The sequence below is a fragment of the Brevibacterium linens ATCC 9172 genome (assembly GCF_900169165.1).
GTDB classification, from domain to species: domain Bacteria; phylum Actinomycetota; class Actinomycetes; order Actinomycetales; family Brevibacteriaceae; genus Brevibacterium; species Brevibacterium linens.
Window position 1 is genome coordinate 230,687 of sequence record NZ_FXYY01000001.1, and the last position, 115,343, is coordinate 346,029.

Sequence of the window (115,343 nt, forward strand, 5' to 3'; positions counted from 1 at the left end):
TCGCCGAGCGGAAGGCCGCGGCTCGACGTGCAGAGGAAGAAGCTGCTGCCGAGGACTCGGCAGCAGCCGACGGCAAGGAGGATGACAAGTGAAACGGTTCTTTGCCTGGGGCAACCGGCTGCACAGCGGCGAATCATCGATCCCCTTCGTCGGCAAGGCGAAGCTGTGGCTGAGCATCGCCGGTGTCCTCGTCCTCTTGTCTCTGCTCGTCCCGCTCATCTTCGGCTTCAACTTCGGAATCGCGTTCAAGGGCGGTTCGCAGTTCCAGGTCGACCACATCACCGACACGTCGGCGGCCAAGGGCGAAGGCATCATCAACGAGGTGGTCTCCGGTTCCGAGCCGCGTCTGACGCCGACCAGTGACACGGCCGTCCAGATCGAGACGAACCAGCTCACCGATCCGCAGATGCAGGACGTCCGCGACGCCCTCGTGTCCGGATACGACGTGAAGGTCGAAGACGTCACCTCGACGTTCGTCGGTCCCGAATGGGGACAGGACGTGACGTCGAAGATGATCCGTGCGCTCGTCATCTTCGTGGCGATCGCGCTGATCGTTATGGCGCTGTACTTCCGCACCTGGAAGATGTCGGTCGCGGCCATCGTCGGACTCTTCGCCGTGATGATCGTGACCATGGGCATCTACTCGGCCACCGGCTTCGAAGTCACTCCGGAAGCCGTCATCGGATTCCTCACCGTGCTCAGCTTCTCGCTCTACGACACGGTGGTCGTCTTCGACAAGATCCGAGAGAACACCACGAGGTTCGAAGAGAGGCGGAACCTCAAGTTCTCCGAACTCGTCAACCTCGGTGTGAATCAGACGACCGTGCGTTCGATCAACACATCGGTGGTGTCCGTGCTCCCGATCGCCTCGATCCTCTTCATCGGCGTGTTCCTGCTCGGTGCCGGAACGCTGGTCGATATCTCGCTGTCCCTGTTCATCGGTACTATAGTGGCAGCCGCTTCGACGCTGTTCGTCGCGAGCCCCCTCTACGCCGTCCTCCGGGCGAACGAACCGGCGGTCAAGGCACAGGAGGAGGCCGTGCGTGAACTACGCTTGAAGAACGGGGGCGCAGACGTCCCACCGGTGATTCACGCCGAAGTCTGATTCGGCGAGAGAGGAGATGGTGTGGCATCGTCGGCTGATTCGCGTCGTCCGCGAGGCATCTCCCGCTTAGCCTGGTGGGCGGCCAGGGCGCAGAACAACCCTGGCTACCCGCGAGTGCTCGGCCCGATGATCCGGGCCCTGCAGTCGAACCATCCGAAGGCGGACATCGACCTCGTCGTCCGGGCCTACAAGGTCGCCGAGGAGGCTCACCGCGGGCAGACCCGGAAGTCCGGTGACGCCTATATCACCCATCCCATCGCAGTCGCGACGATCCTCGCGGAGATCGGGATGCTGCCGGTCACGCTCGCCGCCGCACTGCTGCACGACACGGTCGAAGACACCTCGTATTCGCTCGACGAGCTGACCGCGGAATTCGGGTCCGAGGTCGCAGCCATGGTCGACGGTGTGACGAAGCTCGACAAACTCACCTACGGGCAGGCCGCGCAGTCCGAGACCGTGCGCAAGATGATCGTGGCGATGGCCAAGGACATCCGTGTCCTCGTCATCAAGCTCGCGGACCGCCTGCACAATGCACGCACCTGGCGATTCGTCCCGGCCTCGTCGAGCACGAAGAAGGCCCGCGAGACCCTCGACATCTTCGCCCCGCTGGCACATCGGCTGGGCATGAACACAATCAAATGGGAACTCGAAGACCTGTCCTTCCAGGTCCTCCATCCCAAGGTCTACGACGAAGTGGTCCGACTCGTCGCCGACAGGGCTCCCGAGCGCGAGAAGTACCTGGCCACGGTCTCCGAGGAGCTCCAGGGCGAACTCAAGGAATCCGGGATCGACGCCTCCATCACGGGGCGGCCCAAGCACTACTACTCGATCTATCAGAAGATGGTCGTGCGCGGACACGAGTTCGCCGACATCTACGATCTCGTCGGCGTCCGCGTCCTCGTCGAATCCGTGCGCGAATGCTATGCCACCCTCGGCATCGTCCACGCCCGTTGGAACCCGGTTCCCGGACGGTTCAAGGACTATATCGCCATGCCGAAGTACAACATGTACCAGAGCCTGCACACCACGGTGATCGGTCCGGCCGGCAAACCCGTCGAGATCCAGATCCGGACCCACGAGATGGACCGGCGCGCGGAATTCGGCGTCGCCGCCCACTGGAAGTACAAGGACCTGAATAAGTCCTCGAAGGCCGTGACCTCGAACACCGCGCGTTCTGTGAAGGTCTCCGACGCCGGAGAGGTCGACGACGCCGCCTGGCTGCGACAGCTGCTGGACTGGCAGCGCGAGGTCTCCGATCCCGACGAATTCCTCGACAGCCTCCGCTACGAGGTGAACTCGAAGGAGGTCTACGTCTTCACGCCCAAGGGCGAGGTGATGAGCCTGCCGTCGGGTGCCACCCCCATCGACTTCGCCTATGCCGTGCACACCGAGGTCGGACACAAGACGATGGGCGCGCGAGTCAACGGTCGCCTCGTCGCCTTGGACACGGAGCTGAAGAACGGGGACTCCGTCGAGGTATTCACCTCCAAGGACGAGAACGCCGGCCCCAGCCGTGACTGGCTCGGCTTCGTCAAGAGCCCGCGTGCCCGCAGCAAGATCCGGCAGTGGTTCTCGAAGGAACGACGCGAAGAGGCGATCGAGAACGGCCGCGAACAGCTTGCCCGAGCGATGCGACGCCATACGATCTCAGCGGCCTCGCTGATGAGTCAGGAAGCCCTCCAGGTCGTCGCCACGGAGATGCGGCTGCCCGATGTCAGCGCCCTCTACGCCGCGATCGGCAACGGCGTGTCCTCGGCCCAGCACGTCGTGGATCTGCTTGCCAAGGAAGTCGGGGAGGAGGACGACTCGGCGGTGCTGCCGCCGGAGCCGCGCAACCGGACCGGACAGTCCTCGGGGCATCATTCCTCGTCCGAAGGCGTCATCGTCAAAGGCGTCGACGATGTGCTCGTCAAACTCGCCCGCTGCTGCACCCCTGTGCCGGGAGATGAGATCCTCGGTTTCGTCACCCGCGGCTCGGGAGTCTCCGTGCATCGCGTCGACTGCCCTAACGTGACCTCACTCAAACGGGAACCGGAACGTATGGTCGAGGTGTCCTGGGGCGAGAAGACGAGCGGAATCTACCTCGTCCAGATCCAGGTCGAAGCCCTCGACCGTTCCGGTCTGCTCTCCGACATCACGAAGGTGCTCACCGAAACCCATGTGAACATCCTGTCGGCGTCGGTCGGCACCTCCCGGGCCCGGGTGGCCCAGTCGAAGTTCGTCTTCGAGATGAGCGACGCCAGTCATCTGGACACGGTGCTCTCCGCCGTGCGCAAGGTCGAAGGGGTCTTCGACGTCTATCGCATCTCCGGCGGCTGATCCTCCCGGTCCAGGGCCTCGCGCATCTGGGCGACGAACGGGCGGCGGGCCACCTCGGTGAGGTAGTCCCGGAAGCGTTCCCGCAGTCCCGCGGGGACCTCCGCGATGATGCCCTTGAGTGCCCGCGGGGACTCGGCCGTCCGGAACCGGAAGTGCGGGAAGAGCAGATCGTAGAGTGTGCGTTCCTCCGTGGTGATGGGCAGCCCGTCGATGAAGCACCAATCGTCGTCGGCCAAGGTCGTCTCATGGACGTCGAAACCGTCATCGGCGATCCATCGGCGTCTGGGCAGAGTGATGAAATTCAGCGGAGCAGGAGCACGGCCGAGACCCCGATGCACCCACCAGGCGCTGTCATGGGAGAGCGCGAGACCCGGCGGAATGAGCGAATGCAGGGCGGCCATACGCTCTGCGGGGGAGAGGATTGCGCCCTTGCGCACCCATGTCGATTCGGTCAGTCGGATGAGCAGTCCGTCGAGGGTGAGCTCGGTGAGCTGCTCGTACCCGAAGTCCCGCAGATGAAACAACGCCTCCATACCCGAACTATCGTCGGGTCCGGAGGCGTTGACAAGACTCCGGTGAGCGCCTGTGGACAGGTGCTGACTCGAACGTCAGGAGCTGTGGACGAGTCTCCCCGCCCCCGTCGAGCGCCGCGGCCTCAGTCGAGTTCCGCGGCCGTCTGGGCGAGCTGATCGCGCCAGGCGCGGCGGGCGTCAAGAGCTTCCTGTGCCTCCGCGACGGCCTTCTCATCGCCGCCGGACTTCGCGGTCTCGAGTTTCTTCTCGAGGTCGACGATCGACTCGTCGAGCTGACTCAGCGCACCCGAGGTGCGGGCCTTCGTCTCCGGGTTGCTGCGCTGCCACGCGGCTTCCTCGGCGTCGGCGAGTGCACGTTCGACATCGCGCAGTCCGTTCTCCATCCGTGAGACATCGGCGCGAGGCACCTTTCCGGCGTCCTCCCACTGGTCCTGGATGGTGCGCAGCTCGCGCTTGGCCGCCATTGGGTCGGTGATCGGCAGCAGCGCCTGAGCCTTCTTCAGCAGCTCTTCCTTGACGACGAGGTTGCTCTTGAACTCCTCATCCAGAGCGGCGTTCTCCGCATCACGGGCGGAGAAGAACACGTCCTGTGCCGCCCGGAACCGAGCCCACAGAGCGTCATCGTCCTTCCGTGACGCACGCGGGGCGCGCTTCCATTGGCTCATCAGGTCCTTGTACTTCTGGGACACGGTGCGGAAATCGGTCGAGGCCGACAGCGACTCAGCCTCGGCGACGATCTTCTCCTTGATCCGCTTGCCTTCGGCATTGACCTTGTCGAGTTCGGCGAAGAACTCCTTGCGCTTGTGTTCGAAGGTGTTCCGGGCCTGTGAGAACCGGCCCCAGAGCTCCTGGTCGACGGCACGCGGCAGACGCGGTCCGCTGCGCTGCATGTCCTTCCACTGTGCGAAGAGCTCACGCAGGCGAGCACCCGAGTGCTTCCACTGGATCTTCGACGGATCCTGCTTGGCCAGGGTCTCGGCCTCCACGACGAGAGCCTCACGGTCCTCGGCTGCTGCCAGCTTCGCAGCCTGGGCCCGGGCAGCCTGCCGGGACTCCGTGGCCTCGGCATCGGAGATGAGGGTATCGAGTGTGGCGCTGAGCCCCTTGAGATCACCGACGACGTTGGCCTCGGGAAGCGACTCCTGCAGCGCTTTCGCCGCCGAGACCACCTCACGGCCGGGCGCGCCCGCAGACAGACGGTTGCGCAGCAGGACCGCGTTCTCGGCGAGTTCGACGTACTTCTTCGCGAAGTACTCGAGCGCCTCGTCGGGGGTGGCGTCCGGATACTGACCGACGGCCCGTTCGCCTGCTGGGGTGGTGACGAACACATTGCCGTCCGCATCGGCACGACCATGGCTCACCGCGCGAGCCACCTCGGCGTCGTGGTCGATATGGCTGGCATTGACCACCTGTGCCGCCTGCGGACGCGGCAGAGACGACGGACGGGGGGTCGGCTTCGGTGTCGGGGTCGACATGGTTCTCACCTTGTTTCCATCGGTCGAACCGGCAGGTCATTCCACCCGCCGATCACTCGATTGTGGGATAGACGTTATCCCAGCATAACCATCGGCGAGCGTGTAGATAGACTTTGCACATGGATGTGTTCTCGACCAACGCCGAATTCCTCGATGTCAACTGCTATGCCGTGCGCGCAGACGGACGCACCGACTGCATTCTCATCGACTCCGGATACGACTGTGCCCCCGGCCTCGAGAAGCTGCTGAGCGAGGAAGGATCGGAACCGCGGGCCATCTTCCTCACCCACGGCCACCCCGACCATATTCTGGGCCTGACCAATGTGCTCGCGCGCTGGGACGTGCCCGTCCACCTCGGCGCCGCCGACCGATACCGTCTCGACTCCCCGGCGACGACGCTCACCCCGCAGTTCGCGGCGATGCTGGCCCCGCTCGTTCAGGACTGGACCGCCCCGGTCGCGACCGACATCACCGACGGGCAGAGCATCGAGATCGCGGGACTGACCATCACGGCGGTCGCCGCACCCGGGCATACGGAAGGATCCATGCTGCTGCGCGTCGCCGACGGCGAAGACGAGGTCGTCTTCACCGGTGACGTCGTCTTCGCCGGGGCCATCGGCCGCGTCGACCTGCCCGGGGGAGACCCGCAGGCCATGCAGGAGTCGCTGCGGACATTCGCCGCACTCCCGGACGTGCCGATCTATCCTGGACACGGCCCGGCGTCCCGCGTGAGCACAGAACTCGCGACGAACCCGTTCTTCTGAACGCATCACAAACCACCACCACACCGAAAGCAAGGAGCACCATGGCGAAGTCAGCCCGTCTGTCCGGATTCCCGGAACGACTCCCGGCCGAACGCGTGATCGAGAAGGCCATCATCGACACGCTCGAACACACCTTCGCCCTGCACGGGTTCTCCGCCCTCAACCACCGCGCCGTCGAACCGATCAGCCAACTGGCCAAGGACGGAGAGATCGACAAGGAGATCTTCGCCGTCTCCCGCCTCCACTCCGAGGGTGCCGAACGCAACCCGCTCGGACTCCACTTCGACCTCACGGTGCCCCTGGCCCGCTATGTCGCCGACAATGCGAACGACCTGAGCTTCCCGTTCAAGGCCGCCCGCGTCCAGCCCGTCTGGCGCGGCGAACGACCGCAGGCCGGCCGCTACCGTGAGTTCATCCAGGCCGATATCGACGTCATCGCCGATTCCGAGCTGCCCGGACACTTCGAGGTCGAGATCCCCCTGGCCGTGGCCGATGCGTTCTCCCGTCTCGCTCCGCTCGGCGTGCCCGGAATCAAGATCGTCGTCAATGACCGCAGGCTGCTCGAAGGCTTCGCTCGCGGAATCGGACTGACGAACATCCAAGCCGTGCTGCGCTGCCTCGACAAATACGACAAGATCGGTCCCGACGAAGTGGCGAAGCTGCTGGCTGCCGAAGCGGGCGCCGATGAGGAGCAGCAGCGCCTGTGCTTGGAGCTGGCCGCCATCGAATCCGACTCCCCGGACTTCGCCGATGAGGTGCGCGCGCTCGGCGTCGACCACCCGCTGCTGGAGACCGGACTCGAATCGCTGACGACGCTGCTGGCAGCCGCCGCCGTTCGCGCACCCGGAGTCGTCGTCGCCCAGCTCAAGATCGCCCGCGGCCTCGACTACTACACGGGAGCGGTCTATGAGACCCAGCTGATCGGTCACGAAGAGCTCGGCTCCGTGTCCTCCGGCGGTCGCTACGATTCGCTCGTGACCGTGGGCAAGAAGAGCTATCCCGGGGTGGGCATGTCCATCGGCGTCTCCCGCCTCATGGCGTTCATCCTCGGCGAGGAATCCGCCGTCCGTGCCACCCGCGGCACCCCCTCGGCCGTCGTCATCGCCGTCACCGAGGAGGCCCGACGCGGCGAGGCCGACGCCGTGGCCGCGCAGCTGCGGTCCCGGGACATCCCGTGCGAGGTCTCGCCGAGCGCGGCGAAATTCGGCAAGCAGATCCGCTATGCCGAACGTCGCGAGATTCCATTCGTCTGGTTCACCGACGGTGAGTCCGGTCACGAGGTCAAGGACATCCGTTCGGGGGAGCAGGCCACGGCGGATCCGGGCACGTGGACTCCGGCGGACGACGACCTGTGGCCCCGCGTGTACCGGAGCTGAGCGCAGGGCGACTATCATTGATCAGGCGCTAGACCACAACATCACAAAGGAGCCCTAGGTGCTGCGAAGCCACGAAGCCGGAAGCCTGCGAGCCGCGAACGCAGGAGAAACCGTCACCCTCACCGGGTGGGTCGATCGTCGTCGCGATCACGGAGGTGTCGCCTTCATCGATCTGCGTGACGCTTCGGGAATCGTGCAGGTCGTCGTCCGTGAGGACGATGCCCACCAGCTGCGCAACGAAACCGTCGTCAAGGCCACCGGAACCGTGTCGGTCCGCCCCGACGGCAACACCAACCCGAACCTGCCCACCGGTGAGATCGAGGTCATCGACACCACCGTCGAGGTGCTCTCCGAAGCAGCGGCCCTGCCGTTCCAGGTCTCCGACCATGCCGAGGACTCCGGTGCTGTGGGTGAGGAGACCCGTCTGCGCTACCGGTACCTCGACCTGCGCCGTTCGGGCCCGGCCAAGACGATTCGTCTGCGCTCCGATGTCAACAGGGCCGCGCGGTCGGTCCTCGACGCCCACAGCTTCGTCGAGGTCGAGACTCCGACCCTGACGAAGTCGACTCCGGAAGGCGCCCGCGACTTCCTCGTCCCGGCTCGGCTCAAGCCCGGTTCCTGGTACGCACTGCCGCAGTCCCCGCAGCTGTTCAAGCAGCTGCTCCAGGTCGCCGGCATGGAACGCTACTACCAGATCGCCCGCTGCTACCGCGACGAGGACTTCCGCGCCGACCGTCAGCCCGAGTTCACCCAGCTCGACATCGAAGCCTCCTTCGTCGAGCAGGAGGACATCATCGCGCTGGCCGAAGAGATCCTCACAGCACTGTGGAAGCTCATCGGTCACGACATCACCACGCCGATCCCGCACATCACCTACCACGAGGCGATGGAGAAGTACGGTTCGGACAAGCCGGACCTGCGTTTCGGCCTCGAACTGCACAACCTCACCGAGTTCTTCCAGGACACCCCGTTCCGCGTCTTCCAGTCGCCGTATGTCGGCTCCGTCGTCTATCCGGGCGGCGGCTCCCTGCCGCGTCGTCAGCTCGACGGCTGGCAGGACTGGGCCAAGCAGCGCGGGGCGAAGGGCCTGGCCTATGTGCTCATCGGCGAAGACGGCACCCTGACGGGTCCGGTGGCCAAGAACATCTCCGATGAGGAGAAGGCGGGACTCGCCGAGGCGGCCGGTGCGCAGCCGGGCGATGCGATCTTCTTCGCCGCCGGTGAGGCGAACTCCTCCCGTGCCCTGCTCGGTGCCGCCCGCAACGAGATCGCCGAGCGCACGGGTCTGATCAAGGACGGCGACTGGGCCTTCGTGTGGGTCGTCGACGCACCCCTGTTCGAATCGGCCGCCGAGGCGCAGGCCGCCGGAGACGTCGCCGTCGGCGGCGGACAGTGGACCGCCGTCCACCACGCCTTCACCGCACCGAAGCCCGAGTTCCTCGACACGCTCGAAGAGGACCCGGGCGCGGCGCTGGCCTACGCCTACGACATCGTCTGCAACGGCAACGAGATCGGCGGCGGCTCGATCCGCATCCACCGCAAGGACGTCCAGGAACGCGTCTTTTCGATCATGGGCATCTCCGCCGAAGAGGCCGAGGAGAAGTTCGGCTTCCTCCTCGAAGCCTTCAAGTTCGGCGCACCCCCGCACGGCGGCATCGCCTTCGGCTGGGACCGCATCGTGTCCCTGCTGGCCGGCGTCGACTCGATCCGTGAAGTCATCGCCTTCCCGAAGTCCGGCGGCGGATTCGATCCGCTCACCCAGGCACCGGCCCCGATCACCGACGCCCAGCGTGCCGAGGCCGGAGTCGACTTCGAACCGGAAGACGACGACGCCGAGGCCTGATGAGCCAAGAACCCAATCTGTTCTCCGACGGCCCGGACCAGGATTCGCCTGGTCCGGGCTTCGCCGGTTCCTCCGGGACCTCCTCGGGGCGGGCCTTGGATCCGTTGGCCGTGCGGATGCGTCCGCGGACACTGGCCGAAGTCGTCGGTCAGGAGCATCTGACCTTCCCCGGTTCCCCGCTCAACCAACTCGTCGAAGCCAGCGGGGGAGACCGGGCGGGAGCCTCCTCGGTGATCCTGTGGGGTCCGCCCGGAGTCGGCAAGACCACGCTGGCCCATGTCATCTCCCACGCCCCGGGCCGCACCTTCGTCGAACTCTCCGCGATCACCGCGGGCGTCAAGGACGTGCGCCAGGTGATCGAGAACGCCCGCCGCGAGCGGGAGATGTACTCACGGACCACCGTCCTCTTCCTCGACGAGATCCACCGGTTCTCGAAAGCCCAGCAGGATGCCCTGCTGCCGGCGGTGGAGAACCGGCTCGTCGTGCTCGTGGCCGCCACCACCGAGAACCCGTCGTTCTCCGTCATCTCACCTCTGCTGTCGCGGTCGCTCATGCTCACCCTGCGTCCGCTCGACGACGAGGCGGTCGGCAATCTGCTCGATCGTGCCGTCGAATCCGATCGTGGGCTGGCCGGGCAGTTCACCCTCACCGAGGAGGCCCGGAACTTCATCGTCCGCATCGCCGGAGCCGACGCCCGCCGGTCGCTGACCGTCCTCGAAGCCGCCGCCGGAATCGCCGCCGCCCAGACCGAGGAGACCGGCGACGAGCCGATCTCGATCACCGAATCCGCCTGCGCCGAGGCGAGCAGCGAGACCGTTCTGCGCTATGACAAGAACGGCGACCAGCACTACGACGTGGTCTCCGCGTTCATCAAATCCATCCGCGGTTCCGATGTCGACGCGGCCCTGCACTATCTCGCACGGATGATCGTCGCCGGTGAGGACCCGCGCTTCATCGCCCGCCGTGTCGTCATCTCCGCTGCCGAGGACATCGGCATGGCCGACCCGCAGGCGCTGCCCATCGCCGTGGCCGCCTCGACCGCGGTTGCCAACATCGGCATGCCCGAAGGACGGATACCGCTGGCCGAAGCGGTGACCTACCTCGCTCTGGCCCCGAAGTCGAACGCCAGCTACCGCGCGCTGGACGCCGCGATCGCCGATGTGAAGAACGGACTCGCCGGGCAGGTGCCGATGCATCTGCGCGACGCCCACTATCCGGGGGCGAAGGAACTCGGTCACGGCGAAGGCTACAAATACTCGCACGACTATCCGCACGGGGTCGCCGATCAGGAGTATCTGCCGGAGACCCTGCGCGGAAAGCGCTACTACACTCCGACGGGCAACGGGATGGAACGGTCCATGACTGAGAGGCTCGAGAACCTCCGGCGACTCCTGCGGCCCTGATAACTTAGGTGACAGACGCGGTGACGGGCTGAATCATCGCGGGCGGCGCCGAGCGAGGAGGACGGCATGGCAGACATCGTCATCACCATCGCCGCCGCCCTCGCGCTCGGGCTGCTCGCCCATGAGCTGCGCATCCCGCCGCTCGTGGGGTTCCTCGCCGCCGGTTTCGGTCTGCACGTCTTCGGCTTCACCGCCTTCGCCGGGCTGCAGCAGATCTCCGACCTCGGCGTCGTTCTGCTCCTGTTCACCATCGGACTGAAGTTCGATCTGCGCTCCCTGCTCCAACCCGAAGCCCACGGCACCGCTGCGCTGCACATGATCACGGTGGTCCTCCTCGGCGCCGGGACGATCGGAGCTGCCGCCGCCATCGGCCTCGTCAGCGTCGGCGGGGAAGCGGGCACCTTGGCTCTGCTCGGATTCGCCCTCTCGTTCTCCTCCACTGTGCTCGTGGTCAAAGTGCTCGAAGACCGCTCCGACGACGGGTCCTACTACGGTCAGATCGCCATCGCGATCCTCGTCCTCCAGGACCTCGCGGCGGTCGCCTTCATCTCGATCGCAGGCGAAGAGCCCCCGAGCCCGTGGGCCTTCGCCCTCGTCCTGCTCGTCCCCGCAGTCTGGGTGCTGCGACGGATCCTCGACCGCGTCGGACGCGGTGAGCTGCTCGTCCTCTTCGGCGTCGTCATGGCCCTGGGGCCCGGCTACGTCGCCTTCGAATCCGTCGGCATCCACGGCGACCTCGGAGCCTTGGTGCTCGGGCTGTCCTTCTCCACCCACCCGCGGGCCGTGGAGTTGTCGAAGTCCCTTTTCAGCGTCAAGGAGCTCTTCCTCGTCGGATTCTTCGTCGTCATCGGGCTCCACGCGGTTCCCACCTGGTCGGATCTGCTCATGGCGCTGGCCCTGTGCGTCGTCCTGCTGCCGTTCAATTTCGCGAGCTTCTACCTCATGGGACGGCTCTTCGGTCTGCGCAACCGCACCAGCGTGCGCACCAGCCTGGCTCTGAGCAACTTCTCCGAGTTCGCACTCATCGTCGTCGCCGTCGGCGTCGACAGCGGACTCTTCGAAGACAATTGGCTGACCACCATCGCCCTCGCCGTGGCCCTGGGTATGATCGGCTCCTCCCTGGCCAATGCCTACAGCCTTCCGATCGTGGCGAAGCTCGATGCGATTCTGCCGGATGAGAACGAGGCCCGGCTGCGGGCGAGTGACCGGCCGTTGGACACCGGGGACGCGGAAGTCGTCGTCCTCGGCATGGGCCGCATCGGCCGCGGGGCCTACGAGCGCTTCGTCGAACGCGGCGACCGCAGCGTCATCGGCATCGACAACGACCTCACCGTCGTCGAGGCTCTGCGCGCCGACGGGTTCACGGTGCTCGAAGGCGATGCCACCGACCACGAGTTCTGGCACCGCCTCGTCGTCGGCGGCAGCGCACACACCGTCGTTCTGGCCATGGCGCTGCACGATTCGAACACCTTCGCCCTCGAGCAGCTGCGCATCGCCGGGTTCCCCGGGACCATCGCCGCGGTTGTCCAACGCCCCGATCAGGCCGAACATTTCGTTCGTGCCGGGGTCCACGCGGTCATCAACATCTACGGCGGGTCCGGAGCCGCCGTGGCCGATGCCGCCATCGACAGTCACGAAGACGGCTGCCGGCAATGACCGCAGTGAGCACCGACCGCCCGTTCAGCCGGACCAGATCGCCGGAATCAGTCCGATCGTCGGAATCAGTCGGGAAGATCACAGACGCGAGCGCGCCGATCCGCTTTGCGACACTCGGCCTGCACCCGCTAAGATTGACAGCTGTTGTGCCTGCACGCTAAAGGCGGTCGGTGCGAGCGGATCTCGACGCTCAATCCCTCTTTCCCATCCGGGGAAACAACAGTCGCGTTTCGGGGCGAGAACCCTGCCGGGCCCATCGTGACAGAACTCATTGATGAAAGGTAATACAGTGCCAGCACCAGCACGTAATCGCCGCATGACGCGCCTCTCGCGCGCCCTCGGCATTGCTCTGACACCCAAGGCCGAGAAGTACTTCGAGCGTCGCCCGTACCCTCCAGGTGAGCACGGTCGCGCCCGTCGTCGCAACGACAGCGACTACTCGGTCCGCCTCAAGGAGAAGCAGCGTCTGCGCGCGCAGTACGGCATCCGCGAGGCCCAGATGCTCAAGACCTACAAGGAAGCCAACCGTCTGCCCGGTCTGACCGGTGAGACGATGGTCGAGCTCCTCGAATCGCGCCTCGACGCCCTCGTCCTGCGTTCGGGCTTCGCCCGCACCATGGCCCAGGCCCGTCAGTTCGTCGTCCACCGTCACATCACTGTCGACGGACAGCGCGTGGACCGTCCCTCCTTCCGCGTGAAGGAAGGCCAGACCATCCAGGTGCACGAGCGTTCGGCTTCGATGGATCCGTTCCAGGTCGCCGCCGCCGGTGGTCACAAGGACGTCCTGCCCGCAACGCCGGGCTACCTCAACGTGAACCTCGAGGGCCTGCAGGCAACCCTGCTGCGCACCCCGAAGCGCGAAGAGGTGCCGATCACCTGTGACGTGCAGCTCGTCGTCGAGTTCTACTCGCGCTGATCTGCTGAACACAGCGCACCGCGCCGCCGCGACTGCCCGGGACCGCACGGTTCCGGGCAGTCGTGTATTCACGGCACGCCGCGCCCGCTGATTTGGCTGCGGCCCAGTTTGAGGTGAGCAGCCCAGTTTCAAACATGGGCTATTCATTCTCAAATGGGCTATTCAGCCGAAAGGCGCCGAAGCGGAATGAGGGCGGTGCAGTCCGGGACCGGATTTCACGGCACGCCGCGCCACATCGCATATTGCGATCGACCCATTAAACTAGTCCCTGTTAAGTGCGGGTACGCACGAGTAAGTGTCGCGTCGGGCTCATCCGCCCGGCGATGCACAGGCAATACGCGAAAGGCCTTGGATTGAAGACGGCAGAGATCAAACAACGCTGGTTGGACTACTTCGAAGCGAACGGGCACACCGTGGTCCCCTCGGCGTCGGTGATCAGCTCCGATCCGTCCATCCTGTTCAATATCGCGGGAATGGTCCAGTTCATCCCGTACCTCACCGGTCGTGAGCCTGCCCCGTTCAACCGGGCCACCAGCGTGCAGAAGTGTGTGCGCACCGGAGACATCGAAGAGGTCGGCAAGACGACCCGCCACGGCACCTTCTTCCAGATGAACGGCAACTTCTCCTTCGGCGACTACTTCAAGCGCGACGCCATCAAGTTCGCCTGGGGACTGCTGACGACCCCCGTCGCCGAGGGCGGGCTCGGCTTCGACCCGGAGCTGCTGTGGGCGACGGTGCACGAGGACGATGCAGAGACCATCGACATGTGGCTGGAGGAGACCTCCGTTCCCCGTGAGCGCATCCAGCTGCGCGACAACGAAGACAACTTCTGGCACACCGGCCAGCCCGGCCCCGGCGGCTACTGCTCCGAGATCTACTTCGACCGCGGCCCCGCCTACGGTGTCGACGGCGGACCCGTAGCCGACGAGGACCGCTACATCGAGATCTGGAACCTCGTGTTCATGGAGTTCGAACTCTCCGAGGTCCGTTCGAAGGTCGACTTCGACATCGCCGGCGACCTGCCTGCGAAGAACATCGACACCGGTATGGGACTCGAACGTGTCGCTTTCCTGCTCCAGGGCGTGGAGAACATGTACGAGATCGACGAGGTCTTCCCCGTCATCGAGGCCGCCAGCCGCCTGGCCGGGCGCAGCTATGGCGAGGACGAGCACGCCGATGTGCAGCTGCGCGTCGTCGCCGACCACGTCCGTTCGGCCCTGATCATCATCGGCGACGGAGTCCGTCCCGGCAATGAGGGCCGCGGCTACATCCTCCGCCGGCTGCTGCGCCGCGCCGTGCGCGCCATGCGTCTGCTCGGCGTCAAGGAAGAAGTCCTGCCCGAGCTGCTGCCCGTGTCCATGCAGGCCATGAAGCTGTCCTACCCGGAGCTCGAAACCGACTTCGACCGGATCTCCCGGGTCGCCTTCGCCGAGGAGAAGGCGTTCCTGCGGACCCTCGAATCCGGCACCCAGCTGTTCGCCAATGCCGCACAGTCCCTGGGCGGTGGAGACAAGACCATCAGCGGAGACATCGCCTTCGCCCTTCACGACACCCACGGGTTCCCCATCGACCTCACCCTCGAAATGGCGTCCGAAGCCGGACTCAACGTCGACGAAGCCGGGTTCCGCGAACTGATGAGTGAGCAGCGCACCCGCGCCAAGGCCGATGCCAAGGCGAAGAAGGGCGGCGGCCACACCGACCTGTCGGCCTATTCGGCACTGCTCGACGAAGGCGCCAGCGAATTCGTCGGCTACGACCGTCTCGAAGCCGACTCCCGTGTGCGCGGCATCGTTGTCGACGGAGTCGCCGCCGAGGTGCTCACCACAGGCCAGAGCGGTGACGTCGTTCTCGACCTGACGCCCTTCTACGCCGAGGCCGGCGGCCAGCGCGCCGACGTCGGACTCATCTCCGGCCACGGCTTCACCGCGCGGGTCAGCGATGTGCAGAACCCGGTCAAGGGACTGCCGGCTCACCGGGTCGAGGTCATCGACGGAGAACTGCGCGTCGGCGACGAGGTGCTCGCCGCCGTCGACCACGACCACCGCTTCCAGGGTGCCCAGGCCCACACCGCCACTCACCTCGTCCACGCCGCGCTGCGCGAGATCCTCGGCAGCCATGCCGTGCAGGCCGGTTCGCTCAACCAGCCCGGCTACATGCGCTTCGACTACTCGTTCCCCGAAGCCCCGAGCACGCAGATGCGGTCCGAGATCGAAGAGGTGGCGAACCTTGCGGTGCGCTCGAACTACGACGTCGGCACCGAATACATGTCCTTCGACGATGCGAAGAAGTCCGGTGCCATGGCGCTCTTCGGCGAGAAGTACCCGAACGTCGTGCGCGTCGTCGACATCGGCGGGCCGTTCTCGCGCGAACTCTGCGGCGGCACCCACGTCGGAGCCTCCGCCGAGGTCGGCCCGATCTCCGTGCTCTCCGAAGCCTCCGTCGGCTCCGGAGTCCGACGCATCGAAGCCGCCGTCGGCATGGACGCCTTCCGGTCCCTGGCCGCCGAGCGGACCATCGTGTCCTCCCTGTCGGAGATGCTCAAGGTCCCCGGCACCGACGTCACCGCGCGCGTGTCCGACCTGATGAGCCGGCTCAAGGACGCAGAGAAGGAGATCGCCCGGCTCAACGCCCAACAGCTGCTCGCCTCTTCGGGCAAGTTCCTCGACGAGGCACAGACCGTGGGCCGGACGCTCTTCGTCCAGGCCGAACTCGGCGATATCGCCAATGCCGGAGACATCCGCACACTGGTCACCGACCTGCGCAACCGGGTCGCCGACCGTCAGGCCGTGATCGTCGGCATCGGCGTCAGCAGCGGCAAGCCCGTCGTCGTCATCGCCACCACCGAGGCGGCCCGCGCCGCCGGCCTGCAGGCCGGCAGACTCGTGTCTCTGGCCTGCGGTGAACTCGGCGGCGGAGGCGGCGGCAAGCCCGACCTCGCCCAGGGCGGCGGCAGCAACCCCGCGGCGATCCCGTCGGCCATCGCGGCGGTCAAGGCAGCCATCCAGTGAGTTTCCGACGAGGTCGCCGGCTGGGTCTCGACATCGGTTCCGTGCGGATCGGCGTCGCCTCCTGCGACCCCGACGGGATCCTGGCCACGCCGCTGACCGTCGTCCGACGCAGCGACGAACCGGCGGCGCTGGGTCAGCTGCGTGCCATCGTCGACGAATACGAACCCATCGAACTTCTGGTGGGGGACCCGAAATCCCTCGACGGCGCCGCCCGGGCCGCAGCCGCCTCGGCGTTGGAGTTCGCCCGTCGGGTCGCCGGGGCCACCGGCACTCCTGTCCGGCTCGTCGATGAGCGCTTCACCACGGTCGAAGCCCACCACGCCCTCGCCGCGGCCGGGAAGTCATCACGCCAGCGACGCGAGATCGTCGACGCCCAGGCCGCCGTGATCATCCTCCAGAACGCCCTCGAGTACGAACACAACACCGGTGTTCCCGCCGGCCGTGAGATGCCCGACGAGGAGTACGACGTATGAGCCCCATCACCGAAGAGTTCTCGTCCGACGAAGGACTGACCCGCGCGGAAGTCCGCGCGAAGAAGCGGCGCAGAATGCTGCGTCGGCGGCGGACGACGACGATCGTGATCATCTGCATCCTCGTCTTCGGCATCGGAGGATTCTTCGGTGTGCGCGCGGCCGGGGGAGTCGTCGACGACCTGTTCGGCCCCAAGGGCGACTACGAGGGTCAGGGCACGAACGAGGTCTCGATCGAGATCGCTCCCGGCTCCTCCGCCCGCACCGTGGCCAACCAGCTCGTCGAAGCCGGGGTGATCATGAATTCCAAACCCTTCCTCGACGAGATCGAACGCCGTGAGGCGACCATCCAGGCAGGAACCTGGACGATGCGGGAGAAGATGAGTTCGGAGGCCGCGGTCGAAGCGCTCATCAACCCCATAGCCCCGCCGAAGATCACGGTCGCCGAAGGCAAACAGGTCGAAGAGATCAAGGCGATCATGATCGAGTCGGGGATGGACGCCGATGAGGTCGACAAAGCCGTCGACGACAAGACCCCGAAGGAATACGGACTCGATATCGAGGCCCCGAGCCTCGAAGGCTACCTGTACCCGGCGACGTACGACCTGAACAAGCAGAAGACCGCCGAGGACATCGTCCAGGAGATGGTCGACAAGACCGAGACCGAACTCGACGAACTGGGAATCGAGGGCAAGGACGCCAACCGCATCCTCACCCTGGCCAGCCTCGTGGAGAAGGAATCCCCGGGAGATCCCGAGGTGCGATCGAAGGTGGCCAGGACCTTCCTCAACCGCATCTCCGAGAAATCGAAGACCGGGGGGCTGCTCCAATCGGATGCGACCGTGGCCTATATCCACGGCGCCCGCTCCGACCTGACGACGACGGAGGAGGAACGCCAGTCGGACTCGCCGTACAACACGTACAAGAAGAAGGGCCTGCCTCCCGGGCCCATCAACTCGCCGAGCCAGGGAGCGGTCGAAGCTGCGCTCGAACCCGCCGACGGCGATTGGCAGTTCTTCGTCGCGACGAATCCGGACACGGGGGAGACGAAGTTCGCCGACAACTACGAGGATCACAAGAAGAACGTCGAGATCTACCGCAAATGGCTGCGCGAGCACAGGAAGGACAACGGATAGCCGGTGAGGATCCTCGCCGCAGTGCTCGGTTCGCCGATCGCCCATTCGAAGTCCCCGCTGCTCCACCGTGCCGCCTTCGCGGCGCTGAACATGGAGTCCAGCGAATACTCGCGATTCGAACTCGCAGCCGACGAGCTCGAAGGGTTCCTCGACTCCCATCCCGAGCACATCGGGTTCTCGCTGACGATGCCGTTGAAGGACCGTCTCGTCACACTCGCCGCCGTTCGCGGATGGGACATCGACGAAACGGCGGCACTGACAGCGGCCGGCAACACCCTCATCCGGCGCAGCAACCGGGTGCAGGTGGCGAACACCGACGTGCGCGGCATCGTGCGGGCGCTCTCTGCGCACAGAGACGGCGGAGCTGACAGTGCGGGAGCCGGTCGGGCGACGATCCTCGGCGCCGGGGCCACGGCCGCCTCGGCGCTCGTGGCCTGCCGCGACCTCGGGATCGCACACGTGGACTTCCGCGTCCGCAACCCGGACCGTGCCCGGCGGGTCCTCGATCTGGCCGAACGGATCGGACTGACCGCCTCGGTGGGGGATCTGAGCCGGATCGGTCCCTCGGCGATCGTCATCTCCACCCTGCCCGCCGAGGCGGCTCCCGACCCGGTCTGGGATGATGCCTTCGCCCCCGGTGCCATCGCCCTCGACGTCGCCTACGCCGCCGATTCGACGTTCCTCGCCGCGGCCGCCGCGCACGGCCTGCGCCCCGTCGCCGGAACCGCCATGCTCGTCGAACAGGCGGTCGCCCAGTTCGAGATGTTCCTCGCAGCGGCCAGGGCCGATGACGCATCGACGTCGGACAACCTGCCGGCGGCAGACGACCTGACTGCGCGGGTCGCGTCGGCCATGTACGCAGCACTCGAGAGCCCACCCGCCCGGGTCCGGGACTGAACCGGGGATCGCGATGGACACCGGAGTGCTGCACGCGATGACTGTCGGGCTCACGGTGCTGACCGCTCTGGCCGGCGGGCTCATCCTCGCGGCAACTCCGCAGACCTGGCTCAACGACTCAGCACACCTGCACCGGTGGCACGCCTCCAGATGGGCTCGAGGGCCGGGACCGCTGGTGGTCGGACTCGTCATCGCCGCAGTCGCCGCCGTCGTCTTCACCCTCACGGTGCTCGCACCACCGGAGACGGGGTGGAGCGCATATGCGCCGCTGAGCGGGACGACGTTCACCCCGGCCGAGCCGAACTCGGCCGACCGCATCGTCTCCGCCCTGCTGCTGGGCCTCGTCTCCGGCGCCACACCGTTCCTCGCCACCGCGGATGTCAGCCTACGCAGACTGCCTGATCGGATCGTTATCCCGCTGTCGCTGCTGGCCCTGGGGCTCATCATCACAGGCTCCGTGCTCGGAGACCTGCCGATGTGGTTCTCAGCATTCTTCGCCGGACTCCTCGCCCTCGTCTTCTTCACGGCACTGCACCTGGTGGGGCGTGTGCTGCGGGTTCGGTCGATGGGGCTCGGGGACGTCAAGCTCGCGTTCATCGTCTTCGCCGTGCCCGGTCTCTTCGATCCGTGGGCGCCCGCGCTCGTGCTGGCCGCCATGATGCTCATCAGCGGGATCTGGGCGCTCATCGCTGCGGTCCGAGCCGGTCGGGTCCGCGGGGTGACCATCGCCTTCGGACCGGCGATGCTTTCCGGCATGTGGCTCGGGTGCCTGTTCGCCCCAATACTTTTGTAGAATCGGTGGAATGTTGAGATGGCTGACTGCAGGCGAATCCCACGGCGAAGCGCTGACCGGGATCATTGAAGGGCTTCCCGCCCATGTACCGATCACCAGGGACGATATTCGTGCGAGCTTGGCTCGGCGCCGACTCGGCTATGGCCGCGGTGCACGGATGAAGTTCGAAGCCGACGAGGTGCGTCTCCTCGGCGGTGTCCGACACGGGCAGACCTTGGGCTCGCCCGTGGCCATCGAGGTCGGCAACACCGAATGGCCGAAATGGGAGTCCGTGATGAGCCCGGACCCCGTCGACGCCTCCGAACTCGAAGGACTGGCCCGCAACGCCCCGCTGACCCGGCCGCGTCCGGGGCATGCCGATATCGTCGGGATGCAGAAGTACGGCTTCGATGAGGCCCGTCCCGTGTTGGAGCGCGCCTCGGCACGTGAGACCGCGATGCGTGTGGCGCTGGGCACCGTGGCGGCGAACTTCCTCGCCGAACTGGGCATCACCCTCGTCTCCCACACCGTGGCCATCGGCGGTGCCGAACACTCAGCCGATGCCCTGCCCGCACTGCCGACCGCAGCCGATGTCGACGCCCTGGACGCCGATCCGGTCCGCTGCTTCGACGCAGACCTCTCGGCCGCGATGGTCACCGAGATCGACGCGGCGAAGAAGGCCGGAGACACCCTCGGCGGAGTCGTCGAGGTCCTCGCCTACGACCTGCCTCCGGGGCTGGGCTCCCATGTGCACTGGGACCGTCGTCTCGACTCCCGCCTGGCCGGCGCCCTCATGGGCATCCAGGCGATCAAGGGAGTCGAGGTCGGAGACGGATTCCTCACCACGAAGCGTCCCGGCTCGCGAGCCCATGACGAACTGGACGTCGGACCCGACGGATTCCGCCGCACGAGCAACCGCGCCGGCGGCACCGAAGGCGGCATGTCCACGGGCGGACCGCTGCGCGTGCGGGCGGGAATGAAGCCGATCGCGACAGTTCCGCGCGCCCTGGCGACGGTCGACGTCGAGACCGGTGAAGCCGCGAAGGCGAATCATCAGCGCTCCGACGTCTGCGCGGTGCCCGCCTCCGGCGTCGTCGCCGAAGCCATGGTGGCCCTCGTGCTCGCCGAGGCGGTCGTCGAGAAGTTCGGCGGAGACTCCGTTGCCGAGACGAAGCGGAACCTGGACGCCTATGTCGCGGCCATTCCGGAGAACTTCCGCATCGGACGATGAACCACCCCCCGCTGCCCAAACCGGTCCCGCCCCTGGAACCGGTCCCCGCCGCGCTCTCGCGCATCGTGCTCTCCGGTCCGCCGGCGGCAGGGAAGTCGACGATCGGTCGGCTGCTCGCCGACCGGCTCGGCCTGCCGCTGACGGACACGGACGCGAACATCGTCGACAAGTACGGGGTCATCTCGGAGATCTTCGTCGAACGCGGCGAAGATCACTTCCGACGCATCGAACGCGAGGTCGTGCGCAGAGCACTGCGTCGTCTGCTCGATCGTCCGGGCATCGTGTCCCTGGGCGGAGGAGCGATCCTCAACCCCGGCACCCGTGCCCAGCTGCGACACCCGGCGATCAAAGTCGTGCACATCGATATCGATGTCGACACCGTGGCACAGCGACTGACCGCCCCGCACCGGCCCCTGCTGCGTGGCGCCGGAAGCCCGGTGGAGAACTGGCTGGCCCTGGTCAGCGAACGCGAACCGCTCTACGAACAGGTCGCGACCTTCCGGGTCCAAGCGTCGAACTCACCGCCGTCGACGGTGGTCAACCGAGTCGTCGACGTCCTCACCGGTCTGCAGCGAGCCGAAGAGTACGCGAAGTACGCCGATCCCGACGACGACGGCTCCGGTCAACAGCGCTGAGCACAGCCCCGGCGGTGAGACGTCTGCGACCACATCGGTCACCCGTTTCGCCGCCGGGCACCGGTGAGAGCTAGGCTGGATCCGGGCCACGGAAGCCGTGCCTCGACTCCGAGCACTCACCGGGCGGCCGAGCCTTGAGAGAAGACGATGAACGATCAGGAAGACGGACGAATGAGCCTCACACGCATCAATGTGGACGCCGGCGGGAACTACCCCGTCCTCGTCGGCCAGGGACTGCTCGGCGAACTGCCCGAGCTGCTCGGCAACCGCGTCGAGAAGGTCCTCGTCATCCACCCCCGCGCCCTGCGGACGACCGGTGAGACCGTCCGCGACGACCTCGCCGCCGCCGGCCTCGAAGCCGTGGCCGCGGAGATCCCCGACGCCGAAGAGGCCAAGCACGTCCAGGTCGCCGCATTCTGCTGGCAGGTCCTCGGCCAGTCCGACTTCACCCGCACCGACGCGATCGTCACCGTCGGCGGGGGAGCGGTGAGCGATCTCGGCGGATTCGTCGCCGCCACCTGGCTGCGCGGAATCACGGTCATCCACATCCCCACCACCGTCCTCGGAATGGTCGATGCCTCCGTCGGCGGCAAGACCGGAATCAACACCGCCGAAGGCAAGAACCTCGTCGGCTCCTTCCACGCACCCGCCGGGGTCCTCGTCGACCTCGACACGCTCGGGACCCTGCCGGAGAACGAACTGTTCACCGGACTCGCCGAGGTGGTCAAGACCGGATTCATCGCCGACCCCGCGATCCTCGACCTCGTGGCGAACCATTCCAAGGACGAGATCGCCGATGTGCACGGACCCGTGCTGCGCGAGCTCATCGAACGCTCCATCCGGGTCAAGGCCGAGGTCGTCTCCGGAGACTTCAAGGAATCCGGACGTCGGGAGATACTCAACTACGGTCACACCCTCGGCCATGCGATCGAACACAAGGAGCGCTACCAGTGGCGCCACGGTGCCGCCGTGTCGGTGGGCATGGTCTTCGCCGCCGAGGTGGCGTCGATGATCAAGAGCCTGCCCTACGAAGTCGTCGACCTCCACCGCGAACTGCTCGGCAAGCTCGGGCTGCCCGTGGGGTACCGCTCCGACGTCTGGCCGCAGCTGCTCGAGACGATGAAGAGAGACAAGAAGGCCCGCGGAGCGATGCTGCGGATGGTGCTGCTCAGCGACATCGGCGAACCGAGCACCGTCGAGATCCCCGATGCCTCCATCCTCTTCACCGCCTACCAGGAGATCGGTGAGGATTCGCCGACGGTTCCCCTCGGCATCGGACTCGGCCTCGACTGACCCCGCCCAAATGGAAGCGTCCCGCTGAAGCTTGCTAGACTTGCCCAGTGGCGCATTCGTCGACCCCGAACCGCGGGGCTGGGCGGCGCGCCGTGCCGACTGCGATCACCATTCGGTGATCAGGACTGAACCGAAGAAGGACGAATTAGTGGCGACAACGAACGACCTGAAGAACGGCCTTGTGCTCAACCTCGACAACCAGCTGTGGCAGGTGCTCGAATTCCAGCACGTCAAGCCCGGAAAAGGACCGGCCTTCGTCCGCACCAAGCTGAAGAACGTCATCTCCGGCAAGATCATCGACAAGACCTTCAACGCCGGCACCAAGGTCGAGACCGCGAATGTCGACCGCCGCGATATGCAGTACCTCTACCATGACGGCACCGACTACGTGTTCATGGACGCCAAGGACTACGACCAGGTCAACATCTCCGCAGAGCTCGTCGGCGACGCCGCGAACTACATGCTCGAGAACCAGGATCTGCAGATCTCCTTCCACGAAGGCACCCCGCTGTCGGTGGAGCTGCCGCCCTCGGTCGAGCTGACCATCACCCACACCGAACCCGGACTCCAGGGCGACCGTTCGACCGGCGGATCGAAGCCGGCGACTCTCGAGACCGGCTACGAGATCCAGGTGCCCCTGTTCCTCGAAGAGGGCGTGAAGGTCAAGGTCGACACCCGCAGCGGCGACTACCTCGGTCGCGTCAAGTAAGTGGCATCCGCACGTACCCGAGCCCGTCGCCGGGCTCTCGAGCTGCTCTTCGAAGCCGGGCAGCGTCGACTGGCCATGGACGAACTCGTCACCCTGCGGTCGAACGATCCCGACTACCCGATGAAGGAATACGCGGTCGAGATCGTCACGGGCATCACCGAGAAGCACGCGGAGATCGATGAGATCATCTCCACCTACTCAGAAGGCTGGACCCTGGACCGGATGCCGGCCGTCGACCGGTCTCTGCTCGAGATCGGAACCTGGGAGATGCTGTTCAACGACGAGGTCCCCGACAAGGTGGCCATCGACGAAGCCGTGTCACTGGCCAGACAGTTCTCCACAGATGACTCACCCGGTTTCGTCTCGGGGCTGCTCTCCCGCATCCTCGACGTCAAACCGACACTCATCTGACGGCGGGTCCGCACTTCGGACCCGCCCGCCGGTGGGTTTCCCACCGGGTCTACAATCGAATCGAAGCACTCCTTTAACCACCGTCCAGAGAGGCGGAGAAGGGGAAATATGACACAGCGAACAGTGCTGGACGCCCCCGATATCTCGCGGGCGATCACCCGGATCGCCCATGAGATCATCGAATCCAACAAGGGCAGCGACGACCTCGTGCTCCTCGGCATTCCGCGCCGCGGAGTCCCGCTCGCCCACCGACTCGCCGAGGCGATCGCCTCGATCTCCGGGAATCCCGAGGCCGCTGCCGAACTCTCCGGCAGCCTCGACATCACGATGTACCGCGACGATCTGCGAGGCGGCTCCTACCGGGCGCCCGAACCCACCACCATCCCGAGTGCGGGAATCGATGCGAAGACCGTCGTCCTCGTCGACGATGTGCTCTTCTCCGGACGCACCATCCGTGCCGCCCTCGATGCCCTCGCCGATGTCGGCCGGCCCGCCAAGGTCCGGCTCGCCGTCCTCGTCGACCGCGGCCACCGGGACCTGCCGATCCGTGCCGACCATGTCGGCAAGAACCTGCCGACCTCGAGCAGTGAACGCGTCAACGTCTGTCTGACCGAAATCGACGGAGACGACTCCGTGAGCATCTCGGGAGGCCGGGAATGAAGCATCTGCTCGACACCGCGACGCTCAGCCGAGACGACGCCATCGGCATCCTCGACATCGCCGAGGAGATGACGCTGGTCTCCGAACGCGAAGTCAAGAAGCTGCCCGTGCTGCGCGGACGCACGGTGGTCAACCTCTTCTTCGAGGACTCCACACGCACCCGCCTGTCCTTCGAAGCCGCGGCCAAACGGCTTTCGGCCGATGTGCTCAACTTCTCCGCCAAGGGCTCCTCCGTTTCGAAGGGCGAAAGCCTCCAGGACACGATCCAGACGATCTCGGCGATGGGCGCCGATGCCATCGTCGTCCGCCATCCCGGAGCCGGCACGGCCCATCGTCTCGCCCACACCGGGTGGATCGACGTCCCCGTCGTCAACGCCGGCGACGGCACCCACGAACATCCCACCCAGGCGCTGCTCGACGCGTTCACCCTGCGTCGGGCACTGGCCGGAGTCCCCGCCTCGGGGCCGGTGGCCGGGGGACCGCGCGGTCAGGGACTCGACGGAGCGAAGGTCGCCATCGTCGGGGATATCCTGCATTCCCGTGTGGCCCGGTCGAACGTGCACCTGCTCGCCCGCCTCGGCGCGGATGTCCACCTCATCGCCCCGCCCACCCTGCTGCCGTGGGGAGTCGACGACTGGCCGGTGACCGTCCACTTCGACTTCGATTCGGCCCTGAGCGCGGTGGACTTCGCCGCCGTGATGATGCTGCGGGTCCAGCACGAGCGGATGCACGAGTCCTTCTTCCCCAACGAACGCGAATACGCCCGCTTGTGGGGACTGAGCGCGGCCCGGCTGGCCACACTGCCGGCCTCGACCTTCATCATGCACCCGGGTCCCATGAACCGCGGTTTCGAGATCTCCGCTGCCGCAGCGGACTCACCCCGCGCCCTCGTTCTCGACCAGGTCGAGAACGGAGTGAGCGTGCGCATGGCGGTCCTCTACCGTCTGCTGACCGGTCAGGAGGAGACCAATGACTGATTACCTCATCCGCGGCGCCGACGTCCTCGGCCGCGGCGTCGCCGATATCGCGATCCGTCACGGACGCATCGTCGACCCCGAGCTTCTGGGCACAGGCGACCACGAGATCGTCGACGCTGCGGGCCTCGTGGCTCTGCCCGGCCTCGTCGACATGCACACCCACCTGCGCGAACCCGGCAAAGAGGACGCCGAGACCGTGCTCACAGGGTCCCGATCGGCGGCGTCGGGCGGCTACACCTGCGTCCACGCCATGGCCAACACCGCGCCCGTGGCCGACACGGCAGGAGTCGTCGGACAGGTCCACCGCCTCGGCCGCTCGTCCGGATTCACCGAAGTCGTGCCCGTCGGCGCCGTGACCACCGGCCTCGAGGGCCGTCAGCTCGCCGAATTGGGCGCCATGGCACGTTCGGGTGCCCGCGTGCGCATGTTCTCCGATGACGGCATCTGCGTCTCCGATCCGCTGCTCATGCGCCGCGCCCTCGAATACGTCAAGACCTTCGGCGGGATTATCGCCCAGCACGCACAGGAACCGCGCCTGACCGAGGGCGCACAGATGAACGAGGGAACGGTCTCGGCCGAACTCGGACTGCCCGGCTGGCCCGCCGTCGCCGAGGAATCGATCATCGCCCGTGATGTGCTCCTGGCCGAACACGTCGGATCCCGGCTGCACATCTGCCACGTCTCCACCGCCGGCAGCGTCGACCTCGTCCGCTGGGCCAAGGCCCGAGGGATCGCCGTGACCGCCGAGGTGACACCGCACCATCTCATGCTCACCGACGAACTCGTACGCACCTTCGACCCCGTGTACAAGGTCAACCCGCCGCTGCGCACCGACCGTGACGTCCAGGCGCTGCGGACTGCCCTGGCGGACGGCACGATCGACGTCGTCGGCACCGACCACGCCCCGCACACCGCCGAACACAAGTGCAGCGAATGGACCGCCGCGGCCATGGGCATGGTCGGCATGGAATCCGCGCTGTCCATCGTCGTCGCCGCCATGGCCGACCACGACTTCGACTTCGGCGATGTGGCCCGTGTGATGTCGTCGGCCCCGGCTCGGATCACCGGAGCCTCCGGGCACGGCAGCCTCGAAGTCGGGGCGAGCGCGAACATCGTCCTCGTCGACCCGGCCGCACCGCACCGCATCGAACCCGCCGACCACGCCACGAAGGGACGGAACAACCCCTTCGCCGGCGTCGAAGTGACCACGCAGGTCACCGACACCTTCTTCTACGGCCACCGGGTCTTGGCCGCAGGGGCACTGACCACACCCCACCCGGCAGGAGCAACATGGACACAACAGTAGGCACACTGATCGTCGCCGCAGTCATCGTCATCGTGATCGTCGCGATCGCCTGGGGATGGAGCCGACGCAAACAGGCCCAGGCGGAAGTCGTCACCCCGCCGAAGCCCCATATGGGCATCAAAGCCGTCGCCGAACCCGTCGAAGGCTCCTATGTGTCGACGACGAAAGCCGGCCATCCGCTCGAACGCGTCGCCGTCCACGGCCTGGGCATCCGCACCACCGGGGAACTCGTCGTCACCGACGGGGGAGTGATCATGGACCTGGCCGGACGCGACGACTTCCTCATCCCGCGCCGCGACATCGTCTCCGTGGACACCACGAACGGGATGATCGGCAAATTCGTCGAACGCGGAGGCATCATCCGCATCACCTGGCACCTCGGCGACACCCTCGTCGACACGGGCTTCCGCGCCCGCTACGCCGCATCCACCACCCCCACCGTCGACCGCATCCGAGAAATGATCGAAGAGGCACAATGAGCTTTTCCACCACCCCCGCCGTCCTCGTCCTCGAAGACGGCCGGACCTTCCACGGATCCGCCTACGGACAACTCGGCGAGACCACCGGGGAGGCCGTGTTCGTCACCGCCATGTCCGGCTACCAGGAGACGCTGACCGACCCGTCCTACCACCGGCAGATCATCATCCAGGCCGCTCCGCACATCGGCAACACCGGCGTCAACCGCACCGATGACGAATCCGCCCGGATCTGGGCGGCCGGCTACGTCGTCCGCGACGCCTCCCGGATCTCGTCGAACTGGCGGTCCGAAGGCGACCTCGTCGACTGGCTGACCGAGTCCGGGATCGTCGGCATCTCCGACGTCGACACCCGCGCGCTGACCCGACATCTGCGCGACAAGGGAGCCATGCGCGTGGGCATCTTCTCCGGCCCCGCTGCCGAGGCGCCCGAGTCCGAACTCCTCGCCCGTGTCCAGGCCTCCCCGCAGATGGCCGGAGCCAATCTCGTCGACGAGGTCTCGGTCACCGAACCGACCCTCGTTCCCGCCCGCGGGGAGAAGAGGTTCAGCGTCGCCGCCGTCGACCTCGGCATCAAGTCGATGACCCCCGAGCGACTGTCCGAACGCGGAATCGACGTCCATGTGCTGCCGTCGACGATCAGCTTCGAGCAGATCCGAGCCCTCGGCGTCGACGGAGTCTTCTTCTCCAACGGCCCCGGCGACCCTGCCACCGCAGACGACCAGGTCGAACTGCTGCGCGCCGTGCTCGATGCAGGCATGCCGTTCTTCGGCATCTGCTTCGGCAACCAGCTGCTCGGTCGGGCCCTGGGCTTCGGCACCTATAAGCTGCCCTTCGGCCACCGCGGCATCAACGTGCCCGTGATGGATCGGACCACGGGCAAGGTCGAGATCACCTCGCAGAACCACGGCTTCGCCGTCGACGCTCCGCTGACGGGTGAGACCATCGCCCCGCACAAGGCCGACTACGGCCGGGTCACTGTGTCCCATGTGTGCCTCAACGACGATGTCGTCGAGGGACTCGCCTGCCTCGACATTCCCGCCTTCTCCGTCCAATTCCACCCCGAGGCCGCGGCCGGACCGCACGATTCGAGCTACCTGTTCGATCGCTTCGTCGACCTCATGTCCGCTTCCCAGGCCGATTCGGCTGCCCAGGCCTAAGGAGAACACCCAATGCCACTGAGACACGACCTCACCTCCGTCCTCGTCATCGGCTCCGGCCCCATCGTCATCGGCCAGGCCTGCGAATTCGACTATTCGGGCACCCAAGCCTGCCGCGTGCTGCGCTCCGAGGGGCTGCGCGTCATCCTCATCAACTCGAATCCGGCGACCATCATGACCGACCCGGACATCGCCGATGCCACGTATGTCGAACCGATCGATCCGGACGTCATCGAGACGATCATCGAGAAGGAGCGCCCCGACGCGCTTCTGCCCACCCTGGGCGGACAGACGGCACTCAACGCGGCCATCGCCCTCCACGACGCAGGAGTGCTCGAGAAGTACGGCGTCGAACTCATCGGTGCCGATGTCGATGCCATCCAGCGCGGTGAGGACCGCCAGAAGTTCAAGGACATCGCTGAGGCCTGCGGCGCCGAGGTGGCCCGGTCCGCCATCTGCCACACCCTCGACGAAGCCCTGGCAGCGGCCGAAGAGCTCAACTACCCGGTCGTCGTGCGCCCCTCGTTCACCATGGGCGGCCTCGGTTCGGGCATGGCCTACGACGAAGCCGATCTGCGCCGCATCGCCGGCGCCGGCCTGTCCGACTCCATCACCCACGAGGTGCTGCTCGAGGAATCGATCCTCGGGTGGAAGGAATACGAGCTCGAGCTCATGCGCGACAACAAGGACAACGTCGTCGTCGTGTGCTCGATCGAGAACGTCGACCCCGTCGGCGTGCACACCGGTGACTCGATCACCGTGGCCCCGGCGCTGACCCTGACGGACCGGGAATACCAGTCGATGCGCGATATCGGCATCGCCATCATCCGCGCCGTCGGCGTGGACACCGGCGGCTGCAACATCCAGTTCGCCGTCGACCCCAAGACCGGCCGCATCATCACCATCGAGATGAACCCGCGCGTGTCCCGGTCGTCTGCGCTGGCGTCGAAGGCCACGGGCTTCCCGATAGCGAAGATGGCCGCGAAGCTCGCCGTCGGCTACTCGCTCGACGAGATCCCCAACGACATCACGAAGGTCACCCCGGCCAGCTTCGAACCGACGCTGGATTATGTGGTCGTGAAGATCCCGCGCTTCACCTTCGAGAAGTTCCCGGCCGCGGATCCGACCCTGACGACGACGATGAAATCCGTCGGCGAAGTCATGGCCCTGGGGCGCAACTTCACCACCGCGTTGCAGAAGGCGATGCGCTCACTCGAGCAGAAGGGCTCCTCGTTCAGTTGGACCGACCTGCCCGACGTCTCCGACGACGTCCGCGAATCCGTCCTCGAAGCCATCTCGCACGCCACCGCCGACCGCATCCACTCGGTCCAGCGCGGACTCGCCGCCGGGCTGAGCGCGGCAGAGGTCTTCGACGCCTGCGAGATCGACCCCTGGTACCTCGATCAGATCCAGCTCATCAACGAGGTGGCCGCCCATATCCGCGACGCCGCCGAGCTCGACGAGCAGGTCCTGCGGGTCGCGAAGAACCACGGCTTCTCCGACGAGCAGATCGCGGGGCTGCGCAGCCTCGACACGAGTGTCGTCACCGGCATCCGCCACGCGCTGCGCGTGCGTCCGGTGTTCAAGACCGTCGACACCTGCGCCGGAGAATTCGAAGCGAAGACTCCCTACCACTACTCGAGCTACGACTCCGAGACCGAGGTCATGCCGCGCGACCGCCCGGCCGTGATCATCCTCGGCTCGGGACCGAACCGGATCGGCCAGGGCATCGAGTTCGACTACTCGTGCGTGCATGCCACCATGGCGATCGGCTCGGCCGGATACGAGACGATCATGGTCAACTGCAATCCGGAGACCGTGTCGACCGACTACGACACCGCTGATCGTCTGTACTTCGAGCCATTGACGTTCGAAGACGTCATGGAGGTCTACCACGCCGAACTCGCCGCCGGTGAGGTCCTCGGCGTCGTGTGCACCCTCGGCGGGCAGACCCCGTTGGGCCTGGCCGACAAGCTCAAGGCCGCAGGCGTGCCGGTGCTCGGCACGCAGCCCGAAGCCATCGACCTGGCCGAGGATCGCGGAGAGTTCGGAACCGTGCTGGAGAGGGCCGGACTCACCGCTCCCAAGCACGGCACCGCGGTGACCTCTGCGGAAGCGGCAGCGATCGCCGAGAACATCGGCTACCCGGTGCTCGTGCGGCCCTCCTACGTCCTCGGGGGACGCGGAATGCAGATCGTCTACGATCGCACTCAGCTGTTCGACTACATGGCCAGCGCCACGGAGATCTCCACCGATCGTCCGGTCCTGGTCGACCGGTTCCTCGAAGACGCCATCGAGATCGACGTCGATGCCCTCTACGACGGCAACGAGGTCTACATCGGCGGAATCATGGAGCACATCGAAGAAGCCGGAATCCACTCCGGCGACTCCGCCTGCGTACTGCCGTCGCTGACGCTGGGCGAGGACGTGCTCGAGCGCGTCCGCCAGGGGACGAAGGCCATCGCCGAAGGTGTGGGCGTGCGTGGACTGCTCAACATCCAGTTCGCCATCGCCGCCGACGTCCTCCACGTCATCGAAGCCAATCCGCGTGCCTCGCGCACCGTGCCGTTCGTCTCGAAGGCGACGTCGACTCAGCTGGCCAAGGCCGCGGCGCTCATCGCCGTGGGCCGCACGATCGACGATCTGCGCGGTGACCTGCTGGCCGCAGAGGGCGATGGCTCGACCCTGCCGCTCGACCATCCGATCGCCGTCAAGGAGGCGGTCCTGCCGTTCCGTCGGTTCACCACCGTCGACGGTAAGATCGTCGACTCGATCCTCGGTCCCGAGATGCGCTCGACCGGTGAGGTCATGGGCATCGACCACAACTTCCCGACCGCGTTTGCGAAGGGACTGCTCGGGGCATCCGTGAAGCTGCCGACCTCGGGCACGGTGTTCGTCTCGGTGGCCGATCGGGACAAACGCGCCATGGTGCTGCCGGTCAAGGAACTCGTCGATATGGGCTTCGACGTCGTTGCGACCACCGGCACCGCGGCCGTGCTCTCCCGCTACGGGATCAAGACCACTCAGGTGCACAAGCACTTCGAGGCCGATGCCGAAGACCGCACAGTCATCGACTACCTCACCGCGGGCACCATCGACATGGTCATCAACGTGCCGTCGGGTCGGCAGGAACGCGCCGACGGCTATGAGATCCGAGCCGCGGCGACCGCGAACTCCGTGCCCCTGATCACCACGCTCGCCGAATTCGCCGCCGCAGTGACCTCCCTCGAAGTGATCCGCGACTCGAAGTTCGACGTGCGCAGTCTGCAGGACTGGAGCGCCTGATGTTCGGCACTCGGCTGGCAGCCGCCATGGAACAACACGGGCCGCTGTGCGTGGGCATCGACCCGCACGAGCATCTGCTGGCCTCCTGGGGGCTGCCGGCCAGTGCTGCAGGCGTCCGCGAGTTCGCCCTTCGTACGGTCGGGCAGCTCAAGGGATCGGTGGCAGCCGTGAAACCGCAGTCCGCGTTCTTCGAACAGTACGGCTCCGCCGGAGTCGCCGCTCTCGAAGAGACCCTGGCCGCGGCCAAGGACGCCGGTCTGCTCACCGTCCTCGACATCAAACGCGGTGACATCGGCTCGACCATGGGTGCCTACGCGAGGGCCTACCTCGACCCCGCCTCGGCGCTGGCCGCGGACTCGATCACGGTCTCGCCCTACCTCGGGTTCGGAGCCCTGGAGCCGGCATTCGAGCTCGCGGCCGCTCACGGCAAGGGCATCTTCGTCCTTGCGCTGACCTCGAACCCGGAAGGGGCGGAGGTCCAGCACGCCGTGCGAGACGGCGAATCGGTGGCCGCAGCGATCGTGTCCCGAGTGCGGCAGCGCAATGCTCGGGCATTGGAGTCGGCCGACGAGCTCGGTTCGTTCGGGCTCGTCGTCGGAGCGACCATCGGCACCGCAGCAGCGGACCTGGGATTCGATCCCAGCGACTGCGGGGGACCGATCCTCGCCCCCGGCGTCGGCGCACAGGGCGCAGGTCTGGCCGAACTGCGCGCAGTCTTCGGAGACCGGGCCCTGTCGTCGGGTCAGGTGCTCGCCACCGCGTCCCGGGCAGTCCTCGGCGCCGGTCCCGACGGATTGGCCGACGCCGCAGCCGCACTCAACCGTGACCTGAGGGCAGCGGACTGAACACCGGTGCCCGGATCGCGGGGCGGTCCGGGCACCGGATTCGGCGTCCGGCGGAGGAGTGGATTCCGGCTCGCCGAGGCATAAATTTCGGCTCATATCGCCTCTCGGTAGGGAATGTGTCTTAGACTGAGACAACTTCCCTACCTGCCCGTTCATGGTGACAGAGGAGACAAAGTGGCACTCGAACCGTTGACCCCGCAACAGCGTTCCGCTGCGTTGGACAAAGCGTTCAAGGCACGTCAGGCACGAGCCGAAGTGAAGTCGGCGCTCAAGACCGGCGATACCGATCTCGCGGCCGTGCTCAAGAAGGCAGCAGACGACGAAGCACTGGCGAAGATGCGTGTGCTCGATCTGCTCAGGGCCCTGCCCGGGGTCGGCGATCGGCGAGCCGAAGCCGCCATGGAAGAGGTCGGCATCGCCACCTCCCGGCGGATCAAGGGGCTGGGCGTGCACCAGAAGTCCGCCCTGTTGGAGAAATATTCCTGAGTGTGACAACCTCAGACCTGTGAATAATCGACTCACCGTCCTCGCGGGTCCGACCGCCGTCGGAAAAGGCACCATCAGCACCTATATTCGGCAGAACCACCCCGAGGTCTGGTTCTCCGTATCGGCCACGACCCGGCCCCGGCGTCCCGGTGAGATCGATGGTGTCCATTATCACTTCCTCACCGACGATGCCTTCGACACCCTCATCGCCGAAGGTCGGCTGCTCGAATACGCCGTCGTCCACGGACGCCACCGCTACGGCACGCCCTCGGCTCCGGTGGAGGAGAAGCTCGAACAGGGGATTCCCGCACTGCTCGAGATCGACCTGCAGGGAGCCCGCCAGGTCAAAGAGAAGATGCCCGATGCCCGCTTCGTCTTCCTCGCCCCGCCCAGCTGGGACGAACTCGTCTCCCGACTGACCGGCCGCGGCACCGAAACCGAGGAGGAGCAGGAGCGGCGACTGGCCACCGCGAAACGCGAATTGGCCGCCGAATCGGAGTTCGACGTGACCATTGTCAACGACCACGTTCGCACTGCGGCCGAAGAACTCCTATCATTGATGGGTATATCCACTTCCGATTAGATGGGAATCTCCTTGCCCGCACAGCCTGAAGGCATCACCAACCCTCCGATCGACGATCTGCTGAGCGTGACCGGTTCGAAGTACGAACTGGTCTCGATCGCGGCAAAGCGCGCCCGTCAGATCAACTCGTACTACGCCCAGCTGCAGGAGGGACTGCTCGAGAACGTCGGTCCGCTCGTCACGCCCGGCACCAACGAGAAGCCCCTGTCGATCGCTTTGCGAGAGGTCAACGAGTCGAAGATCGTCGCCCGCGAGGTCTCCGAAGCCGACTTCATCCAGGCCGCACCCGAGGCCGAAGCCACCGCTCCCGTGAGCAACGACGGCGCGATCGACTTCAGCGACCAGTGAGAATCGTACTCGGCGTCGCCGGTGGGATCGCCGCCTACAAGGCGGCACACATCATCCGGCGGCTCCGGGAACTCGACCACAGCGTCAAGGTCGTCCCGACGGCCAACGCACTGAAATTCATCGGTGCCCCCACTCTTGAGGCCCTGTCCGGCCAGACCGTGACCACCGATGTCTTCGACGAGATCGACACCGTCAACCATGTCCGCATCGGACAGGAAGCCGAACTCGTCATCATCGCCCCGGCGACCGCCGACCTGATCGCGAAGATCGCCGCCGGGCGAGCCGATGATCTGCTCACCGCCTCCGTGCTCACGACGACCGCCGAGGTCGTGGTGGCTCCGGCCATGCACACGGAGATGTGGCTCAATCCCGCCACCGTCGCCAACATCGCGACCCTGCGCTCCCGCGGCGTCCACGTCCTCGATCCTGCAGTCGGGCGACTCACCGGACCCGATTCCGGTCCCGGACGCCTGCCCGAACCCGAAGAGATCGTCGACTTCGCGCTCTCGGTCACGGACGGCACCGCCGGCGACCCGACCGACGCGCCCACCGACCCCAGCGGAGCTCTGTCCGGTCGCCGCATCGTCATCAGTGCCGGCGGCACGCGGGAAGCACTCGACCCCGTGCGCTTCCTCGGCAACCGCTCCTCGGGCAAACAGGGCGTCGCCCTGGCCAAGGCCGCTCATGCCGCGGGTGCATCAGTCGAACTCGTCGCCGCGAACATCGACACCGGGCTGCTGACGGGACTGCCTGCTGACATCACGGTCACTGCGGTCGAATCCACTCTGGAGCTGCAGGAGGCGATGCATGCCGCTCAGGCCCGCGCCGATACCATCATCATGGCCGCCGCCGTCGCCGACTACCGACCCGCCGAGACCACGGACTCGAAGATGAAGAAGACCGGAGACGAGGGGCTGACCCTGCGTCTGACGCAGAACCCGGACATCCTGCGCGGACTCGTCGACGAGCGCCGGCGTCAGAGCAGCCTCGGCCGTCAGATCATCGTCGGGTTCGCCGCCGAGACCGGTGACGCCGACACGACCGCGCTCGACTACGCGCGAGTCAAGTTCGAGCGCAAGGGCGTCGACCTGTTCGTGTTCAACGACGTCTCCGACGACCGTGCCTTCGGCCGCGATGACACCATGGTCCAGATCATCTCCTCCGACCACGGGACCATCGTCGTCGGTGAGGAATTCCACGGATCGAAGGACCATGTTTCACAAAGGGTCATTGCGGCCGTCTCCGACCAATTCACCCACGTAGAATCGACAACGTGACACACACAAGCCTGCGCCTCTTCTCTTCCGAGTCCGTCACCGAGGGACATCCCGACAAGATCTGCGACCAGATCAGCGATGCGGTGCTCGACGACCTGCTCCGGCAGGATCCCAACGCCAAAGTGGCCGTGGAGACCATGGTCACCACCGGACTCGTCCACGTCGCCGGTGAGGTGAATACGGCCGCCTACGCCGATGTCGCCGGAATCGTGCGCAGCCTCATCACCGGAATCGGCTACGACTCCTCGGACACCGGCTTCGACGGACACTCCTGCGGAGTCTCCGTGTCGATCGGCAGCCAGTCCACGGACATCCACTCCGGTGTGACGAACCCGCTGGACTTCCGCGAGGCCGTCGAATCCTCCGACCACGGCACCAGCCTCGGTGCCGGAGACCAGGGGCTGATGTTCGGCTATGCCGACAACTCCACCGACGTGCTCATGCCGCTGCCCATCCACCTGGCCTCCCGCATGGCCGAGCAGCTCTCAGAGGTGCGCAAGTCCGGTCGCCTCGACTACCTGCGCCCCGACGGCAAGACGCAGCTGACCTTGGGCTACGACGGGGACGAAGCCGTGTCGATCGAGAACGTCGTCGTCTCCACCCAGCATTCGGCGCAGACCAGCCAATCCCAGCTGCACACGGAGATCAGGGAACTCGTCATCGATCCGGTCATCGCCGACTCCGGTCTCGACGTCTCTGGTGCGAACATCCACATCAACCCGGCCGGTCCCTTCGTTACGGGCGGTCCGATGGGCGATGCCGGTCTGACCGGGCGGAAGATCATCGTCGACACGTACGGCGGGTTCTCCCGCCACGGAGGCGGCGCGTTCTCCGGCAAGGATCCTTCGAAGGTCGACCGTTCCGCGGCCTACGCGATGCGCTGGGTGGCGAAGAACGTCGTCGCCGCCGGTCTGGCCGACCGGGCCGAAGTGCAGGTGTCCTATGCGATCGGCCGAGTCGACCCGATGGGCCTGTACGTCGAGACATTCGGAACGGAGAAAGTCGATCCGAACGCGATTTCACGGGCCATCCGCGAGGTCTTCGACCTCCGCCCGGCGATGATCATCGCCGAACTCGATCTGCTGCGCCCGATCTACTCGCAGACCTCGACCTACGGCCACTTCGGACGCGAACTGCCCGACTTCACCTGGGAGGTCACGGACCGCGCCGAGGATCTGCTGCGCGCCGTGTCCTCCAACTAGTCTGCCGTCGGCGTGGACGAACCCCTCCCGATCGACACCGGCACCTCGGCCGAGGGCCAGGTGCCGCTGGCCCCGACCGATCCGGTCGCCCGCGTGCTCATCGACCATCCCGTCCCGCACCTGGCGCGTACCTTCGACTATGCGGTCCCGGACAAGCTCGCCGAGGCGGCCCTGCCCGGAGTGCGCGTGCGCGTGAAGTTCGCCGGGAAGCTGCGCGACGGCTATCTGCTCGAACGCGTCGAATCCTCGGACCACGTCGGGCCGTTGGCGACGATCCAACGCATCAGCGGACCCGTCCGAGTGCTCAGTGAGGATCTGCTCGCCTTGAGCGAAGCGGTCGCGCGTCGCTACGGCGGGACGCTCGCCGATGTGCTGCGTCTGGCCATCCCTCCGCGCCACGCTCGTGGTGAGAAGGCCGTGCTCAAGGCCGAGAAGACCGGGACGGCTGCGAACGAGTCCGATGCGGCGACCGACGATCCTGTACTGGGCCCGAACGAGGGTTCGGCGGATGATCCGCAGCTGCTCGGCCGCCTCGGCGAGTGGGTCCTTGCGGCGGGGGAGGAGCCGAGGGACGACGATGTCTCCGGGTCGCCTCGGCGCAGGGCCGTGGCATGCACACCCGGGTCGACTCCGGGACTCAGTTGGATCCGTGCCGGACTCGATGCTGCGCGGACGGTGCTCGAGGCGGGCAGGTCCGTGCTCTGGCTCGTGCCCGACCATCGTGAGCTCGCCGTGCTCCATTCGGCGCTCACTCACGCCGGGATCGCGGAGGTCTCGGTACTCAGCGCCGAGACGTCACCGGAGCTGCGATGGCAGGCCTGGCTGCGCGGACTGCTCGGACACACGCGGATCACGATCGGCACGCGTGCGGCGGCCTTCGCTCCCGTCGCGGACCTGGGGCTCATCATCTGCACCGACGACGCGAACCTCAACTATCTCGATCAGCACGCCCCGTATCCGCACGCCAGGGAAGTCTGCCTGCTGCGATCGACGATCGAGGACACCGAACTGCTCTTCGCCTCCACCGACCGCAGCGCCGAAGTCCAGCGCCTCGTCGAGATCGGCTGGCTGGCCGACGTCACTCCGGTCGGTCCGGCCAGACGCCATGCCGCCCCGGTCGTCTTCGTCCCCGACGAGGACCGGGACCCCTTCGCCTGGCAACGCATTCCCAGCCGCGCCTGGCAGATCATGCGCACGGCGCTGCGTCCGCGTCCCCGGGACGGGGGAGTGCCCGGTCCGGTGCTCGTACAGGTGCCGCGGTCCGGCTACTATCCGGTCTTCGCGTGTGCTCGCTGCCAGGAAGTCGCCCGCTGCCCGCAATGCCAGGCGACGCTGACCACACAGTCGGAGGTCGGTCCCTTCGCCTGCCGGACCTGCGGCTATCACTCGGAGACCTTCAGCTGCCTGCGCTGCCGCTCGCACCAGGTGCGGTCGATCGTGCGCGGCCGGGCCCGCACCGTCGAAGAGCTCGCCCGTGCACTGCCGGATGTCGAGATCGTCGAATCCGGAGGCGACCACATCTCCACTGTCCTCGACGAGACCCCGCGACTCGTGGTCGCCACGACGGGAGCCGAACCCTATGTGCTCGGCGGCTACGCCGCGGCGATCCTCCTGGACTCGCTGTGGCCGGGACCGTGGATGCGCTCGATCGACGAAAGCGTGGCCCGTCGACTGCGCGGCGCCTCCCTCGTGCGCTCGCGCGATGACGGCGGAGTCGTCTACCTCGGCGACGAAGACGAACTCATCCGGCAGACCCTGACCGCCTTCGACCCGACGACGTTCATGTCACGGCAGCTGAGCGACCGAAAGGTCCTCGGCTTCCCGCCCTACCGACGGATCATCGAACTCACGGGAGCCGGTGCGGACATCGACGAGGTGATCGGCGAGATCGGCGAAGTCGAGGAGCTCCTGCGCGAAGACGCCGAGGACGGGCAGCGCAGCGTCAGCGCCTACCCGTTCTCCGCCGGAGACCGGGTCGGAACGAGAGTGGCCGAGATCATCGCCTCCCGCTCGGCGAAGAAGCAGCCACAGGTGCGAGTGCGCATCGATGATCCCCGGTCGCTGTGACTGACGGTCGAACAAGTAGAATTCCCCGTGTGGATATCGTCTTCGCCGGCACCCCTGATGTCGCAGTTCCCGCCCTCGAGGCCTTAGCCGATTCGGACCATCGGATCCGTGCGGTGCTCACCCGACCCGATGCGCCCGTGGGGCGGAAAAGAGTCCTCACCCCGTCACCGGTGAAGACCCGCGCCCTCGAACTCGGACTGCCCGTCATCGAAGCCGGTCGTCTGCGCGGCGACGTCATCTCCCAGCTGCGGGAACTCGATGTCGACGCCGTCGCCGTCGTCGCCTTCGGCGCCATCGCCGGACCCGCCGCACTGGACACGGCCCGCCTCGGCTGGTTCAACCTCCACTTCTCCCTGCTGCCGGCCCACCGCGGAGCCGCCCCCGTCCAACGCGCGATGATAGGCGGCGAGACCACCAGCGGAATCAGCGTGTTCCGCATCGATACCGGCATGGACACCGGGCCGGTGCTGCGCCGGTTGGAACTGCCGCTCGACCACGCGGACGTCGCCGAGGCCCTCGACGACTATGCCCACCGCGGGGCCCCCGAACTCGTCGCCGCCTTCGACGATCTCGCCGCCGGCACCGCCGTGATGACCCCGCAGACCGGTGAGCCCAGCCATGCGGAGAAGATCACCGTCACCGACGCCCACCTCGACCTGTCCGCATCCACGGCTGAGGTCATCGACCGGGCCCGCGGAACCAGTCCCGCACCGGGGCCGTGGGTGGAACTCGACGGCAAGAGGACGAAGCTCTTCGGACTCACACCCGCACCCGAGGCGACGGCCTCCGGCCCCGTCGGCGAACTGACGACCTGGCAGCAGCGGCCGGTGCTGCGCTGCGGTGACGGCTGGGTCCGTGTCGAGGAGATCCAACCCTTCGGCAAGCCCCGGATGAATGCGGCCGACTTCCTGCGCGGCCGCGGTGACGTGACCTTCGACCCCTATACCGATGAGGAATCATAAGAGCCATGGCTGAGTCAGCAGACAGAGACCGCCGAGGCGGCAGCCGCGGCCGAGGCGGCCACCGAGGCACCGACCGACGCGGCGGCCACGGCCGCGGCAGAGGCGATCGGGACCGGACAGGTCAGGAACGCGGAACACCGCAGGGTGAACGAACGGGCAAGAACCTGCCGCGGCGCATCGCCTGGGAAGTCCTCCTCGATGTGGCGACGAAGGACGCCTATGCGAACCTGCTGCTGCCGGCCAAACTCTCCCGCACGCATATGGGTGCCCAGGATGCGGCCTTCACGACCGAACTCACTTACGGAGCCCTGCGTCGGCAGAAGTTCTACGATGCGGTCATCGAAATCGCCTCCTCCCGCGCCATCGACAAGATCGATCCCGAACCCCTGGCCGCGATGCGCCTCGGCGCCCATCAGCTGCTGTCGATGCGGGTGCCCAACCATGCGGCACTGTCCGAGACCGTGGCCGTGGTCAAACGCTCGGCTGCGAAGACCGCCGGATTCGTCAATGCTGTGCTTCGTCGCATCTCGGAAGCCGAACCCGACGTGTGGCTCGACCGTGTCACCGCCGGGGCTGACGAGACCACCCGACTGGCGATCGAGCACTCGCACCCCGAATGGGTCGTCCGGGCACTGACCCAGGCGCTCAAGGGACACGGCCGTGACGCGGCCGAGCTCGAAGCCCTGCTGGCAGCCGACAACGCACCCGCGAAGGTCGGTGTGTCCGCCCTGCCCGGGCTCATCGACCGCAGCGACCTGCCGGGAGAGCCCACCCCGCTGTCACCGATCGGCGTCGCTTTGGACACCGCAGTGCCTCGGGAGGTGGCAGCCGTGGCCGACGGACGTGCCCGCGTCCAGGACGAAGGATCGGCCCTCGTCGCCCTCGCCCTGGCCGAGGTCGACGCACCCACCGGAACCTGGGCCGACCTGTGCGCCGGACCCGGCGGCAAGGCCGCCGTCCTCGCGGCCAGAGCCGCCGGCGAATCGACGACGGTGGAGGCCTTCGACTCGAGCGAGCACCGTGTCGACCTCGTCCGCGACTCCACCAAGGCGCTGACCAACGTCAGCGCCGCACTCCGCGACGGCCGCGACGCCCGCGGTCCCTACTCGAAGACCCTCGTCGACGTGCCCTGCTCCGGTCTCGGTGCCCTGCGCCGCCGCCCCGAAGCCCGCTATCGCAGACGACCCGAGGACATCACGGCGCTGACCGGACTCCAGAGAGAGCTGCTCGCCGCTGCCCTCGACGCCTGCGCTCCCGGGGGAGTGGTCGCCTACTCGACGTGTTCGCCGCACTACGCGGAGACCGTACTCATCGTCGACGAAGTGCTGCGCCTGCGAGCCAAGTCGGGAAGCGCTGACGTGGAGATCCTCGACACCCCGGCCGTGCTGTCGGCGATCACCGGCACCGAGGCGGAGTCGTTCGCCTCGGTGAGCCGGGCCGGCGGGCGATACGCTCAGCTCTGGCCCCACGTCCACAACAGCGACGGAATGTTCCTGGCCCTCCTGCGAAAGGCGGAATGACCCATGCCCATCGACATCAACCCTTCCATCCTGTCCTCGGACTTCGCCGATCTGCGCGGTGAGCTCGACAAGATCAGCACCGCCGATATGGCCCACATCGACGTCATGGACAACCATTTCGTCCCGAACCTCACCTTCGGCCCGCCCGTCGTCGAACGCATCCAGGCGATCTCGCCGATCCCACTCGACGCCCACCTCATGATCGCCGACGCCGATCGCAACGCTCCCGTGTACGCGGAGATCGGCTGTGCCTCGGTGACCTTCCACGCCGAGGCGGCTGCCGCGCCCGTCCGTCTCGCCCGGGAACTGCGCCGCCTCGGAGCCAAGGCGAGCCTCGCTCTCAAACCGGCCACCCCGATCGAACCCTACATCGACCTCCTCGGCGAGTTCGATCAGATCCTCATCATGACCGTCGAACCCGGATTCGGCGGGCAGAAGTTCCTCGATGTGTGCCTGCCGAAGATCACCCGGACTCGCGAAGCGATCTCGGCTGCCGGACTCGAGATCCGGCTGCAGGTCGACGGGGGAGTCTCCGCGGCGACGATCGACCGCGTCGTCGACGCCGGCGCCGACGTCCTCGTCGCCGGCTCCGCCGTCTACGGTGCCGACGATGCCGCAGCGGCCATCAGCGAGCTGCGCACTCTCGCCGCCGCACACACCCACTGACCGATCCGGGCCGGATGCTGCCTGCGGCCCACACCTGAAGAGAGCCTGCGATGGACCTGTTCGACTGGTTGAACACCCCGGCATTCGAACTGCTGGGCAAACCCGTGCCGTACTCCGACCTGTTCGGCAACATCTGCGCGCTGGCCACGGTCGTCCTGGCACTGCGGCGGAACATCCTGTCCTGGCCGGTGCAGATCCTCGGTTCCATCCTCCTGTTCTCCGCGAGCCTGTCCGCCGGCCTCGGCGGGAACGCCTCTCGGCAGGTCGTCATCATCGTCGCCGCGGTCTGGGGATGGACGCAGTGGAAGAAGTCCAAGGCCGCCGCCGGCGAAGTCCTCGTCCGCTGGGCGACCTGGAAGGAACGGGCGATCCTGCTCGCGGCTCTCGTCATCGGCACCGGAGTCTTCGGCTGGGTCCTCGCCGCAGGCGGGTGGTCCTGGAATCCGTATCCCGACGCGTACATCTTCATCGGCTCGATCGTGGCCATGTATGCCCAGGGTCGAGCCGTCGTCGAATTCTGGTTCGTCTGGCTCGCCGTCGACCTCGTCGGCATTCCGCTGGCGATCTCCGGCGGGCTCGTCTTCTCCGGAGCCGTGTACCTGTTCTTCCTCGTCATGGTCATCCTCGGACTCGTCGACTGGTCGAAGCGCTCCCGCCAGACGATCTCGGCGCCGCATCGTCCCGCCACCGACATCGGCCGCGAACCCGAGGACTGAGAGGCGGCGGCCGCAGTGCCGTCGGCTGACTGCCGCGTTTTGGAACATGAGACCCCGAACGCTGCGGTCGAGAGGCATGCATTAGGCTGGAGAGGTGAAGACCTTTGATTCTCTCTACGCCGAACTCCAGCAGAAATCCCTCGATCGCCCCACCGGTTCGAAGACCGTGGCCGAACTCGACGCCGGAGTCCATGCGATCGGCAAGAAGGTCGTGGAAGAGGCCGCCGAAGTGTGGATGGCCGCCGAGTACGAGACCAAGGACGAGCTCGCCGAGGAGATCTCGCAGCTGCTCTACCACGTGCAGGTGATGATGCTCGCCAAGGGACTGACCCTCGACGACGTCAACACCCACCTCTGAGACCTTCCCCCGAACCTGACCGACCCGCCGCCATCGAACTCCAAAGGGACCCCATGCTGCGTGTAGCCGTGCCCAACAAGGGCGCACTGTCCGAAGCCGCCTCTGACATGCTCAGCGAGGCCGGATACTCCACTCGACGCGGAACCAAGACACTCGTCCATCAGGACGAGGTCAACGGAGTCGAATTCTTCTACCTGCGCCCCCGCGACATCGCCATCTACGTCGGCTCCGGCATCCTCGACGCCGGAATCACCGGCCGTGACCTGCTGCTCGAGTCGCAGGCCGAAGCCGATGAGGTGCTCGGACTCGGATTCGGCGCGTCCCGCTTCTTCTACGCCGGCACCACCGGCTCCTTCACCTCGCCCGACCAGCTGGCCGGTGCCCGCATCGCCACGAGCTTCCCGAATCTCGTGGATGCCGACCTGCAGCGGCGCGGCATCGCCGCAACGACCGTGCAGCTCGACGGAGCGATCGAGGTCTCCATCCAGCTCGGAGTCGCCGACGCCATCGCCGATGTCGTCGAGACCGGTTCCACTCTGCGGGCCGCGGGACTCGAGACCTTCGGCGAGCCGCTGCTCGAATCCGAAGGCGTGCTCATCCAGCGCGCCGGCGCCGAATCCCGCATCAGCGTGCTCAAACGCCGCCTCGAATCGGTCATGGTCGCCCGCCAGTACGTGCTCGTCGACTACAACATCGAACAGCGCCTGGTTCCCGAGGCGATCTCGCTGACCCCGGGGCTCGAATCCCCGACCGTGTCACCGCTGCAGGAGACCGGGTGGGTCGCAGTGCGCGTCATGGTCGAAGCGAAGGAAGTCAACAACGTCATGGACCGTCTCTACGGAGTCGGGGCGCGTGCGATTCTGGTGACGAACATTGGCGCCTGCCGAATCTGATCTTGCCGTGTTCCGGCCTCGGCAGGTGCGCATCATCAGCATCGTCGGTGCCGTTGCCGTGACCGCAGGGTTCGCGGTCCTGTCCGTGGCGCTGTTCGTCGTGGACTGGGAACCGTGGACAGTGCTCGACATGGTATGGATGAACCTGCTGGGCATTCTCTTCGGAGCCGCCCTGCTGCGCATCTCGGACATCCAGGCTCGGCCCACCGAGGAGGGCCTGGTCGTCAAGAACATGGTGCGCACTCGGCGGCTCGACTGGGGGCAGATCCTCGGTGTGACGTTCTCACCCGAGGGCGATGACCCGTGGCCCCTGTTGGATCTTACCGACGGCACCACCTGTGCGGTGATGGCGATCCAGCATGCAGACGGTCGCCGCGCCCATGCGGAGGTCGCACGATTGCGTATGCTCATCAAGAGACGCACCCACTTCAAGGAGGACTAGGAATGGCGAACGAGACACCCGAGACCACGGCGGGACCCCTGACCGGATATACCGTCGTCGACCTTTCCCGAGCCCTCGCAGGCCCTCATGCGGGAATGATGTTCGGCGACCTCGGTGCGCGCGTGATCAAGGTCGAGAACCCCGGCAAGGGCGATGATTCGCGGTCCTGGGGACCTCCCTTCGTCGGGCCTGCGGACAACCCTCAGGCCACCTACTTCTTCTCGTGCAACCGCAACAAGGAATCCATCGCCCTCGACCTCAAATCCGACACGGGCAGAGACACCCTGACCGGACTCATCGCACGCGCCGATGTGCTCATCGAGAACTTCCGCTCCGGTGTCCTCGACCGCCTCGGCTTCTCCACCGCCCGCTGCATGGAGATCAACCCCCGCCTGGTCATCCTCTCCATCACCGGATTCGGCCATGACGGCCCCGAAGCCTCCCGGGCAGGCTACGACCAGATCGCCCAGGGCGAAGCCGGACTGATGTCGCTGACCGGCTCGGGGCCCGATGACATGCAGCGCGTGGGTGTGCCGATCGCCGACCTGCTCGCCGGAATCTACGGCTCGTACGGGGTGCTGGCGGCCCTGCTCGAACGCGAACGCACCGGCAAGGGCAAGGTCGTGCGCACCTCGCTCATCGCCGGAATGGTCGGCGTCCACGCCTTCCAGGGAACCCGTGCCACCGTGGCCGGTCAGGAACCGCAGCCGGGCGGCAACCACCACCCGTCGCTGTCTCCGTACGGACTCTTCACCTGCCGCGACGGCGCCGTGCAGATCTCCGTGGGCAACGAGAACCTGTGGCAGAAGTTCTGTGCGGCCTTCGACATCGATCCCGCCACCGAGGGCTTGGCCGACAACGCCTCACGCGTGGCCAACCGGCCCGCCCTCATCGAACTCATCGAGGACCGCTTCTCCGCCTACGACGCCGCCGATCTGCTGCACAGACTCACCGAGGCGGGAATCCCGTCCGGCACGGTGCGCACCCTGCCCGAGGTCTACCAGTGGGACCAGGCACTCAGCCAGGGACTCAAGGTCTCCGTCGACCACCCGGTGCTCGGCGACATCGACCTGCCCGGACCGCCGCTGCGCTTCTTCGACGCCGACGCCTCCGGTGAGGTCGAAACCACCCGCACCGCTCACGACGCCCCGCCGCTGCTCGACGAAGACGCGGAATCCATCGTGGCGTGGCTCGCCGACGGAAACTGAGGGGGAGACCTCATGCCGCGTCTCAACGCCTTCGAACTCGTCGACATCGTCCTCGACGAAGGCTCCTTCCTGTCCTGGGACTCCGCACCGATCCGACCCGCCGGCGGGATCTCGGCCGCCTACGCGGCTGCACTCGACGCCGCTGCGCAGAAGTCCGGCGTCGACGAATCCATCATCACCGGCGAAGGCACCATCGACGGCCGCCGAGTGGCCGTGATCGCCGGCGAATTCCGGTTCCTCGCCGGCTCGATCGGCGTGGCCGCGGCCGAGCGCCTCGTCGACGCGATCGAACGCGCGACCCTCGAAGGGCTGCCGCTGCTGGCCGGCCCCGCCTCGGGCGGCACCCGCATGCAGGAGGGCACGATCGCCTTCCTGTCGATGGTGAAGATCACCAACGCCGTCATCGCCCACCGCAAGGCCGGACTGCCCTACCTCGTCTACCTGCGCCATCCGACCACAGGCGGCGTCTTCGCCTCCTGGGGATCGCTGGGGCATGTCACCGTGGCTGAGCCCGGATCCCTCATCGGATTCCTCGGCCCCCGAGTGTATGAGGCAATCTACGGGGAGACGTTCCCTCAGAACGTGCAGACCGGGGAGAACCTGCACAAGATGGGCATCGTCGACGCCGTCATCGGTCCCGAACGCATCGCCGGCACCGTCTCCCGCGTCCTCGATGTGCTCATGGGCGCCCAGGAGGTTCCGAGCCAGGTGCCGAATCCGGACACAGCCCCGGCCACCGTCGACCCGAACTCCGATGCCTGGGCCGCGATCACCAGCTCGCGCCGGCCCGAGAGGCCCGGCGTCCGTGACCTGCTGCGGACCGCCGCGAACACCGTGCTGCCGCTCAACGGCACCGGCGAAGGCGAGAAGGATCCCGGACTGCTGCTGGCCCTGGCGAAGTTCGGTTCCGCACCGTGCATCGTCCTCGGCCAGGACCGGTTCCGGCAGGACTCCCGGGCCCCCATGGGACCGGCGGCCCTGCGTGAGGCCAGGCGCGGAATGCGTCTGGCAGCGGAACTGCGCCTGCCGCTCGTCACCGTCATCGACACCCCCGGTGCGGCCCTGTCGAAGGAAGCCGAAGAGGGCGGAATCGCCGGTGAGATCGCCCGCAGCCTCGCCGACCTCGCGAACCTCGACGCCCCCTCCGTCTCGCTCATCCTCGGCGAGGGCTCCGGAGGCGGCGCACTGGCACTCATCCCCACCGACCGGGTGCTCAGCGCCGAGAACGGCTGGCTCTCGCCGCTGCCGCCCGAAGGCGCCTCGGCGATCGTGCACCGCACCACCGAGAAAGCTGCCGAGATGGCTCAGAACCAAGGTGTGCACGCCCCCATGCTGCAGGCCAACGGAGTCGTCGACCGGATCATCGCCGAACACCCCGACGCCAGCGACGAGCCGTTGGACTTCGTCGCCCGGGTCGGTGAGACACTCGAATACGAACTCATCTCGCTCATGCGCGAACCATCGGCCAGACGCCTGGCCCGCCGGATGGATCGCTATCGGGGCCTGGGAATCTAGGAGGACTGCGTGGTAGCTGTCAGAGTCATCCCCTGTCTGGACGTCGACGGCGGACGCGTCGTCAAGGGAGTGAAGTTCGCCGACCTCAAGGATGCCGGCGACCCCGTCGAACTCGCCCGCCGCTACGGCGAGTCCGGAGCCGACGAACTCACCTTCCTCGACGTCACGGCCAGCAGCGGTGACCGGGAGACCGTCCACGACGTCGTCCGCGCCTGCGCCGAAGAGGTCTTCATCCCGCTCACCGTCGGCGGAGGCATCCGCAGCGGCGCCGACGTCGACCGTCTGCTGCGCGACGGGGCCGACAAGGTCTCGGTCAACACTTCGGCGGTGACGAACCCGGAGCTCATCAGTGAGATCTCCCGGCACTTCGGCAACCAAGTCCTCGTCCTCTCCCTCGACGCCCGCCGGACACAGGGGACGACCACGGCATCCGGATTCGAGGTCACCACCCGCGGCGGCCGCGAAGGCACGGGACGCTGCGCCATCGACTGGATCCGGGAAGCCGCCGACCGCGGGGTCGGCGAGATCCTGCTCAACTCCATCGACGCCGACGGCACCCGTGAGGGATTCGATCTCGAGCTCATCCGTGCCGCCCGCGCCGCCGTCGACGTGCCGCTCATCGCCTCGGGCGGAGCCGGCAAGGTCGAACACTTCGCCCCGGCGGTGGAAGCAGGAGCCGATGCTCTGCTGGCCGCCAGCGTCTTCCACTTCGGCACTCTGAGCATCGCCGAGGTCAAGGACGCACTGCGGAAGGAGGGAATCGAGGTCCGATGAGCAGCGATATCGATGCCACCCCGGAGAACTGGCGGGAGATCATCCGGCTGAACGACGACGGACTCGTCCCCGTCATCGTCCAAGAGGCCACGAGCCGCGACGTGCTCATGCTCGCCTGGATGGACGTTGAGGCCGTCTCCCGCACACTCGAGACGAAGCGGGCCACCTACTGGTCCAGGTCCCGGCAGGAATACTGGGTGAAGGGCGAGACCTCCGGCCATGTCCAACATGTCCGTTCACTTGCCCTCGACTGCGATGCCGACGCCCTGCTCATGCTCGTCGACCAGACCGGACCCGCCTGCCATACGAACACCCCGACCTGCTTCACCGGAAGGATCATCAGTGTCGACTGACCCAGCGGCGAACCCGACCGACCTGCCGATCCGACCCAGCCTCGACCAGTTCCGAGCCCTCGGCGCCGAACACCGGCTGGTACCGGTCCACACCCAGGTACTCGCGGACTCGGAGACCCCGCTGAGCCTCTACCGCAAACTCACCGACGGCGGACCGGGAAGCTTCCTCTTCGAATCCGCCGTCGCCGGTTCCTGGGCCCGGTACTCCTTCATCGGATCCGCACCGGTGGCCACCCTCATCTCGACCGATGACGGATTCCACTGGACCGGCACCCCGCCGGTGGGCATCCCCACCGACGGCGACGTCCTCGACGCGGTCACCGCGACTCTCGAGCTCCTCGCCGTGGCCGAGGCGGAATCGGAGCTGCCGCCCATGGTCTCGAGCTTCGTCGGCTATTTCGGGTGGGACATCGTCCGCCGCTTCGAGAAGCTCGGCCCGCCGCGGCCCAACGAACACCACCTGCCGACCGTGCAGCTGATGATCCCCGGCGATATCGCCGTCTTCGACCACTATTCGGGAATGGTCACCCTCGTGGCCAACGTGTTCAACGTCAACGGCGCCGATACCGGCATCGACGACGCCTACGCCTCCGGAGTCGAACGCATCGCCGCGATGTGTGAGCGCCTCCAGCAGCCCAGCCCAGCCGATATCCTGCGCCCCAGGAAGGCCGACCCCGAGGTGGCCACCCGTACCGAACCGCAGGTGTACCTCGACGGTGTGGAGACGGCGAAGCAGAAGATCGTCGACGGAGAGATCTTCCAGGTCGTCGTCGGCCAGCGCTTCGACACCCCCTGCGATGCCGATGCGCTGAGTGTGTACCGGATGCTGAGGCATGCGAACCCGAGCCCATTCATGTACCTGCTCAACCTCCACGACGACGGAGGGGAGCCGGTGAGCATCGTCGGCTCCTCACCGGAAGCGCTCGTCACCGTCCGGTCCGGAGAGGTGGTCACGCACCCGATCGCCGGTTCTCGCCCCCGCGGTGCCACACCGGAAGCTGATGACTCCCTGGCACGGGAGCTCCTGGCCGATGAGAAGGAGCGAGCAGAGCACCTCATGCTCGTTGACCTCGCCCGCAATGATCTGGCGAAGGTCTGCGCGGCCGGAACCATAGACGTCAGCGAGTTCATGGACATCGTCCGCTACAGCCACATCATGCACATCAGCTCGACCGTGCGCGGTGAACTCGAGCCCGGAACCACCGCCATCGACGTGCTCCGGGCGACCTTCCCCGCCGGGACGCTCTCGGGTGCGCCCAAACCCCGGGCGCTGCAGATCATCGACGAGCTCGAACCCGTCGGACGCGGAATCTACGGGGGAGTGGTCGGCTACATGTCCTTCACCGGTGACCTCGATCTGGCCATCGCCATCCGCACCGGAGTGCTCCGGGACGGCACGATGAGCGTCTTTGCCGGAGGTGGGCTCGTCGCCGATTCCGTGCCGGAGACCGAATACCAGGAATCCGAGAACAAGGCCGCGGCCGTGCTGCGTGCGGCCGCCGCGGCCGATGCCCTGGACTCGACGGAGGGAATCCGGAGGTGAGGCCATGACGAAATCACGCGGAGTCCTCATCGTCCTCGTCATCGCCGCCGCACTGTGGGCGCTGACGATCTCCGCCTGGCAGGCCGGCGCCGGCGGCGACACACTCGGACCCACCGGTGTGGCGAAGGTCACCGAGGATGCGAGTTCGCAGGCCTCGCCCGTGGCCACCGCCTGTGTGGCGATCATCGCCGTCTCGGGTCTGCTCGCCGCAATGCTCGGTCGGATCGGACGCTTCGTCGTCCTCGGTCTGGCCGGGATCGCCGGCATCGGCTACGGGATCACGGCCCTGAGTGCCGCCTCGGCGCCGGGAGCGACTTCCTGGGCGATCATCGCGGCAGTGGCTGCGGGCATCGGCGCCATCGGCATCATCTGGGTCGCCGTCGCCTCGGACGGGTGGACGAACTCCAACCGCTACGCCCGCACCGCCGAATCCGCCGGCGGGGAATTCGACTCGGCCGCGACCTGGGACGCCCTGTCCCGCGGAGACGACGTCGAGGACGCCCCCGACGATGAAGAGCCGAACGGTCCTGATGCCGAGCGGGATTCGAAATGACCTTGTGACCGGGTCGGTGTCCGGTCAGCAGACGAAGCGTGACACAATGGAGGAAAGATTCCACACGCGTGTCACGCACTCACACTAAGGAGCGCCATGTCGCAGTCCATCGCCCGCAACGGGGCCGCAGATCTCGACAAATCCACGATCGACTACGCAGCGATCGCCGATCCCGGTCACGGCAACTCTGTGGCGGGATGGACCGGAGTCATCATCATGCTCATCGGCGTGAGCGTCGGCTGTGTGGGCTTCACGATCCATAACCCCACGATCACCTACATCGCCATCGGCATCGTCGCCCTCGGCGTCGTCGTCGGACTGATCCTGCGTGCCGTCGGGCTGGGCAACAAGCCGAAGAAGAAATGACGGTTCTGGGCGACATCATCTCCGGTGTGCGGGACGACCTGCAGTCACGCCGGAGAGAGGTTCCGTTGAGCGCGATCACGGCTCGGGCCGCAGCGGCCGAACCGGTCCGTCCCTTCGACCTGTCCGCCGACTTCGGCGTCATCGCCGAGGTCAAGCGGAAATCGCCCTCCCGTGGGGACCTCGCCCGGATTCCCGACCCGGGCACTCTCGCGGGCCTCTATGCCGCCGGCGGAGCCCGGGCCATCAGCGTGCTCACCGAGGCCCGCCGCTTCAACGGCAGCCTCGCCGACCTCGACTCCGTGCGGGCGTCCGTGGACATCCCGGTGCTGCGCAAGGACTTCATGGTCGACGAATACCAGTTCCATGAGGCCCGTGCCCACGGCGCCGATATCGTGCTGCTCATCGTCGCGGCCCTCGATCCCATCCAGCTGGGCGACTTCCATGCCCTGGCCACGGAGCTGGGGATGACCGCGCTCGTCGAGACCCACAACCGCGAAGAACTGGAGATCGCTGCCGCGCTCGGTGCCGAACTCATCGGCGTCAACACCCGCAACCTCAAGGATCTCAGCGTCGACACCGACCGGTTCGCACCTCTGGCCGATCTCGCCCCGGCCGGCTGCACCCTCGTCGCGGAGTCCGGCGTCGCCGGTGCCGCCGAGGTGACGAAGTACGCGGATGCCGGCGCCGACCTCGTGCTCGTGGGCGAAGCCCTCGTCACCGGCGGTCGTCCGCAGGCCGCGGTCGACGAGTACACCGCGCTCGGCCGGGAACAGCGCTCCCTGTCCGCATCCTGAACCCGCCCCCCGTCGGCTGCCTGAAGTGGCCGACGATGGGCCGATACCGTACCCATCCGGTCGTCGGGCGCAGCGGGGCCCTCCGCCCCGCTCGACGACACCACGAGGAGATCGAGAAGGATCGCAATGACCGATTTGAGCCAGGAGACAGGACCGTACTTCGGCGAGTTCGGAGGCAGGTTCATCGCCGAAGCGCTGATCCCGGCGCTCGACGAGATCGAAGAGACCTGGCGCAAGTCCCAGGTGGACCCGGCCTTCACCGACGAACTGCTCACCCTGCAGCGCAACTACATCGGCCGTCCCTCTCTGCTCACCGAGGCCACTCGCTTCGCCGAGCACTGCGGTGGGGCGCGCGTGTTCCTCAAACGCGAAGATCTCAACCACACGGGCAGCCACAAGATCAACAACGCACTGGCTCAGGCGCTGCTGGCGAAGCGGATGGGCAAGACCCGTCTCATCGCCGAGACCGGAGCCGGTCAGCACGGAGTCGCGACGGCGACAGCGGCGGCCCTGCTCGACATGTCCTGTGTGGTCTACATGGGTGAGGAGGACACCCAGCGTCAGGCTCTCAACGTCGCGCGCATGCGTCTGCTCGGCGCCACGGTCAACGCCGTGACCAACGGCACGCGCACGCTCAAGGACGCGATGAATGAAGCCCTGCGCGACTGGGTGGCCAACGTCGACGACACCCACTACGTCATCGGCACGGTCGCCGGCCCCCACCCGTTCCCGGCGATGGTCCGCTCGTTCCAGAAGGTCATCGGCATCGAAGCGCGCGAGCAGATCCAGGAGCTGGCCGGCCGTCTGCCCGATGCCGTCTGCGCCTGCGTGGGCGGCGGATCGAACGCGATGGGACTCTTCGCCGCATTCCTGTCCGATGCCGATGTGAAGATCTACGGCTTCGAAGCCGGCGGCGAAGGAGTCGACACCGGCCATCACGCCGCTCGGTTCTCCGGGGGGCGCCCGGGCGTCCTCCACGGCTCGGCCACCTACATCCTCCAGGACTCCGACGGACAGACCCTGGCCTCCCATTCGGTCTCCGCCGGCCTCGACTACCCGTCGGTCGGTCCCGAACACTCCCACCTCCACGACACCGGCCGGGTGACCTACCAACCTGTCGTCGACGACGAGGCGATGGAGGCCATGCGGCTTCTTTCCCGCACCGAAGGCATCATCCCCGCCATCGAATCCGCCCACGCTCTGGCCGGGGCCATGCGCATCGGCCGTGAGCTCGGACCCGATGCGGTCCTGCTGGTCAATCTCTCCGGCCGCGGCGACAAGGACATGACGACCGCCGCGAAATGGTTCGACTACATCGACGAAGGAGCGGTGCAGGTATGACGCACGCAGGCCCACGCACAGGAACCACCCTCGACGCCGTCGCCGAGGCGGGCCGCAAGGCCGCGCTCATCGCCTACCTGCCGGTCGGCTTCCCCACTGTGGCGGGATCGACCGAGGCCATGGTCGAACTCGTCCGCAGCGGCGTCGACATCATCGAGGTCGGCATGCCCTACTCCGATCCCGGAATGGACGGACCCGTCATCCAGCGTGCCGGTGAGACTGCCTTGGCCAACGGGGTGCGCACCGCGGACATCTTCACCGCAATCGAAGCCATTGCCGACGCCGGCGGCACCGCCGTCGTCATGAGCTACTGGAACCTCGTGCTCCAGTACGGCATCGACAGCTTCGCCCGCGATCTCGCCTCGGCCGGCGGCGGCGGCATCGTCACCCCCGACCTCATCCCCGATGAGGCCGGACCGTGGTTGACGGCGTCGGAGAAGCACGGCCTCGACCGCATCTTCCTCGCCGCACCCTCATCGACGCCCGAGCGGCTGGCCCGCATCGTCGAGAACAGCTCCGGTTTCGTCTACGCCGCCTCGACCATGGGTGTCACCGGCGTCCGCTCGGAAGTCGACAACCACGCCCGCGAACTCGTCGCCCGGCTGAAAGAAGCCGGTGCTGAACGCGCCTGCGTCGGCCTGGGCGTGTCGAACCGCGACCAAGCGGCCGAGGTCGCCGAATACGCCGACGGCGTCATCGTCGGTTCCGCCCTCGTCCGCGCACTGGGCTCCGAGGGAGCGGCCGGGGTCGGTCGACTCGCCGGCGAGCTCGCAGAAGGGTGTGCATGAGCTTCAGCCCGGCATGGGTCGTCTTCACCGTCCTCGGCATCGGACTCGCACTGTGGATGACAGGCATCCAATGGCGCTCCCGCGGCGGCCACAAGGGAGACCTGTGGGCCATCACGGTCGTCGGTCTTCCTGCCGCCGTCATCGGCGGGCGGCTCGGCCATCTGATCGCGGCGTCGGACACCTATTTCGGCCCCGCCGGCGATCCGTTGCGGGCGCTGGCCGTCTGGGACGGGGGCTTCAGCTTCTGGGGAGCGACCATCCTCGGCTTCGTCTCCGTGTGGGTGCTCACCCGCTTCCAGGGCATCAGGTTCCGACCGCTGCTCGACTCCGTCGCACCGGGACTCATCCTCGGCCACGTCGCCGGTGCCTTCAGCGACTGGTTCGACGGTCGCCTCGAACTGGTCACGGTCCTCACCGAATCGGTGTGGAACCTCATCGCCTGCATTGTGCTCATCATCGTCTCCAAGCGCCTCCGGCTCGGCTACGGCCAGGTCTTCGCCCTCTACCTGTGCCTGTTCGGCCTCGGCCGCATCCTGCTCGAAGCCCTGCGCGTCGGCAGCCCGGCCGCCGAGGATGCACGGCTCCTCCTGGGACTGCCGTTCAACGTGTGGACGGCCGTCCTCGCCCTGCTCATCGGTCTCTGCTGGCTCGTCGTCTCCCGTCTGCGCCACCGCACCCATGAGACCGGCGTCTACGCGCACGGATCTCGCACCCTGCTGCGTCGACACCGCCGTGGGAAGCACACCTTCGGGATCAATGCACCCAATATCGCCGAGGCGGCCGAGACCTCCGGAGCTCCGCTGCCGTCCGTGGCGCGGGTGGCCGACCCCGATGACCGCGCGAGCGCGGACGCGCCCGTCGCCGCGACTGACACCGAGGCTGACGAGATGGAGATCGAGCGCGAATCAGACATCGATCTCAGCGGTCGCCACAGCTTCGGTTTCTTCGGAGCCGTGACCTCGGCGATCTCGATCGTGCCCGATGTGCGCGGAAATTCGGCGCCTGCCTCCCACGAAGAGAACCCGCGAAGGTCCAACAAATGAGACGAATTGGTTCGCTGTTCGTTCCTTTGTCTGCTTTTTCTGAAATTGCACATGGTGTAAGTTAGGACTCCGGCTGTGAGAGTGATCTCACAGCCGGGTTCGGAAACGCTGTTTTTCGGACTCGTCCACACCGCAAGGGACAGCGCCGTCTTTTCGGGAAGCACTCAACACCGAGAAGGCAGGATATGAACCACAGCGCTCAGTCGACCCCCAAGACCACGGCCCCACCTGGCCGCATCGGTCTCTACGATCCGGCGCTCGAACACGACAACTGCGGCCTCGCGCTCATCGTCCGCTATCGCGGATCTGCCGACCACGAGGTCGTCGAACAGGCCCTGACCGCTCTGCGCAAGCTCGAGCACCGAGGCGGCATCGGTTCGGACGAGGGCACCGGCGACGGTGCGGGCATCACTCTCCAGGTGCCCCATGACTACTTCGCCGAGGTGCTCGCCGCCGACGGCATCGACCTGCCCGAGCCCGGCGCGTACGCCGTGGGCATCGGATTCTTCGCCCAGGACTACGGCCGCGATCTCAAGGCCGCAACCCCGCCGCTGTCGGAGAACGTGTCCCCGGACTTAGGCGCCGGCTCCGCGGCCGGCGACGAAACCCACGACGACCTCGTCGCCCGGATCGCCGCCGAGGAGGGCCTGCGCGTCCACGCGGTGCGGGATGTGCCCCACGATGACAGTGTGCTCGGCGACATCGCCCGGTCGACCATGCCGCGGATGCGCCAGGTCTTCCTCACTTGCGACGAGCGCTACCCGGCCCGTGACGACGCGGACCTCACCCGTCGCGCCTACATCGTGCGCAAGCGACTCGACCACGCGGGCATCTACTTTCCCTCGCTGTCCCCGGCGACCATCACCTATAAGGGGATGCTCTCGACCGGTCAGCTCTCTTCGTTCTACACAGAACTCCGCGACGAGCGGCTGACGTCGCGGATCGCACTGGTCCACTCGCGCTTCTCGACGAACACCTTCCCGTCGTGGCAGCTCGCCCAGCCATTCGGCACGATCGCTCACAACGGCGAGATCAACACCGTGCGCGGCAACCGCAACTGGATGCAGGCCAGGGAATCGAAGCTCGCCTCCGAACTCCTCGTCTCTCCCGTGCCCGAGACCGCGCGCAGCCTCGACCGGCTGTGCCCGATCGTGCCGCCCGGTGCCTCCGACTCGGCGTCGTTCAATGCCGTCGTCGAGCTCATGGTCGCCTCCGGACGATCGTTGCCGCAGACGATGCTGATGATGATCCCCGAGGCCTGGGAGAACAATCCGGGCATGGGCGAGGAGCGTCGGGCCTTCTACGAATATCATTCGCTGCTCATGGAGCCCTGGGACGGTCCCGCCTGTGTGGCCTTCACCGACGGCCGGCTCGCCGGCGCCGTCCTCGACCGCAACGGCCTGCGCCCGGCCCGGTACGTGATGACCGAGGACACGGTGGTGCTCGCCAGCGAGGTCGGAGTCGTCGATCTGCCCGAGTCCGAGGTCGTCGCCCGCGGCCGCCTCACCCCGGGCCGCATGTTCCTCGTCGACACCGAGTCCGAGCGCATCATCTCCGACACGGAGATCAAGAACCAGCTCGCCACCGACCACCCCTATTCCGACTGGGTGGACAGCTGCTCGAAGCGATTGAAGGATCTGCCCACCCGCGTCCACGTCACTCACCCGCAGTCCTCGGTCAGGCGCCGCCAGCGCACCTTCGGCTACACCGAGGAGGAGCTGCGAATCCTCATCTCGCCGATGGCCGAGACCGGGGCCGAACCGCTGGGTGCGATGGGCACGGACACCGCGATCGCAGCGCTCAGCCAGCGACCTCGCCTGCTCTTCGACTACTTCCACCAGAACTTCGCTCAGGTGACGAATCCGCCGCTCGACTCGATCCGCGAGGACATCGTGACGAGCATGGCTGCCGGGATCGGCCGAGAGGGCAATCTGCTCGAGTTCTCGAAGCCCGACTCCGCGCACATCCTGCTCGACCAGCCGGTCATCGACAACGACGAGCTCACGGCGATCGCGCACGTCAAGGGCAGCCACCTCGGCGTGGAGAACGCACACCCCTCCGTGATCCTCTCCGGCCTCTACTCGGTCAACGGGGGAGAGGACGCGATGGCCGAGCGTCTCGAGGCGCTGTGCGCCGAGGCGAGCGCGGCGATCGAGGCCGGCGCCGTGTTCATCATCCTCTCCGACCGGGACTCGACGGCCGATCTCGCTCCGATCCCGTCGCTGCTGCTCACCTCGGCGCTGCACCACCACCTCGTGCGCGAACGCTCGCGGACGCGGGCGAGCATCATCGTCGAGGCCGGTGACGTCCGCGAGGTCCACCACGTCGCGACCCTCGTGTCCTTCGGGGCGTCCGCGGTCAATCCGTACCTCGTCATGGAATCCGCCGAGGCGCTCGTCCGCTCGGACCGGATCCGGGGAATCAGCGAAGAGGCCGCAGTTGCCAACGTGCTCACCGCGCTCAACAAGGGACTGCTCAAGATCATGTCGAAGATGGGCATCTCGACTGTGCAGTCCTACCACGGGGCGCAGACCTTCGAGGCTCTGGGACTGTCCGAAGCATTCATCGACAAGTACTTCACCTCGACTCCGCACCAGCTCGGCGGCAGGGGCATCAGGGAGATCGCGGCGGAGACGAGTGCCCGCCACGGGGACTCCTACCGCGATGATCACCCCCGCCCCTCGCACCGGAACCTCAACGTCGGCGGGGAGTACCAGTGGCGTCGCGAAGGGCCGGAGCATCTGTTCAACCCGGAGACGATCTTCAAGCTCCAGCACTCCACCTCCACGGGACGCTTCGACATCTTCGGCCAGTACACGGCACAGATCAACGAACAGTCGCGCGAGCTCATGACGCTGCGCGGTCTCTTCGACCTCGTTCCACGCGAATCGGGCCCGATCGACATCTCCGAGGTCGAACCGGCCGAGGAGATCATGAAGCGGTTCTCGACCGGAGCGATGAGCTACGGTTCGCTGTCCCAGGAGGCCCACGAGACCCTGGCGATCGCGATGAACCGGATCGGCGGCAAGTCGAACACGGGCGAAGGCGGCGAGGACACCGAGCGGCTCATCGACCCCGAGCGCCGTTCGGCGATCAAGCAGATCGCCTCGGGGCGCTTCGGCGTCACGAGCCACTACCTCACCGAGGCCGACGACCTGCAGATCAAGATGGCGCAGGGAGCCAAGCCCGGCGAGGGCGGGCAGCTGCCCGGGACGAAGGTCTACCCGTGGATCGCGAAGACTCGTCACGCGACTCCGGGCGTCGGGCTGATCTCGCCTCCGCCGCACCATGACATCTACTCGATCGAGGACTTGGCCCAGCTCATCCACGACCTCGGCCGCGCCAACGCCAAGGCTCGGGTCCACGTCAAGCTCGTGTCCGCGATCGGCGTGGGCACGGTGGCTGCCGGAGTGGCGAAAGCCGGTGCCGACGTGGTCCTCATCTCCGGGCACGACGGCGGAACCGGAGCGAGTCCGCTCAATTCGCTCAAGCATGCGGGCACTCCCTGGGAGCTCGGCCTCGCCGAGGCTCAGCAGACCCTCGTGCTCAACGGTCTGCGCGAGAAGGTCAGCGTACAGGTCGACGGTCAGCTCAAGACCGGCCGGGATGTCATCATCGCAGCCCTGCTCGGCGCGGAGGAGTTCGGGTTCGCGACCACGGCCCTCGTCGTCTCCGGCTGCATCATGATGCGCGTGTGCCACAAGGACACGTGCCCGGTGGGTGTGGCGACCCAGAACCCGAAGCTGCGCGAGCGCTTCCACGGTCAGGCCGATCACGTCGTCAACTTCTTCACCTTCATCGCCGAGGAGGTCCGCGCCTACCTGGCGGCACTCGGCCTGCGCAGCCTCGATGAGGCCATAGGCGCGGTCGAGCGGCTGAGCATCGACGAGGAGCGGGCGGCCGCAACAGGTCTCGACCTCGATCTCGCCTCGATCCTCAAGGTCCCCGTCGACCTCCACGGCAGCTCCGACGTCGCACGCAAATGCGGCGAACCCGTCGACCGCGACTTCGCCGACGAGCTCGACCTCCGCCTGCTCGAGCAGGCCCGAGACGCCATCTCGGAGGGCACGGAGACGACGATCACCTCGGCGATCGAGAACACCGACCGCTCGGCGGGCACCCTGCTCGGCCATCACGTCACTCTCGCCCACGGGCAAGCGGGACTGCCGGACCACACGATCCGGCTCGAGCTGCGCGGAACTGCCGGACAGTCCCTCGGCGCCTACCTGCCGCAGGGGGTCAGCATCGAACTCCACGGTGATGCGAACGACTATGTCGGCAAGGGCCTGTCCGGAGGAATCGTCAGCGTTCGGCCGCATGCGGCGAACCCCACCCGACCCGAACACAACGTCATCGCCGGCAATGTGCTCGGCTACGGGGCGACGGCCGGCAAGCTGTTCTTCTCGGGACAGGTGGGGGAGCGGTTCCTCGTCCGCAATTCCGGCGCCGAGGCAGTCGTCGAGGGCATCGGCGACCACGGCCTCGAATACATGACTGGAGGTGTGGCAGTCATCCTCGGTGGCACCGGCCGGAACTTCGCCGCAGGCATGTCCGGCGGCACCGCCTATGTGCTCGACTTCAATCCGGCCCGACTCAATCCCAAGGAGCGGGCGGCCGGGGTCTTCCGCTTCACCGGCGTCGGTGTGGACGATATGGAGATCCTCGAGCGGCTGCTGCGTGAGCATGTCGAATGGACTGCCTCACCGCTGGCCGGCGAGCTCCTCGACGGACTGCGCCGAGGACAGGACGTCCTCTCCCGCTTCACGAAGATCATCCCCGTCGCCTACGCGACGGTCAAAGACATCCAGGACGAGTTCGTCGCGGCCGGCAAGGCCGTCGACTCGGACGAGGCCTGGCACACGATTCTGGAGGCGACCAATGGCTGATCCGCACGGATTCCTCACCGTCGAACACCGGGAGCTGCCGAAGCGGCGCCCCGTCCCGATCCGTCTCATGGACTTCAAGGAGGTCTACGAGGCGGGTGATCCCGAGCAGCTGCGACGGCAGGCGTCACGCTGCATGGACTGCGGCATCCCCTTCTGCCATCAGGGCTGCCCGCTGGGCAACCTCATCCCGGAGTTCAACGACGCGATGTACCGCGGCGAGCTCCCGCGCGCCGTCGAACTGCTCCACGCGACGAACAACTTCCCGGAGTTCACCGGGCGTGCCTGTCCGGCCCCGTGCGAGAACGCCTGCGTCCTCGGCATCAACCAGCCGGCAGTGACGATCAAACAGGTCGAGGTCACGATCGTCGATCAGGGCTTCGAGGCCGGTCTCATCCAGCCGATCATCCCCGAGCGGATCACGGGCCACACGGTCGCCGTGATCGGATCCGGTCCCACCGGGCTGGCCGCGGCCCAGCAGCTGACCCGAGCCGGGCATACGGTCGTCGTCTACGAACGCGCCGACCGCCTCGGCGGACTTCTGCGCTACGGCATCCCGGACTTCAAGCTGGAGAAGCACCACATCGATCGTCGACTCGATCAGATGCGTGCGGAGGGCACCCGCTTCAAGACCTCGGTCGAGGTCGGACGCGATGTCACGCTCGAATCCCTGCGTTCGAGCTTCGATGCCGTCATCGTGTGCACGGGTGCGACGGTTCCGCGCGACATGCCGATCCCCGGCCGCGATCTCGACGGGGTCGAATTCGCCATGGACTACCTCGTGCCCTCGAATCGGGATCAGGCGGGCGATCATCGCGGCCCCGAGGCCGACTCGTCGGCGTTCATCGATGCCGCGGGCAAACACGTCATCATCATCGGCGGCGGGGACACGGGCGCCGACTGCTTGGGCACTGCCCTGCGCCAGAAGGCCGCCTCGGTGACGACTCTGGCGATCGGCGCCCAGCCGCCTGCCGAACGCAGTGAGAGCGATCCGTGGCCGACCGTTCCTCGCGTCTTCGAAGTCCAGTCCTCGCACGAGGAGGGCGGAACGCGGAAGTACCTCGCCTCGACCACGCGCTTCGTCGGCGACGACACCGGCCGCGTGAGCGGGATCGAGGTCGCCGAGACCCAATTCGTCGACGGCCGCCGGATTCCGACACCGGGCACCGAACACGTCCTCGAGGCCGATCTCGTGCTGCTGGCACTGGGCTTCTCCGGACCGGAATCGGAATCGTTCGATCTCGACGTCGCGAAGACCGGAGCCTTCACCCGTGATGACTCCTACGCTTCGGAGACCCCCGGAGTCTTCGTCGCCGGCGATGCCGGACGCGGGCAGTCGCTCATCGTGTGGGGCATCGCCGAGGGGCGCGCCGCGGCCGCCGAAGTCGACCGGTTCCTCACCGGGTCGACGAGGTTGCCGGCACCCGTGCAGCCCACCGACGAAGGGTTCAAATGCTAAGATAGGTTATTTCAGAAATTGAGAAAAGGCGGTGGGGCGGCACAGCGCAGTGCCGTTCCACCGTCCGTGACCAGCGCCGATCGGTGAAAACCGTCAGCTGAGACTTTAGGTAGGGTGGAGCGTATGAGGCGTGCAAAGATAGTCGCAACTTTAGGTCCGAACCAGAACTCCTATGAAGAGATCCGCGAGCTCGTCGATGAAGGCGTCGATGTCGCCCGATTCAATCTGAGCCACGGAAAACGAGAAGAGCACGAAGAGAAGTTCGCCTGGGTCCGCCAGGCCGCCCTCGACACCGGACGCCCCGTCGCCGTCCTGCTGGACCTCCAGGGTCCGAAGATCCGCGTGGGCACCTTCGCCAACGGGAAGGAAGAGCTCGTCGAAGGGGCCACCTTCACCATCACCAGCCGTGATGTCCCCGGCACCGCAGAGCTCGTCTCCACGACACTGCCGACCCTGGCAGAAGACGTGTCCGTGGGAGATCCGCTGCTCATCGACGACGGACGCCTGCGCCTGCGCGCCACCGAGGTGACCGCCACCGATGTGGTCACCGAGGTCGAGATCGGCGGAACCATCTCCAACCACAAGGGCATCAACCTGCCCGGAGTCCCGGTCTCCGTTCCCGCTCTGTCGGAGAAGGACGTCGACGACCTCAAGTGGGGTCTGCAGCTCGGCTTCGACTGGGTCGCCCTGTCCTTCGTCCGCAGCCCCGAGGACATGAACGATGTGCGAGCGGTCATGGACGAGGTGGGAATCACCGCTCCGGTCATCGCCAAGCTCGAGAAGCCGCAGGCGGTCGACCAGCTCGATGAGATCATCGACGCCTTCGACGGCATCATGGTCGCCCGCGGCGACCTCGGCGTCGAACTGCCGCTCGAACAGGTCCCGATCGTGCAGAAGCGGGCCGTCGAAATCGCCCGTCAGCAGGCCAAGCCCGTCATCGTGGCCACTCAGATGCTCGAGACGATGATCGACGCACCGCGGCCCACCCGCGCCGAAGCCAGCGACTGCGCGAACGCCGTCCTCGACGGCGCCGATGCGCTCATGCTCTCCGGTGAGACCTCGGTGGGCAGTCACTGGGTCGAAGCGATCCGGACGATGAGCCGGATCATCGGCTCCACCGAAGAGCACGGTCTCGAACGGATTCCCGCGCTGGGCACCGTTCCCCATACGAAGGGCGGAGCCGTCACCGCGGCAGCTGTGCAGATTGCTCAGCAACTGGATATCGACCTTCTGTGCACCTTCTCGCAGACGGGCGATTCGGTGCGGCGCATGTCGCGTCTGCGCCCGGCCTGGCCGATCCTCGGCTTCACCCCCGACCCGCAGGTCCGTCACCAGCTGGCGCTGACCTGGGGAGTCCGGCCGTATCTCGTGAAGACCGTGCGTCACACCGACCAGATGGCACGCCAGGTCGACGCCGTTCTGCTCGCCGACGGCACGGCTCGCGAAGGCGATCAGAGCATCCTCGTGGCCGGTTCGCCTCCCGGGATCCCCGGCTCGACGAACGCCCTGCGCATCCACACCATCGGCGATGCCGCCAAGGGTGTGACGGCCGCCTACCAGGACGCCTCGGACTCGGAGGAGGATCCGCTGGCCGGGTACGGGGTCGTCGCCGAAGCGCCCATCACCCGCGAGGTGCCGATCGTGCGCGAGGGCCACTCGCCCCGCCACTGATCAACTGCGGTCCGACGCGCCGGCGGCGCCTGTCCTGTCATCACAGGGCAGGCGCCGCCGGCGTCTGCGTGCCCGCGGGCGCGTCGCGAGCCGATTCCAGGATGCGAGACAGATCACAGAAGATCGAGGAATTTCAGGGATTGCTCAACAGTTGTGCTCTCTGTTGCCCAATCCTCCCTGCGGATCACAGAGGGGAGGACCCGCTAGGAGAGGAATTCAATGAGACTGCCCGCGTGGAGCAAGTCCTTCGGAGTGCAGGTGACCATCGCACTCATCGCCGGTGTCATCCTCGGGCTCATCGCCCGCTCATGGGGACCGGTCAGCGACAGTGCTGACAACTGGCTCGGCCAGACCCTGGACACCATCGGCTCGTCGTATGTCACCCTGCTCAAGGCCGCCGTCGTACCGCTGGTGATCACTGCGATCATCGCGAGCATCGGCAACCTGCGCAAGGTCACCAATGCCGCCCGGCTTGCGGTGTCGACCCTGCTGTGGTTCGCCCTCACGGCGCTGATCGCCGTCATCCTCGGACTCATCATAGGCGTCGTCATGCAGCCCGGTGCCCATGCCGATGCTGCGTCGCTGAGCACCGGCGCTCCCGAATCCCAGGGCAGCTGGCTGGGCTTCCTGACCGGTCTGATCCCGGTGAACGTCCTCGGACTCGAGGTCGCCACGTCGGCGGATGAGGCCGGAGCGCTGACCTCCGATGTCAACTTCAACATCCTCCAGCTCATCATCGTCTCCGGCGCCATCGGCATCGCCGCGGTCAAGGTGGGCAAGGCCGCAGAGCCGTTCCTCCAGTTCACCGAGGCGGCTCTGGCCGTGGTTCAGAAGGTCGTCTGGTGGATCGTGCGGATCGCTCCGATCGGTACGCTCGGCCTCATCGGCAACGCCGTGAACTCCTACGGCTGGTCGACGATGGGATCGCTGCTGTGGTTCGTCGTCGCCGTCTATGTCGGTCTCGCGATCGTCTTCTTCGTCGTCTACCCGGCCCTGGCTCGTGCCAACGGTCTGTCCGTGCGCCAGTACTTCTCCGGAGTCTGGCCGGCCACGCAGATGGGCTTCGTCTCTCGGTCCTCGATCGGCACCATGCCCGTGACGCAGAAGGTCGCCACCGACAATTTCGGGGTGCCCCATTCCTACGCCGCCTTCGCCGTGCCCTTCGGCGCAACGACGAAGATGGACGGCTGCGCGGCGATCTACCCGGCGATCGCGGCGGTGTTCGTTGCTCAGTTCTTCGGCATCGATCTCTCCCTCATCCAGTATCTGCTCATCGTCTTCGTCGCCGTCATCGGTTCGGCCGCCACGGCCGGCACGACGGGTGCGACCGTGATGCTCACCCTGACGCTGTCGACGCTGGGGCTGCCCCTCGAGGGCGTGGGTCTGCTGCTGGCCATCGAGCCGATCGTCGACATGGGCCGCACCGCGCTCAATGTCTCCGGTCAGGCACTCGTTCCGGCCATCGTGGCCAAGCGGCATGAGATCCTGGATGTCGAACGCTTCGATGCCCCGCGCATCAACGGCTACGTTCTGACCGAGGAGGATGCCGATGTCGACGAGACCCGCACCGAGGAGGCCCACAGCCGGAGTTGATCTCCTCTCAGCCGAGGGACCGGCCGAGCCCGATGTCCTGCAGGTGACATCGCTGCTCGGCCGCCTCGTCGAGGGCCGACCTTCCGACCCCATGTCGACATCGAAGAGGTCGCAGTCGCCCCGCAGGCGCAGGGCAGAGGTGTGGGGAAGGGGCTGCTGGCCGCGCTCGTCCGGGCGGCGCGTGAGAGCGGGACGGAGATCCTCACCCTCGGCCTGCGGCGCTGAATCGGCCGAATGAGCCGAATGGTGTGCACGGGCGGCTTCGAAAATCATAGGTAGTGATCTTGATCAGTGCGTATGCACTTCGAGCCCGCGGGTGCTGACACCCCCGAGGGAATGCAAGAAGGCACTGTCGACAACATGGTCGACAGTGCCTTCGTCTGTACCGGATGCGGGACTCGAACCCGCACGTCTTTCGACAATGCATTTTGAGTGCACCGCGTCTACCGATTCCGCCAATCCGGCTCGTCACGAGCTGTCCTGTCAGGACCGCCTGTGCAACGGGGACGATTCTACTGCGCGCGCGGACCGATTGCACATTCGCCACCCGCCGAGGATGCCCGCCGGTGGCCACCGTCACCGGCCGTGGCCACCCTCACAGAAGAAACTTACCGGTCCGCTGGCCACGACGCTGAGCGCCTGGTCTAGACTGGTGACGTGCTTTCAAACAGCGAAGAATCAACTTCAGATGAGTCCGTGCCGGTCCGCCGCGTAGTCGTGGCCGAAGACGAGGCCGTGATTCGTCTCGATATCGTAGAAATGCTCCGCGAGGTCGGCTATGACGTCGTCGGTGAGGCTGCGGACGGCGAATCCGCCATCCGCCTGGCCGAGGAGCTGCGCCCCGACCTCGTGGTCATGGACATCAAGATGCCGATCCTCGACGGAATCTCCGCGGCTGAGCGCATCGCCCGCGCCCGCATCGCGCCCGTGGTGCTGCTCACCGCCTTCTCGCAGAAGGAGCTCGTCGAGCGTGCCCGCGATGCCGGCGCAATGGCCTATGTCGTCAAGCCGTTCACCTCGGCCGACCTCATCCCGGCATTGGAGATCGCGCTCTCGCGTCACGCCGAGATCAGCTCGCTCGAGTCCGAGATCTCCGATCTCACAGAACGTTTCGAGACCCGCAAGCTCGTCGAACGCGCCAAGAGCCTGCTGCAGACGTCCATGGGGCTGAGCGAACCCGAGGCCTTCCGCTGGATCCAGAAGACCTCGATGGACCGCCGACTGACGATGCGCGAGGTCGCCGAGACCGTGCTCAAGCAGATCGGCAGCAAGAAGTAACCACCTTCCGGACCAGGCAGGTCCGGACCCGGAACTCAAGAAGGCCGGCGGATCCCGAGATGGATTCGCCGGTCTTCTGCGTTCGCTGCGGAAGGTCCTGTCTCGGCCCTTCGCCTCGGCCCTTCGGTTCGGACCTCAGCCCTTCGGCTCGGTTTTCAGGATCATGTTCGTGATCCGCACGATCGAGAGCAGCCGCCCCGCCTCGTCGGTCATCTTCACTTCATGGGAGACGATCGTGCGTCCCTGGTGGAGCACCTCGGCGCGACCGGTGACCACGCCCTCACGTGCGGCACGCAGGTGAGTGGCATTGAGATCGACTCCGACGACGTTCCTACCCCCGGAGAGCAGGTACGAATGCATCGATGCCAGCGACTCGGCGAGGACGACGTGGCCGCCTCCGTGGAAGAGTCCCATCGGCTGCCGATTGCCGGCGACCGGGGCCGTGGCCACGACATGGTCATGGGCGAGCTCGACGAATTCGATTCCCATCCTCTCGGCCAGCTCACCACCGGAGCCCGGACCACGCAGCTGCTCGAGCAGCGTGTCGATCTCCTCAGATGTGGTGTGAGTAGTCAGGGACACGTCGGGATGCAGCATCGGTTCTCCTTCAAGTCAGCTTCGAACGCTAGGCTATGCCATGTGAGTCACTCAAACGAATCCCTCCTGCTCATCGACGGACACTCCCTGGCCTACCGGGCTTTCCATGCCCTGCCGGTCGAGAACTTCTCCACCAGCACCGGTCAGACGACGAACGCCATCTACGGCTTCATCTCGATGCTCATCAACGTCCTCCGCGACGAGGACCCCAGCCATGTGGCCGTGGCCTTCGACCTCGGACGCCAGACCTTCCGCCTCGAAGAGTACCCCGAGTACAAAGCCGGCCGGGCGAAGACTCCGCCCGAGTTCCATCCGCAGATCGACCTCATCAAGGACATCGTCACGGCGATGGGCATCCGGGTCGTGACGAAGGAGGGCTTCGAAGCCGACGACGCCCTGGCGACGATGGCGAAGATGGGCACCGAGGCCGGCTCGTTCGTCGAGGTGATGAGCGGAGACAAGGATTCGTTCCAGCTCGCCTCCGACCGGGTGACGGTCCTCTACCCGAAACGCGGAGTCAGTGATCTCAACCGGATGACTCCTGCCGCGGTCGAGGAGAAGTACGGGGTCAGCCCCGCGAACTATCGGGGGCTGGCCGCGCTCGTCGGTGAGAAGGCCGATAATCTGCCCGGCGTGCCCGGAGTCGGTGACAAGACCGCTGCCAAATGGCTCACCGCCCACGGCGACCTGCCCGGCGTGCTGGACAACGCCGACAAGATCGGCGGCAAGGTCGGCGAGAAGCTGCGCGACCATATCACCGAGGTGGAGCGGAACTACCGACTCAACCGCCTCCTCGACGACGTCGACCTGGGCCTGGAGTTCGACGACCTGGCCTGGGGCGAAGGCGACCCGGCCGAACTGTCGACCCTGTTCGATCAGCTCGAGTTCCAAGCCCTCGGCAAGCGTCTGGCCGCGATCTTCCCGGAGGCCGGAGACGATTCCGAGCCGGCCCCGGCCCGCGAGACCACCGTCGAGACCGTCGACATCGAAACGCTGCTGTCGAAGATCGCCGACCACGATGTGCTCGCGCTCGATTCGGATGCCTCCTTCGAGCTCGGTCACGGTCAGGCCCGGACCCTTGCGGTCTCCGCCGAACCCGGGCAGGCGTGGGTCGTCGACCTCGCCGAGGCGGGGCAGAAAGCCGTCGGCAAGCTCGGTTCCGCCCTGGGCGGGCATGCGCTCATCCTCCACAGCTCGAAGCTTCAGGTCAAGGCGTGGGAGTCGATGGGGCTGTCCGTGACCGATATCGCCGGGGACACGGCTCTGGCCGCCTACCTCCTCGTTCCCGATGCCCGTTCCTACGAGCTCGGGCAGATCGCCGCCGACCGCGCCGGCATCGACCTCAGCGAACCCGAAGCTGATTCAGGACAGCTCGCCCTCGACCTCGATTCGGATGCCGCGGTGACCACGCACGGTCAACGCGCCGCCGCTCTGCTCGAAGTCCACGAGGTGCTCGCCGCCGCCGTCGACGACGCGAACATGACGCAGGTGTACCGCGAGATCGAGCTGCCGCTCGTGCCCGTGCTCGCGCGGATGGAAGCGACCGGAATCGCCGTCGACGAGGATGGACTGTCGAATCTCATCGACGAATTCACGAAACAGGCCGAAGCCAGCGCGCAGGAAGCCTACGACGCGATCGGCCACGAGGTGAATCTCGGTTCTCCCAAGCAGCTGCAGACCGTGCTCTTCGACGAACTCGATATGCCCAAGACCAAGCGGACGAAGACCGGCTATACGACGGATGCCGAAGCCCTGGCCGAACTGTTCGTCAAGACCGAACATCCCTTCCTCCAGCATCTGCTGGCCTACCGGGATTCGACGAAGCTCAAGCAGACCGTGGTCGGACTGCTGAAGACCGTCGCCGACGACGGCCGCATCCACACCACGTACCAGCAGACCGTGGCTGCCACCGGACGGCTCTCCTCGCTGGATCCGAACCTGCAGAACATTCCGGTGCGAACCGAATCGGGCCGACGCATCCGGGAGATCTTCATCGCCGATCCCGAGGTGTCGGGTGGGACTCTGCTCACCGCCGACTACTCGCAGATCGAAATGCGGATCATGGCTCACCTGTCCGGCGACGACGCGCTCATCCAGGCGTTCAAGGACGGCGAGGACCTCCACTCCTATGTCGGCTCGAAGGTCTTCGGCGTCGGTATCGACGAAGTCGACTCCGAGATGCGTTCGAAGGTCAAGGCCATGTCCTACGGGCTGGTGTACGGACTCTCCGCCTACGGGCTCTCCCGGCAGCTGGCGATCGGGGTCGATGAAGCCAAGGGGCTGATGGACCAGTACTTCGAACGGTTCGGGGCCGTCAAGGACTACCTCGACGACATCGTCGAACAGGCCCGCGCCAAGGGGTTCACAGAGACCATCATGGGCCGCCGCCGCTATCTGCCGGCGCTGCACAGTGACCGCCGACAGCTGCGGGACATGGCCGAGCGCGCCGCACTCAACGCACCGATCCAGGGGTCGGCCGCCGACATCATGAAGATCGCCATGCTCAGGGTCGCCGCGCGGCTGCAGGACCTGCACTCGCCGATGCTGCTGCAGGTTCATGACGAGATCATCGTCGACGTCCGCCCTGATGAGATCGACGAGGTGACGACGATCGTCACGGAGGAGATGGGGTCGGCGTTCGAGCTCGATGTGCCCCTCGACGTCAACGTCGGCACCGGCCGCTCCTGGCATGCCGCCGCCCACTGACCACCCGTCGCTCGTTCAGGGCCCGACGCACTCTTCGCGGCGTGCACCTGCCGCGGAGCGTGCTCACACGTGTTCGAGGGCGCCGGGCGCGGGGGACCGGTCGGAGACGTCAGCGTGCTCGGCTGAGCGGCACCTCAGTCTGTGGTCAGTGTGGTGGAGAAGATCACGGTGCCGGGCATGAGCGCTCCGCGCAGCGGTGACCAACCGCCCCAGGCGGTCCGATTCTCTTCCGGCCATTCGGGTTCGGTCACCGAATCGATCGTGAAGCCGGCCTCGACGAGCAGACGGACCCAATCGCTCATCGTGCGATGGTGCTCGGCGTAGACGGGCTGACCGTCGGAGGACAGTTCGACGTACGGTGTGCGGTCGAAATACGAGTACTCGACGGTCAGACCGGCCTCACCCGGAACATCGGGGAACATCCACCGCATCGGGTGAGTTGTCGAGAAGACCCACTGTCCGCCGTTGCGCAGCACTCGGGCCACCTCGGCGAAGACGACCTCGGCGTCTTTGACGAAGGGCAGGGCACCGTAGGAGGAGAACGCGCGATCGAAGCTGTTCGATGCGAACGGCAGCTGTCGGGCATCGGCGAGGAGGAACGTCGGGGGAGTCGCCTCGGCGCTCAGGGGATGCTCGCGCTGCAGACGCGAGGCCTGCTCGAGCATTCCGGCGGAGACGTCGACACCTGTGGTGATCGCGCCCTGCTCGGCCAGCCACCGGGAGCACTGACCGGCACCGCAGCCGACCTCGAGAACCTGCTTCCGGGCGACATCGCCGAGGAGGCGCACATCGGATTCGTGAATTCCTTCCGGACACCAGATGAAATCCGAAGCCCCGAGGAACGTGCCGTGATCGGCGAGATACTCCTCGGCAGAGTTGTCCCAATAGCTGCGATTGGCCCGGACTGAAGCCTCTTCGTCGATCGGGAGATAGCCACCGCTGATGACCTCGGCTCCGTCAGTTCCTTCGCTCATGGTTCCTCCGTGGCCCCAGGTGGTGATGATTCGTCTCTTCGGCGTGCATTCACACCCGAAAAGGTGCTAGCATTGACAACCGTATGCGCCTGTGCATACAAGTCCAAATTCGCAATCGAGACCGGATTCGGTTCTTGCGGCAACTTACACGACCTGTCGCCAGGGTACCGGATCTGGACCAATATTCCATCGGAGTCCCTACCTATATGACCACCACCACGCCGGAATCGGTGCAGCCGAAGCAGGTCGCTGTCAACGACATCGGAACCGCTGAGGATTTCCTCGCCGCCGTCGATGAGACCATCAAGTACTTCAACGATGGCGACATCGTTGAGGGCGAAGTCGTCAAGGTCGACCGTGACGAAGTCCTCGTCGACATCGGATACAAGACGGAAGGCGTCATCCTCGCACGTGAGCTTTCCATCAAGCACGATGTCGATCCCGGCGAAGTCGTCGAGGTCGGGGACGAAATCGAAGCCCTCGTTCTTCAGAAGGAAGACAAAGAGGGTCGTCTCATGCTGTCGAAGAAGCGCGCTCAGTACGAGCGTGCCTGGGGCGACATCGAGAAGATCAAGGAAGACGACGGCGTTGTCACCGGCACCGTCATCGAGGTTGTCAAGGGCGGCCTGATCGTCGACATCGGACTGCGTGGCTTCCTGCCCGCGTCCCTCGTCGAGATGCGCCGCGTCCGCGACCTCGCCCCCTACATCGGCCAGCAGGTCGAAGCCAAGATCATCGAGCTCGACAAGAACCGCAACAACGTGGTCCTGTCGCGCCGTGCCTGGCTCGAGCAGACCCAGTCGGCCGTCCGTCACGACTTCCTGCAGACCCTGCAGAAGGGCCAGGTCCGTCCTGGTGTCGTGTCCTCCATCGTCAACTTCGGTGCGTTCGTCGACCTCGGTGGTGTCGACGGACTCGTCCACGTCTCCGAACTGTCCTGGAAGCACATCGATCACCCGGGTGAGGTCGTCACCGTGGGCGACGAGGTCACTGTCGAGGTTCTCGACGTCGACATGGACCGTGAGCGCGTTTCGCTGTCGCTCAAGGCCACCCAGGAAGATCCGTGGCAGCACTTCGCTCGCACGCACGTCATCGGACAGATCGTGCCGGGCAAGGTCACCAAGCTCGTTCCGTTCGGTGCATTCGTGCGCGTCGAAGACGGCATCGAGGGCCTCGTCCACATCTCCGAGCTGGCCGTGCGCCACGTCGACCTGCCCGAGCAGGTCGTTTCGGTCGACGAGACCATCTACGTCAAGGTCATCGACATCGACCTCGAACGCCGCCGCATCTCGCTGTCGCTGAAGCAGGCGAACGAAGGCGTCGACCCCGAGGCCGAAGAGTTCCTCGACCCCGCTCTGTACGGCATGCCGCAGGAGTACGACGAGGACGGCAACTACAAGTACCCCGAGGGCTTCGATCCCGAGACCAACGAATGGGTCGAGGGCTACGAGGCTCAGCGCGAGGCCTGGGAGCAGCAGTACGCCGCCGCTCAGGAACGCTGGGAAGAGCACAAGAAGCAGGTCGCCAAGGCCATCGCAGCGGATGCCGAGGCCTCCGCAGCCGATGCCGTCGGTTCTGCCGAAGCCGCTCCGGCCACCGGATCGTTCTCCTCCGAAGAGGCGAACGACGAGGGCACTCTGGCCAGCGACGAAGCTCTCGCAGCCCTGCGTGAGAAGCTTGCAGGCAGCTGATAGCAGCCATCACTTGGGCTCCCGGTCGGAAGGCCGGGAGCCCTTTGTGTATGCCCCCACGACTCGAGAGCGCCTGCGCCCCTGGCTGTGGTACGCCCTCCTCCTCTGCGTCGGCAGCCTGACCGTCTTCGGCTCCGTCGCCGCGGACCCCGGCGGCAGCGTCGTCGCGTCCAACGACGACACCTCCCTGTTCATCTGGTGGCTCGGCCACGGCGCACACGTGCTCGCCGACGCCCTCGGATTCGGAACCGGTGAGACCGACGGCCTGCTGTACACGGAATCGATGAACGCCCTCGGTGGGGGAGTCAACGGTGCCTGGAACACCTCTTTGGCCGGCTTCGCGATCCTGCTCGCTCCCGTGACGTGGGTGGCCGGCCCCATCGTGAGCTACAACCTGCTCGTCCTCGCCTTCCCGGTGCTGGGCAGCCTGGCCACGGCGGTGCTCTTCCGCCGCTTCCTCGACCGTCTGCCCGCTTTCCTCGCCGCTGCCGGGGTCGGCTTCTCCAGCTATGTCATCGCCCAGCTCGGCGGCCACCCGAACCTCGCCTATATCGTCACCCCGCCCCTGACCGCGTGGGCGATCGTTGCCCTTCTCGACCTCGGGCGGACGACCGCCGCTCATGGCCGTTGCCTTCTCCGCGATCGCCGCCTCTGGGCGCTCGGCGGAGGTTTCGGGCTCCTCCTCGGCTTCCAGTTCTACGTCTCCACCGAAGTTCTGGCCGGAACCTTCCTCGCCGCACTCTGCTTCCTGGCCAGCCTCGTCGTCTTCGGACGCCGCCTCTACCGCGCCCGGTCATGGGGCGCCCTCGGTCTCGGTTCCGCAGTCGCCGGCTGCATCGCCATGCTGTGTGCGATCCCGCTGCTGGTGACCATGTCCGGGCCGAACGCCCCACAGGGCGCCATTCGCCCACACGGAGTATGGAACACCGACCTGCTCGACCCGATTCTGCCTGCGGCCCCGGCCTGGCTGAGCTCCGGGGTCTCCCCGCTGCCCCGGATCATGGAGATCGACCCGGCCGAACTCGGCGCCTACATCGGCGTACCGGCTCTGGTGGCCTCCGTGCTCATCGTCGCCGGCCTCGGCCGCCGCTCCGTGTCTGCGGTGCCGGTGCGCATCGCGGCCGCAACCGGATTCCTCGTCTTCCTGCTGGCGTTGGGTTCCCCGATCCTCCTGGGCGGCCGCGTGCTTGTCGAGACCGGTCCGTTCGCGCTCGTCGAGGCCGTCCCCGTACTCAACAACATCCTGCCCATGCGGCTCGTCTTCCACTCGACGATCGCGCTCTTCTCCGTGCTCGGAATCGGCCTCCAGTGGGCCCTGAGCCACCGGAAGCTGCGTCGCGCCCGCGCCCTCCTCATTCTGCTCGTCCTCGCCGCCGTTGCCATCCTCCCTGCTCCGCAGACCGCCCATGAGGTGACAGTTCCAGACTTCTACGAGCACTCCATCGCCGAGGTGATCCCCGCCGGATCCGTCGTCAAGACTTTCCCCCGCCCCCTCGCATGGGCCGAGCCCCACGCCGACGAGGCCATGGTGTGGCAGTCGGTGAGCGGATTCCGCTACCGCGAGACCGGCGGTTACTTCATCGGTTCGAGCCCGGAATCGCCGGTGACCTATTCCGCCCCCGAGGATGCCCTCGACGAACTCCTGCACGGCTCCGTCTTCGACGGTGAGCCCATGCCGGGCGCGGACAGTCCGGAAGTCGCCTCGGCGATCGCCGAACTGAGGGAGACCGGGGTCGACTTCATCGTCCTCGCGCCCGAAGCTCCGCTGCTGCCGGGAGGCGACGGAGACTATGCGGAATTCCTCGATGCCGCCGTCGGAGATCCGATCTTCGCCGAGGAGGGAGTGCGGGTGTACCGACTGGATCAGTAAGATGATCCCATGCTGAGAATCGGTCTCACCGGCGGAATCGGCGCCGGAAAGTCAACGGTGTCCGCAATGCTCGTCGAACACGGGGCAGTGCTCGTCGACTCCGACAGGATCGCCCGCGAAGTCGTCGAACCCGGACAGCCGCTGCTCGAGAAGCTGGCCGAGGCCTTCGGGCCGCAGGTGCTGCACTCCGACGGTTCGCTCGACCGGCAGGCACTGGCCGCGGAAGCCTTCGTCGACTCCGACCACACAGCACGGCTCAACGGCCTGATGCATCCGGCGATCCGCGACCGCACCGCCGAACACTTCGCCAGACACGCCGACGCCGAGATCGTCGTCCACGACGTTCCGCTGCTCGTCGAGAACGACATGACACCGGCCTACCACCTCAATCTCCTCGTCGACGTGCCCGCCGAGGTGCGCCTTCAGCGGCTCATGGACTCCCGCGGAATGGACCGCGACGACGCCGCCGCACGGATCTCCCGCCAAGCCGATGACGACACCCGCCGAGCAGCCTGCGATGTCACCATCGACAACTCCGGTCCCGTCGACGAGACGAAAGCTGCCGTCGGACGCCTCATCGAATCGCGGATCCGCCCGTTCGCCGCCAATCTCACGGCCGGCCGGTGGGCCCCGCGAACTGTTCTGGACCTCGTCGACCCCGCGGACGCGGACTGGTCCGGTGACGCACAGCGAGTAGTCGCAAAGCTGAGGCACGGCACCGCCGACGAATTCACCGTCGAGCACATCGGCTCCACCTCGGTGCCGGGACTGCCCGCCAAGGACGTCATCGACCTGCAGCTCCTCGTCCCCGATCTCATCGCCGCCCGGGAGCTGGAGCCTCGATTGGCCGAGCTCGGGTATCCGGGCACAGAGATGAGTGACCACCTCGGTGAGGGCGGAACCGAGCCGAAGTGGTTCCACGCGAACACGGATCCTGGTCGGGCCGTCAACCTGCATGTGCGCACAGCCGACTCCGTCGGTGCGCACTTCGCCCGAGCATTCCGGGACCTGCTCACCGAGGATGCGTGGGAGCGGGAGAGGTACCTGCAGGTGAAGCGCGAACTCACCGCCGAAGCGAAGGCAGCAGGCGCGACGGACGCGCAGATGACGCGAACCTATGCGGAGTCGAAGGAATTGTACTTCCTCGAGATGCGTCGCAGGCTCGTTCCCGACAGCTTCGACTGACGCGGTGACATACGGCACCAGGCATTCAGTCGGTGGCGTCGTTCCGGCTCCGGCCTGCCCAATGTCAGGGGCGGGGGCTAGGGTTGGACTATGAGCTCAGAACGCCCCCTGCCAGCGATCGGCCACCGCCCCGACGTCACCCGCGAGGTGGCGCCCTTCGAGGTCGTCTCCGAGTACTCTCCCTCCGGTGACCAACCGACGGCGATCCGAGAGATCTCCGACCGGCTCGACGCAGGAGAGCGGGACATCGTCCTCCTCGGTGCCACCGGCACAGGCAAGTCGGCGACGACGGCATGGCTCATCGAGCAGGTGCAGAGACCTACCCTGATCATGGCGCCGAACAAAACTCTCGCCGCGCAGCTGGCGAACGAGTTCCGACAGCTGCTGCCCAACAACGCGGTCGAGTACTTCGTCTCCTACTACGACTACTACCAGCCGGAAGCCTATGTCCCGCAGACGGATACGTTCATCGAGAAGGACTCCTCGATCAACGACGAGGTCGAACGTCTCCGGCACTCGGCCACGAATTCGCTGCTGACCAGGCGTGATGTCGTCGTGGTCTCGACGGTGTCGTGCATCTACGGTCTCGGCACACCCGAGGAGTACGTCGACCGGATGGTCACCCTTCACAAGGGCGACGAATGCGATCGGGACGAACTGCTCAAACGCTTCGTGTCGATGCAGTACGCCCGCAATGATATGGCCTTCACCCGCGGCACTTTTCGTGTGCGCGGAGACACCGTGGAGATCATCCCGCAGTACGAGGAGCTTGCGCTGCGCATCGAGTTCTTCGGCGACGAGATCGAATCGCTGCAGACCCTCCACCCGCTGACGGGTGAGATCGTGCGCGACGAGGAGACCATCCACGTGTTCCCGGCCAGCCACTATGTCGCCGGTGAGAACCGGATGGCAAAGGCCATCAGCGGGATCGAGGACGAGCTGCAGAAGCAGCTGAGCGAATTCGAGTCTCAGAACAAGCTGCTCGAAGCACAGCGGCTGAAGATGCGCACGACCTATGACCTCGAGATGATGGAATCGATGGGCTTCACCTCCGGCATCGAGAACTACTCCCGGCATATCGACGGTCGCGCACCCGGCTCGGCACCGAACTGCCTGCTCGACTACTTCCCCGAGGACTTCCTGCTCGTCATCGACGAATCGCATGTCACCGTCCCGCAGATCGGCGGCATGTACGAAGGCGATATGTCGCGCAAGCGCACCCTCGTCGAGCACGGTTTCCGTCTGCCCAGTGCCATGGACAACCGGCCGCTGAAGTTCGACGAGTTCCGGGAGCGCGTGGGACAGAGCGTGTACCTGTCGGCCACACCCGGCAACTTCGAACTCGGCAACGCCAACGGATACGTCCAGCAGATCATCCGCCCCACCGGACTCGTCGACCCGGAGATCAAGGTCAAGCCGACGAAGGGGCAGATCGACGACCTGCTCGATGAGATCAAGACACGCGTCGATGCGAATGAGCGTGTGCTCGTGACCACGCTGACGAAGAAGATGGCCGAAGATCTCACCGACTATCTGCTCGAACACGATATCCGCGTCCAGTACCTCCACTCCGACGTCGACACCCTGCGACGTGTGGAACTGCTCACAGAACTGCGCGCCGGTGAATTCGATGTGCTGGTCGGCATCAACCTCCTGCGTGAGGGCCTCGACCTTCCCGAGGTCTCCCTCGTGGCGATCCTCGATGCCGATAAGGAAGGCTTCCTCCGATCGTCGACATCGCTCATCCAGACGATCGGTCGTGCCGCACGCAACCTCAACGGCCAGGTGCACATGTACGCCGATACGATCACGGATTCGATGCGCACCGCCATCGACGAGACCGACCGCAGGCGCGCCATCCAGATCGCCTACAACGACGAGCACGGAATCGATCCGGCGCCGCTGGTCAAGCGGATCGCGGACATCACCGAACGACTGCAGCGTGAGGACGAGGACACGCGTGAGCTGCTCACGGAGTTCGACTACGGCAAGGGAAAACGCGGTTACAACTCGACCCTGACCGACGACCAGAGGGAAGCCGCGGGCCAAAGCGGTTCGCTGCGCCCGCCGGCCGCTGACCTCACCGAGCTCATCGAATCGCTGACCTCGCAGATGCATTCGGCTGCCGCGGAACTGCAGTTCGAGCTCGCCGCACGTCTGCGCGATGAGCTCTCCGACCTCAAGCAGGAGCTGCGTCAGATGAAGGAGGCCGGGCACGCCTGAGCCGTGCCGGTGACGCGTGAGCGATGCTCGCGTGTTTATACTGGTGTGCTGGCGAAAGGGAGTATCCCGTCCATCCGCGGTCGTCACCACGACTCCACACCGGGGTCCGGACGCGGAGCGCACGCAGATTCACCGCGTGGGAGAGACTTTCGACCTGGATACATCCTATTCACCACGAAAGGCATCCATGGATATCCTGTCCTCCACGCTGGCCGCCGGCGGCAACGCCGCTGCAACGAGCGAATCTCCGATTCCCGTCTGGTTCATGATCACCTCGGGAATCATCGTCGTCGCGATCCTCGTCTTCGACCTCCTCCTCGTCGTCAAACGACCACACACCCCGTCGATGCGCGAAGCGAGCATCTGGGTCGCCTTCTACGTCGCCCTGGCGCTGGTCTTCGCCGGTGCGCTGTTCGCCATCGGCGATGCCCAGCACGGCAGCGAATTCCTCACCGGCTGGCTGCTCGAGTACTCGTTGAGCATCGACAACCTGTTCGTCTTCATCATCATCATGGGCAGCTTCTCGGTACCGCGGAAGTACCAGCAGGAAGTGCTCATGGTCGGCATCATCATCGCCATCATCTTCCGCGGCATCTTCATTCTCGCGGGTGCGGCGATCATCAGCGCCTTCGTCGAAGTCTTCTTCATCTTCGGCATCTTCCTCCTCATCGTCGCCTACCGTCAGGCCTTCAGCTCCGAAGACGAGGGCGACGGCGAGAACGGCCTCATCCGGTTCCTGCGGAAGCGGATCAACGTCGTCGACGAATTTCACGGCAACAAGCTGCGGGTGACCCTCGACGACAACAAGAAGTACTGGACCCCGATGTTCATCGTGTTCATCGCCATCGGCTCGACCGATGTGATGTTCGCACTCGACTCGATCCCCGCGATCTTCGGCGTCACGCAGAATGCGTTCCTCGTGTTCACCGCGAACGTGTTCGCCCTGATGGGACTGCGTCAGCTGTACTTCCTGCTCGGAGGGCTCGTCGACAAGCTCGTGTACCTCCACTACGGAATCGCTGCGATCCTCGGGTTCATCGGCATCAAGCTCATCATCCACGCTCTGCACTCGAGCGATTGGGAGTTCCTGGCGTGGGGACATTCGATCCCCGAGGTGCCGACGTGGCTGTCCCTGACCGTCATCGTCCTCGCCATGGCGGTCGCCACGATCGCCTCGCTGATGAAGATGAAGAAGGACGGAATCTCCTTCAAGGACGTCAGCGCCGACCAGTCAGACGAGTCCGAAGAGGCCTGAGCCGATCGGATTCGGTCGTGCCGACACCGCCTCGGTGTCGGCACAGAACGAGCGGGGTCCGTCTCGATCTCTCGAGACGGACCCCGCTCGTGTCTGCTCCGTCCGGGCAGACCCGAACCGGAAGGAGGCCGCTCAGCCCAGGGCGAAGGGCCCGAACACGGGAGTCCACTCGCGGATGTCCGTCGACTCGATGACACCGAGCGAGGCATAGGGATCGGCGGCCAGGTGCCCTTCGACCTCTGCACGGTCGGCGGCGCTGAGGATCAGCAGACCTCCCGGCTGCGGATCGTTGTCCAGGGGACCGGAGGCGAGGATCGTTCCGGCCTCATTCATCTCCGCCTGCCATTGACGGTGCGCGGGGCGGTGCTCCATCCGCGTATCGGTATCGGGACCGTAGTGATAGGTGACGGCGAAGACCGGCATATGTGACTCCTCGGTGTCGAGCAATAGGATGGAACCAGTCTAATCGGAAAGGTCTGTGCATCAGCGTGGCCAGATTGCAGGAGATCCCAGCGGAATTCGCGGACGACGACACGATCTATGAGTCCTTCGGCGAATACTGCCAAGCGATCGGAGTGGAGCCGTATCCGGCTCAGGACGAGGCGTTCCTCACGATCCTCGCCGGCGACAATACGATCATGGCGACCCCGACCGGTTCGGGGAAGTCACTTGTCGCTCTCTTCGCGCTCTACCAGTCCTTCACCCGGGGGATCCGGTCCTACTACACGGCCCCGCTCAAGGCCCTTGTGAGCGAGAAGTTCTTCTCCCTCATCAACGCCTTCGGTGCCGAGAACGTCGGCATGATCACCGGCGACTCCACGGTCAACCCCGACGCTCCCGTCATCTGCGCCACGGCAGAGATCCTGGCCAACCAGGCGCTGCGTGAGGGCGGAATGCTCGACGCCGGAATGGTCGTCATGGACGAGTTCCACTATGTCGCCGATCCCTCCCGGGGCTGGGCCTGGCAGGTGCCCCTCCTCGAGATGCCGCAGACCCAGTTCGTTCTCATGTCCGCCACCTTGGGCGACACGACCGACATCCGGTCGACCATGACGGAGACGACCGGACGCGGATCCTCCGTGGTCACCTCCGCGACCAGGCCCGTCCCACTCGACTACGAATACTCGACGGAGACGCTTTCTGACACTCTGCGCGGACTCGTCCGCAACGACAAAGCCCCGGTCTACGTCGTCTCCTACTCCCAGAACGGAGCCATCGACCTCGCCACCAACCTGCTTTCGGTCGACCTCGCCTCCAAGGAGCAGAAAGCCGCGATCGCCGCAGCCATCAAGGGCTTCACCTTCGGCAAGGGATTCGGGCAGAGCCTGCGCAAACTGCTTCTGCACGGCGTCGGCGTCCATCACGCCGGAATGCTGCCGAAGTACCGCCGACTCATCGAACAGCTTGCGCTCAAGGGCCTGCTCCTCGTCATCTCCGGCACGGACACCCTCGGCGTGGGCATCAACGTGCCCATCCGCTCCGTGCTCCTGACCGGACTGACGAAGTTCGACGGACGGAAGATGCGCAGACTCAGCGTCCGCGAATTCCAACAGCTCGCCGGACGTGCCGGCCGCGCCGGATTCGACACCCGCGGTTACGTCATCGCCCAAGCCCCCGAACACGTCATCGACAACCTCAAGGCCGAAGCGAAGGCCGCGAACGATGAGAAGAAGAAAAAGAAGAAGATCAAGAAGAAGTCCGCCCCCGTCGGCTTCGTCGGCTGGTCCGAAGAGACCTTCACGAAACTCATCGAGGGCGAATCCGAGACCCTGCGGCCGCGGATGAAGATCGACCATTCGACGATCCTCAACCTCGTCGCCCGCCCCGGCTCCGACGTCTCGACCATCAGCGACTTCATCGACAAGACGCATGAGAGCAGCGACCGCCGACTCGACCTCAAACTCACCGCGATCAGCATCGGACGCTCCCTCATCGACGCCGGTCTCATCGAGGTCCGCGGCAGCGAGCTCGTCGCCACCCAGGACCTCGGACCGCAGTTCGCGCTCAACCAGCCCCTGGCGCCCTTCGTTCTCGCCGCACTCGACCTTCTCGACGAGGACGACGACACCTACGCCCTCGACGTGGTATCCATCGTCGAGGCGACCACCTCGGTGCCGTTCCAGATACTGAAGGGCCAACTCGACCGGATCAAGGGAGAGACCCTGGCCGAGCTCAAGGCCGAAGGCGTCGAATACGCCGAACGCATGGCGATCCTCGACGAGATCGAAAGCCCCGCACCCCTGGCCGAGTTGCTCGACCCGGCCTTCGACCATTTCGTCGAGACTCATCCCTGGCTCCACCGGGGCGGCTTCGAACCCAAATCCGTCGTCCGCGACATGATCGAGCAGGCTATGGGCTTCACCCAGTTCGTCGGCTACTACAGTCTCGCCCGGGCCGAGGGCAGCCTGCTGCGCTACCTCACCGACGTCTACCGCGCACTGCTCCACAACGTTCCCGCGGAGAACCGGACCGAGGAACTCGAGACCATCATCGAATGGTGTGGTGAGACCATCGCGCGGACTGATTCGTCGCTGCTCGACGAATGGCGCACCCTGCAGGGTCTCGACCCCACTCAAGCTACCGACGATCTGCCGGCCCTCGACCGCCGCTTCTCCGAGAACACGAAGGTCTTCACCGCGGAGATCCGCAATGCTCTGTTCCACCGAGTCCTGCTGGCCGAACGTGCGAACTACACGGAGCTCGGCCGTCTCGACGCCGAATCCGGGTTCGACTCACGGGCCTGGGAGGACGCGATCGAGGACTTCTACGACGAATACGGGGAGCTCATCGTCGACCAGAAGGCCCGCGGACGGGAATATATCGACATCACACCCGGTTCAGACACATGGAGCGTCCGACAGATCCTCGCCGACCCCGACGACAACAGGGACTGGGCCATCGACGCCGAGGTGGACGTGGCCGCCAGCGACGAATCCGGAGACATCGTGCTCCGCATCCTCTCCGTCGGAGAGATCGGCGGATGAGTCTTCGAACCGTTGCGAATACAGCAATGTCAGTGCCGAGTAATACAGTGGTCAGGTGATGAAAACCAATAACGGTGAGCAAGTGACAGGCGTTTCCCATCTCGACACCCTGTGGGTCAAGGGAGCCCGAGCGCACAATCTCAAGAACGTCGAGATCGCGCTGCCGCGCGACTCGATGGTCGTGTTCACCGGCTTGTCCGGTTCCGGCAAATCGTCGCTCGCCTTCGACACGATCTTCGCCGAGGGGCAGCGACGCTACGTCGAATCCCTGTCCTCCTATGCCCGGATGTTCCTCGGACAGATGGACAAACCCGACGTCGACTTCATCGAAGGGCTGTCCCCGGCGGTGTCGATCGACCAGAAGTCGACGTCGCGCAATCCGCGTTCGACCGTCGGCACGATCACCGAGGTCTATGACTTCCTGCGCCTGCTGTGGGCACGGATCGGCACCCCGCACTGCCCCGTCTGCGGTGAGGTCATCACGAAGCAGACACCGCAGCAGATCGTCGACCAGCTGCTCGAACTCGAGGAACGCACGAAGTTCCTCGTCCTCGCTCCCGTCATCCGCTCCCGCAAGGGCGAATTCGTCGACCTCTTCACCGACCTGCAGTCCAAGGGCTTCTCCCGGGCCATCGTCGACGGTGAGCAGATCAGCCTGAGCGAACCGCCGACCCTGGAGAAGCAGTACAAGCACACGATCTCCGTGGTCGTCGACCGCCTCGTCGCCAAATCGGGAATGCGCCCGCGCCTGACCGACTCCGTCGAAACCGCGCTGGGGTTGGCCGATGGACGCATCGACGTCGAACTCGTCGACGCAGGCACGACGCGCACATTCTCCGAGCATATGTCCTGCCCGAACGAGCACCCCCTGACGATCGACGAGATCGAACCCCGCTCGTTCTCCTTCAACTCGCCCTTCGGCGCCTGCCCCACCTGCGACGGCATCGGCACCCGCCTGCAGGTCGACGAAGCTCTCGTCGTCCCCGACGAGGACCTCAGCCTCGGCTCCGGGGCCATCGCCCCCTGGTCGGGCGGCAAACAGGTCGCGAAGTACTTCAACCGTCTGCTCAAGGGCCTCGGCGACGAACTCGGCTTCGATATGAAGACGCCGTGGAAGAAGCTGCCGAAGACTGCGAAGACTGCGATACTCACGGGCAAGGACTACAAGGTCCACGTGAAGTACAAGAACCGCTTCGGCCGCGAACGCACATACTCGACGGGCTTCGAGGGCGTCTACCAATACATTCAGCGCAAGCACGAGGAAACCGAATCCGAGTGGTCGCGGGAACGCTACGAGTCCTATATGCGGGAGATCCCGTGCGCCAGCTGCGACGGTACGCGCCTCAAACCGGAGATCCTCGCCGTCAAGGTCGGCGGCAGATCCATCGCCGAGGTCTCCGAACTCGCCCTCGACGAAGCGGCCTCCTTCCTCGGTTCCCTCGAACTGAGCTCCCGGGACGCCGCGGTGGCGGCGCAGGTGATGAGGGAGATCAACGCCCGCCTCGGCTTCCTCCTCGACGTCGGCCTCGACTACCTCAGCCTCAACCGGGCCGCCGGTACGCTCTCCGGCGGTGAGGCCCAGCGCATCCGCCTGGCCACACAGATCGGCTCCGGCCTCGTCGGCGTCCTCTACGTCCTCGACGAGCCCTCGATCGGTCTGCACCAGCGTGACAACCGCCGACTCATCGAAACGCTCAACAAGCTCAAGGATCTCGGCAACACCCTCATCGTCGTCGAACACGATGAGGACACCATCGAATCCGCCGACTGGATCGTCGACATCGGGCCCGGTGCCGGCGAGCACGGGGGAGAGGTCGTCTACTCCGGTCCTGTCACCGGCCTGAAGGATGCCGACGGATCGATCACCGGCGACTATCTCTCCGGTCGACGAGCGATCCAGATCCCGCCGACCCGCCGTCCCGTCGACAAGGACCGGATGGTCACCGTCGAGAAGGCCGTGGAGAACAACCTGCGCGACGTCACGGTGTCCTTCCCCCTCGGCGTACTCACCGCCGTCACCGGCGTCTCCGGGTCGGGCAAGTCGACCCTGGTCAACGAGATCCTCTACACGCAGATGGCGAATGTCCTCAACGGCGCCTCCCGGGTGCCGGGACGGCACAAGCGCGTGACCGGTTTGGACAACCTCGACAAGGTCGTCCACGTCGACCAGTCGCCGATCGGGCGGACCCCGCGGTCGAACCCCGCGACCTACACCGGCGTCTTCGACCATGTGCGCCGACTGTTCGCCGAAACCGAATCGGCGAAGGTCCGCGGCTATCTGCCCGGACGGTTCTCGTTCAACGTCAAGGGCGGACGCTGTGAGAACTGCAGCGGCGACGGCACGATCAAGATCGAGATGAACTTCCTGCCCGACGTCTACGTCCCCTGCGAGGTCTGCCAGGGCGCCCGGTACAACCGCGAGACGCTGGAAGTCACGTTCAAGGGCAAGAACATCGCCGAAGTCCTCGATATGCCCATCGAAGAGGCCAACGACTTCTTCGCCGCGATTCCGGCGATCTCGCGACACCTCAAGACGCTCGTCGAAGTGGGGCTCGGCTATGTCCGACTCGGGCAGCCGGCCACGACTCTCTCCGGCGGTGAGGCCCAGCGTGTCAAACTCGCCGCGGAACTGCAGAAGCGCTCCCGCGGCCGCACCGTCTACGTGCTCGACGAACCGACGACCGGACTGCACTTCGAGGACATCTCGAAGCTGCTCATGGTCCTCCAGGGACTCGTCGACAAGGGCAATACGGTCATCGTCATCGAACACAACCTCGACGTCATCGGCAACGCCGATCACATCATCGACCTCGGACCGGAGGGCGGTCGCGGTGGTGGGCAGATCATCGCCCAGGGCACCCCCGAAGAGGTCGCCGAGGTGGCCGAATCCCATACCGGACGGTTCCTCAAACCGATTCTCAAGTCCTGATCCGAATGCCTGAGCCATCCACCTACCGTCCGGCCACCGGGTCGATCCCCACCTCGGCCGGGGTCTACAAGTTCCGGGACCCCGATCGGCGGGTGATCTACGTCGGGAAGGCGAAGAACCTCCGCAACCGACTCAACTCGTACTTCGCCAATCCCGCCGCGCTGCATCCGCGCACCTCGACGATGGTTCACACCGCGAACTCGGTCGAATGGACCGTCGTCGACACCGAGGTCGAAGCGCTCCAGCTCGAATGGACGTGGATCAACGAGTTCAATCCGCGGTTCAACGTCATGTTCCGCGACGACAAGTCCTATCCGTATCTGGCGATCACGATGAACGACGAGGTGCCTCGTGCCTTCATCACTCGCGGAAAGCGACGCAAGGGCGTGAAGTACTTCGGTCCGTTCGCCCAGGTGTGGGCGATCAAGGACACGCTCGATCTGCTGCTCAGGGCCTTCCCCATGCGGACCTGCACAGCAGGCGTCTACCGCCGGGCCGAACGCAGCGGCAGACCCTGTCTGCTCGGATACATCGACAAATGCGCAGCCCCCTGCGTCGGCCAGATCAGCAAGGGCGATCACAAGGATCTCGCCCGCAGCATCTCAGATTTCATGTCCGGCAACACCGGCCGATTCATCAGCCACCGGCAGAAGGAGATGGCCAGCGCCGCGGCAGAACTCGACTATGAGCGCGCGGCCCGTCTGCGCGACGAGATCTCCGCGCTGCAGAAGGTCCTCGACAAATCGGCTGTGGTCCTGTCCGTGAGCGCCGACTGCGATATCTTCGCCCTCGTCACCGAGGAGCTCGAAGCCTCCGTCCAGGTCTTCCATGTGCGCCAGGGTCGCATCCGCGGTCAGCGCGGCTGGATCATCGAACGCTCCGATGACCACACTCCCGCCGAGCTGACCACCGACTACCTGCGTCAGGCCTACTCCGGCCTCGACGCCGATGCCATCCCGAAGGAGATCCTCGTCGACACTCTGCCGGCGGATCTCGATTCGCTGGAGGCGTGGCTGAGCCAGCAGCGTGGTTCCCGAGTGACCGTGCGGGTGCCCGAACGCGGTGAGAAGAAGGCGGCCTTGGAGACGGTGGGGAAGAACGCGAAGGAAGCGCTCGTCCAGCACAAGCTCAAGCGCTCCTCCGACCTGACGACACGCAGCCAGGCGCTCAAGGAGATCCAGGAGCACCTCGACCTGGCGGAAGCACCGCTGCGCATCGAATGCATCGACATCTCCCACACCCAGGGGTCGAACGTCGTCGCCTCCCTCGTCGTGTTCGAGGACGGCATGGCGAAGAAGCGTGACTACCGACACTTCGCCATCCACGGGGACGCGGCGGCCGACGATACGGCATCGATGTACGACGTCGTCTCACGTCGCTTCAGCCGCTACCTCGAGCAGATGACCTCCGAGGAACCCGACGAGCGCTTCGGCTACCGGCCCAGCCTCCTCGTCGTCGACGGTGCGGGCCCGCAGGTCGCTGCCGCCACGCGAGCACTGACCGATCTCGGCATCGTCGACATCTCGGTCGTCGGTCTGGCCAAACGACTCGAAGAGATCTGGGTTCCCGACGATCCGTTCCCCGTCATCCTCCCACGCAACTCCGAAGGTCTCTTCCTCATGCAGCGCCTGCGTGATGAGGCCCATCGCTTCGCCATCACCTATCACCGGTCCAAACGTGCAAAGGCGATGACGAGCTCGGTGCTCGACGAGATCCCGGGGCTCGGGGAATCGAAGCGCACCGCTCTGCTGCGTCATTTCGGATCCGTGAAGAAGGTCCGCGCCGCCACCGCCGAAGAGATCTGCGAGGTCAAGGGGATCGGTCCCGCTCTCGCCGCGAAGATCGTCGGGGCTCTGACCGACTGAGCTCTGCGATTCTGCCCTAGAGTAGTGCCGAGGGACACTGATCCCGCCGACCGAACGGGCATGAGCAGAGGAGGACGCGTGAGCGTGCAGGCCGAATCGAACGGATCCGACCACCCCATCGAGGTGGTGCTCGTCACCGGCATGTCCGGAGCCGGCCGCACGACCGTGGCCAATGTGCTCGAAGACATGGACTGGTACGTCGTCGACAACCTGCCCCCGCAGATGATGCGTCCGCTCGTCGAGCTCGTCGCTCGAGCCGATGGCGCCCTGCCGAAGATCGCGATCGTCATCGATGCCAAGGGCCGGACGAAGTACACCGAGCTGCAGGAGACGATCAGCGATTTCGTCGATCAGGGGCTGTCCCTGCGCATCGTCTTCCTCGACGCCTCCGACGAAGTCCTCGTCCGACGGTTCGAATCGACGAGGCGACCCCATCCTCTGCAGGGGGAGGGGACCCTGCTCGACGGCATCGAAGCCGAACGTGCCGAGCTCGAGTCCCTCAGACACCGCGCCGATATCATCGTCGACACCTCCGAGCTCAACGTGCACCAGCTGTCTGCCGAGGTGCGCAAGCGCTTCAGCGACGATGACACCCCACCGCTGCGCCTGACGGTGATGAGCTTCGGATTCAAATACGGACTGCCGAAGGACGCCGACCACGTCGCCGACGTCCGCTTCCTGCCCAACCCGTACTGGATTCCCCATCTGCGCGGACACAACGGGCTCGACTCCGATGTCGCCGACTACGTTCTCGAGCAGAACGGCGCCGAGGAATTCATCGAACGCTATGCCGCAACTCTGTCCACGGTCGCCGAAGGGTATCTGCACGAGGGACGCGGATACGCGATGATCGGGATCGGCTGCACCGGCGGCAAACACCGCTCCGTGGCGATCAGCGAACGCGTCGGACGACTGCTCTCGGCTCGGACCGGGATTCCGGTCACCGTACGTCACCGTGATCTGGGAAGAGAATGACATGGAGACCGAAGATCTGCCCGTCATCTCCACGGGCGCACAGAAGGACGGTCCCAATATCGTCTCCTTCGGCGGCGGCCACGGTCTCTATGCGGCGCTGAGGGCGTTCCGCCTGCTCACCGAAGACCTCACTGCGGTCGTCACCGTCGCCGACGACGGCGGCTCATCCGGACGTCTGCGCGACGAACTCGGCGGACTGCCTCCCGGTGATCTGCGGATGGCGCTGGCCGCACTCTGCGATGACGGAACCTGGGGTCAGACGTGGCGTGACGTCATCCAGCACCGCTTCGAATCGGCGGGGGAGCTGGACGGTCACGCAGTGGGCAATCTGCTCATCGCCGCCCTGTGGCAGATCCACGGCGACCATGTGGCCGGCCTGGATTGGATGGCCCGTCTGCTGCGCGCTCACGGCCGTGTGCTGCCGATGTCCTCGGTGCCGCTGACGATCGAAGCCGATGTGAAGTTCCCCGGCTCCTTCCAGGTCGTGCGCGGCCAATCCGTGCTCGCCTCCACAATCGGCCACGTCGAGACCGTACGCCTCGACCCGGCGGCCCCACCGGCCCGCTACGAGACAGTCGACGCGGTGGAGGAAGCCGATGTCCTCAACCTCGGCCCCGGCTCGTGGTACACCTCGGTGATGCCTCACCTGCTCGTGCCCTCCCTCGCGGAGGCGATCGTGGCCTCGAACGCGGTGAAATCCCTCACGCTCAACCTCAGCTCCACCGACGGTGAGACGAAGGATCTGAGCCTCGGCGAACACCTCGTCTCCCTCCACCGACATGCCCGCTCACTGACCTTGGACTATGTCCTCGTCGACGAGGCGGCCACCGAACTCGAACCCGATCTGCCGGACCGGGCCGAAGACATGTTCGGGGCGAAGCTCTGGGAACGTCCCTTGCGCTCACGGAGGCAGGGACAGCATGACAGCCTCAAACTCGCGGCATGCTACCGTGACATGTTGTTGGACGCCGGGATCGGCGTCGCCGAGCAGTGGTAGAACTTCAGGTGCAGGAGGACGAGCTATGGCACTGACCGCTCAGGTCAAGGACGAGTTGGCGCGTGTGACGATCACACGCACCTCCGCCCGCAAGGCCGAAGTGTCCTCGATCTTCCGCTTCTCGTCGGCTCTGCACCTCGTCAACGGCTCGATCGTCCTGGAGGCCGAACTCGACACCGCTCAGGCCGCCAAGCGACTGCGCGCGGAGATCAAGGACCTCTACGGTCAGCATGCCGACATCGTCGTCATCAATGCCGCCGGGATCCGCCGCTCCAACCGCTATCTGCTGCGTGTCACCCGTGACGGGGGAGCGCTGGCCCGCCAGACCGGACTCGTCGACAACCGCGGCAGGCCTGTGCGCGGACTGCCCTCGGCCATCGTCAACGGGTCCGTGGCCGATGCCGAGGCCGCCTGGCGCGGAGCCTTCCTCGCCCACGGCTCCCTGACCGAACCGGGACGCTCCTCGGCACTCGAGGTCACGTGCCCGGGCCCCGAGGCGGCTCTTGCCCTCGTCGGTGCCGCTCGTCGCCTCGGCCTGAGTGCGAAGGCCCGTGAAGTCCGCGGAGTCGATCGCGTCGTCATCCGCGACGGCGACGATATCGCCGCACTGCTCACCCGCATGGGCTCCCACAGCGCCGTGCTGGTCTGGGAGGAACGGCGGATGCGCCGGGAGGTCCGCGCGACCGCGAACCGTCTGGCGAACTTCGACGATGCGAACCTGCGCCGCTCCGCACGTGCCGCTGTGGCCGCCGGAGCTCGGGTCGAACGCGCACTGGAGATCCTCGGCGACGAGGTCCCCGAACACCTCCGCTATGCCGGTCAGCTGCGAGTGACTCACAAACAGGCGTCTCTCGAGGAGCTCGGCCAGCTCGCCGACCCGCCGATGACGAAGGACGCGGTCGCCGGCCGGATCCGCAGGCTGCTGTCGACTGCGGACAAGCATGCGGAAGAACTGGGAATTCCCGGTACCGAAGCCAGTCTGACCCCGGAAATGCTCGAGGATCGCTAAGATCGAGGCATGAGACGAATCGCCATCAACGGCTTCGGCCGCATCGGTCGTGCCCTGTTCCGTCTGTCCCTCGAACCCGATGCCGATTTCGAGGTCGTGGCCATCAACGATCTCACCGATACGACGACCCTGGCCCATCTGCTCTCCCACGATTCCGTCTGGCCGCGGTTCAACCATGACGTCGACGCCGCCGACGAGGCGATCATCGTCGACGGACGCGAGATCGCCGTGACCAGCCAAGCCGACCCGGCCGCCATCGACTGGAGCTCGCACAAGGTCGAACTCGTCGTCGAATCCACCGGACGCTTCACGCGTCAGGACCAGGCCGAGGCCCACCTCGGCGGCACCGTGCAGACGGTCGTGCTCTCCGCCCCCGGAAAGGATGTCGACGCCACCCTCGTCATGGGCGTGAACGAAGACGTCTTCGACCCGACCGCGCACTCCGTGGTCTCGAACGCCTCGTGCACGACGAACTGCATGGCCACCGTCGTCAAAGCACTCGACGACGCCCTCGGCGTCGAATCCGGTCTGCTCAACACCGTCCACGCCTACACCGGCGACCAGATGCTCGTCGACGGACCCCACCGGGATCTGCGTCGGGCGCGCGCCGCCGCCGTCAACATCGTGCCCACCACGACCGGCGCCGCTCGCACCGTCGGCCGCGTGATGCCCCACCTCGAGGGCAAGCTCGACGGACTGGCCGTGCGCGTGCCCGTGCCCGCCGGTTCGATCATCGATTTCACCTTCACCACGTCCACGGGCGCCGACCGGGACGAGGTCAACGCAATCCTCGCCTCCGCGGCGGACGGATCACCGTATCTCGACTTCTCCACCGACGAACTCGTCTCCACCGACATCGTCGGCACCACCGCCTCGGCGATCGTCGATTCCAAGCTCACGATAGTTCTGGGAGACCAGATCAAGGTCGTGGCCTGGTACGACAACGAGTGGGGCTACACGAACCGACTCAAAGACATGGTCAGCTACATTCTCAGCGAAAGGGACTCATGAGGACATTCGACGATGCGGGCATCTTCGCCGGCCACACGGTGCTCGTCCGCAGCGATCTCAATGTGCCGATGGACGACGGCACCATCACCGATCGGGGGCGCATCCTGGCTTCGGCCGGAACCATCAGGTCCCTCGCCGAGGCGGGAGCCAAGGTCATCGTGATGTCGCATCTGGGCCGGCCCAAGGGAGAACCGGATCCGCAGTTCTCCTTGGCCCCGATCGTCCCCGAGCTCGCCGACGCCATCGGCCGTCCGGTCGCCTTCGCCGCCGACACCGTCGGTGAGGATGCGCAGACGAAGGCCGCGGCCCTGTCCGACGGCGAGGTGCTGCTGTTGGAGAACCTCCGCTTCAACCCGGGCGAGACGGCGAAAGACGATGCGCAGCGCCAGGAGTTCGCGTCCCGCTTGGCCGGACTGGCCGACGACTTCGTCTCCGACGGTTTCGGCGTCGTCCATCGCAAGCAGGCCTCGGTCTACGACATCGCCGGCCTCCTCCCGCACTATGCCGGTTCGCTGGTGCGTGCGGAAGTCGAAGTCAGCGACCGGCTGCTCAATGATCCCGCCTCACCGTTCACCGTCGTCCTCGGCGGGTCGAAGGTCTCGGACAAACTCGGCGTCATCGACAACCTCATCGACCGTGCCGACAATCTGCTCATCGGCGGGGGAATGGTCTTCACCTTCCTCGCCGCGCTCGGCCACGACATCGGTTCGAGCCTGGTCGAGAAAGACCGCATCGACGACGTCGTGGGCTACCTCGAACGCTCCCGGTCCGGCGGGGCCCGCATCGTCCTGCCTACGGACATCGTCATGGCCGCCTCCTTCGCCGCCGATGCCGAACACTGGGTCCGGCCCGTCGCCGAACTCGAAGACACTCCTGCAGGAGGCGACGGCCTCGGCCTCGACATCGGCCCCGAATCGGCCCGCACCTACGCCGAGATCATTGCGGGCTCGACCACCGTGTTCTGGAACGGGCCGATGGGCGTCTTCGAATTCCCGGCCTTCGCTGCCGGCACCAAAGCCGTCGCCCAGGCACTGACCGATGACGGCAGCGGTCGGGGACAGCGGCTGACCGTGGTCGGCGGCGGTGACTCCGCGGCCGCCGTGCGCAGCCTCGGCTTCGCCGACGACGCTTTCGGCCATATCTCCACCGGCGGTGGTGCCAGCCTCGAATACCTCGAAGGCAAGACCCTGCCCGGACTCGACGCACTCGGATGAGGAAGACAGACACCATGAACGACCGCACCCTGCTGCTGGCAGGCAACTGGAAGATGAACCACGACCACTTGGAGGCGATCTCCGCTGTCCAGAAGCTTGCCTGGGCACTCGAGGACGCCAAACTCGACGACAGTCATTGTGAAGTCGTCGTCGTCCCGCCATTCACCGATATCCGTTCGGTGCAGACCCTCGTCCAAGGCGACAAACTGTGGCTGAAATACGGTGCCCAGGACGTCTCCCAGCACGCTCCCGGAGCGCATACGGGAGAGATCGCCGCTTCGTTCCTCTCCCGACTCGGCTGCAGCTACGTGGTCATCGGCCACAGCGAACGCCGCGCGGACAACCACGAGACCAATGAGGTCGTGGCCACGAAGATCAAGGCCGCACTCTCGGCCGAACTCACGCCGATCCTCTGCGTGGGGGAGTCCCTCGAACAGCGGCAGGAGAAGAGCCACGTCGAGTTCACGCTCGGGCAGATGGATGAATCCCTGGCCGGATTCGACGCCGCCGATCTCTCCGGCCTCGTCATCGCCTACGAGCCCTTGTGGGCGATCGGCACCGGAGAGACCGCCACGGCCGCCGATGCCGCCGAAATGGCGTCGGCCATCCGAGTGCGCCTCGGTGAGAAGTACGGCGACGCTCTGGCCCAGACCACCCGCATCCTCTACGGCGGATCCGTCAAGGCCGACAATGTGGCAGAGATCGTCGCGTCCGCAGACGTCGACGGCGCGTTGGTGGGCGGTGCGAGCCTGAGCGGCCCGGACTTCGCCGCTTTGTGCAAGGCCGCGGTCGCGAAGTAGACTGACAGACGCATCATTCGACGAAACACTCGACGAAACATAGGTTGAATCCGACGTGGAAATCCTCAACATCATTCTCATCGCGCTGCTTGTGCTCACGAGCGTCTTCCTCACCCTGCTGATCCTCATGCACAAGGGCAAGGGCGGTGGCATGTCCGACATGTTCGGCGGCGGAATGTCCTCGTCGCTGGGGTCCTCGGGTGTCGCCGAGCGCAACCTCAACCGGTTCACCACGCTCATGGCGATCATCTGGGCGGCCTGCATCATCCTGCTGGGAGTCCTCACCCGCTTCAACGCCTGAGCAGGCGAATGAGAAGGACCCCGACCATTCCGGTCGGGGTCCTTCTCATTCGTGGTCTGTCCGTCGTGCCGGCGGATCAGTGCCGCTTCGGGCCGATCAGTCGTGGCCGAAGTGGTGGCGGGGGCTGATCGATCCGATCGCCTCTCGCAGCTGCGAGAGGCCGCGAGCACGATCAAGCAGGTGCAGACGCAGCACGGGCCGACCCTTCTCGGTCAGCACTGCTGCATCTCCGGCGGCCTGGGCGCGCTGCAGCTGTGCGAAGCCGAAGTCGCGTCCCGGCACCAGCAGATCCGTGCGAGCCTCACCGGTGATCTGGAGGAACACGCCGTTGGGGTGACCGCCCTTGTGGTACTGACCGGTCGAATGCAGGTAGCGGGGTCCGAAGCCGAAGGTCGTCTGGACTCCGGCGTGTGTGGATACGAGCGGTCGCAGATCCTCGGCCTCGGCATCGGCGATCCGATCGAGGTACGCCTGGATGCCGACATACCCGTACTCGTCGACCCGGGAGAACAGCTCCTCCAGGGCTCCGACGAGATCGGTGGCCTCGTCGACGACCTCGAGGACGTCGATGTCTCCCTCACGGAACTGCGGCTGTCCTGTGGCTGCCGAGTCCGGTCCGTCGAGCAGATGCCTGGCCCGTGCCTTCGCCGCTTCCACATCGGGCTGGTCGAAGGGGTTGACCCCGATGCTGTATCCGGCGATGGCCGTGGCGTATTCCCAGAACAGGAACAGCTCGCCCAGCCCACCCGTGATGCTCGCTTCGAATCTGGACGGTGCACCCAGCTCTGAGCCTTCGGCTGCCGGCCCGAGCAGGCACAGGAGAGCGTCCGCGCGGGCGTCGGAGAACCCGATGTCGGCGGGGGAGTCGACGACGACGGGAAGGATGCCCTGACCGTCCTTGCCGAGGGATTCGGCGATGAGCTGCTCGACCCAGGCTCCGAGCCCGGCCAGCTGCCCGGATGTCTCGGCGAGGACGAGCTTCTCCGTCATCCTGGCGTGCGCGATGCTCAGCCAAGCGCCGAACCGCAGTGCCGGGTTGTCCAGGTTGTCCGCGGACAGTTCCGCGGTTGCCGCAGCGGCTTCTGCGACGATTTCGCGCACATCGGCACCGGCCAGACCTGCGGGAACGAGCCCGAAGGCCGAAAGCGCACTGAAACGTCCGCCGACAGTGGGGTCGGCGAGGAACGTCGCGAGGAAGCCCTGATCGGCGGCCAGAGCCTCGAGCTCCGTCCCCGGATCGGTGATCGCGATCATCCGGGATGCCGCATCGACGCCGATCGATTCGAAAGCCGCGGCGAAGCTGCGTCGGATCGAATCCGTCTCCACCGTGGTTCCGGACTTCGATGCGATGACGAGGACAGTGTGCTCGAGGTCGGTGCCGATCGCCTCGGCGACCTGATTCGGATCCGTCGAATCGACGATCTCGAGTCGGACACCGGCGGTCTGAGCCATCACCTCGGGAGCGAGCGAGGATCCGCCCATTCCGGCCAGGCTGATCGTGCGCAGACCCTGTTCCTGCAGTTCTGCCCGCAGGGACTCGATCTCATCGAGCAGCTCAGCAGCCTGCTGCGGAAGGTCCACCCAGCCCATCCGGTCCGCGGCATCGGCGGCTCCGTCGAACAGTTCGGCATCCTTGTCACTCAGACGGGAGGCCAGACCGGCGTCGATGAGTCGCGCGGCCTCGGCATCGAATTCCTCGCCGACGGGAGCAGAGAGTGAAAGCCTCATGAGCGCTCCAGAGCCGTCCGGATCGTGTCCTGGAGTTCGGTCCAGCTGACATCGAACTTCTCCAGGCCCTGCTCTTCGAGCACGGTCATGACCTCGGCGTAGTCGATGCCCAGTCGAGCCAGGGCGTCGAAGACCTCGTCGGCGGCACGGTAGTGCTCGGACGTGATCCGGCCGGTGACCTCACCGTGGTCGGCGAAGGCCTCCAGGGTGGGTTCGGGCATCGTGTTCACGGTGTTCGGCGCGACGAGCCCGGCCACGTACATCGTGTCGGCATAGTCGGGGTTCTTCACTCCGGTCGAGGCCCACAGCAGACGCTGCGGACGTGCACCGGCGAGTTCGAGGACCCGGAAGCGTTCGGAGGTGAACAGCTGCGAGTGGATCTCATGGGCGAGCACGCAGTTGGCGATGCCCGCCTTGCCCTTGAGCTCGACCGCCTTCGGGTCCTCGACGGAATCGAGACGGGAATCGATCTCCGAATCCACCCGGGAGACGAACACCGAGGCGACCGACCGGATCGTCGAGAGGTCGTGGCCGGCGGCGCGGGCCTTCTCCAGGCCCTGGAGGAAGGCTTCGACGACGTGGCGGTAGCGGGTCAGGGAGAACACGAGGGTGACGTTGACGCTGATCCCGGCGGCGATCGTCTCGGAGATCGCGGTCAGCCCTGCCTCGGTGGCGGGGATCTTGATCATCGCATTCGGTTCGCCGACGCGCTCCCACAGGGCCTTCGCCGTGGCGACGGTCCCTTGCGAATCGTGGGCCAGCGGGGGAGCGACCTCGATGGACACGCGACCGTCCTGACCATCCGTGGATTCGAAGACCGGACGGAACAGGCGCGCCGCCTCGGCGACATCCGCGGTGGTCAGTGCCTCGATGGCCTCATCCACATCGGCACCGGAGGCACCGAGCTCGGCGACCGCGGAATCGTAGTCGTCGGAACTGGCGATCGCGTTCGCGAAGATCGTCGGATTCGTCGTCACACCCGTGACGGAGGATTCCTCGATGAGCCGCGCGAGATCCCCGGATTCGAGTCGGGTGCGGGAGAGGTCGTCGAGCCAGATCGAGACTCCGGCCGCGCTGAGCTGCTGGAGACGTTCACTCATGCTTCCGCCTTTGCTGCGTTGATGGATTCCTTGGCTGCGTCGACGACGGACGAGGCCGTGATGCCGAACTTCTCGTACAGGGTCTGGTAGTCCGCGGAGGCACCGAAGTGTTCGATGGACACGGCACGTCCGGCATCGCCGAGGTACTTGTGCCAGCTCATCGCCGAGGCGGCTTCGATGCTCACGCGTGCCCTCAGCGTACGCGGCAACACCGTGGCCCGGTAGTCCTCCGGCTGTGCGTCGAACCATTCCTGGCACGGCATGGAGATCACGCGTGCGGCTGTGCCCGATGCCTGCAGAGACTCGGCGGCTTCGAGGGCGATGGCGACCTCGGAACCGCTGGCGATGATGGCTACCTCGGGCTGGTCGCCGGTATCGGTGAGCACATAGCCGCCGCGTGCGGTTTCGGAGGCGGGAGCATACTTCTCACGGTCGAGGACCGGCACGGCCTGGCGGGTGAGCACGAGTCCGCTGGGCCCGTCAGTGCGGTCGAGGATCGTCCGCCATGCGACCGCGGTTTCGTTCGCATCGGCCGGTCGGACGACGTCGAGGCCGGGGATGGCGCGCAGGGCGGAGAGGTGCTCGATCGGCTGATGGGTCGGTCCGTCCTCGCCGAGGCCGATCGAATCGTGGGTCCACACGAACAGATTCGGCAGCTGCTGGAGGGCGGCCAGACGAACGGCGGGACGCTGGTAGTCGCTGAAGACGAGGAACGTGCCGTTGTAAGGGCGGGTTCCGCCGTGGAGGGCGATGCCGTTGCCGATGAGACCGGCGGAGAACTCACGGACGCCGAAGTGGATATTGCGTCCGTACTCATGTCCGGAGAAGGCGCCGGTGGATCGGTGCGCGGGCAGGAAGCTCGGCTCACCCTTGACCAGGGTGTTGTTCGAACCGGCGAGGTCGGCGGAGCCGCCCCAGAGTTCGGGCATGGTCTCGGCGATCGCGTTGAGCACCTGGCCGGAGGCCGCACGTGTGGCGATGCCCTTCTCGCTGGCCTCGAAGACCGGGAAGGCCGCATCGAGTCCGGCGGGCAGTTCGCGCTTGGACAGACGGTCGAAGAGTGCGGCGTTGTCCGGGTTGGCGCTGCGCCAATCGGCGAAGGACTTGTCCCATTCGAGGTGAGCGGCACGACCGCGGTCGAGTGCCTGACGGGTGTGGGCGAGGACCTCGTCGGCGACGGCGAAGGTCGATTCCGGGTCGAAGCCGAGGACCTCCTTGGTCGCCCGGATCTCGTCCTCGCCGAGGGCGGCACCGTGGGATCCGCCGGTGTTCTGGGCGTTGGGCGCCGGCCAGGCGATGATCGTCGACAGGCGGATGAACGACGGACGGGAATCCGCGCGAGCGGCCTCGACGGCGGCGTGGAAGGCTTCGATGTCCTCGTGGTAGTCATCACCGGCGGTGAAGTCGACGTGCTGGACGTGCCAGCCGTAGGCGGCGTAGCGGGCGGCGGTGTCCTCGCCGAAGGCGATCGCGGTGTCGTCTTCGATGGAGATCTTGTTGTCGTCCCAGATCACCAGCAGATTCGACAGCTCCTGTGTGCCGGCCAGCGAGGAGGCCTCACCGGACACGCCCTCTTCGAGGTCGCCGTCGGAGGCGAGCACGACGATGTTGTGGTCGAACGGTGAGGTGCCGGCAGCCGCCTCGGGGTCGAAGAGTCCGCGTTCGCGTCGAGCGGCCATGGCCATGCCCACGGCTGAGGCCAATCCTGAGCCGAGCGGGCCCGTGGTGATCTCGACGCCGGCGGTATGTCCGACCTCCGGATGGCCCGGTGTCAGCGAACCCCAGGTGCGCAGGGCCTTGAGGTCGTCGAGCTCGAGCCCGAATCCGGCGAGGTAGAGCTGGACGTACTGGGTGAGCGAACTGTGACCGCAGGAGAGGACGAAACGATCACGGCCGACCCAAGTCGGGTCGGCCGGGTCGTGAGTGAGTCCGTGCTGATACAGGTAGTGGGCGATGGGAGCCAGGCTCATGGCGGTGCCCGGGTGCCCGTTCCCTGTCTTCTGCACCGCATCCGCGGCGAGGAGGCGGGCAGTGTCGACTGCGCGATTGTCGAGTTCAGTCCAGGACAGAGTTGTCATGTCGTCGAGCGATCCTTCGTTCGTCTGAAGAGCGTGCATTCAAACTCTACCCGTCGGACGCTTGAAGCGCCGCCCCTGTTCACCTGCCGTGCCGACAGGGAGCGAGACATTTCGGCTACCGACGGGTAAAGTGTGGTCTCGCGCACAGCTGTGGTTCGACATTCAACAACTGCGGTGTGCCGAAGAGAGTGAGACCGGGCCGTGCCTGACTGGAGGGATGACAGGGTGAGCAAAGAGGCTGATCCCATGATCGATGCCGCCGTCGCAGACAGCGGAGACCGTCGACCCGGATGGCTGACGGGCAGGCGACCCGACCTCGCCGAGGTGGCCGAACAGACAAGAGGACTCCGTCGGCTGATCTCCCGGATCGGCACGGCGTGCCCGGTGTTCTTCGCCGTGGTGACCGTCGCCGTGTCGTCGGCGATCGCACAGCCGCTTCGTGGCGGCGTCGACATCGGACAGCTCGGGCTGTGGACGCTGGGCACTCTCGTTCTGCTCACACCCTTCGCAGCAGCGCTGGCCGTGATGCTCAATGCGCGGCGCGGCGGTCTGGTGTGGACGACCGCCCTCGTCTTTTCCGTCATCGCCGGAATCATCGGCCTGTGCGTCGATGTGAATCTCCTCCGTGCAGATCCGCAGTCGGCCTCGCTGAGCTTCGTCTCAGTGCTCGTCGTACAGGTCGTCGTGCTTGCTCCCGTGTGTGCCGCAGTGGCCTTCCTCATCCGCATCGTCAGTGACTCGACTCGCCTTCGCGCGACTGGCAAAAACTTCGACAACAGGTAGAATCTAGGGCGTGAGCAAACTTCGTCAGAACCGGGAAGAGCAGAGTGAACGACCTCTGCAGAGGGCCATCGACGAGCAGAACCTCTCCACCCGACCGCGTTCGATCATCAGCGCCTATATCGCGCTGACCAAACCGCGCGTCATCGAGCTGCTCCTCGTCACGACCGCGCCCGTGATGTTCCTGGCCGCTCAGGGAATGCCGAACATCTGGCTCGTCATCAACACGCTCATCGGCGGAGCCGCCGCTGCGGCCTCGGCCTCGGTCTTCAACTGCTACGTCGACCGCGACATCGACGCGAAGATGGAGCGGACGAAGGACCGACCCCTCGTCACCGGTGAGATCAGTCCCCGCTCTGCGCTGACCTTCGCCTTCGTGCTGGGCATCGGCTCGATCTTCTGGCTCGGCGGATTCACGAACTGGGTCACGGCGGGGCTGACCGCCTCGGCGATCCTGCTCTACGCCGTCTTCTACACCCTCGTGCTCAAGCGCCGCACCTCACAGAACATCGTCTGGGGCGGCGCCGCCGGCTGCATGCCCGTGCTCATCGGCTGGTCGGCCGTGACCGGGGGAGTCGCCTGGGAGCCCGTGCTGCTCTTCCTCGTCGTCTTCTTCTGGACCCCGCCGCACTACTGGCCGCTGGCGATCAAGTACAAGGCCGACTACGACGCCGCCGACGTGCCCATGCTGCCGTCGAAGGTTCCGCCGACGTCCGTCGGCCGGCAGATGATCCTCTACACGTGGGCGATGATCGCCTGCTCACTCGCACTCATTCCCATCGCTCCGATGGGTCCGGTCTACACGATCGTGGCCGTGGGCGCCGGAGCCTGGTTCCTGTGGTCGTGCTACTCGCTGGTCTCCCGGGCCAAGCAGGGCAAGGACGGCACGTCTCTCAAGGCGATGAAGGTCTTCCACGGGTCGATCACGTACCTGTCGCTGCTCTTCCTGGCAGTGGCCATCGACCCGTTCGTGCCCACCCTGATCCCCGGGACCTGGTGACTCGCCGAAGAACCCGCTGATCCAATCGGCCCAGTTTGAGCTGGATAGCACAGATTTGAAACAGTGCTATCCAGCTCAAGTTGGGCCGTTGTACGTCTGTGCCTTGCGCTTCGGGTCGGAACGCAAATTCTCAGCCGGCGTTCACGAGGTCGTCGATGACGATCTTCTTCATCTGCATGAGTGCCTGAGTCCGTGCCGGACCGGTCATCAGCTCGCCGAGGTTCGCGGGAATGATCTGCCAGCTGACTCCGTAGCGGTCCTTGAGCCAGCCGCACTGTTCGTGCTCGGGAGAGGCCGACAGATGTGACCAGTCGTGGTCGATCTCGGCCTGGTCGGCGCATTCGACGGTCAGTGAGATCGCTTCGTTGAACGTGAACACCAGTCCGCCGTCGAGGCAGATGAACTCTGTGCCGTCGAGGACGAACCGGCCGTTGATGACCTTCCCGCTCATCCCCGCGAAGTGGTCGTCGAGGGATTCGTCCCGATAGCGTTCGATGGAGAGGATGGAAGAGTCGGGGAAGACGGAGCAGTAGAACTCCATGGCCTCCTCGGCGCAGTCAGGAAACCACAGACACGGAACGATCGGGACTGACATCGGTGCTCCTCGGGTATGCGCTGTCGAGGACGGCAACGCTTGCCGCAATCGTAGCCGACAGGCCGACCATGTGTAGGGCCACGAGCAGTTCGGGAACACCGAGGAAGTACTGGACGTAGCCGATGACCCCCTGGGCGACCTCGACGATGAGGAGCACGGTCAGCGGAGCGACCATCGCCGTCTGCGCCTTCTTGCGCGCGACGACGAGCGCGGAGATCGTGGCGATGACGAGCAGCCATACCGGCGCGGCGTGCAGCCGGGTGACCCAGATGTTGTCGAGGTTGTTGCGGGTCGAGATCGTCGAACCCGAATGGGGCCCGGCCCCGGTGGTGAGCACGCCGAAGATCACGATGACCGCGGTGAGACCGAGGATGATCCAGCCCAAAGTCGGCAGCGGAGCCGGGGCCTTGGTGCCCAGGCGCACGCCGGTGTCGTAGGTGCGGCGGACGAAGTAGGCGGCGACGCCGACGGCGACGGCCGAGGGGACGAAGTGTCCGGCGACGACCCAGGGATTGAGCTTCGTCCATACGGTGATTCCGCCGACGACGGCCTGGACGGGAACGATGGCCAGCAGTCCTATATTGAGCCAGAACAGATCCGGGCGCTGCTTCCGACCCTTCCACAGCATGAGCGCAATGCACACGCCGAGGAGCGCCAACGCCACGGCCAGCAGGCGGTTGCCGAACTCGATGGCGCCGTGGATGCCCATCTCGCTGGTGGCCACGAGCGAATCTGGGGTGCACTTCGGCCAGTCAGAACAGCCGAGGCCCGAGCCGGTGAGCCGGACGATTCCGCCGGTCAGGATGATCCCTGCCTGGGCGATGAGCATGGCCCAAGCGGCGATGCGGATCTTCTTCGTGACCACTTCACTCCTCATTCGAAACGGAACCACCTGCGTGCCGCAAGCGTTCCCACAAGCCCCCATACCAGGAGCACGATGATTGCCTTGATGTCTGTGCCGCCGGCTCCGATGGCGGACCGCATGGCGTCGCCGAGCGCACCGGAGGGCAGGTAGCCCACAACTGTTCCCCATTCTCCCGGATGTGCGATGACGAGGCCACCGACACCAGCCATGAGCACCCAGATGAGGTTCGTGGCCGCCAGGGTCGCCTCGGCGCGGACGGTGCCTGCCATGAGCAGACCGAGCGAGAGCAGCGAGGCGGTGCCCAGCAGTGTGGCCAGGATGAGCCCGAGGACGTCGACGGGACCGCGGAAGCCGAGAACCGCCGCCGTGGCGAAGACGAGCGCGTACTGGATGAGGACGACGACGATGACGGCGCCGAGTTTGCCGAGGATGAGTCCGTTCGTGCCCAGCGGAGTCGTCGCCAGCTGCCGCAGCACTCCGTAACGGCGGTCGAAGGCGGTCGCGATCGCCTGACCGGTGAATGCGCTGGAGGCCAGGCTCAGGCTCAGCGCTCCGGGGACGGCGATCGACAGCGGGTCGGCCCCGGCGTCGATGACTCCGAGGCCGGTGAGCAGGGGAGTCTTCGCGAGGAAGACGAGCAGACCCAGAGGGAAGATGACCGAGAGCAGCAGCTGTTCGCCGTTGCGCAGAACGGACAGGGTCTCGAACTTCGCCTGCGAGACGATGCGTGCGGCGGTCATCGCAGCGGCCTCCCGGTCAGCTCGAAGAACACATCGGACAGGGACTGTCTCTGCATGCCGATGTCCGTGATCTGGCCCCCCGCCTCGGCGATGGCTGTGCACGCGGCCGCGATCTGGCTCGCCGTCGGTGCTCCGTCGATGATGATCAGGGAGCCCTGCGCCGAGGCGGGACCGAGCCCGGTGAGTCGATCGACGAGATTCGCGGGGGCGGGGGAGTCGAGTCGGATCGTCAGCGCCCGCGACCCGGCGGAGGCGCTGCGCAGCTCCTCGGGCGCTCCCTGAGCGATGATCCGTCCCCGATCGATGACGACGACCTCGTCGGAGAGCTCCTCGGCCTCGGTCAGGTCGTGGGTGGTGAGGACGACGGCGACCCCACTGTCGGCGAGATCTCGGATGAAGCTGTGGACGACCTCACGAGCCTGGGGGTCGAGGCCGGCGCAGGGTTCGTCGAGGAAGACCAGACGAGGTCGACCGATGAGGGCCGCAGCCAGCGCCACCCGCTGCTTCTGTCCGCCGGAGAGTCGGCGCATCGTGCGTCCGGCGAAATCGTGGAGGCCCAGGGGTTCGGCGAGCTCGTCGACCGGCCGGGGGTTCTCGTAGAGCGAGGAGAGATGGCGAAGCACCTGCAGCGGCTTCGAGCTCATCGGCAGTCCGCCGTCTTGGAGCATCACCCCGGCCAGCTGCGAGGTCGTGGCGTGGGCGGTGACGGGGTCGTGGCCGAAGATCTCCACCGTGCCCCCATCGGGGCGGCGGGTGCCCACCGCCAGGGAGATGGTCGTGGATTTGCCCGCGCCATTGGGTCCGAGGACACCGAGGACGGACCCGGTCTCGGCCGTGAGGTCGATTCCGTCGACGACACGGTGGGTGCCGTAGGAGTATTGGAGACCGCGGATGGTCAGGGCCGGAGATGACACCAGGCTATTCTACGACGCGTCGAAACGGGTGTCGAAACCGCAGGCGTCCGCGCGCGACGCGAGCGGTGGTTAGGCTCACCTAGTTTTACGAAACAAATTACGCAACAATATTGTTGTGTTAGTCAAGGAGGTGGATTATGGCTGCAAACGACACGGAAGATCGCCGCACCCGGCAGAGGGTCTTCCAGTCGGTGCTCGACGAAGGGCCGATCACTGCTTCGTCTTTGGCCAAAGCCCTCGAGCTGACTCCCGCGGCGATCCGTCGTCACCTGGACGCGCTGGAGAGCGAAGGCCTCATCGAGGTCCGTGAACTCGCTGGCAAGCAGGCGGGCAGGGGCCGACCAGCCCGGCACTATGTGGTCACGACGGCGGGACACGATTCGGTCAGTCATTCCTACGACGAGTTGGCCGTGAACATCCTGCGCTTCATGGAGGACAAGCACGGCAAGTCGGCTGTGGAGGAATTCACCGAAGACCTCGTCGGCCGTCTGCGGGACCGCCTCGGACCGGAACTCGACAAGCGCGGCGGCACCACAGTGGCGTCGCGCTCACGCGCTCTCGCCGCAGCGCTGACACGGGAAGGGTACGCCGCCTCGGCGACACCGGTTGCGGCCGGGACCCCGTTGGAGGCGATGCAGCTGTGCCAGGGGCACTGCCCGATCCAGGCCGTGGCGGCGGAGTACCCGGAGATCTGCGAAGCGGAACTCGCGATGTTCTCCGACTACCTCGGTGTCGACGTGCGCCGGCTGTCCTCGTTGGCGCAGGGCGACCACGTGTGCACCACCCACATTCCGACTTCGGAACTGACCAGACCACTCATCCACAGCAATGATCGACCTCAAGGAGGTTCACGATGACTGACACAGGAAATCGGATCATCGATGCGAATCCCGAGCTCAAAGACCTCGGGCAGTACGCATACGGTTGGCACGACGAGAACGACGCCGGCGCGACCGCGGAACGCGGCCTGAGCGAGGAAGTCGTCCGCAACATCTCGAAGCTCAAGGACGAACCCGAGTGGATGCTCAAGCGTCGGCTCAAGGCTCTGCGTCTGTTCGACAAGAAGCCGATGCCGAACTGGGGTGCCGACCTCACCGGAATCGACTTCGCCGACATCAAGTACTTCGTCCGCTCCACCGAGGGGCAGGCGACGTCCTGGGAGGACCTGCCCGAGGACATCCGCAACACCTATGACAAGCTCGGCATCCCCGAGGCGGAGAAGCAGCGCCTCGTCGCCGGTGTCGCCGCACAGTACGAGTCCGAGGTCGTCTACCACCAGATCAACGAAGAGCTCGAGGCTCAGGGCGTCATCTTCATGGACACGGACACCGGCCTGCGCGAGCACCCGGAGATCTTCGAAGAGTACTTCGGGTCGATCATTCCCTCCGGCGACAACAAGTTCGCCGCACTCAACACCGCTGTCTGGTCCGGCGGCTCGTTCGTCTACGTCCCCAAGGGCGTCCACGTCGAGATCCCGCTGCAGGCCTACTTCCGCATCAACACGGAGAACATGGGCCAGTTCGAGCGCACGCTCATCATCGCCGACGAGGGTTCCTCGGTCCACTACGTCGAGGGCTGCACCGCTCCGATCTACAAGACCGACTCGCTGCACTCGGCCGTCGTCGAGATCATCGCGAAGAAGGATGCGAAGGTCCGCTACACGACGATCCAGAACTGGTCGAACAACGTGTACAACCTCGTCACCAAGCGCGCCATTGCCGAAGAGGGCGCCTCCATGGAATGGGTCGACGGCAACATCGGCTCGAAGGTGACCATGAAGTACCCGGCCATCTGGCTCACCGGTGAGCACGCCCGCGGTGAGACGCTGTCCGTGGCCTTCGCCGGCGAGGGACAGCACCAGGACACCGGCGCGAAGATGATCCACGCTGCTCCGCACACCCATTCGTCGATCGTGTCGAAGTCCGTGGCCCGCGGCGGCGGCCGTGCCGGCTACCGCGGACTCGTCCACGTGCACCCGGGCGCCGAAGGCTCGTCGAACAACGTCCTCTGCGACGCCCTGCTCGTCGACAACGTCTCCCGTTCGGACACGTACCCCTACATCGACATCCGCGAAGACGACGTCACACTCGGCCATGAGGCCACCGTGTCGAAGGTCAGTGAGGATCAGCTCTTCTATCTCATGTCCCGCGGAATGGAGGAGACCGAGGCGATGGCGATGATCGTGCGCGGCTTCGTCGAGCCCATCGCACGCGAGCTCCCGATGGAGTACGCCCTCGAACTCAACCGCCTCATCGAACTGCAGATGGAAGGCGCGGTCGGCTGAGACCCGACCCAGCGCCCACTGCACTCAAAGGAGTAAATCTGTGACTGATACCACCAATCCGCTTGGCCTTTCGGAGCACTCGCACGGTTCCGAGGTCCAGGTGCCCGATTCGAAGCGCGATGCGCGCACACGCAGCTTCGATGTCGCCGACTTCCCCGTGCCCACCGGCCGGGAGGAGGAATGGCGCTTCTCTCCCGTCCGCAAGTTCAGCGAGTTCTTCGAGGACACCGCCACCGAGGCGACGCTGAAGTTCGAGTCGGATCTGCCCGCGGGCCTGTCCGTCGAGGAGATCTCGCTCGAGTCGGCTCAGGAACTGGGCATCCTCGAACCCGAGGACCGCGCCGCGGCCGTCGCCGCCAACCGCGCTTCCGCGGTGACGCACTATTCGATCCCCGCGGACACCGAACTCGACCGGGCCGCGATCATCCACGCCGACGGCACCGGTGAGGCACTCGGCCACGGCCATGTCGTCATCACGGTCGGAGCGAACTCGAAGGCGACCATCGTCGTCGAACACGAGGGACTGGCCCGGTACTCCGAGCTCGTCTCCCTCGTCATCGGCGATGGTGCGGACGTGACCTTCGTATCGCTGCAGCTGTGGGACGACGGCTCTCAGCACCTCGGTCAGCACGATGCGATCGTGGGCAAGGACGCGAAGTTCAAGCACATCCACATCACCCTCGGCGGCGACGTGGTGCGCCTGAACACGAACGTGCGCTACTCGGCAGCCGGGGGAGAGGCCGAACTGCTCGGACTCTACTTCGCCGATGCCGGTCAGCACCTCGAGCACCGCACCTACATCGACCACAACACGCCGAAGGCCCAGTCGAACGTCCACTACAAGGGCGCTCTGCAGGGCAAGGACGCGCGCAGCGTGTGGATCGGCGATGTGCTCATCCGTCCCGAAGCTCTCGACATCGACACCTACGAGCTCAACCGGAACCTCATCCTCACCGATGGCGCCCGGGCCGACTCGGTGCCGAACCTCGAGATCGAGACCGGCGACATCGCCGGTGCCGGTCACGCCTCCTCGGTGGGACGCTTCGATGAGGAGCACCTGTTCTACCTGATGAGCCGCGGCATCCCCGAGGACGTCGCCCGTCAGCTCGTGGTCCGCGGATTCTTCAACGAAGTGATCCAGAAGATCCAGGTCCCCGAGATCGAGGACGTGCTCAACGAACGCATCGAAGACGAACTGTCCCGGAGCGTTCTGTGACCATGATCGACGTGGCGGCCACCGACGAGGTGGCTCCCGGCGGCACCATGCGCATCGAGGTCGGCGAGTACGAGATCTGCATCGCTCGCGACTCCGACGGCACGATCCACGCCATCGACGACCTGTGCACCCACGGTGAGGTGTCGTTGGCCGAAGGAGACGTCGAGGACTGCACCATCGAATGCTGGCTGCACGGCTCGCAGTTCGACCTGACGACCGGCAAGCCGGTGAATCCGCCGGCGTTCGAACCCGTCGCGGTCTATGACTGCAAAGAGATCGCCGGCCGCATCCTCGTCGACCCGAACACCACCCTGAACTGACCTCAAGACCGAAGAAGAAGGATCATTATGTCCACTCTCACAATCGAAGACCTGCACGTCGGTGTCAACACCGATACCGGTCTCAAGCCCATCCTCAACGGCATCAACCTCGTCATCAACACGAACGAGACCCACGCCATCATGGGCCCCAACGGCTCCGGCAAGTCGACCCTGGCCTACGCCCTGGCCGGCCACCCCAAGTACGAAGTGACCTCCGGTTCGGTCACCCTCGACGGTGAGGACGTCCTCGAGATGTCCGTCGACGAGCGTGCCAAGGCTGGACTGTTCCTGGCCATGCAGTATCCCGTGGAGGTTCCCGGCGTGACCGTGACGAACTTCCTCCGTTCGGCCAAGACCGCCATCGACGGTGAAGCTCCGAAGCTGCGCAACTGGACCAAGGACCTCAAGCAGGCCATGGAGAACCTCCGCGTCGATCCCGCCTTCGCTTCGCGCAACGTCAACGAAGGCTTCTCCGGCGGTGAGAAGAAGCGGCACGAGATCCTGCAGCTCGAGATGCTCAAGCCGAAGTTCGCCGTCCTCGACGAAACCGACTCCGGTCTCGACGTCGACGCCCTGCGCATCGTGTCCGAAGGCGTCAACCGCGTCAAGGACGCCACCGACGTCGGCATCATGCTCATCACCCACTACACGCGCATCCTCAACTACATCAAGCCCGATCACGTCCACGTGATCATCGAGGGCAAGGTGGCCGAGGAAGGCGGACCGGAACTGGCCGAACGCCTCGAGAACGAAGGCTACGACCGCTTCTTCCAGAAGGCCTGATGTTCTCACGTCTGAGGGGCGACTTCCCGATCCTCGATGTGAGGGTCGGGGAGTCGCCGCTGTCGTATCTCGACTCGGGCGCGACATCGCAGAAGCCGCAGTGCGTCATCGACACCTTCGTCGAGTACTTCCAGCAGCGCAACGCCGCCGTCCACCGGGGCGCACACTCCCTGGCCGTCGAGGCCACGGACGCCTTCGAGAACGGTCGGATCGCGGCTGCCGGACTCGTCGGCGGGACACCGGAGCAGGTGTGCTGGACGAAGAACGCCACCGAGGCGCTCAACATCGTGGCTCTCGGCATGGATCGGGCCAGCCACGGCTTCGGGGGAGACGACGCAGAGCGCTTCGCTCTCGTCCCCGGTGACTCGATCGTCGTGACCGAGATGGAACATCACGCGAATCTCGTGCCGTGGCAGCAGCTGGCCGCCTCCACGGGAGCACAGCTGCGCTGGCTGCCGGTCACCGATTCCGGTGAACTCGATCTGACCGACCTCGACGCGATCGTCGACGAATCGACGAAGGTGCTTGCGTTCACGCACGTCTCCAACGTCCTCGGCACGATCAACCCGGTCGACCGCCTCGTCGAACGGGCCCGCGCCGTCGGAGCCTACGTCGTGCTCGACGCCTGCCAGTCCGTACCGCATATGCCCGTGGACTTCGTCGACCTCGACGTCGATTTCGCCGCGTTCTCCGCTCACAAGGCGCTCGGCCCCACCGGTCTGGGTGCGCTGTGGGGCAAGCCGGAGCTGCTCGACGCTCTGCCGCCGGTGCTCACGGGCGGATCCATGATCACCACGGTGACCATGGAAGAGACCGCGTTCATGCCCGCTCCGCAGCGGTTCGAGGCCGGCACTCAGCCGGTCGCCGAGGTGGCGGCCTTCGCGACCGCGATCGGCTACCTCACCGAGGTGGGGCTGGACAATGTTCTCGAGCACGAGAAGGAGCTCGCCCGCGTCCTCCTCGACGGGATCGGGCAGATCCCCGGAATCCGCATCCTCGGCGAGGCCGAGGACCGGATCGGGACGGTGGCCTTCGACGTCGACGGCGTGCACGCCCACGACGTCGGACAGTATCTCGACTCGCAGGGCATCGCCGTGCGGGTGGGCCACCACTGCGCTCAGCCGCTGCACCGCCGCTTCGGGGTCACCGCCTCGACGAGGGCGAGCACGTATCTGTACAACAACGTCGAAGACTGCACCCGCTTCCTTTCTGCTCTGGCGGAAGTGCGGCCCTTCTTCGGAGTCGCCTGAGGAGGGGAGCGAACCGATGAGCACACAGATGCAGCAGCTCTACCAGCAGGTCATCCTCGACCAGTCGCGGGCACGCATCGGCAACACCGAACTGCTCCGTGACGCAGCAGAGTCACCGCACGGACATTCGCATCAGGTGAACCCGACGTGCGGCGATGAGATCGAGCTCGAGACCGAACTGCGTGAGGACGGCACGATCGCGGTGCGGTGGGCCGGTGACGGCTGTTCGATCTCGATGGCCTCGGCCTCGGTGCTGTCCGAACTGGCCGCCGATTCGTCCGTCGCACAGATGCTCGAGATCGAAGGAGCGTTCCACGAACTCATGCATTCTCGTGGGACAATGGAAGCGGATGAGTCGATACTCGGGGACGCCGCGGCGTTCACCGGAGTGTCGAAGTTCCCGGCCAGGATCAAATGCGCTCTCCTGGCGTGGGTGGCGTTCAAGGACGCACTCAACCAATCACAAGCAGCTCGTGAGGAGAAACACAATGCCTGAAGTCATTGACGCACCGCAGAATGCCAGCGTCGACGAAGTGCGTGAAGCGATGATGGACGTCGTCGATCCCGAGCTCGGTGTCAACATCGTCGATCTCGGCCTCGTGTACGGACTCTCGGTCGAAGACGACGGCACCGCCGTGATCGAGATGACCCTGACCTCGGCGGCCTGCCCGCTGACCGACGTCATCGAGGACCAGACCGCACAGTCGCTCGAGGGAATCGTGCCGGCCTACCGGATCAACTGGGTCTGGATGCCGCCATGGGGTCCGGAGAAGATCACCGAGGACGGCCGCGAACAGATGCGCGCCCTCGGATTCAACATCTGAACTCGTCGTCGACTGAGTCGAACAGACGGTCGTCCCCGCGGGGACGCGGACGATCACATCGCCGAGGCGGGGCGACCTGAGAAGGTCAGCCCCGCCTCGGCGATTGTCGTCCGATCCGGCACTCGTCTCCGGTCAGGGTCGCGGAGATCACCGCCCCGCGGACCGTGAACCAGGCAGCGGCGTGAAAGAATGGAATCCGACTTTCCAAGGAGAACCATTGACGATCATCGCTGCCGCCGACGGATCCGCGCTCGGCAATCCCGGACCCGCCGGGTGGGCCTGGTACATCGACGACACCTCCTGGCACGCCGGCGGGTGGAAGAACGCGACGAACAACCGCGGTGAGCTCATGGCCGTCCTCGACCTGCTCCAGTCGACCGCGGACAGCGACGACGAGCTCAAGATATACTGTGATTCGCAGTACGTCATCAACGCCCTGACCAAATGGATGCCGGGGTGGAAACGCAAAGGGTGGAAGAAAGCCGATGGAAAAGAAGTCCTCAACAAGGACCTCTTAGCGTCTCTCGATGAGGAACTGAGCGGGCGGACTGTCGAGTTCGAGTGGGTCAAAGGACACAACCACCACGAACTCAATGAGGCTGCCGACGTTCGCGCCCGCGCGGCAGCCACCGCCTTCCAGAAGGGCACGCCCGTGCCGGAAGGCCCCGGATACGTCCCCGCGGGGACGTCGACCGCGACGGCGGGCGAACAGGCAGACAACCCGGCGGAACCTGTTGCTCAGGACGACGTTTCCGTCGCGCCCGTGGCCGCAGCAGCCGGGCCGGACACCACTGCCGTGTCCTGCCGTGTGCCGTCCTCAGTCGCGGATGAACTCGTCGCCCGGGCCCAGGCCCGCGGCATCCACCCCCAAGAATTTCTGGCCGAACTCATCGGCCGCAGTTTGGAGACAGAATGATTCAGGCCTCAGGCCTCGAAGTCGCCGTCGGCGCCCGCACCCTCATGTCCGAAGTGTCCTTCCGCGTCGACAAGGGCGACCGGGTCGGTCTCGTCGGCCGCAACGGCGCCGGCAAGACGACTCTGACCAAGGTGATCATGGGCGGACACCCGGCCCAATCCGGATCCGTGTCGATCTCCGGCACCGTCGGCTATCTGCCCCAGGATCCGCGCAGCGGTGACCTCACTGCCACCGGCATGGAACGCATCCTCTCGGTGCGTGACCTCGACGTCCTCGTCAAGCGCCTGCGCAAGGCCGAACGGCAGATGGCCTCACCGGACGAGAAGGTGGCGACGAAGGCCATCGACCGCTACCCGCGCATCGAAGCGGAGTTCATCGCGGCCGGTGGTTATGCCGCCGAATCCGAAGCCTTCGCGATCGCTGCGAACCTCGGCCTCGACGAGTCGCTGATCAGCCAGGAGATCGGGACGCTCTCCGGCGGTCAGCGTCGCCGTGTGGAACTCGCCCGGATCCTGTTCTCGGCCCCGGATACGATGATCCTCGACGAGCCGACGAACCACCTCGATGCCGAATCCGTGCTGTGGCTGCGCGACCACCTCAAAGCCTACTCCGGTGGTCTGATCATCATCAGCCACGACCTCGATCTCATCGACGAAGTGGTCAACAAGGTCTTCTTCCTCGACGCCACCCGTCAGACCATCGACATCTATTCGATGGGCTACCGGCTCTACCTCAAACAGCGTGAGGACGATGAGCGGCGTCGCCGCCGCGAACGTGCCAATGCCGAGAAGAAGGCCGCGGCGCTCAACGCTCAGGCGAACAAGATGATGGCGAAGGCGACGAAGACTGTCGCCGCCCAGCAGATGGCCAAGCGCGCCGACCGTCTGCTCGCCGGTCTCGAGGACGAACGCGCCACGGAGAAGGTCGCGAATCTGCGCTTCCCGGCCCCGGCCGACTGCGGACGTGTGCCGCTGACGGCCGAGGGACTCTCTCGCAGCTTCGGTTCGACCGAGGTGTTCACCGGTGTCGATCTCGCCATCGACAAGGGCACACGAGTCGTCGTACTCGGCTACAACGGTGCCGGAAAGACGACGCTGCTGCGACTGCTGGCCGGACTCGACGACCCCGACTCCGGAGAAGTCGTGCCCGGACACGGTCTCAAGCTCGGCTACTACGCACAGGAACATGAGACCCTCGACCTCGAGCGCACAGTGCTGGAGAACATGTCGCGGAACTCCCCGCATCTCGATGACACCGCGGTGCGCAATGTGCTCGGATCGTTCCTGTTCAGCGGTGACGATGTGCACAAGCCTGCCGGAGTGCTCTCCGGCGGAGAGAAGACACGTCTGGCGCTGGCCACGCTCGTGGTCTCGAGTGCGAACGTGCTGCTGCTCGACGAACCGACGAACAACCTCGATCCCGCCTCCCGCGAGGAGATCCTCTCAGCGATCCGCCGCTACGAAGGTGCGATCGTGCTCGTCACCCACGATGAAGGTGCGGTGTCCGCGCTCGATCCCGACCGTGTGCTCCTGCTGCCCGACGGCGACGAGGATCTGTGGAACGACACGTACCTCGACCTCGTCACGCTCGCCTGAGGCGATTCACCGCACTCGGCTGATCGGCTCACTGAGTGCGGAAGCGCTCCTCGAACTGGGCATCCTCGTCGGCTTCTGCCTGCCCGCGCACGGTGGGCGAGGCCCAGCGATTGCGACCGTAGCGGCTGCCCGGCTGGCTGATCTTCGCCCCCGCATCGAGCGCGGCCTTGTCGATGACGACCATGTCATTCTCGGCGGCAGCGCCGTGTTCGACCGCCTCGGCGGCGGCCTTGCGCTCACGACGGGCAGAGATGATCACGGCGATGATGATCATGATTCCGAATGCGAACCACTGGAGCATATAGGACAGGTGGTTGCCCGGATCGAGCTCGGGCATCGGCAGCGGGGTCAGTCCTTCTTCCGGGGCACCTCCGGTCTCCGCCGGTGAGGCCTCGACGTAGACATGCGAATAGGCGTCATCCATTCCGGGAATGCGCGCGGGATCGATGGCACGGATGAGGCCCTTCGGGTTCTCATCCTCGGACCCGTCCTGAGCAGGACGCAGGTGAGCGACCACGGTCTGCTCACCCTGCGGCGCCGGCGGCACGGAATCCTGTTCGGCGGTGAAGCCGCGGACGACGGCGATCGTGGGACCGCCGCTGATCTCGAACGGGGTCACCACATAGAAGCCGGGTTCGTCTCCGACTGTGCGGTTGCGCGCGAGGACGGTGTCGGAGTCGGAGAATTCACCGGTCAGCTCCACCTGGGTCCACTCATCGGTGGTGCCCAGCGTGGAATCCGGTGTCGAGAGCACCGAGGTGATGTCGACGGGGTCGGCGGAGTAGTTAGCGGTGATCGTCGCGATCTCCTGCTCGCGCTGATCGCGGCGGTCCTTTTGCCACAGGGCGAGGAACACGCAGGCGATGATGACGATGATCGCCATGGCGATGTATTTGAGCCAGCGTGCGGAGAAGAGGAAGGAATAGCGGCTCAACCTGCATCCTCTGGTATCTCGTCGACGGAGACGTCGGTGATGAAGAAGTCGCGCAGCGTCAGGAAGTCACGCAGATAGACGAGATGCTCATCACAGGCCAACCACGTCTTCTTCCTCTCCGGGGTGTGGACGCGGGGGTTGTTCCACAGCAGGGCCCGGGTCGCGAACGCCCGGCATTCCTTCGCGGAGCACTGAAGCTGCTCGCTCAAACCTGGTCCCTCCTGTCCTCGTCGTTGTCGTCGACGGTCTCACCTCGGACGGTTTCGCCCGGGATGGTCTCGCCCCGGATCGTTTCGTGCTGGTGATCCGCGCCTGGATCGGTCGCGTCAGGGGCGCCGACTCCGGGATCTGCGCCGCCTCGGGAATCTGCGTCGCCGACCGTTTCCTCCTCGACGGTCTCCCCGTCGAGGGTGTCGCCGGAGATCGTCTCACCGCGCGCCGGCGGCAGCTCCGCCAGCGGGGCCTGATCAAGCAATGCGGAGCGATCATCGCTGGTGCGTTCGCGGCCCGCATTGGCGAAGATCACCGCAGGGTAGGGGAGGACGACCGCACCTGCCACGCAGATCCACATGAGGATGTGCAGGTCGGCGACGAAAGCGAAATAGGCGGCCACGAAGCAGACCGTCCTGATGCCCATGGTGATCGAATACTTGATGATCCGGGACCGCATATCGTCATCAAGGGCGGTATCTGCCGTTGTGATCTGCTGAGCGTGTCTGACCATATCCTTCTTCGATCGATGACTGCCAAACATGATACTCGTCCTTTGTGAGAGTCGTATCCATCGGCCGAAGAACAGGATAGGTTTGTCCACGACAGATGTGAAGAACACAGTCGATCAACAGGAGACCAACGTGTCAGAACCACGCACAGTCCTCGTCACCGGCGGCAACCGCGGAATCGGCCGCACCATCGCCGAGGAATTCCTCGCCCAGGGGGACAAGGTGGCCGTCACCTCCCGCAACGGTCAGGCCCCCGAAGGTGCTCTCGCCGTGGCCGCCGATGTCACCGACAGCGAATCGATCGATCGGGCGTTCACCGAGATCGAGGAGAGGCTCGGGCCTGTCGAGGTCGTCGTGGCCAATGCCGGAATCACCGCCGACAATCTGCTCATGCGGATGAACGATGACGAATTCGAATCCGTCATCGACACGAATCTCACCGGTGCCTTCCGCACCGTCAAGCGCGGAATCACCGGGATGATCCGAGCGAAGAAGGGCCGCATCGTCCTCATCTCGTCGGTGTCGGGACTCTACGGCGTCCCCGGCCAGGCGAACTACTCGGCGTCGAAGGCCGGACTCGTCGGCTTCGCCCGCTCCATCACCCGCGAGGTCGGCTCCCGCGGAATCACCGCCAATGTCGTCGCCCCCGGCTTCATCCGCACGGATATGACCGATGAGCTCAGCGAGAAGCAGCAGAAGGAATACCTCTCGACGATTCCGGCCAAGCGCTTCGCCGAGGCCGACGAGGTCGCCAAGGTCGTCCGCTGGGTGGCCTCCGATGAAGCCGCCTACATCTCCGGTGCCGTCATCCCCGTCGACGGCGGACTGGGAATGGGCCACTGATCCAGACGGCACCGGGCCGGCCACAACCGGATCCTGGGCCGCAGACGATGCGGCCTGGCCGGGCCACAACCCGTAGACTTCGATACAGAGACACCGCCCGAAGCGGCGTCATGCACACGCAACCACCTTCCTTTCGAAAGGACCACCATGGGAATTCTTGACGGAAAGCGCATTCTCGTCACCGGCGTGCTCACCGAGGCGTCGATCGCCTTCGCCGCTGCTCGCATCGCCCAGGAGCAGGGAGCCGAGGTCATCCTCTCGAGCTTCGGCCGCCAGATGAAGATCACTCAGGTGATCGCCGAACGTCTGCCGCAGACCCCGCAGGTCATCGAACTCGACGCCACGAACGAAGAGGATCTGAACGCCCTGCCCGAGCGCCTCGGCGGCAACATCGACGGAATCGTCCACGCCATCGCCTTCGCCCCGAAGGACGCCCTCGGCGGGGTCTTCCTCGACACCCCGTGGGACTCCGTGTCCGCGGCTATCCACGTCTCCGCGTATTCGCTCAAGGCCATCGCCGTGGCCGCGAAGCCCGTGCTCAACAAGGGCGCCGGAATCGTCGGGCTGACCTTCGATGCGACGATCTCCTGGCCGGTCTACGACTGGATGGGTGTGGCCAAGGCCGCCTTCGAATCGACCGCCCGCTACCTCGCGAAGTACGTCGGCGAAGACGGTGTGCGCGTCAACCTCGTCTCGGCGGGACCGCTGAAGACCACCGCCGCCACCTCCATCCCCGGTTTCGGAACGCTCGAAGACATGTGGGGCGACCGCGCACCCCTGGGTTGGGACCAGAAGGACACCACCCCTGCCGGCAAGGCCATCGTCGCTCTGCTCTCCGACTGGTTCCCCGCCACCACCGGCGAGATGATCCACGTCGACGGCGGATTCCACTCCACCGGAGCCTGAGACAGCCCATGCCTGTGCTCATCCTCGCCCGCCACGCCAAGGCGGAAGCGCATGGTCCCACCGATTTCGAACGGTCCCTGGATGCGAAGGGCCTGGCTCAGGCCGTCGAGGCCGGAGCCGAGATCGCCGAGCGCTGGTCACCCGATGTGGCCATCGCCTCGGCAGCCCGGCGCACCGTGCAGACCGGTCAGGCCGTCGTCGAAGCGGTCAACCGCGCTTATGGCCGAAACCTTGACGAACCGGGTGGGCTGACCTTGCGTGAGGATCCCTCGTTGTACTCCGGGTCCGTCGAGGACTGGCTGGATGCGATCAATTCGATTCCCGCGGATGCGCAGTGCGCGTATATCGTGGGCCACCAGCCGACCGTCGCCGAGGTGGTCGGTCACCTCAATCCGGAAGGCGGGGTTCCGGATGCGTTCCGTCCCTCCTCGATCGCGGTCTTCGACCTCGAGGGCTGGGACGTGGAGCCGGGACACTATCCTGCCCCGCAGATCAGAGTCTTCCACGGAGTCTGAGCACTCCGTCTGACCGACGCGATCCAAGACGCCTGTGGCGCTGACGAACCGTTCGTCAGCGCCACAGGCGTCTTCGGTCAGTCAGCGGTCTATGGCACCGGTGCCACGCCCTCGAAGGGATCGCTCACCCGTCTGCACGGGCAGCCACAAGATCGATCACGGCTCGCAGGTCACGTGTCTCCACGGACGCGTCTGCTGCGGCGACGAGAGCCGGCTTCGCACAGAAGGCGACTCCGAGACCGGCGGCCTCGATCATGCCGATGTCATTGGCGCCGTCCCCGACCGCCACCGAGGCGGCACGATCGTATCCGCCGGCAGCGAGCAGATCCTCGAAGATCTCGGCCTTGGCGCTCGGGTCGATGACACGGCCGTTCGTCCGCCCGGTCAGCTTCCCGTCGTCGATGTCGAGTCCGTTGGCGAAGACGTCGGTGATGCCCAGCTGTGCGGCGACGGGAGCGATGATGGCGGTGAAGCCGCCGGAGACCAAGGCCACCTGACCACCTGAG

103 protein-coding genes and 1 tRNA gene (2 of these 104 running past the window's edge) are annotated in these 115,343 nt (G+C 66.0%); 87 read left to right on the forward strand and 17 right to left on the reverse strand.

Annotated elements, in window-relative coordinates:
• The 3 genes in view from secD to BLIN9172_RS01005 are tightly spaced (at most 21 nt apart) and all read left to right on the forward strand, a layout consistent with a single transcriptional unit that may run on beyond the window.
• A protein-coding gene (secD, locus tag BLIN9172_RS00995; protein ID WP_240811956.1) for a protein translocase subunit SecD crosses the window boundary here: on the forward strand, positions 1 to 92 show its final stretch. It extends 2,044 nt beyond the left edge of the window; 92 of the gene's 2,136 nt are visible here — the last part of the coding sequence; the start codon falls outside the window, past its left edge; its stop codon occupies positions 90 to 92.
• Positions 89 to 1,105, forward strand: coding sequence for a protein translocase subunit SecF (gene secF, locus BLIN9172_RS01000; protein WP_025777853.1), 1,017 nt, complete (start codon positions 89 to 91; stop codon positions 1,103 to 1,105). Before secD ends, secF begins: the two co-directional genes overlap by 4 nt.
• A gap of 21 nt (positions 1,106 to 1,126) precedes the next feature.
• Complete coding sequence (locus BLIN9172_RS01005; RefSeq protein WP_101553449.1) at positions 1,127 to 3,424, forward strand: RelA/SpoT family protein; 2,298 nt, start codon at positions 1,127 to 1,129, stop codon at positions 3,422 to 3,424.
• Here the strand turns inward: BLIN9172_RS01005 and BLIN9172_RS01010 are convergent.
• Together BLIN9172_RS01010 and BLIN9172_RS01015 are read right to left on the reverse strand one after the other, a co-directional pair.
• Complete coding sequence (locus tag BLIN9172_RS01010) at positions 3,403 to 3,957, reverse strand: hypothetical protein (protein ID WP_101553450.1); 555 nt, start codon at positions 3,955 to 3,957, stop codon at positions 3,403 to 3,405. The two genes, BLIN9172_RS01005 and BLIN9172_RS01010, sit on opposite strands and share 22 nt — an antisense overlap.
• A 122-nt stretch (positions 3,958 to 4,079) precedes the next feature.
• Entirely contained in the window at positions 4,080 to 5,432 is a 1,353-nt protein-coding gene (locus BLIN9172_RS01015; RefSeq protein WP_101553451.1) for a DUF349 domain-containing protein, read from the reverse strand.
• A gap of 119 nt (positions 5,433 to 5,551) precedes the next feature.
• Here BLIN9172_RS01015 and BLIN9172_RS01020 point away from each other — a divergent pair, with 119 nt between their 5' ends.
• The 52 genes from BLIN9172_RS01020 (at position 5,552) to BLIN9172_RS18785 (ending at position 64,290) form a co-directional block, all read left to right on the forward strand.
• Positions 5,552 to 6,196, forward strand: a complete 645-nt coding sequence (locus BLIN9172_RS01020) for an MBL fold metallo-hydrolase (RefSeq protein WP_101553452.1) — start codon at positions 5,552 to 5,554, stop codon at positions 6,194 to 6,196.
• A 41-nt stretch (positions 6,197 to 6,237) separates the two neighbouring features.
• On the forward strand, positions 6,238 to 7,572 hold the full coding sequence (gene hisS, locus BLIN9172_RS01025; protein WP_101553453.1) for a histidine--tRNA ligase: 1,335 nt from the start codon (positions 6,238 to 6,240) through the stop codon (positions 7,570 to 7,572).
• Between the two features lie 58 nt (positions 7,573 to 7,630).
• On the forward strand, positions 7,631 to 9,415 hold the full coding sequence (gene aspS, locus BLIN9172_RS01030) for an aspartate--tRNA ligase (RefSeq protein WP_101553454.1): 1,785 nt from the start codon (positions 7,631 to 7,633) through the stop codon (positions 9,413 to 9,415).
• Entirely contained in the window at positions 9,415 to 10,818 is a 1,404-nt protein-coding gene (locus BLIN9172_RS01035) for a replication-associated recombination protein A (RefSeq protein WP_101553455.1), read from the forward strand. The genes aspS and BLIN9172_RS01035 overlap by 1 nt, the downstream gene beginning before the upstream one ends.
• A 66-nt stretch (positions 10,819 to 10,884) precedes the next feature.
• A complete protein-coding gene (locus tag BLIN9172_RS01040; protein WP_101553456.1) occupies positions 10,885 to 12,474 on the forward strand; it encodes a cation:proton antiporter domain-containing protein in 1,590 nt (529 codons plus the stop codon).
• A 274-nt stretch (positions 12,475 to 12,748) separates the two neighbouring features.
• Positions 12,749 to 13,390, forward strand: a complete 642-nt coding sequence (rpsD, locus tag BLIN9172_RS01045) for a 30S ribosomal protein S4 (RefSeq protein ID WP_373270422.1) — start codon at positions 12,749 to 12,751, stop codon at positions 13,388 to 13,390.
• Between the two features lie 353 nt (positions 13,391 to 13,743).
• On the forward strand, positions 13,744 to 16,398 hold the full coding sequence (alaS, locus tag BLIN9172_RS01050; RefSeq protein ID WP_101553458.1) for an alanine--tRNA ligase: 2,655 nt from the start codon (positions 13,744 to 13,746) through the stop codon (positions 16,396 to 16,398).
• Complete coding sequence (gene ruvX / locus BLIN9172_RS01055) at positions 16,395 to 16,871, forward strand: Holliday junction resolvase RuvX (RefSeq protein WP_101553459.1); 477 nt, start codon at positions 16,395 to 16,397, stop codon at positions 16,869 to 16,871. The genes alaS and ruvX overlap by 4 nt, the downstream gene beginning before the upstream one ends.
• Positions 16,868 to 18,004 carry an endolytic transglycosylase MltG gene (gene mltG / locus BLIN9172_RS01060; protein WP_101553460.1) on the forward strand — a complete coding sequence of 379 codons (1,137 nt, stop codon included), beginning with the start codon at positions 16,868 to 16,870 and terminating at the stop codon, positions 18,002 to 18,004. Before ruvX ends, mltG begins: the two co-directional genes overlap by 4 nt.
• A gap of 3 nt (positions 18,005 to 18,007) precedes the next feature.
• Entirely contained in the window at positions 18,008 to 18,901 is an 894-nt protein-coding gene (locus BLIN9172_RS01065; protein WP_101553461.1) for a shikimate dehydrogenase family protein, read from the forward strand.
• A 13-nt stretch (positions 18,902 to 18,914) separates the two neighbouring features.
• Positions 18,915 to 19,694: a prepilin peptidase gene (locus BLIN9172_RS01070; protein WP_127364406.1), complete on the forward strand. Its 780-nt coding sequence runs from the start codon at positions 18,915 to 18,917 to the stop codon at positions 19,692 to 19,694.
• A gap of 10 nt (positions 19,695 to 19,704) precedes the next feature.
• Positions 19,705 to 20,904, forward strand: a complete 1,200-nt coding sequence (aroC, locus tag BLIN9172_RS01075) for a chorismate synthase (protein WP_101553462.1) — start codon at positions 19,705 to 19,707, stop codon at positions 20,902 to 20,904.
• Positions 20,901 to 21,539: a shikimate kinase gene (locus tag BLIN9172_RS01080; RefSeq protein WP_101553463.1), complete on the forward strand. Its 639-nt coding sequence runs from the start codon at positions 20,901 to 20,903 to the stop codon at positions 21,537 to 21,539. The genes aroC and BLIN9172_RS01080 overlap by 4 nt, the downstream gene beginning before the upstream one ends.
• Before the next feature lie 171 nt (positions 21,540 to 21,710).
• A complete protein-coding gene (aroB, locus tag BLIN9172_RS01085) occupies positions 21,711 to 22,832 on the forward strand; it encodes a 3-dehydroquinate synthase (protein ID WP_101553556.1) in 1,122 nt (373 codons plus the stop codon).
• Between the two features lie 148 nt (positions 22,833 to 22,980).
• A complete protein-coding gene (efp, locus tag BLIN9172_RS01090) occupies positions 22,981 to 23,541 on the forward strand; it encodes an elongation factor P (protein WP_025777834.1) in 561 nt (186 codons plus the stop codon).
• Complete coding sequence (gene nusB, locus BLIN9172_RS01095) at positions 23,542 to 23,952, forward strand: transcription antitermination factor NusB (RefSeq protein ID WP_101553464.1); 411 nt, start codon at positions 23,542 to 23,544, stop codon at positions 23,950 to 23,952.
• 108 nt (positions 23,953 to 24,060) lie between these two features.
• Entirely contained in the window at positions 24,061 to 24,612 is a 552-nt protein-coding gene (pyrR, locus tag BLIN9172_RS01100; RefSeq protein WP_101553465.1) for a bifunctional pyr operon transcriptional regulator/uracil phosphoribosyltransferase PyrR, read from the forward strand.
• Positions 24,609 to 25,589 carry an aspartate carbamoyltransferase catalytic subunit gene (locus tag BLIN9172_RS01105; protein WP_101553466.1) on the forward strand — a complete coding sequence of 327 codons (981 nt, stop codon included), beginning with the start codon at positions 24,609 to 24,611 and terminating at the stop codon, positions 25,587 to 25,589. The genes pyrR and BLIN9172_RS01105 overlap by 4 nt, the downstream gene beginning before the upstream one ends.
• Positions 25,582 to 26,895 carry a dihydroorotase gene (locus tag BLIN9172_RS01110; protein ID WP_101553467.1) on the forward strand — a complete coding sequence of 438 codons (1,314 nt, stop codon included), beginning with the start codon at positions 25,582 to 25,584 and terminating at the stop codon, positions 26,893 to 26,895. The genes BLIN9172_RS01105 and BLIN9172_RS01110 overlap by 8 nt, the downstream gene beginning before the upstream one ends.
• Positions 26,880 to 27,374: a PH-like domain-containing protein gene (locus tag BLIN9172_RS01115; protein ID WP_101553468.1), complete on the forward strand. Its 495-nt coding sequence runs from the start codon at positions 26,880 to 26,882 to the stop codon at positions 27,372 to 27,374. Before BLIN9172_RS01110 ends, BLIN9172_RS01115 begins: the two co-directional genes overlap by 16 nt.
• Positions 27,371 to 28,531, forward strand: a complete 1,161-nt coding sequence (gene carA, locus BLIN9172_RS01120; protein ID WP_101553469.1) for a glutamine-hydrolyzing carbamoyl-phosphate synthase small subunit — start codon at positions 27,371 to 27,373, stop codon at positions 28,529 to 28,531. Before BLIN9172_RS01115 ends, carA begins: the two co-directional genes overlap by 4 nt.
• A gap of 12 nt (positions 28,532 to 28,543) precedes the next feature.
• The gene (gene carB / locus BLIN9172_RS01125) at positions 28,544 to 31,816 is read left to right on the forward strand and encodes a carbamoyl-phosphate synthase large subunit (protein ID WP_101553470.1); all 3,273 of its coding nucleotides are present in this window, start codon (positions 28,544 to 28,546) and stop codon (positions 31,814 to 31,816) included.
• A complete protein-coding gene (pyrF, locus tag BLIN9172_RS01130) occupies positions 31,816 to 32,661 on the forward strand; it encodes an orotidine-5'-phosphate decarboxylase (RefSeq protein WP_101553471.1) in 846 nt (281 codons plus the stop codon). Before carB ends, pyrF begins: the two co-directional genes overlap by 1 nt.
• Before the next feature lie 174 nt (positions 32,662 to 32,835).
• Positions 32,836 to 33,147, forward strand: a complete 312-nt coding sequence (gene mihF, locus BLIN9172_RS01135; protein WP_025777825.1) for an integration host factor, actinobacterial type — start codon at positions 32,836 to 32,838, stop codon at positions 33,145 to 33,147.
• A gap of 19 nt (positions 33,148 to 33,166) precedes the next feature.
• Positions 33,167 to 33,730 carry a guanylate kinase gene (gmk, locus tag BLIN9172_RS01140; RefSeq protein ID WP_101553472.1) on the forward strand — a complete coding sequence of 188 codons (564 nt, stop codon included), beginning with the start codon at positions 33,167 to 33,169 and terminating at the stop codon, positions 33,728 to 33,730.
• Positions 33,731 to 34,078, forward strand: a complete 348-nt coding sequence (rpoZ, locus tag BLIN9172_RS01145; RefSeq protein WP_101553473.1) for a DNA-directed RNA polymerase subunit omega — start codon at positions 33,731 to 33,733, stop codon at positions 34,076 to 34,078.
• Complete coding sequence (gene coaBC / locus BLIN9172_RS01150) at positions 34,075 to 35,355, forward strand: bifunctional phosphopantothenoylcysteine decarboxylase/phosphopantothenate--cysteine ligase CoaBC (protein WP_101553474.1); 1,281 nt, start codon at positions 34,075 to 34,077, stop codon at positions 35,353 to 35,355. Before rpoZ ends, coaBC begins: the two co-directional genes overlap by 4 nt.
• Complete coding sequence (metK, locus tag BLIN9172_RS01155; protein WP_101553475.1) at positions 35,352 to 36,557, forward strand: methionine adenosyltransferase; 1,206 nt, start codon at positions 35,352 to 35,354, stop codon at positions 36,555 to 36,557. Before coaBC ends, metK begins: the two co-directional genes overlap by 4 nt.
• A gap of 12 nt (positions 36,558 to 36,569) precedes the next feature.
• Positions 36,570 to 38,624, forward strand: a complete 2,055-nt coding sequence (locus BLIN9172_RS01160; protein WP_101553476.1) for a primosomal protein N' family DNA-binding protein — start codon at positions 36,570 to 36,572, stop codon at positions 38,622 to 38,624.
• A 29-nt stretch (positions 38,625 to 38,653) separates the two neighbouring features.
• On the forward strand, positions 38,654 to 39,586 hold the full coding sequence (gene fmt, locus BLIN9172_RS01165; protein ID WP_101553477.1) for a methionyl-tRNA formyltransferase: 933 nt from the start codon (positions 38,654 to 38,656) through the stop codon (positions 39,584 to 39,586).
• Between the two features lie 5 nt (positions 39,587 to 39,591).
• Positions 39,592 to 41,106: an RsmB/NOP family class I SAM-dependent RNA methyltransferase gene (locus BLIN9172_RS01170; RefSeq protein ID WP_101553478.1), complete on the forward strand. Its 1,515-nt coding sequence runs from the start codon at positions 39,592 to 39,594 to the stop codon at positions 41,104 to 41,106.
• Positions 41,107 to 41,109: 3 nt separating this feature from the next.
• Entirely contained in the window at positions 41,110 to 41,772 is a 663-nt protein-coding gene (rpe, locus tag BLIN9172_RS01175) for a ribulose-phosphate 3-epimerase (RefSeq protein WP_101553479.1), read from the forward strand.
• 50 nt (positions 41,773 to 41,822) lie between these two features.
• Positions 41,823 to 42,488, forward strand: coding sequence for a nicotinamide mononucleotide transporter family protein (locus BLIN9172_RS01180; protein ID WP_101553480.1), 666 nt, complete (start codon positions 41,823 to 41,825; stop codon positions 42,486 to 42,488).
• A 94-nt stretch (positions 42,489 to 42,582) separates the two neighbouring features.
• Positions 42,583 to 42,846 (forward strand): phosphoribosyl-ATP diphosphatase, encoded by a 264-nt coding sequence (locus BLIN9172_RS01185; RefSeq protein WP_101553481.1) that lies wholly within the window; start codon positions 42,583 to 42,585, stop codon positions 42,844 to 42,846.
• Positions 42,847 to 42,899: 53 nt separating this feature from the next.
• Complete coding sequence (gene hisG, locus BLIN9172_RS01190) at positions 42,900 to 43,739, forward strand: ATP phosphoribosyltransferase (RefSeq protein ID WP_101553482.1); 840 nt, start codon at positions 42,900 to 42,902, stop codon at positions 43,737 to 43,739.
• Positions 43,740 to 43,746: 7 nt separating this feature from the next.
• A complete protein-coding gene (locus tag BLIN9172_RS01195; protein ID WP_240811957.1) occupies positions 43,747 to 44,181 on the forward strand; it encodes a PH domain-containing protein in 435 nt (144 codons plus the stop codon).
• Between the two features lie 2 nt (positions 44,182 to 44,183).
• Entirely contained in the window at positions 44,184 to 45,389 is a 1,206-nt protein-coding gene (locus tag BLIN9172_RS01200) for a CaiB/BaiF CoA transferase family protein (protein ID WP_101553484.1), read from the forward strand.
• Between the two features lie 12 nt (positions 45,390 to 45,401).
• Entirely contained in the window at positions 45,402 to 46,904 is a 1,503-nt protein-coding gene (locus BLIN9172_RS01205) for a carboxyl transferase domain-containing protein (protein ID WP_101553485.1), read from the forward strand.
• Positions 46,905 to 46,913: 9 nt separating this feature from the next.
• Entirely contained in the window at positions 46,914 to 47,678 is a 765-nt protein-coding gene (gene hisF / locus BLIN9172_RS01210) for an imidazole glycerol phosphate synthase subunit HisF (RefSeq protein ID WP_101553486.1), read from the forward strand.
• Positions 47,675 to 48,031: a phosphoribosyl-AMP cyclohydrolase gene (gene hisI, locus BLIN9172_RS01215; protein ID WP_101553487.1), complete on the forward strand. Its 357-nt coding sequence runs from the start codon at positions 47,675 to 47,677 to the stop codon at positions 48,029 to 48,031. Before hisF ends, hisI begins: the two co-directional genes overlap by 4 nt.
• Positions 48,021 to 49,574, forward strand: a complete 1,554-nt coding sequence (locus tag BLIN9172_RS01220; protein WP_240811958.1) for an anthranilate synthase component I — start codon at positions 48,021 to 48,023, stop codon at positions 49,572 to 49,574. Before hisI ends, BLIN9172_RS01220 begins: the two co-directional genes overlap by 11 nt.
• A gap of 4 nt (positions 49,575 to 49,578) precedes the next feature.
• On the forward strand, positions 49,579 to 50,127 hold the full coding sequence (locus tag BLIN9172_RS01225) for a Trp biosynthesis-associated membrane protein (RefSeq protein WP_101553489.1): 549 nt from the start codon (positions 49,579 to 49,581) through the stop codon (positions 50,125 to 50,127).
• 96 nt (positions 50,128 to 50,223) lie between these two features.
• Positions 50,224 to 50,493, forward strand: a complete 270-nt coding sequence (locus tag BLIN9172_RS01230) for an HGxxPAAW family protein (protein WP_101553490.1) — start codon at positions 50,224 to 50,226, stop codon at positions 50,491 to 50,493.
• Positions 50,490 to 51,287: an indole-3-glycerol phosphate synthase TrpC gene (trpC, locus tag BLIN9172_RS01235; protein ID WP_101553491.1), complete on the forward strand. Its 798-nt coding sequence runs from the start codon at positions 50,490 to 50,492 to the stop codon at positions 51,285 to 51,287. The genes BLIN9172_RS01230 and trpC overlap by 4 nt, the downstream gene beginning before the upstream one ends.
• Positions 51,288 to 51,413: 126 nt before the next feature.
• Positions 51,414 to 52,628: a tryptophan synthase subunit beta gene (gene trpB, locus BLIN9172_RS01240; RefSeq protein ID WP_101553492.1), complete on the forward strand. Its 1,215-nt coding sequence runs from the start codon at positions 51,414 to 51,416 to the stop codon at positions 52,626 to 52,628.
• The gene (gene trpA, locus BLIN9172_RS01245; RefSeq protein ID WP_101553493.1) at positions 52,625 to 53,416 is read left to right on the forward strand and encodes a tryptophan synthase subunit alpha; all 792 of its coding nucleotides are present in this window, start codon (positions 52,625 to 52,627) and stop codon (positions 53,414 to 53,416) included. Before trpB ends, trpA begins: the two co-directional genes overlap by 4 nt.
• Positions 53,413 to 54,459 (forward strand): prolipoprotein diacylglyceryl transferase, encoded by a 1,047-nt coding sequence (locus BLIN9172_RS01250; protein ID WP_101553494.1) that lies wholly within the window; start codon positions 53,413 to 53,415, stop codon positions 54,457 to 54,459. Before trpA ends, BLIN9172_RS01250 begins: the two co-directional genes overlap by 4 nt.
• Before the next feature lie 185 nt (positions 54,460 to 54,644).
• Complete coding sequence (gene gltB, locus BLIN9172_RS01255) at positions 54,645 to 59,345, forward strand: glutamate synthase large subunit (RefSeq protein WP_101553495.1); 4,701 nt, start codon at positions 54,645 to 54,647, stop codon at positions 59,343 to 59,345.
• Positions 59,338 to 60,801, forward strand: a complete 1,464-nt coding sequence (locus tag BLIN9172_RS01260) for a glutamate synthase subunit beta (protein WP_101553496.1) — start codon at positions 59,338 to 59,340, stop codon at positions 60,799 to 60,801. The genes gltB and BLIN9172_RS01260 overlap by 8 nt, the downstream gene beginning before the upstream one ends.
• 123 nt (positions 60,802 to 60,924) lie before the next feature.
• Positions 60,925 to 62,472 (forward strand): pyruvate kinase, encoded by a 1,548-nt coding sequence (gene pyk / locus BLIN9172_RS01265; protein WP_101553497.1) that lies wholly within the window; start codon positions 60,925 to 60,927, stop codon positions 62,470 to 62,472.
• 219 nt (positions 62,473 to 62,691) lie between these two features.
• The gene (locus BLIN9172_RS01270; RefSeq protein WP_101553498.1) at positions 62,692 to 64,065 is read left to right on the forward strand and encodes a dicarboxylate/amino acid:cation symporter; all 1,374 of its coding nucleotides are present in this window, start codon (positions 62,692 to 62,694) and stop codon (positions 64,063 to 64,065) included.
• Between the two features lie 48 nt (positions 64,066 to 64,113).
• A complete protein-coding gene (locus BLIN9172_RS18785; RefSeq protein WP_081770363.1) occupies positions 64,114 to 64,290 on the forward strand; it encodes a GNAT family N-acetyltransferase in 177 nt (58 codons plus the stop codon).
• Positions 64,291 to 64,448: 158 nt separating this feature from the next.
• Here BLIN9172_RS18785 and BLIN9172_RS01280 read toward each other — a convergent pair.
• Positions 64,449 to 64,530: transfer RNA gene (locus BLIN9172_RS01280), tRNA-Leu, on the reverse strand.
• A gap of 192 nt (positions 64,531 to 64,722) precedes the next feature.
• Between BLIN9172_RS01280 and BLIN9172_RS01285 the strand changes: the two genes are divergently transcribed.
• Positions 64,723 to 65,343, forward strand: a complete 621-nt coding sequence (locus BLIN9172_RS01285) for an ANTAR domain-containing response regulator (protein ID WP_035320143.1) — start codon at positions 64,723 to 64,725, stop codon at positions 65,341 to 65,343.
• A 135-nt stretch (positions 65,344 to 65,478) separates the two neighbouring features.
• On the opposite strand, the gene BLIN9172_RS01290 is transcribed toward BLIN9172_RS01285, so the two are convergent.
• Entirely contained in the window at positions 65,479 to 65,940 is a 462-nt protein-coding gene (locus tag BLIN9172_RS01290; RefSeq protein WP_101553499.1) for a PaaI family thioesterase, read from the reverse strand.
• A 42-nt stretch (positions 65,941 to 65,982) separates the two neighbouring features.
• Here BLIN9172_RS01290 and polA point away from each other — a divergent pair, with 42 nt between their 5' ends.
• The gene (gene polA, locus BLIN9172_RS01295; protein WP_101553500.1) at positions 65,983 to 68,646 is read left to right on the forward strand and encodes a DNA polymerase I; all 2,664 of its coding nucleotides are present in this window, start codon (positions 65,983 to 65,985) and stop codon (positions 68,644 to 68,646) included.
• Between the two features lie 134 nt (positions 68,647 to 68,780).
• On the opposite strand, the gene BLIN9172_RS01300 is transcribed toward polA, so the two are convergent.
• Positions 68,781 to 69,620, reverse strand: a complete 840-nt coding sequence (locus BLIN9172_RS01300) for a class I SAM-dependent methyltransferase (protein ID WP_101553501.1) — start codon at positions 69,618 to 69,620, stop codon at positions 68,781 to 68,783.
• A gap of 206 nt (positions 69,621 to 69,826) precedes the next feature.
• On the opposite strand from BLIN9172_RS01300, the gene rpsA reads away from it, so the two are divergent.
• The 5 genes from rpsA (at position 69,827) to BLIN9172_RS01325 (ending at position 77,844) form a co-directional block, all read left to right on the forward strand.
• Complete coding sequence (rpsA, locus tag BLIN9172_RS01305; protein WP_101553502.1) at positions 69,827 to 71,311, forward strand: 30S ribosomal protein S1; 1,485 nt, start codon at positions 69,827 to 69,829, stop codon at positions 71,309 to 71,311.
• A gap of 46 nt (positions 71,312 to 71,357) precedes the next feature.
• On the forward strand, positions 71,358 to 73,181 hold the full coding sequence (locus BLIN9172_RS01310; protein WP_240811959.1) for a hypothetical protein: 1,824 nt from the start codon (positions 71,358 to 71,360) through the stop codon (positions 73,179 to 73,181).
• 9 nt (positions 73,182 to 73,190) lie between these two features.
• The gene (gene coaE / locus BLIN9172_RS01315) at positions 73,191 to 74,366 is read left to right on the forward strand and encodes a dephospho-CoA kinase (protein WP_101553504.1); all 1,176 of its coding nucleotides are present in this window, start codon (positions 73,191 to 73,193) and stop codon (positions 74,364 to 74,366) included.
• A gap of 90 nt (positions 74,367 to 74,456) precedes the next feature.
• Entirely contained in the window at positions 74,457 to 76,589 is a 2,133-nt protein-coding gene (gene uvrB / locus BLIN9172_RS01320; protein WP_101553505.1) for an excinuclease ABC subunit UvrB, read from the forward strand.
• Positions 76,590 to 76,776: 187 nt separating this feature from the next.
• A complete protein-coding gene (locus tag BLIN9172_RS01325; RefSeq protein WP_101553506.1) occupies positions 76,777 to 77,844 on the forward strand; it encodes a TerC/Alx family metal homeostasis membrane protein in 1,068 nt (355 codons plus the stop codon).
• Between the two features lie 132 nt (positions 77,845 to 77,976).
• Here BLIN9172_RS01325 and BLIN9172_RS01330 read toward each other — a convergent pair whose 3' ends face one another.
• On the reverse strand, positions 77,977 to 78,267 hold the full coding sequence (locus BLIN9172_RS01330) for a YciI family protein (RefSeq protein WP_101553507.1): 291 nt from the start codon (positions 78,265 to 78,267) through the stop codon (positions 77,977 to 77,979).
• Between the two features lie 65 nt (positions 78,268 to 78,332).
• On the opposite strand from BLIN9172_RS01330, the gene BLIN9172_RS01335 reads away from it, so the two are divergent.
• From BLIN9172_RS01335 to secG, 10 genes are read left to right on the forward strand one after another with little or no spacing between them, the layout of a single operon-like run.
• On the forward strand, positions 78,333 to 80,828 hold the full coding sequence (locus BLIN9172_RS01335) for a DEAD/DEAH box helicase (protein ID WP_101553508.1): 2,496 nt from the start codon (positions 78,333 to 78,335) through the stop codon (positions 80,826 to 80,828).
• Positions 80,829 to 80,886: 58 nt separating this feature from the next.
• On the forward strand, positions 80,887 to 83,757 hold the full coding sequence (gene uvrA / locus BLIN9172_RS01340) for an excinuclease ABC subunit UvrA (RefSeq protein WP_101553509.1): 2,871 nt from the start codon (positions 80,887 to 80,889) through the stop codon (positions 83,755 to 83,757).
• A gap of 5 nt (positions 83,758 to 83,762) precedes the next feature.
• On the forward strand, positions 83,763 to 85,622 hold the full coding sequence (uvrC, locus tag BLIN9172_RS01345) for an excinuclease ABC subunit UvrC (RefSeq protein WP_101553510.1): 1,860 nt from the start codon (positions 83,763 to 83,765) through the stop codon (positions 85,620 to 85,622).
• A gap of 60 nt (positions 85,623 to 85,682) precedes the next feature.
• A complete protein-coding gene (gene rapZ, locus BLIN9172_RS01350; RefSeq protein ID WP_180956928.1) occupies positions 85,683 to 86,597 on the forward strand; it encodes an RNase adapter RapZ in 915 nt (304 codons plus the stop codon).
• Between the two features lies 1 nt (position 86,598).
• Positions 86,599 to 87,594: a gluconeogenesis factor YvcK family protein gene (locus BLIN9172_RS01355; RefSeq protein WP_101553511.1), complete on the forward strand. Its 996-nt coding sequence runs from the start codon at positions 86,599 to 86,601 to the stop codon at positions 87,592 to 87,594.
• A 25-nt stretch (positions 87,595 to 87,619) separates the two neighbouring features.
• Positions 87,620 to 88,603: a DNA-binding protein WhiA gene (whiA, locus tag BLIN9172_RS01360; RefSeq protein WP_025777783.1), complete on the forward strand. Its 984-nt coding sequence runs from the start codon at positions 87,620 to 87,622 to the stop codon at positions 88,601 to 88,603.
• Positions 88,604 to 88,612: 9 nt separating this feature from the next.
• The gene (gap, locus tag BLIN9172_RS01365; protein ID WP_101553512.1) at positions 88,613 to 89,614 is read left to right on the forward strand and encodes a type I glyceraldehyde-3-phosphate dehydrogenase; all 1,002 of its coding nucleotides are present in this window, start codon (positions 88,613 to 88,615) and stop codon (positions 89,612 to 89,614) included.
• The gene (locus tag BLIN9172_RS01370; protein WP_101553513.1) at positions 89,611 to 90,828 is read left to right on the forward strand and encodes a phosphoglycerate kinase; all 1,218 of its coding nucleotides are present in this window, start codon (positions 89,611 to 89,613) and stop codon (positions 90,826 to 90,828) included. The genes gap and BLIN9172_RS01370 overlap by 4 nt, the downstream gene beginning before the upstream one ends.
• 14 nt (positions 90,829 to 90,842) lie before the next feature.
• Positions 90,843 to 91,628, forward strand: a complete 786-nt coding sequence (gene tpiA, locus BLIN9172_RS01375; protein WP_101553514.1) for a triose-phosphate isomerase — start codon at positions 90,843 to 90,845, stop codon at positions 91,626 to 91,628.
• 55 nt (positions 91,629 to 91,683) lie between these two features.
• Positions 91,684 to 91,929 carry a preprotein translocase subunit SecG gene (gene secG, locus BLIN9172_RS01380; RefSeq protein ID WP_025777779.1) on the forward strand — a complete coding sequence of 82 codons (246 nt, stop codon included), beginning with the start codon at positions 91,684 to 91,686 and terminating at the stop codon, positions 91,927 to 91,929.
• 96 nt (positions 91,930 to 92,025) lie between these two features.
• On the opposite strand, the gene BLIN9172_RS01385 is transcribed toward secG, so the two are convergent.
• From BLIN9172_RS01385 to tkt, 3 genes are read right to left on the reverse strand one after another with little or no spacing between them, the layout of a single operon-like run.
• Positions 92,026 to 93,657: a phosphoglucose isomerase-related protein gene (locus BLIN9172_RS01385; protein ID WP_101553515.1), complete on the reverse strand. Its 1,632-nt coding sequence runs from the start codon at positions 93,655 to 93,657 to the stop codon at positions 92,026 to 92,028.
• The gene (gene tal, locus BLIN9172_RS01390; RefSeq protein ID WP_101553516.1) at positions 93,654 to 94,757 is read right to left on the reverse strand and encodes a transaldolase; all 1,104 of its coding nucleotides are present in this window, start codon (positions 94,755 to 94,757) and stop codon (positions 93,654 to 93,656) included. Before tal ends, BLIN9172_RS01385 begins: the two co-directional genes overlap by 4 nt.
• Positions 94,754 to 96,835 (reverse strand): transketolase, encoded by a 2,082-nt coding sequence (tkt, locus tag BLIN9172_RS01395; RefSeq protein ID WP_101553557.1) that lies wholly within the window; start codon positions 96,833 to 96,835, stop codon positions 94,754 to 94,756. The genes tal and tkt overlap by 4 nt, the downstream gene beginning before the upstream one ends.
• A gap of 246 nt (positions 96,836 to 97,081) precedes the next feature.
• Here tkt and BLIN9172_RS01400 point away from each other — a divergent pair, with 246 nt between their 5' ends.
• Entirely contained in the window at positions 97,082 to 97,618 is a 537-nt protein-coding gene (locus BLIN9172_RS01400) for a hypothetical protein (RefSeq protein WP_101553517.1), read from the forward strand.
• A gap of 10 nt (positions 97,619 to 97,628) precedes the next feature.
• A complete protein-coding gene (locus tag BLIN9172_RS01405) occupies positions 97,629 to 98,615 on the forward strand; it encodes a heme o synthase (RefSeq protein ID WP_101553518.1) in 987 nt (328 codons plus the stop codon).
• 130 nt (positions 98,616 to 98,745) lie between these two features.
• Here the strand turns inward: BLIN9172_RS01405 and BLIN9172_RS01410 are convergent, their stop codons facing one another.
• From BLIN9172_RS01410 to BLIN9172_RS01425, 4 genes are read right to left on the reverse strand one after another with little or no spacing between them, the layout of a single operon-like run.
• A complete protein-coding gene (locus tag BLIN9172_RS01410; protein ID WP_101553519.1) occupies positions 98,746 to 99,210 on the reverse strand; it encodes a VOC family protein in 465 nt (154 codons plus the stop codon).
• Positions 99,173 to 100,075 (reverse strand): COX15/CtaA family protein, encoded by a 903-nt coding sequence (locus BLIN9172_RS01415; RefSeq protein WP_240811960.1) that lies wholly within the window; start codon positions 100,073 to 100,075, stop codon positions 99,173 to 99,175. Before BLIN9172_RS01415 ends, BLIN9172_RS01410 begins: the two co-directional genes overlap by 38 nt.
• An 8-nt stretch (positions 100,076 to 100,083) precedes the next feature.
• On the reverse strand, positions 100,084 to 100,815 hold the full coding sequence (locus BLIN9172_RS01420; protein WP_101553521.1) for an ABC transporter permease: 732 nt from the start codon (positions 100,813 to 100,815) through the stop codon (positions 100,084 to 100,086).
• Positions 100,812 to 101,729 (reverse strand): ABC transporter ATP-binding protein, encoded by a 918-nt coding sequence (locus tag BLIN9172_RS01425; protein ID WP_101553522.1) that lies wholly within the window; start codon positions 101,727 to 101,729, stop codon positions 100,812 to 100,814. Before BLIN9172_RS01425 ends, BLIN9172_RS01420 begins: the two co-directional genes overlap by 4 nt.
• A gap of 137 nt (positions 101,730 to 101,866) precedes the next feature.
• Between BLIN9172_RS01425 and BLIN9172_RS01430 the strand changes: the two genes are divergently transcribed.
• The 10 genes from BLIN9172_RS01430 (at position 101,867) to BLIN9172_RS01475 (ending at position 110,917) form a co-directional block, all read left to right on the forward strand.
• A complete protein-coding gene (locus BLIN9172_RS01430) occupies positions 101,867 to 102,586 on the forward strand; it encodes a helix-turn-helix transcriptional regulator (RefSeq protein WP_101553523.1) in 720 nt (239 codons plus the stop codon).
• Positions 102,583 to 104,013, forward strand: a complete 1,431-nt coding sequence (gene sufB, locus BLIN9172_RS01435; protein ID WP_101553524.1) for a Fe-S cluster assembly protein SufB — start codon at positions 102,583 to 102,585, stop codon at positions 104,011 to 104,013. The genes BLIN9172_RS01430 and sufB overlap by 4 nt, the downstream gene beginning before the upstream one ends.
• Positions 104,014 to 104,053: 40 nt before the next feature.
• On the forward strand, positions 104,054 to 105,229 hold the full coding sequence (gene sufD, locus BLIN9172_RS01440) for a Fe-S cluster assembly protein SufD (RefSeq protein WP_101553525.1): 1,176 nt from the start codon (positions 104,054 to 104,056) through the stop codon (positions 105,227 to 105,229).
• Positions 105,226 to 105,549 (forward strand): non-heme iron oxygenase ferredoxin subunit, encoded by a 324-nt coding sequence (locus tag BLIN9172_RS01445; protein ID WP_101553526.1) that lies wholly within the window; start codon positions 105,226 to 105,228, stop codon positions 105,547 to 105,549. Before sufD ends, BLIN9172_RS01445 begins: the two co-directional genes overlap by 4 nt.
• A gap of 27 nt (positions 105,550 to 105,576) precedes the next feature.
• On the forward strand, positions 105,577 to 106,332 hold the full coding sequence (gene sufC, locus BLIN9172_RS01450; protein WP_101553527.1) for a Fe-S cluster assembly ATPase SufC: 756 nt from the start codon (positions 105,577 to 105,579) through the stop codon (positions 106,330 to 106,332).
• On the forward strand, positions 106,332 to 107,582 hold the full coding sequence (locus BLIN9172_RS01455) for a SufS family cysteine desulfurase (RefSeq protein ID WP_101553528.1): 1,251 nt from the start codon (positions 106,332 to 106,334) through the stop codon (positions 107,580 to 107,582). The genes sufC and BLIN9172_RS01455 overlap by 1 nt, the downstream gene beginning before the upstream one ends.
• Positions 107,583 to 107,598: 16 nt before the next feature.
• Positions 107,599 to 108,078 (forward strand): Fe-S cluster assembly sulfur transfer protein SufU, encoded by a 480-nt coding sequence (gene sufU / locus BLIN9172_RS01460; RefSeq protein WP_170286861.1) that lies wholly within the window; start codon positions 107,599 to 107,601, stop codon positions 108,076 to 108,078.
• Positions 108,071 to 108,406: a metal-sulfur cluster assembly factor gene (locus BLIN9172_RS01465; RefSeq protein ID WP_025778421.1), complete on the forward strand. Its 336-nt coding sequence runs from the start codon at positions 108,071 to 108,073 to the stop codon at positions 108,404 to 108,406. Before sufU ends, BLIN9172_RS01465 begins: the two co-directional genes overlap by 8 nt.
• 217 nt (positions 108,407 to 108,623) lie before the next feature.
• Positions 108,624 to 109,322 carry a ribonuclease H family protein gene (locus BLIN9172_RS01470; protein ID WP_101553529.1) on the forward strand — a complete coding sequence of 233 codons (699 nt, stop codon included), beginning with the start codon at positions 108,624 to 108,626 and terminating at the stop codon, positions 109,320 to 109,322.
• Positions 109,319 to 110,917: an ABC-F family ATP-binding cassette domain-containing protein gene (locus BLIN9172_RS01475; protein ID WP_101553530.1), complete on the forward strand. Its 1,599-nt coding sequence runs from the start codon at positions 109,319 to 109,321 to the stop codon at positions 110,915 to 110,917. The genes BLIN9172_RS01470 and BLIN9172_RS01475 overlap by 4 nt, the downstream gene beginning before the upstream one ends.
• 28 nt (positions 110,918 to 110,945) lie before the next feature.
• Here BLIN9172_RS01475 and BLIN9172_RS01480 read toward each other — a convergent pair whose 3' ends face one another.
• From BLIN9172_RS01480 to BLIN9172_RS01490, 3 genes are read right to left on the reverse strand one after another with little or no spacing between them, the layout of a single operon-like run.
• Positions 110,946 to 111,851, reverse strand: a complete 906-nt coding sequence (locus tag BLIN9172_RS01480) for an SURF1 family cytochrome oxidase biogenesis protein (protein WP_101553531.1) — start codon at positions 111,849 to 111,851, stop codon at positions 110,946 to 110,948.
• A complete protein-coding gene (locus BLIN9172_RS01485; RefSeq protein ID WP_025778416.1) occupies positions 111,848 to 112,060 on the reverse strand; it encodes a hypothetical protein in 213 nt (70 codons plus the stop codon). Before BLIN9172_RS01485 ends, BLIN9172_RS01480 begins: the two co-directional genes overlap by 4 nt.
• Entirely contained in the window at positions 112,057 to 112,575 is a 519-nt protein-coding gene (locus BLIN9172_RS01490) for a DUF3099 domain-containing protein (protein ID WP_101553532.1), read from the reverse strand. Before BLIN9172_RS01490 ends, BLIN9172_RS01485 begins: the two co-directional genes overlap by 4 nt.
• A gap of 130 nt (positions 112,576 to 112,705) precedes the next feature.
• Here BLIN9172_RS01490 and BLIN9172_RS01495 point away from each other — a divergent pair, with 130 nt between their 5' ends.
• From BLIN9172_RS01495 to BLIN9172_RS01505, 3 genes are all read left to right on the forward strand, one after another.
• Positions 112,706 to 113,416 (forward strand): beta-ketoacyl-ACP reductase, encoded by a 711-nt coding sequence (locus BLIN9172_RS01495; RefSeq protein ID WP_101553559.1) that lies wholly within the window; start codon positions 112,706 to 112,708, stop codon positions 113,414 to 113,416.
• 147 nt (positions 113,417 to 113,563) lie between these two features.
• Positions 113,564 to 114,322, forward strand: a complete 759-nt coding sequence (gene fabI / locus BLIN9172_RS01500; RefSeq protein WP_025778413.1) for an enoyl-ACP reductase FabI — start codon at positions 113,564 to 113,566, stop codon at positions 114,320 to 114,322.
• Between the two features lie 8 nt (positions 114,323 to 114,330).
• Entirely contained in the window at positions 114,331 to 114,837 is a 507-nt protein-coding gene (locus tag BLIN9172_RS01505; RefSeq protein WP_101553533.1) for a SixA phosphatase family protein, read from the forward strand.
• A 124-nt stretch (positions 114,838 to 114,961) separates the two neighbouring features.
• Here BLIN9172_RS01505 and serB read toward each other — a convergent pair whose 3' ends face one another.
• A protein-coding gene (gene serB, locus BLIN9172_RS01510; protein WP_101553534.1) for a phosphoserine phosphatase SerB crosses the window boundary here: on the reverse strand, positions 114,962 to 115,343 show its 3' portion. Its footprint extends 296 nt past the window's final position; only the last 382 of its 678 coding nucleotides appear in the window; its start codon lies beyond the right edge, outside the window — the gene reads right to left on this strand; its stop codon occupies positions 114,962 to 114,964.

Coding starts and splice junctions, on each gene's coding strand:
- BLIN9172_RS01010 (WP_101553450.1), bottom strand. CDS start 3,957: ATGGAGGCGTTGTTTCATCTGCGGGACTTCGGGTACGAGCAGCTCACC.
- BLIN9172_RS01015 (WP_101553451.1), bottom strand. CDS start 5,432: ATGTCGACCCCGACACCGAAGCCGACCCCCCGTCCGTCGTCTCTGCCG.
- BLIN9172_RS01020 (WP_101553452.1), top strand. CDS start 5,552: ATGGATGTGTTCTCGACCAACGCCGAATTCCTCGATGTCAACTGCTAT.
- hisS (WP_101553453.1), top strand. CDS start 6,238: ATGGCGAAGTCAGCCCGTCTGTCCGGATTCCCGGAACGACTCCCGGCC.
- BLIN9172_RS01035 (WP_101553455.1), top strand. CDS start 9,415: ATGAGCCAAGAACCCAATCTGTTCTCCGACGGCCCGGACCAGGATTCG.
- BLIN9172_RS01040 (WP_101553456.1), top strand. CDS start 10,885: ATGGCAGACATCGTCATCACCATCGCCGCCGCCCTCGCGCTCGGGCTG.
- rpsD (WP_373270422.1), top strand. CDS start 12,749: ATGAAAGGTAATACAGTGCCAGCACCAGCACGTAATCGCCGCATGACG.
- mltG (WP_101553460.1), top strand. CDS start 16,868: ATGAGCCCCATCACCGAAGAGTTCTCGTCCGACGAAGGACTGACCCGC.
- BLIN9172_RS01070 (WP_127364406.1), top strand. CDS start 18,915: ATGGACACCGGAGTGCTGCACGCGATGACTGTCGGGCTCACGGTGCTG.
- aroC (WP_101553462.1), top strand. CDS start 19,705: ATGTTGAGATGGCTGACTGCAGGCGAATCCCACGGCGAAGCGCTGACC.
- BLIN9172_RS01080 (WP_101553463.1), top strand. CDS start 20,901: ATGAACCACCCCCCGCTGCCCAAACCGGTCCCGCCCCTGGAACCGGTC.
- aroB (WP_101553556.1), top strand. CDS start 21,711: ATGAGCCTCACACGCATCAATGTGGACGCCGGCGGGAACTACCCCGTC.
- pyrR (WP_101553465.1), top strand. CDS start 24,061: ATGACACAGCGAACAGTGCTGGACGCCCCCGATATCTCGCGGGCGATC.
- BLIN9172_RS01105 (WP_101553466.1), top strand. CDS start 24,609: ATGAAGCATCTGCTCGACACCGCGACGCTCAGCCGAGACGACGCCATC.
- BLIN9172_RS01110 (WP_101553467.1), top strand. CDS start 25,582: ATGACTGATTACCTCATCCGCGGCGCCGACGTCCTCGGCCGCGGCGTC.
- BLIN9172_RS01115 (WP_101553468.1), top strand. CDS start 26,880: ATGGACACAACAGTAGGCACACTGATCGTCGCCGCAGTCATCGTCATC.
- carA (WP_101553469.1), top strand. CDS start 27,371: ATGAGCTTTTCCACCACCCCCGCCGTCCTCGTCCTCGAAGACGGCCGG.
- carB (WP_101553470.1), top strand. CDS start 28,544: ATGCCACTGAGACACGACCTCACCTCCGTCCTCGTCATCGGCTCCGGC.
- pyrF (WP_101553471.1), top strand. CDS start 31,816: ATGTTCGGCACTCGGCTGGCAGCCGCCATGGAACAACACGGGCCGCTG.
- rpoZ (WP_101553473.1), top strand. CDS start 33,731: ATGGGAATCTCCTTGCCCGCACAGCCTGAAGGCATCACCAACCCTCCG.
- BLIN9172_RS01170 (WP_101553478.1), top strand. CDS start 39,592: ATGGCTGAGTCAGCAGACAGAGACCGCCGAGGCGGCAGCCGCGGCCGA.
- rpe (WP_101553479.1), top strand. CDS start 41,110: ATGCCCATCGACATCAACCCTTCCATCCTGTCCTCGGACTTCGCCGAT.
- BLIN9172_RS01180 (WP_101553480.1), top strand. CDS start 41,823: ATGGACCTGTTCGACTGGTTGAACACCCCGGCATTCGAACTGCTGGGC.
- hisG (WP_101553482.1), top strand. CDS start 42,900: ATGCTGCGTGTAGCCGTGCCCAACAAGGGCGCACTGTCCGAAGCCGCC.
- BLIN9172_RS01200 (WP_101553484.1), top strand. CDS start 44,184: ATGGCGAACGAGACACCCGAGACCACGGCGGGACCCCTGACCGGATAT.
- BLIN9172_RS01205 (WP_101553485.1), top strand. CDS start 45,402: ATGCCGCGTCTCAACGCCTTCGAACTCGTCGACATCGTCCTCGACGAA.
- hisI (WP_101553487.1), top strand. CDS start 47,675: ATGAGCAGCGATATCGATGCCACCCCGGAGAACTGGCGGGAGATCATC.
- BLIN9172_RS01225 (WP_101553489.1), top strand. CDS start 49,579: ATGACGAAATCACGCGGAGTCCTCATCGTCCTCGTCATCGCCGCCGCA.
- BLIN9172_RS01230 (WP_101553490.1), top strand. CDS start 50,224: ATGTCGCAGTCCATCGCCCGCAACGGGGCCGCAGATCTCGACAAATCC.
- trpC (WP_101553491.1), top strand. CDS start 50,490: ATGACGGTTCTGGGCGACATCATCTCCGGTGTGCGGGACGACCTGCAG.
- trpB (WP_101553492.1), top strand. CDS start 51,414: ATGACCGATTTGAGCCAGGAGACAGGACCGTACTTCGGCGAGTTCGGA.
- trpA (WP_101553493.1), top strand. CDS start 52,625: ATGACGCACGCAGGCCCACGCACAGGAACCACCCTCGACGCCGTCGCC.
- BLIN9172_RS01250 (WP_101553494.1), top strand. CDS start 53,413: ATGAGCTTCAGCCCGGCATGGGTCGTCTTCACCGTCCTCGGCATCGGA.
- gltB (WP_101553495.1), top strand. CDS start 54,645: ATGAACCACAGCGCTCAGTCGACCCCCAAGACCACGGCCCCACCTGGC.
- BLIN9172_RS01260 (WP_101553496.1), top strand. CDS start 59,338: ATGGCTGATCCGCACGGATTCCTCACCGTCGAACACCGGGAGCTGCCG.
- pyk (WP_101553497.1), top strand. CDS start 60,925: ATGAGGCGTGCAAAGATAGTCGCAACTTTAGGTCCGAACCAGAACTCC.
- BLIN9172_RS01270 (WP_101553498.1), top strand. CDS start 62,692: ATGAGACTGCCCGCGTGGAGCAAGTCCTTCGGAGTGCAGGTGACCATC.
- BLIN9172_RS01290 (WP_101553499.1), bottom strand. CDS start 65,940: ATGCTGCATCCCGACGTGTCCCTGACTACTCACACCACATCTGAGGAG.
- BLIN9172_RS01300 (WP_101553501.1), bottom strand. CDS start 69,620: ATGAGCGAAGGAACTGACGGAGCCGAGGTCATCAGCGGTGGCTATCTC.
- rpsA (WP_101553502.1), top strand. CDS start 69,827: ATGACCACCACCACGCCGGAATCGGTGCAGCCGAAGCAGGTCGCTGTC.
- coaE (WP_101553504.1), top strand. CDS start 73,191: ATGCTGAGAATCGGTCTCACCGGCGGAATCGGCGCCGGAAAGTCAACG.
- uvrB (WP_101553505.1), top strand. CDS start 74,457: ATGAGCTCAGAACGCCCCCTGCCAGCGATCGGCCACCGCCCCGACGTC.
- BLIN9172_RS01325 (WP_101553506.1), top strand. CDS start 76,777: ATGGATATCCTGTCCTCCACGCTGGCCGCCGGCGGCAACGCCGCTGCA.
- BLIN9172_RS01330 (WP_101553507.1), bottom strand. CDS start 78,267: ATGCCGGTCTTCGCCGTCACCTATCACTACGGTCCCGATACCGATACG.
- uvrA (WP_101553509.1), top strand. CDS start 80,887: ATGAAAACCAATAACGGTGAGCAAGTGACAGGCGTTTCCCATCTCGAC.
- uvrC (WP_101553510.1), top strand. CDS start 83,763: ATGCCTGAGCCATCCACCTACCGTCCGGCCACCGGGTCGATCCCCACC.
- rapZ (WP_180956928.1), top strand. CDS start 85,683: ATGAGCAGAGGAGGACGCGTGAGCGTGCAGGCCGAATCGAACGGATCC.
- BLIN9172_RS01355 (WP_101553511.1), top strand. CDS start 86,599: ATGGAGACCGAAGATCTGCCCGTCATCTCCACGGGCGCACAGAAGGAC.
- whiA (WP_025777783.1), top strand. CDS start 87,620: ATGGCACTGACCGCTCAGGTCAAGGACGAGTTGGCGCGTGTGACGATC.
- gap (WP_101553512.1), top strand. CDS start 88,613: ATGAGACGAATCGCCATCAACGGCTTCGGCCGCATCGGTCGTGCCCTG.
- BLIN9172_RS01370 (WP_101553513.1), top strand. CDS start 89,611: ATGAGGACATTCGACGATGCGGGCATCTTCGCCGGCCACACGGTGCTC.
- tpiA (WP_101553514.1), top strand. CDS start 90,843: ATGAACGACCGCACCCTGCTGCTGGCAGGCAACTGGAAGATGAACCAC.
- BLIN9172_RS01385 (WP_101553515.1), bottom strand. CDS start 93,657: ATGAGGCTTTCACTCTCTGCTCCCGTCGGCGAGGAATTCGATGCCGAG.
- tal (WP_101553516.1), bottom strand. CDS start 94,757: ATGAGTGAACGTCTCCAGCAGCTCAGCGCGGCCGGAGTCTCGATCTGG.
- tkt (WP_101553557.1), bottom strand. CDS start 96,835: ATGACAACTCTGTCCTGGACTGAACTCGACAATCGCGCAGTCGACACT.
- BLIN9172_RS01400 (WP_101553517.1), top strand. CDS start 97,082: ATGATCGATGCCGCCGTCGCAGACAGCGGAGACCGTCGACCCGGATGG.
- BLIN9172_RS01410 (WP_101553519.1), bottom strand. CDS start 99,210: ATGTCAGTCCCGATCGTTCCGTGTCTGTGGTTTCCTGACTGCGCCGAG.
- BLIN9172_RS01420 (WP_101553521.1), bottom strand. CDS start 100,815: ATGACCGCCGCACGCATCGTCTCGCAGGCGAAGTTCGAGACCCTGTCC.
- BLIN9172_RS01430 (WP_101553523.1), top strand. CDS start 101,867: ATGGCTGCAAACGACACGGAAGATCGCCGCACCCGGCAGAGGGTCTTC.
- sufB (WP_101553524.1), top strand. CDS start 102,583: ATGACTGACACAGGAAATCGGATCATCGATGCGAATCCCGAGCTCAAA.
- sufC (WP_101553527.1), top strand. CDS start 105,577: ATGTCCACTCTCACAATCGAAGACCTGCACGTCGGTGTCAACACCGAT.
- BLIN9172_RS01455 (WP_101553528.1), top strand. CDS start 106,332: ATGTTCTCACGTCTGAGGGGCGACTTCCCGATCCTCGATGTGAGGGTC.
- sufU (WP_170286861.1), top strand. CDS start 107,599: ATGAGCACACAGATGCAGCAGCTCTACCAGCAGGTCATCCTCGACCAG.
- BLIN9172_RS01465 (WP_025778421.1), top strand. CDS start 108,071: ATGCCTGAAGTCATTGACGCACCGCAGAATGCCAGCGTCGACGAAGTG.
- BLIN9172_RS01475 (WP_101553530.1), top strand. CDS start 109,319: ATGATTCAGGCCTCAGGCCTCGAAGTCGCCGTCGGCGCCCGCACCCTC.
- BLIN9172_RS01490 (WP_101553532.1), bottom strand. CDS start 112,575: ATGGTCAGACACGCTCAGCAGATCACAACGGCAGATACCGCCCTTGAT.
- fabI (WP_025778413.1), top strand. CDS start 113,564: ATGGGAATTCTTGACGGAAAGCGCATTCTCGTCACCGGCGTGCTCACC.
- BLIN9172_RS01505 (WP_101553533.1), top strand. CDS start 114,331: ATGCCTGTGCTCATCCTCGCCCGCCACGCCAAGGCGGAAGCGCATGGT.